The organism is Ensifer sp. MJa1 (assembly GCF_037026475.1).
GTDB lineage: Bacteria > Pseudomonadota > Alphaproteobacteria > Rhizobiales > Rhizobiaceae > Ensifer.
On sequence record NZ_JAKUMO010000017.1, the window covers coordinates 1 to 112,645 of the forward strand.

The 112,645-nt window shown below is 62.7% G+C and carries 109 protein-coding genes, 1 tRNA gene and 1 rRNA gene (1 of these 111 cut by a window edge); 70 read left to right on the forward strand and 41 right to left on the reverse strand.

Features of this window, described 5'->3' with window-relative positions; genetic code table 11:
* Nucleotides 1–108 precede the first annotated feature (108 nt).
* A 5S ribosomal RNA gene (gene rrf / locus MKZ91_RS21110) occupies nt 109–223 on the forward strand.
* Between the two features lie 181 nt (nt 224–404).
* Nucleotides 405–481, forward strand: a tRNA-Met gene (locus MKZ91_RS21115).
* 215 nt (nt 482–696) lie between these two features.
* Here the strand turns inward: MKZ91_RS21115 and MKZ91_RS21120 are convergent.
* Entirely contained in the window at nt 697–1,272 is a 576-nt protein-coding gene (locus MKZ91_RS21120; protein WP_336172995.1) for a TetR/AcrR family transcriptional regulator, read from the reverse strand.
* 92 nt (nt 1,273–1,364) lie between these two features.
* Here MKZ91_RS21120 and MKZ91_RS21125 point away from each other — a divergent pair, with 92 nt between their 5' ends.
* The gene (locus MKZ91_RS21125) at nt 1,365–2,153 is read left to right on the forward strand and encodes an SDR family NAD(P)-dependent oxidoreductase (RefSeq protein WP_336172996.1); all 789 of its coding nucleotides are present in this window, start codon (nt 1,365–1,367) and stop codon (nt 2,151–2,153) included.
* A 310-nt stretch (nt 2,154–2,463) separates the two neighbouring features.
* Nucleotides 2,464–3,333 (forward strand): aldo/keto reductase, encoded by an 870-nt coding sequence (locus MKZ91_RS21130; RefSeq protein WP_336172997.1) that lies wholly within the window; start codon nt 2,464–2,466, stop codon nt 3,331–3,333.
* Between the two features lie 85 nt (nt 3,334–3,418).
* Here MKZ91_RS21130 and MKZ91_RS21135 read toward each other — a convergent pair whose 3' ends face one another.
* Nucleotides 3,419–5,980, reverse strand: a complete 2,562-nt coding sequence (locus MKZ91_RS21135; RefSeq protein WP_336172998.1) for a GcvT family protein — start codon at nt 5,978–5,980, stop codon at nt 3,419–3,421.
* Between the two features lie 357 nt (nt 5,981–6,337).
* Between MKZ91_RS21135 and MKZ91_RS21140 the strand changes: the two genes are divergently transcribed.
* The 7 genes from MKZ91_RS21140 to MKZ91_RS21170 all read left to right on the forward strand — a co-directional run bounded on the left by MKZ91_RS21140 (nt 6,338) and on the right by MKZ91_RS21170 (nt 14,127).
* Entirely contained in the window at nt 6,338–7,549 is a 1,212-nt protein-coding gene (locus MKZ91_RS21140; protein ID WP_336172999.1) for an ROK family transcriptional regulator, read from the forward strand.
* Nucleotides 7,549–8,808 (forward strand): M20 family metallopeptidase, encoded by a 1,260-nt coding sequence (locus MKZ91_RS21145; RefSeq protein WP_336173000.1) that lies wholly within the window; start codon nt 7,549–7,551, stop codon nt 8,806–8,808. The genes MKZ91_RS21140 and MKZ91_RS21145 overlap by 1 nt, the downstream gene beginning before the upstream one ends.
* A 26-nt stretch (nt 8,809–8,834) precedes the next feature.
* Nucleotides 8,835–9,896, forward strand: a complete 1,062-nt coding sequence (locus MKZ91_RS21150) for a substrate-binding domain-containing protein (RefSeq protein WP_336173001.1) — start codon at nt 8,835–8,837, stop codon at nt 9,894–9,896.
* A 60-nt stretch (nt 9,897–9,956) separates the two neighbouring features.
* On the forward strand, nt 9,957–11,021 hold the full coding sequence (locus MKZ91_RS21155) for a substrate-binding domain-containing protein (RefSeq protein WP_336173002.1): 1,065 nt from the start codon (nt 9,957–9,959) through the stop codon (nt 11,019–11,021).
* Between the two features lie 147 nt (nt 11,022–11,168).
* Complete coding sequence (locus tag MKZ91_RS21160) at nt 11,169–12,146, forward strand: ABC transporter permease (RefSeq protein WP_336173003.1); 978 nt, start codon at nt 11,169–11,171, stop codon at nt 12,144–12,146.
* 11 nt (nt 12,147–12,157) lie between these two features.
* Complete coding sequence (locus MKZ91_RS21165) at nt 12,158–13,357, forward strand: alanine racemase (protein WP_336173004.1); 1,200 nt, start codon at nt 12,158–12,160, stop codon at nt 13,355–13,357.
* An 11-nt stretch (nt 13,358–13,368) separates the two neighbouring features.
* Nucleotides 13,369–14,127, forward strand: a complete 759-nt coding sequence (locus MKZ91_RS21170) for an ATP-binding cassette domain-containing protein (protein ID WP_336173005.1) — start codon at nt 13,369–13,371, stop codon at nt 14,125–14,127.
* A 43-nt stretch (nt 14,128–14,170) separates the two neighbouring features.
* On the opposite strand, the gene MKZ91_RS21175 is transcribed toward MKZ91_RS21170, so the two are convergent.
* The 12 genes from MKZ91_RS21175 to MKZ91_RS21230 all read right to left on the reverse strand — a co-directional run bounded on the left by MKZ91_RS21175 (nt 14,171) and on the right by MKZ91_RS21230 (nt 25,717).
* Complete coding sequence (locus MKZ91_RS21175; protein ID WP_336173006.1) at nt 14,171–14,545, reverse strand: cytochrome C oxidase subunit IV family protein; 375 nt, start codon at nt 14,543–14,545, stop codon at nt 14,171–14,173.
* Between the two features lie 9 nt (nt 14,546–14,554).
* On the reverse strand, nt 14,555–15,277 hold the full coding sequence (locus MKZ91_RS21180) for a heme-copper oxidase subunit III family protein (protein ID WP_336173007.1): 723 nt from the start codon (nt 15,275–15,277) through the stop codon (nt 14,555–14,557).
* 11 nt (nt 15,278–15,288) lie between these two features.
* Nucleotides 15,289–15,993, reverse strand: coding sequence for a cytochrome c oxidase subunit 3 (locus MKZ91_RS21185; protein ID WP_336173008.1), 705 nt, complete (start codon nt 15,991–15,993; stop codon nt 15,289–15,291).
* Nucleotides 15,990–17,765: a cytochrome c oxidase subunit I gene (ctaD, locus tag MKZ91_RS21190; RefSeq protein WP_336173009.1), complete on the reverse strand. Its 1,776-nt coding sequence runs from the start codon at nt 17,763–17,765 to the stop codon at nt 15,990–15,992. Before ctaD ends, MKZ91_RS21185 begins: the two co-directional genes overlap by 4 nt.
* A 155-nt stretch (nt 17,766–17,920) precedes the next feature.
* Nucleotides 17,921–18,763 carry a cytochrome c oxidase subunit II gene (locus MKZ91_RS21195; RefSeq protein ID WP_336173010.1) on the reverse strand — a complete coding sequence of 281 codons (843 nt, stop codon included), beginning with the start codon at nt 18,761–18,763 and terminating at the stop codon, nt 17,921–17,923.
* Between the two features lie 139 nt (nt 18,764–18,902).
* Nucleotides 18,903–19,289, reverse strand: coding sequence for a c-type cytochrome (locus MKZ91_RS21200; protein ID WP_336173011.1), 387 nt, complete (start codon nt 19,287–19,289; stop codon nt 18,903–18,905).
* A 177-nt stretch (nt 19,290–19,466) separates the two neighbouring features.
* Nucleotides 19,467–20,564, reverse strand: a complete 1,098-nt coding sequence (locus MKZ91_RS21205) for an ABC transporter ATP-binding protein (RefSeq protein WP_336173012.1) — start codon at nt 20,562–20,564, stop codon at nt 19,467–19,469.
* A gap of 11 nt (nt 20,565–20,575) precedes the next feature.
* Nucleotides 20,576–21,409, reverse strand: coding sequence for a carbohydrate ABC transporter permease (locus MKZ91_RS21210; protein WP_060520333.1), 834 nt, complete (start codon nt 21,407–21,409; stop codon nt 20,576–20,578).
* Between the two features lie 4 nt (nt 21,410–21,413).
* The gene (locus MKZ91_RS21215) at nt 21,414–22,349 is read right to left on the reverse strand and encodes a carbohydrate ABC transporter permease (protein WP_336173013.1); all 936 of its coding nucleotides are present in this window, start codon (nt 22,347–22,349) and stop codon (nt 21,414–21,416) included.
* Nucleotides 22,350–22,500: 151 nt separating this feature from the next.
* Nucleotides 22,501–23,763, reverse strand: a complete 1,263-nt coding sequence (locus tag MKZ91_RS21220; protein ID WP_336173014.1) for an ABC transporter substrate-binding protein — start codon at nt 23,761–23,763, stop codon at nt 22,501–22,503.
* 68 nt (nt 23,764–23,831) lie between these two features.
* Complete coding sequence (locus MKZ91_RS21225; protein ID WP_336173015.1) at nt 23,832–25,004, reverse strand: PLP-dependent transferase; 1,173 nt, start codon at nt 25,002–25,004, stop codon at nt 23,832–23,834.
* Complete coding sequence (locus tag MKZ91_RS21230) at nt 25,001–25,717, reverse strand: FadR/GntR family transcriptional regulator (RefSeq protein ID WP_336173016.1); 717 nt, start codon at nt 25,715–25,717, stop codon at nt 25,001–25,003. The genes MKZ91_RS21225 and MKZ91_RS21230 overlap by 4 nt, the downstream gene beginning before the upstream one ends.
* 145 nt (nt 25,718–25,862) lie before the next feature.
* Between MKZ91_RS21230 and MKZ91_RS21235 the strand changes: the two genes are divergently transcribed.
* Nucleotides 25,863–26,120, forward strand: coding sequence for a hypothetical protein (locus MKZ91_RS21235; RefSeq protein WP_336173017.1), 258 nt, complete (start codon nt 25,863–25,865; stop codon nt 26,118–26,120).
* Nucleotides 26,121–26,195: 75 nt separating this feature from the next.
* On the opposite strand, the gene MKZ91_RS21240 is transcribed toward MKZ91_RS21235, so the two are convergent.
* A complete protein-coding gene (locus MKZ91_RS21240; RefSeq protein WP_336173018.1) occupies nt 26,196–27,299 on the reverse strand; it encodes a M24 family metallopeptidase in 1,104 nt (367 codons plus the stop codon).
* 335 nt (nt 27,300–27,634) lie between these two features.
* Entirely contained in the window at nt 27,635–28,327 is a 693-nt protein-coding gene (locus MKZ91_RS21245; RefSeq protein WP_336173019.1) for a GntR family transcriptional regulator, read from the reverse strand.
* 175 nt (nt 28,328–28,502) lie between these two features.
* Here MKZ91_RS21245 and MKZ91_RS21250 point away from each other — a divergent pair, with 175 nt between their 5' ends.
* The 3 genes from MKZ91_RS21250 (at nt 28,503) to MKZ91_RS21260 (ending at nt 32,395) form a co-directional block, all read left to right on the forward strand.
* A complete protein-coding gene (locus MKZ91_RS21250) occupies nt 28,503–29,870 on the forward strand; it encodes a glutamine synthetase family protein (RefSeq protein WP_336173020.1) in 1,368 nt (455 codons plus the stop codon).
* Entirely contained in the window at nt 29,867–31,180 is a 1,314-nt protein-coding gene (locus MKZ91_RS21255; protein WP_336173139.1) for an NAD(P)/FAD-dependent oxidoreductase, read from the forward strand. The genes MKZ91_RS21250 and MKZ91_RS21255 overlap by 4 nt, the downstream gene beginning before the upstream one ends.
* A 300-nt stretch (nt 31,181–31,480) precedes the next feature.
* Nucleotides 31,481–32,395: a transglutaminase-like domain-containing protein gene (locus tag MKZ91_RS21260; RefSeq protein WP_336173021.1), complete on the forward strand. Its 915-nt coding sequence runs from the start codon at nt 31,481–31,483 to the stop codon at nt 32,393–32,395.
* Nucleotides 32,396–32,688: 293 nt separating this feature from the next.
* On the opposite strand, the gene MKZ91_RS21265 is transcribed toward MKZ91_RS21260, so the two are convergent.
* Together MKZ91_RS21265 and MKZ91_RS21270 are read right to left on the reverse strand one after the other, a co-directional pair.
* Complete coding sequence (locus MKZ91_RS21265) at nt 32,689–33,081, reverse strand: YybH family protein (protein WP_336173022.1); 393 nt, start codon at nt 33,079–33,081, stop codon at nt 32,689–32,691.
* Between the two features lie 50 nt (nt 33,082–33,131).
* A complete protein-coding gene (locus MKZ91_RS21270) occupies nt 33,132–33,749 on the reverse strand; it encodes a TetR/AcrR family transcriptional regulator (RefSeq protein ID WP_336173023.1) in 618 nt (205 codons plus the stop codon).
* A 118-nt stretch (nt 33,750–33,867) separates the two neighbouring features.
* Between MKZ91_RS21270 and MKZ91_RS21275 the strand changes: the two genes are divergently transcribed.
* From MKZ91_RS21275 to MKZ91_RS21305, 7 genes are all read left to right on the forward strand, one after another.
* Entirely contained in the window at nt 33,868–34,962 is a 1,095-nt protein-coding gene (locus MKZ91_RS21275) for an ABC transporter substrate-binding protein (protein ID WP_442892327.1), read from the forward strand.
* Nucleotides 34,963–35,070: 108 nt separating this feature from the next.
* Nucleotides 35,071–35,955 (forward strand): ABC transporter permease, encoded by an 885-nt coding sequence (locus MKZ91_RS21280; protein WP_336173025.1) that lies wholly within the window; start codon nt 35,071–35,073, stop codon nt 35,953–35,955.
* Nucleotides 35,956–35,957: 2 nt separating this feature from the next.
* Nucleotides 35,958–36,749, forward strand: coding sequence for an ABC transporter permease (locus MKZ91_RS21285; RefSeq protein ID WP_336173026.1), 792 nt, complete (start codon nt 35,958–35,960; stop codon nt 36,747–36,749).
* Nucleotides 36,746–37,846: an ABC transporter ATP-binding protein gene (locus MKZ91_RS21290; RefSeq protein WP_336173027.1), complete on the forward strand. Its 1,101-nt coding sequence runs from the start codon at nt 36,746–36,748 to the stop codon at nt 37,844–37,846. The genes MKZ91_RS21285 and MKZ91_RS21290 overlap by 4 nt, the downstream gene beginning before the upstream one ends.
* A gap of 4 nt (nt 37,847–37,850) precedes the next feature.
* Nucleotides 37,851–38,585: an MBL fold metallo-hydrolase gene (locus tag MKZ91_RS21295; RefSeq protein WP_336173028.1), complete on the forward strand. Its 735-nt coding sequence runs from the start codon at nt 37,851–37,853 to the stop codon at nt 38,583–38,585.
* A gap of 16 nt (nt 38,586–38,601) precedes the next feature.
* Nucleotides 38,602–40,035 (forward strand): aldehyde dehydrogenase family protein, encoded by a 1,434-nt coding sequence (locus tag MKZ91_RS21300; RefSeq protein WP_336173029.1) that lies wholly within the window; start codon nt 38,602–38,604, stop codon nt 40,033–40,035.
* A gap of 141 nt (nt 40,036–40,176) precedes the next feature.
* Nucleotides 40,177–41,100, forward strand: coding sequence for a DMT family transporter (locus MKZ91_RS21305; protein WP_442892324.1), 924 nt, complete (start codon nt 40,177–40,179; stop codon nt 41,098–41,100).
* Nucleotides 41,101–41,131: 31 nt separating this feature from the next.
* On the opposite strand, the gene MKZ91_RS21310 is transcribed toward MKZ91_RS21305, so the two are convergent.
* Together MKZ91_RS21310 and MKZ91_RS21315 are read right to left on the reverse strand one after the other, a co-directional pair.
* Nucleotides 41,132–42,310, reverse strand: coding sequence for an aminotransferase (locus MKZ91_RS21310; protein WP_336173030.1), 1,179 nt, complete (start codon nt 42,308–42,310; stop codon nt 41,132–41,134).
* A gap of 18 nt (nt 42,311–42,328) precedes the next feature.
* Nucleotides 42,329–43,375: a LysR substrate-binding domain-containing protein gene (locus MKZ91_RS21315; protein WP_336173031.1), complete on the reverse strand. Its 1,047-nt coding sequence runs from the start codon at nt 43,373–43,375 to the stop codon at nt 42,329–42,331.
* Between the two features lie 220 nt (nt 43,376–43,595).
* Here MKZ91_RS21315 and speB point away from each other — a divergent pair, with 220 nt between their 5' ends.
* From speB to MKZ91_RS21370, 11 genes are all read left to right on the forward strand, one after another.
* Nucleotides 43,596–44,657, forward strand: a complete 1,062-nt coding sequence (gene speB / locus MKZ91_RS21320) for an agmatinase (RefSeq protein ID WP_336173032.1) — start codon at nt 43,596–43,598, stop codon at nt 44,655–44,657.
* A gap of 91 nt (nt 44,658–44,748) precedes the next feature.
* The gene (locus tag MKZ91_RS21325) at nt 44,749–45,543 is read left to right on the forward strand and encodes a transporter substrate-binding domain-containing protein (RefSeq protein WP_336173033.1); all 795 of its coding nucleotides are present in this window, start codon (nt 44,749–44,751) and stop codon (nt 45,541–45,543) included.
* Nucleotides 45,544–45,603: 60 nt separating this feature from the next.
* The gene (locus MKZ91_RS21330; protein ID WP_336173034.1) at nt 45,604–46,272 is read left to right on the forward strand and encodes an amino acid ABC transporter permease; all 669 of its coding nucleotides are present in this window, start codon (nt 45,604–45,606) and stop codon (nt 46,270–46,272) included.
* Entirely contained in the window at nt 46,269–46,916 is a 648-nt protein-coding gene (locus MKZ91_RS21335) for an amino acid ABC transporter permease (RefSeq protein ID WP_336173035.1), read from the forward strand. Before MKZ91_RS21330 ends, MKZ91_RS21335 begins: the two co-directional genes overlap by 4 nt.
* Before the next feature lie 106 nt (nt 46,917–47,022).
* Nucleotides 47,023–48,102 carry an ABC transporter substrate-binding protein gene (locus tag MKZ91_RS21340; RefSeq protein WP_336173036.1) on the forward strand — a complete coding sequence of 360 codons (1,080 nt, stop codon included), beginning with the start codon at nt 47,023–47,025 and terminating at the stop codon, nt 48,100–48,102.
* Nucleotides 48,103–48,224: 122 nt separating this feature from the next.
* The gene (locus tag MKZ91_RS21345; protein ID WP_336173037.1) at nt 48,225–49,262 is read left to right on the forward strand and encodes an ABC transporter ATP-binding protein; all 1,038 of its coding nucleotides are present in this window, start codon (nt 48,225–48,227) and stop codon (nt 49,260–49,262) included.
* Entirely contained in the window at nt 49,259–50,113 is an 855-nt protein-coding gene (locus MKZ91_RS21350; RefSeq protein ID WP_336173038.1) for an ABC transporter permease, read from the forward strand. Before MKZ91_RS21345 ends, MKZ91_RS21350 begins: the two co-directional genes overlap by 4 nt.
* Nucleotides 50,110–50,910, forward strand: coding sequence for an ABC transporter permease (locus MKZ91_RS21355; RefSeq protein ID WP_336173039.1), 801 nt, complete (start codon nt 50,110–50,112; stop codon nt 50,908–50,910). Before MKZ91_RS21350 ends, MKZ91_RS21355 begins: the two co-directional genes overlap by 4 nt.
* Nucleotides 50,907–51,686: a carbon-nitrogen hydrolase family protein gene (locus MKZ91_RS21360; RefSeq protein ID WP_336173040.1), complete on the forward strand. Its 780-nt coding sequence runs from the start codon at nt 50,907–50,909 to the stop codon at nt 51,684–51,686. The genes MKZ91_RS21355 and MKZ91_RS21360 overlap by 4 nt, the downstream gene beginning before the upstream one ends.
* A 116-nt stretch (nt 51,687–51,802) precedes the next feature.
* Nucleotides 51,803–52,756, forward strand: a complete 954-nt coding sequence (locus MKZ91_RS21365) for a ring-cleaving dioxygenase (protein ID WP_336173041.1) — start codon at nt 51,803–51,805, stop codon at nt 52,754–52,756.
* A gap of 153 nt (nt 52,757–52,909) precedes the next feature.
* The gene (locus MKZ91_RS21370) at nt 52,910–53,473 is read left to right on the forward strand and encodes an NADPH-dependent FMN reductase (protein WP_336173042.1); all 564 of its coding nucleotides are present in this window, start codon (nt 52,910–52,912) and stop codon (nt 53,471–53,473) included.
* Nucleotides 53,474–53,647: 174 nt separating this feature from the next.
* On the opposite strand, the gene MKZ91_RS21375 is transcribed toward MKZ91_RS21370, so the two are convergent.
* Together MKZ91_RS21375 and MKZ91_RS21380 are read right to left on the reverse strand one after the other, a co-directional pair.
* Entirely contained in the window at nt 53,648–55,204 is a 1,557-nt protein-coding gene (locus MKZ91_RS21375) for a VOC family protein (protein ID WP_336173043.1), read from the reverse strand.
* A gap of 92 nt (nt 55,205–55,296) precedes the next feature.
* Nucleotides 55,297–56,154, reverse strand: a complete 858-nt coding sequence (locus tag MKZ91_RS21380) for an SDR family NAD(P)-dependent oxidoreductase (protein WP_336173044.1) — start codon at nt 56,152–56,154, stop codon at nt 55,297–55,299.
* A 200-nt stretch (nt 56,155–56,354) separates the two neighbouring features.
* Between MKZ91_RS21380 and MKZ91_RS21385 the strand changes: the two genes are divergently transcribed.
* Complete coding sequence (locus MKZ91_RS21385) at nt 56,355–57,101, forward strand: Crp/Fnr family transcriptional regulator (protein ID WP_336173045.1); 747 nt, start codon at nt 56,355–56,357, stop codon at nt 57,099–57,101.
* Between the two features lie 54 nt (nt 57,102–57,155).
* Here the strand turns inward: MKZ91_RS21385 and MKZ91_RS21390 are convergent, their stop codons facing one another.
* On the reverse strand, nt 57,156–57,668 hold the full coding sequence (locus MKZ91_RS21390; protein ID WP_336173046.1) for a Dps family protein: 513 nt from the start codon (nt 57,666–57,668) through the stop codon (nt 57,156–57,158).
* Nucleotides 57,669–57,896: 228 nt separating this feature from the next.
* Here MKZ91_RS21390 and MKZ91_RS21395 point away from each other — a divergent pair, with 228 nt between their 5' ends.
* On the forward strand, nt 57,897–58,274 hold the full coding sequence (locus MKZ91_RS21395) for a response regulator (RefSeq protein ID WP_336173047.1): 378 nt from the start codon (nt 57,897–57,899) through the stop codon (nt 58,272–58,274).
* Nucleotides 58,275–58,293: 19 nt separating this feature from the next.
* On the opposite strand, the gene cysQ is transcribed toward MKZ91_RS21395, so the two are convergent.
* Nucleotides 58,294–59,070 carry a 3'(2'),5'-bisphosphate nucleotidase CysQ gene (gene cysQ, locus MKZ91_RS21400; protein WP_336173048.1) on the reverse strand — a complete coding sequence of 259 codons (777 nt, stop codon included), beginning with the start codon at nt 59,068–59,070 and terminating at the stop codon, nt 58,294–58,296.
* Between the two features lie 232 nt (nt 59,071–59,302).
* On the opposite strand from cysQ, the gene MKZ91_RS21405 reads away from it, so the two are divergent.
* The 11 genes from MKZ91_RS21405 (at nt 59,303) to MKZ91_RS21455 (ending at nt 72,924) form a co-directional block, all read left to right on the forward strand.
* Nucleotides 59,303–60,553, forward strand: coding sequence for a sarcosine oxidase subunit beta family protein (locus tag MKZ91_RS21405; RefSeq protein ID WP_336173049.1), 1,251 nt, complete (start codon nt 59,303–59,305; stop codon nt 60,551–60,553).
* 73 nt (nt 60,554–60,626) lie between these two features.
* Nucleotides 60,627–60,905: a sarcosine oxidase subunit delta gene (locus tag MKZ91_RS21410; protein WP_336173050.1), complete on the forward strand. Its 279-nt coding sequence runs from the start codon at nt 60,627–60,629 to the stop codon at nt 60,903–60,905.
* Nucleotides 60,902–63,859, forward strand: a complete 2,958-nt coding sequence (locus MKZ91_RS21415) for a sarcosine oxidase subunit alpha family protein (RefSeq protein ID WP_336173051.1) — start codon at nt 60,902–60,904, stop codon at nt 63,857–63,859. The genes MKZ91_RS21410 and MKZ91_RS21415 overlap by 4 nt, the downstream gene beginning before the upstream one ends.
* Nucleotides 63,860–63,869: 10 nt before the next feature.
* Nucleotides 63,870–64,424, forward strand: coding sequence for a sarcosine oxidase subunit gamma (locus tag MKZ91_RS21420; RefSeq protein ID WP_336173052.1), 555 nt, complete (start codon nt 63,870–63,872; stop codon nt 64,422–64,424).
* Between the two features lie 278 nt (nt 64,425–64,702).
* On the forward strand, nt 64,703–67,129 hold the full coding sequence (locus tag MKZ91_RS21425) for a GcvT family protein (RefSeq protein WP_336173053.1): 2,427 nt from the start codon (nt 64,703–64,705) through the stop codon (nt 67,127–67,129).
* Between the two features lie 291 nt (nt 67,130–67,420).
* A complete protein-coding gene (locus MKZ91_RS21430; RefSeq protein WP_065773332.1) occupies nt 67,421–68,323 on the forward strand; it encodes a branched-chain amino acid ABC transporter permease in 903 nt (300 codons plus the stop codon).
* 4 nt (nt 68,324–68,327) lie between these two features.
* Entirely contained in the window at nt 68,328–69,713 is a 1,386-nt protein-coding gene (gene livM, locus MKZ91_RS21435; protein ID WP_336173054.1) for a high-affinity branched-chain amino acid ABC transporter permease LivM, read from the forward strand.
* Nucleotides 69,713–70,597 carry an ABC transporter ATP-binding protein gene (locus MKZ91_RS21440; RefSeq protein ID WP_336173055.1) on the forward strand — a complete coding sequence of 295 codons (885 nt, stop codon included), beginning with the start codon at nt 69,713–69,715 and terminating at the stop codon, nt 70,595–70,597. Before livM ends, MKZ91_RS21440 begins: the two co-directional genes overlap by 1 nt.
* Entirely contained in the window at nt 70,597–71,322 is a 726-nt protein-coding gene (locus MKZ91_RS21445) for an ABC transporter ATP-binding protein (RefSeq protein ID WP_336173056.1), read from the forward strand. Before MKZ91_RS21440 ends, MKZ91_RS21445 begins: the two co-directional genes overlap by 1 nt.
* A 24-nt stretch (nt 71,323–71,346) precedes the next feature.
* Entirely contained in the window at nt 71,347–71,691 is a 345-nt protein-coding gene (locus tag MKZ91_RS21450) for a DUF6867 family protein (protein ID WP_336173057.1), read from the forward strand.
* A gap of 114 nt (nt 71,692–71,805) precedes the next feature.
* Nucleotides 71,806–72,924, forward strand: a complete 1,119-nt coding sequence (locus tag MKZ91_RS21455) for a branched-chain amino acid ABC transporter substrate-binding protein (protein ID WP_336173058.1) — start codon at nt 71,806–71,808, stop codon at nt 72,922–72,924.
* 118 nt (nt 72,925–73,042) lie between these two features.
* Here the strand turns inward: MKZ91_RS21455 and MKZ91_RS21460 are convergent, their stop codons facing one another.
* Complete coding sequence (locus tag MKZ91_RS21460) at nt 73,043–73,495, reverse strand: MarR family winged helix-turn-helix transcriptional regulator (RefSeq protein ID WP_336173059.1); 453 nt, start codon at nt 73,493–73,495, stop codon at nt 73,043–73,045.
* Between the two features lie 224 nt (nt 73,496–73,719).
* Between MKZ91_RS21460 and MKZ91_RS21465 the strand changes: the two genes are divergently transcribed.
* From MKZ91_RS21465 to ureG, 15 genes are all read left to right on the forward strand, one after another.
* A complete protein-coding gene (locus MKZ91_RS21465) occupies nt 73,720–74,730 on the forward strand; it encodes an alpha/beta fold hydrolase (protein ID WP_336173060.1) in 1,011 nt (336 codons plus the stop codon).
* A gap of 226 nt (nt 74,731–74,956) precedes the next feature.
* Nucleotides 74,957–75,931, forward strand: coding sequence for a 2-hydroxyacid dehydrogenase (locus tag MKZ91_RS21470; RefSeq protein WP_336173061.1), 975 nt, complete (start codon nt 74,957–74,959; stop codon nt 75,929–75,931).
* A 187-nt stretch (nt 75,932–76,118) separates the two neighbouring features.
* Entirely contained in the window at nt 76,119–76,952 is an 834-nt protein-coding gene (locus MKZ91_RS21475; RefSeq protein ID WP_336173062.1) for an urease accessory protein UreD, read from the forward strand.
* A 79-nt stretch (nt 76,953–77,031) separates the two neighbouring features.
* The gene (locus MKZ91_RS21480) at nt 77,032–77,334 is read left to right on the forward strand and encodes an urease subunit gamma (RefSeq protein WP_192447073.1); all 303 of its coding nucleotides are present in this window, start codon (nt 77,032–77,034) and stop codon (nt 77,332–77,334) included.
* Nucleotides 77,335–77,399: 65 nt separating this feature from the next.
* The gene (locus MKZ91_RS21485; protein ID WP_336173063.1) at nt 77,400–77,654 is read left to right on the forward strand and encodes a DUF1272 domain-containing protein; all 255 of its coding nucleotides are present in this window, start codon (nt 77,400–77,402) and stop codon (nt 77,652–77,654) included.
* A gap of 10 nt (nt 77,655–77,664) precedes the next feature.
* Nucleotides 77,665–77,970: an urease subunit beta gene (locus MKZ91_RS21490; RefSeq protein WP_336173064.1), complete on the forward strand. Its 306-nt coding sequence runs from the start codon at nt 77,665–77,667 to the stop codon at nt 77,968–77,970.
* On the forward strand, nt 77,967–78,380 hold the full coding sequence (locus MKZ91_RS21495; protein ID WP_336173065.1) for a lysozyme inhibitor LprI family protein: 414 nt from the start codon (nt 77,967–77,969) through the stop codon (nt 78,378–78,380). The genes MKZ91_RS21490 and MKZ91_RS21495 overlap by 4 nt, the downstream gene beginning before the upstream one ends.
* A gap of 3 nt (nt 78,381–78,383) precedes the next feature.
* On the forward strand, nt 78,384–79,028 hold the full coding sequence (locus tag MKZ91_RS21500; protein WP_336173066.1) for a Urease operon accessory protein: 645 nt from the start codon (nt 78,384–78,386) through the stop codon (nt 79,026–79,028).
* Nucleotides 79,029–79,031: 3 nt separating this feature from the next.
* Nucleotides 79,032–80,744: an urease subunit alpha gene (ureC, locus tag MKZ91_RS21505; RefSeq protein WP_336173067.1), complete on the forward strand. Its 1,713-nt coding sequence runs from the start codon at nt 79,032–79,034 to the stop codon at nt 80,742–80,744.
* A gap of 8 nt (nt 80,745–80,752) precedes the next feature.
* Complete coding sequence (locus MKZ91_RS21510; RefSeq protein ID WP_336173068.1) at nt 80,753–81,424, forward strand: TIGR02117 family protein; 672 nt, start codon at nt 80,753–80,755, stop codon at nt 81,422–81,424.
* A gap of 170 nt (nt 81,425–81,594) precedes the next feature.
* Nucleotides 81,595–82,134, forward strand: coding sequence for a peroxiredoxin (locus tag MKZ91_RS21515; protein WP_336173069.1), 540 nt, complete (start codon nt 81,595–81,597; stop codon nt 82,132–82,134).
* 170 nt (nt 82,135–82,304) lie between these two features.
* Entirely contained in the window at nt 82,305–82,601 is a 297-nt protein-coding gene (locus MKZ91_RS21520) for a putative quinol monooxygenase (protein WP_336173070.1), read from the forward strand.
* A gap of 2 nt (nt 82,602–82,603) precedes the next feature.
* Nucleotides 82,604–83,077, forward strand: coding sequence for an urease accessory protein UreE (gene ureE / locus MKZ91_RS21525; protein ID WP_336173071.1), 474 nt, complete (start codon nt 82,604–82,606; stop codon nt 83,075–83,077).
* Entirely contained in the window at nt 83,070–83,741 is a 672-nt protein-coding gene (locus tag MKZ91_RS21530) for an urease accessory protein UreF (RefSeq protein WP_336173141.1), read from the forward strand. Before ureE ends, MKZ91_RS21530 begins: the two co-directional genes overlap by 8 nt.
* A gap of 30 nt (nt 83,742–83,771) precedes the next feature.
* Nucleotides 83,772–84,383, forward strand: a complete 612-nt coding sequence (gene ureG / locus MKZ91_RS21535) for an urease accessory protein UreG (protein WP_336173072.1) — start codon at nt 83,772–83,774, stop codon at nt 84,381–84,383.
* A gap of 45 nt (nt 84,384–84,428) precedes the next feature.
* On the opposite strand, the gene MKZ91_RS21540 is transcribed toward ureG, so the two are convergent.
* The 9 genes from MKZ91_RS21540 to MKZ91_RS21580 all read right to left on the reverse strand — a co-directional run bounded on the left by MKZ91_RS21540 (nt 84,429) and on the right by MKZ91_RS21580 (nt 94,647).
* The gene (locus MKZ91_RS21540) at nt 84,429–85,109 is read right to left on the reverse strand and encodes a Crp/Fnr family transcriptional regulator (protein WP_336173073.1); all 681 of its coding nucleotides are present in this window, start codon (nt 85,107–85,109) and stop codon (nt 84,429–84,431) included.
* A 138-nt stretch (nt 85,110–85,247) separates the two neighbouring features.
* Nucleotides 85,248–88,562 (reverse strand): efflux RND transporter permease subunit, encoded by a 3,315-nt coding sequence (locus tag MKZ91_RS21545; protein ID WP_336173074.1) that lies wholly within the window; start codon nt 88,560–88,562, stop codon nt 85,248–85,250.
* A 14-nt stretch (nt 88,563–88,576) separates the two neighbouring features.
* The gene (locus MKZ91_RS21550) at nt 88,577–89,761 is read right to left on the reverse strand and encodes an efflux RND transporter periplasmic adaptor subunit (protein ID WP_336173075.1); all 1,185 of its coding nucleotides are present in this window, start codon (nt 89,759–89,761) and stop codon (nt 88,577–88,579) included.
* A gap of 516 nt (nt 89,762–90,277) precedes the next feature.
* Nucleotides 90,278–91,270 carry an ABC transporter substrate-binding protein gene (locus tag MKZ91_RS21555; protein ID WP_336173076.1) on the reverse strand — a complete coding sequence of 331 codons (993 nt, stop codon included), beginning with the start codon at nt 91,268–91,270 and terminating at the stop codon, nt 90,278–90,280.
* A 46-nt stretch (nt 91,271–91,316) separates the two neighbouring features.
* Nucleotides 91,317–92,186, reverse strand: a complete 870-nt coding sequence (locus MKZ91_RS21560) for an ABC transporter permease (protein ID WP_336173077.1) — start codon at nt 92,184–92,186, stop codon at nt 91,317–91,319.
* On the reverse strand, nt 92,183–93,067 hold the full coding sequence (locus MKZ91_RS21565; protein WP_336173078.1) for an ABC transporter permease: 885 nt from the start codon (nt 93,065–93,067) through the stop codon (nt 92,183–92,185). Before MKZ91_RS21565 ends, MKZ91_RS21560 begins: the two co-directional genes overlap by 4 nt.
* A gap of 2 nt (nt 93,068–93,069) precedes the next feature.
* Entirely contained in the window at nt 93,070–93,405 is a 336-nt protein-coding gene (locus MKZ91_RS21570; RefSeq protein ID WP_336173079.1) for a hypothetical protein, read from the reverse strand.
* Nucleotides 93,402–93,866, reverse strand: a complete 465-nt coding sequence (locus MKZ91_RS21575) for a GNAT family N-acetyltransferase (RefSeq protein ID WP_336173080.1) — start codon at nt 93,864–93,866, stop codon at nt 93,402–93,404. Before MKZ91_RS21575 ends, MKZ91_RS21570 begins: the two co-directional genes overlap by 4 nt.
* Nucleotides 93,856–94,647, reverse strand: a complete 792-nt coding sequence (locus MKZ91_RS21580; RefSeq protein WP_336173081.1) for an ABC transporter ATP-binding protein — start codon at nt 94,645–94,647, stop codon at nt 93,856–93,858. Before MKZ91_RS21580 ends, MKZ91_RS21575 begins: the two co-directional genes overlap by 11 nt.
* A 121-nt stretch (nt 94,648–94,768) precedes the next feature.
* On the opposite strand from MKZ91_RS21580, the gene MKZ91_RS21585 reads away from it, so the two are divergent.
* Complete coding sequence (locus tag MKZ91_RS21585) at nt 94,769–95,182, forward strand: cupin domain-containing protein (RefSeq protein WP_336173082.1); 414 nt, start codon at nt 94,769–94,771, stop codon at nt 95,180–95,182.
* Nucleotides 95,183–95,275: 93 nt separating this feature from the next.
* Here the strand turns inward: MKZ91_RS21585 and hydA are convergent, their stop codons facing one another.
* Both hydA and MKZ91_RS21595 read right to left on the reverse strand, forming a co-directional pair.
* Nucleotides 95,276–96,730: a dihydropyrimidinase gene (gene hydA, locus MKZ91_RS21590; protein ID WP_336173083.1), complete on the reverse strand. Its 1,455-nt coding sequence runs from the start codon at nt 96,728–96,730 to the stop codon at nt 95,276–95,278.
* A gap of 82 nt (nt 96,731–96,812) precedes the next feature.
* Entirely contained in the window at nt 96,813–98,063 is a 1,251-nt protein-coding gene (locus MKZ91_RS21595) for a Zn-dependent hydrolase (protein WP_336173084.1), read from the reverse strand.
* Between the two features lie 280 nt (nt 98,064–98,343).
* On the opposite strand from MKZ91_RS21595, the gene rutR reads away from it, so the two are divergent.
* A complete protein-coding gene (gene rutR, locus MKZ91_RS21600; protein WP_336173085.1) occupies nt 98,344–98,997 on the forward strand; it encodes an HTH-type transcriptional regulator RutR in 654 nt (217 codons plus the stop codon).
* A gap of 45 nt (nt 98,998–99,042) precedes the next feature.
* Here the strand turns inward: rutR and MKZ91_RS21605 are convergent, their stop codons facing one another.
* From MKZ91_RS21605 to MKZ91_RS21615, 3 genes are all read right to left on the reverse strand, one after another.
* The gene (locus tag MKZ91_RS21605) at nt 99,043–99,972 is read right to left on the reverse strand and encodes a DMT family transporter (protein WP_336173086.1); all 930 of its coding nucleotides are present in this window, start codon (nt 99,970–99,972) and stop codon (nt 99,043–99,045) included.
* 255 nt (nt 99,973–100,227) lie between these two features.
* On the reverse strand, nt 100,228–101,904 hold the full coding sequence (locus MKZ91_RS21610; RefSeq protein ID WP_336173087.1) for an adenylate/guanylate cyclase domain-containing protein: 1,677 nt from the start codon (nt 101,902–101,904) through the stop codon (nt 100,228–100,230).
* A gap of 207 nt (nt 101,905–102,111) precedes the next feature.
* Complete coding sequence (locus MKZ91_RS21615; protein ID WP_336173088.1) at nt 102,112–103,011, reverse strand: LysR family transcriptional regulator; 900 nt, start codon at nt 103,009–103,011, stop codon at nt 102,112–102,114.
* 105 nt (nt 103,012–103,116) lie between these two features.
* Between MKZ91_RS21615 and MKZ91_RS21620 the strand changes: the two genes are divergently transcribed.
* On the forward strand, nt 103,117–104,139 hold the full coding sequence (locus MKZ91_RS21620) for a zinc-dependent alcohol dehydrogenase family protein (protein WP_336173089.1): 1,023 nt from the start codon (nt 103,117–103,119) through the stop codon (nt 104,137–104,139).
* A gap of 68 nt (nt 104,140–104,207) precedes the next feature.
* Here MKZ91_RS21620 and preA read toward each other — a convergent pair whose 3' ends face one another.
* A complete protein-coding gene (preA, locus tag MKZ91_RS21625) occupies nt 104,208–105,521 on the reverse strand; it encodes an NAD-dependent dihydropyrimidine dehydrogenase subunit PreA (RefSeq protein WP_336173090.1) in 1,314 nt (437 codons plus the stop codon).
* Between the two features lie 18 nt (nt 105,522–105,539).
* On the reverse strand, nt 105,540–106,901 hold the full coding sequence (locus MKZ91_RS21630; protein ID WP_336173091.1) for an NAD(P)-dependent oxidoreductase: 1,362 nt from the start codon (nt 106,899–106,901) through the stop codon (nt 105,540–105,542).
* Between the two features lie 314 nt (nt 106,902–107,215).
* Between MKZ91_RS21630 and MKZ91_RS21635 the strand changes: the two genes are divergently transcribed.
* From MKZ91_RS21635 to MKZ91_RS21660, 6 genes are all read left to right on the forward strand, one after another.
* Complete coding sequence (locus tag MKZ91_RS21635; protein ID WP_336173092.1) at nt 107,216–108,169, forward strand: sugar-binding transcriptional regulator; 954 nt, start codon at nt 107,216–107,218, stop codon at nt 108,167–108,169.
* Between the two features lie 198 nt (nt 108,170–108,367).
* Nucleotides 108,368–109,678 carry an ABC transporter substrate-binding protein gene (locus MKZ91_RS21640; protein WP_336173093.1) on the forward strand — a complete coding sequence of 437 codons (1,311 nt, stop codon included), beginning with the start codon at nt 108,368–108,370 and terminating at the stop codon, nt 109,676–109,678.
* 159 nt (nt 109,679–109,837) lie between these two features.
* The gene (locus MKZ91_RS21645; RefSeq protein ID WP_336173094.1) at nt 109,838–110,710 is read left to right on the forward strand and encodes a carbohydrate ABC transporter permease; all 873 of its coding nucleotides are present in this window, start codon (nt 109,838–109,840) and stop codon (nt 110,708–110,710) included.
* A gap of 5 nt (nt 110,711–110,715) precedes the next feature.
* Complete coding sequence (locus MKZ91_RS21650; RefSeq protein WP_336173095.1) at nt 110,716–111,546, forward strand: carbohydrate ABC transporter permease; 831 nt, start codon at nt 110,716–110,718, stop codon at nt 111,544–111,546.
* Between the two features lie 11 nt (nt 111,547–111,557).
* Nucleotides 111,558–112,559 carry an ABC transporter ATP-binding protein gene (locus MKZ91_RS21655; RefSeq protein WP_336173096.1) on the forward strand — a complete coding sequence of 334 codons (1,002 nt, stop codon included), beginning with the start codon at nt 111,558–111,560 and terminating at the stop codon, nt 112,557–112,559.
* On the forward strand, nt 112,556–112,645 hold the beginning of the coding sequence (locus tag MKZ91_RS21660) for an L-iditol 2-dehydrogenase (RefSeq protein WP_336173097.1). It continues 684 nt past the right edge of the window; 90 of the gene's 774 nt are visible here — the first part of the coding sequence; its start codon is at nt 112,556–112,558; its stop codon lies off the right edge, out of view. The genes MKZ91_RS21655 and MKZ91_RS21660 overlap by 4 nt, the downstream gene beginning before the upstream one ends.

Sequence of the window (112,645 nt, forward strand, 5' to 3'; positions counted from 1 at the left end):
CACAAAATGAGCGACGTGTTCAAAACAAAACGAGCTCGGTTCAACCCGACCTCACCAGCTTCTCAATCCGGTTTGCGTCCGCTAGACGCAAATCTTGCGCTTTGCCGACCTGGTGGTTCTGGCGGGGTGGCTGCACCCGTTCCCATTCCGAACACGGCCGTGAAACGCCCCAGCGCCGATGGTACTTCGTCTTAAGACGCGGGAGAGTAGGTCGCTGCCAGGTCTGCAAAACGCAAGAGAAAACACCGGATATCTTCTCGACACAAATCTCGGCCTGGCCGACAAGCAAAGGCCGCCACCAAGCGGCCCTTTTGTTCTGGTAACGTCGAAATGCTAAACGAGATTTTGCTTCGCAAAACTCGGACCGGTTAAACGGGATTTTGCCTTCGGCAAAACCCGGGTGACGCGGGGTGGAGCAGCCCGGTAGCTCGTCAGGCTCATAACCTGAAGGCCGCAGGTTCAAATCCTGCCCCCGCAACCAAATCAAAAAAGCCCGCTTGGAGAAATCCGGCGGGCTTTTGACGTCTATGGGGCCAACGTCTCGACCCCAACACCTCTACCCACCAACCGCGACCGCCGCCGCACCAGCAGCGGCAGACCCGCAAACATCACCGAAACGGGGAAGGGGGCTGCAGGGGCCTTGGCATACCGTCGACATAACGTCGGTCACCAACACGCTTGGGCAGACCGAGGCCTTCATGGCTCTTTGGTCGTGGCATCCGCTGCCGGTCCCCTGGCGACCAGCCACGCGCGGGTTTCCTCTAGCACCTCGCCCGACAGATCCGGATCGTCAGTCATTCGTGCCAGGATCAGGGCGCCGACCATTGTTGCCCAGTTGCCGATCGCGGCGCGGCGCCTCTCGCTCTCGTCTTCGCCGGGCGCAAGCCGGCTGAGACGTTCAAACTGACGCCTGAGGCCAGCGGTCATTTCGTGGCGTGCGCCGCCGGGCTGGCGGATTGCCTCGGAGGCGAGAGCCGCCACCGGGCAGCCGTCGCCGAAATCGTCCCTGTGTTCAGGAGAAAGATAGCGCTCAACGACAGTCGCCAGATCGGCCGATCGCAGGTCGCTTTGTCGCTGCAGGGCCGCCAGCGTCTGCGTGATCAGTTCCTCCTTCGACTTGAAGTAGCCGTAAAAGCCACCGTGGGTCAGACCGGCCGACTTCATGACATCCGTGACCGTGACGGCCTCAAAGCCGCGCTCACGGAACAACCGGCCTGCCGCCTCCAATATGGTTCGTTTATTGTCCTCGACCTGCTGACGGCTCACACGCATCATCGTCTCCTAAAATTCCGGTTGACATCATACATGATGGCCATCATATTTCCAAATACATGATGATGATCATGAATAAAGGAGCATGACCGATGAACCAGAAACCTGCAGTTCTCGTGACCGGCGCCTCCACGGGCATCGGAGCCGTCTATGCCGATCGCTTCGCGCGTCGCGGCCACGACATCGTTCTTGTCGCACGCAACACCACACGCATGGCTGCGCTCGCCGAGCGCCTCAGAATTGAAACAGGTGTCAATGTGGACGTCGTGCAGGCAGACCTGACGGATGGGCAGGACCTTGCCCGCATCGAGCAGCGGCTGCGCGAGGATCAGCGCATCGGCGTGCTCGTCAACAATGCCGGCATGTCGCTGCCACGCGGCTTTCTGCAGCAGAAGGGCGAGGACATTTCCAGACTGATCGGCCTTAACGTCACCGCCGTTACCAGGCTGGCCCATGCCGCCGCCCAGCGCTTTGCCGAACGCGGGGAAGGGGCAATCATCAACGTCGCCTCCGTCGTCGGTCTTGCACCCGAAATGGGCGCTACGGTCTATGGTGCCACCAAGGCGTTCGTGCTGTTCCTTTCCCAAGGGCTGAATGTCGAATTGGCTTCCAAGGGCGTCCATGTGCAGGCTGTTCTGCCTGCTGCCACCCGCACGGAGATCTGGGAACACACGGGCGTCGACGTCAACACGCTGAAGGGCGTGATGGAGGTGGACGATCTCGTCGATGCAGCTCTGGTCGGCTTTGACCGCGGTGAACTGGTGACGATTCCGCCGCTTCCCGATGCCGGCCAGTGGAGCACACTCGACACCGCGCGTCAGGCGATGCTGCCCAATTTTTCCCAATCCCAGCCGGCCGAGCGCTACCGCCGCGCCGCCTGACCGGCCACCGAAAATGAGGAGCGGGTTTTTGCCCGCTCCTGCGTCCGCGATTGCGCGGCTGCCGGCAAACCCATGCCACCTTGCCGGCAGCCGCAGTTTCGCAACGTCTGCCTTCGATCGCCCCGGCGTTTGCCAAGCGCCCGTGGGCTGATAGAGATTGAAGATCCGAGATTCGCGACCGCGGCCCGCCTTCGGCTCGCGTGCGAAAAGACCTCCTTCAACACGATGCAGATGGTGCGAGCGAAAGTCCGATGAAGAACTTCAACCTGGGAACAACCGAGCAGTCCGTTTCCTCTGCCATCTGGGCCTGATGCGGATTGCCGATCTCAGCGACAATGCCATTGCCCGGCTCTATGGCAAGGCGCGCGACGTCGGCATCAATGTCTTTGACCATGCCGATATCTATGGCGGCGAACTGCACGCCTGTGAGCGCCGTTTCAGCGATGCCCTGCGGCTGAGGCCGGCCGAGCGTGAGCAGATCGTGATCCAGAGCAAATGCGGGATCCGGCGTGGCTATTTCGATTTCTCCCGCGACCATATCCTCCAGTCCGTCGACCGTTCGCTTGCGGCACTGAAGACTGACTATCTCGACCTTCTGCTGCTGCATCGCCCGGATGCCCTGGTGGAGCCGGAGGAAGTGGCTGACGCCTTCGACCGGCTGCAGGCGGCCGGAAAGGTCCGGCATTTCGGCGTCTCCAACCACACGCCGCGGCAGGTCGATCTCCTGAAGACGGCGGTGCGCCAGCCGCTCGTCGCCAACCAGATCCAGCTCAGCATCGCGCATGCCCCCTCGGTTGCCTTCGGCATCGCGGCCAACATGGCGGGCCTGGAGCAGTCGATCGACCGTGACGGTGAAGTGGTCGTCTATTCGCGGATCAACCGCATGACACTGCAGGCCTGGTCGCCGTTCCAGCAGGGCTTCTTCGGCGGCGTCTTTGTCGGCGACGAAACGAATTTCCCCGAGCTCAACCGGGTGCTGGACGAGCTCGCCGGCAAATACGGCGCTTCGCCGTCGGCGATTGCCTATGCCTGGATTGCCCGGCATCCGGCCAACATCCAGGTGGTGCTGGGAACGACCAGCCCCGAGCGGCTGGCAGACATTGCGCCCGGCGCTGATATCACGCTCTCGCGCGAGGACTGGTATCGGCTCTTCACCGCGGCCGGGCACGTGCTGCCCTGACGGTCACTTGGGTGCCCCGCACATATGGAAAGGCCCGCTCGGATTTGAGCGGGCCTTTTTGTTCTGGTCTTTGGGACGACGCCGATCAGCTGCGCGGCTTCAGGTTTTCCGGGTCGTAGAGCGGCTTGTAGCCGACGCCGACGACTTCAACCGGATAGGTCTCGGCAAAGTACTCGACATTGAGCTTGCGGCCGACCTGGCAATGGGACCAGGGCAGGTAGGCAAGCGCGATGTTCTTGCCGATCGTCGGGCCGTAGGCGATTGAGGTGGTGTAGGAGCGGCGGCCGAGTTCGTCGACCAGCACATTGCCGGTTTCCGGATCGATGACCGGCAGGGTGCCGACCGGGTAGCGCTTGACGCCGTTCTTGTCCGTGTTTTCCGTCAGCACCAGCGTGCAGAGCATGGCGGGCTGGTGCTCGCGTGCTTTGTATTCCAGGTGCTTTGCCTTGCCGCGGAAGTCGACATCCTTGACCTTCGGGCGGGCAAGATCAGCCTCGATCAGGTTGTACTGCGTCAGAAGATCGGCGTTCTGCAGGCGCAGGCTCTTTTCCATGCGGCGCGAGTTCGCATAGGTCTCGACGCCGAAGGCCATGACGCCGGTCGAGCGCAAGGCGTCCCAGACGGCAAGGCCATCCTCGTACTTCATGTGCAGTTCCCAGCCCTGTTCACCGACATAGGAGATGCGGAAGGCGGTGACCTTCTTGCCGGCGATCTCGATCGGCTTGATCGCGGCGAAGGCGAAGTTCTCGATGTCGAGGCCGGCTGGGTCGGCAACCACCTTCTTCAGCGTCTGGCGGGCGTTCGGGCCCCAGATGCCGATGGTGATGAACTTCTCCGACACGTCGGTGATGGTAACGTCGAGACCACGGTCTTCAGCCACGCGGCGCATGTACTGGAAGTCGCGCGGGCCGGCGTCGGCGCCGTTTACCAGGCGGCAGCGGTCCGCCATGCGGAAGACGGTGAAGTCGGCGCGAACCATGCCCTCGTCATCGAGGAAGTGGGTGTAGATGCCCTTGCCGATATTGGCGTCGCCGCCGATCTTTGCGGCGCACAGCCATTCGAGCAGCTCGACATGATCAGGGCCTTCGATGTCGACCATGTGGAAATGCGAGAGGTTGACGATGCCGCAATCCTCGCTCATCGCCAGATGTTCGGCGTTGGAGACGCGCCAGAAATGGCGGCTGTCCCATTCGTTCTCGCGTACCGGAACGCGGTCGCCGTATTTTTCGAGCAGATGCTCGTTGGCGGCGTAGCCGTGGGCACGCTCCCAGCCACCGAGTTCCATGAAGTAGCCGCCAAGCTCCTTTTCGCGCTCGTAGAAGGGCGAGCGCTTGACATTGCGGCCCGTTGCATACGGTTCGCGCGTGTGTACGGCCGGGTAATAGATCTTCTGCGCCGCCTCGAAGCAGCGGCCCTCGATGAACTTCTCTTCGAGCTGGTGCGGATAGAAGCGGGAGTAATCGATCGAGGCGTGGTCGATCTCGGTGCGGCCATCCGTCATCCAGTCGGCGATCAGCTTGCCGTAGCCGGGGCCGTCCTTCACCCAGATGGCGACGCAGTACCAGAGACCGCGCACCTTCTGGCTCTCGCCGCAGGAGGGGCCGCCGGCAGCCGAGACCTGAAGCAGGCCGTTGAAGGAGTGACTCTCGTTATAGCCGAGCTCGCCGAGGATCGGCGTCAGTTCCATGGCGCGCTCGAGCGGCTCGATGATCTGCTCCATCTCGAGGTCGCGCTGCGAAGGCGACAGGCGCGCCTCGTGCTTTTCGAGAATGTGCCGCGGATGGCAGAGGCGCGGATTGGTGGTCTCGTAGTAGCCCCACTCGATTTGGCCACCCTCGGTGGTCTTCGGGTCGCCGGTGTCGCGCATATAGGCGGAGTTGCCCTGGTCGCGCAGAAGCGGGAAGCCGATTTCCTTGCCGGTGCCTTCGAACTCGTTGTACGGACCGAAGAAGGTCAGCGGATGATCGACCGGCATCACCGGCAGGTCTTCGCCGACCATTTCAGCGATCAGCCGGCCCCAGATGCCGGCGCAGACGATGACATGGTCGGCCATGATCGTGCCGCGATGGGTGACGACGCCCTTGATGCGACCGTTCTCGACGATCAGCGACTTGGCCGGCGTGTTGCCGAAGACCTGCAGCTTGCCGGACTTTTCGGCCGCGTCGACAAGCTTGCCGGCAACCGTCTGCGAACGCGGGATGACGAGGCCGGCATCCGGGTCGAACATGCCGCCCATGACCTGATCTTCCTCGATCAGCGGGAACATCTTCTTGATTTCGGCTGGCGAAACATAGTGGGCGCGGGTGCCGAAGGCCTTGGCCGAAGACAGCTTGCGCTTGATCTCCTCCATCCAGACGTCGTCGCCGGTGCGCGCCACTTCGAGGCCGCCGATGCGGGCGTAGTGGCCCATCCTCTCGAAGAAATCGATCGAATACTGCGTCGTCCAGACCGACAGATAATCGTGACTGGTGGTGTAGCAGAAGTCCGAGGCGTGCGCGGTCGAGCCGATGTCGGTCGGCACGCCCGACTTGTCGATGCCGACGATATCGTCCCAGCCGCGCTCGATCAGGTGATGCGCGATCGAAGCACCGACGATGCCACCCAGCCCGATGATTACGACCTTCGCCTTTTGCGGAAACTCTGCCATTGCTTGCGACCCTAGTTGGATTGGATGCCGGATATTAGGGCGTGATACGCTCCGACTACAGCCTGTATACGACATTCTCATCAAACTGCACGACCAGAGCCGGGCAATCTGTGGATCGCGGGACGAAGGCTGTCGGGACGGTCATGCCACTGATTTCGTGAGAGAAAGCGCCGGTCGGCGCGGATGGAGTTTTCTCTACCACAGTGGAAATCCCGACGCATCCGAATGCGCCATCGCCATCTGCCTGTTCCCCTGTAATCGCGGCGTTTGCGACGAAAGATAATCCCATCGGGCAAGATTGACAGGGATCGGCGATGTCAATAAGTTCGGTAACAGAACGAATTAAAAGAGGTCCCCGTGAACGACAGCTTGCGCATCTCCCGGAAGTTCTCTCAGCGCTCCGTGATGGAGGCGATCGTTCAGGGCGGGCCGATTTCGCGTGCGTCGATTTCAAAGCTGACCGGCCTTTCCAAGCAGACCATTTCCGAGATCGTTCGCGGCCTCGAGGAGGAGGGGTGGGTTCAGGAAACGGGGCGCACCAGCGGCCATGTCGGGCGCACCGCGGTCACCTATGAACTGGTTTGCGACGCGGCCTTCATCATCGCCGTCGATCTCGGTGGCACCAAGGTGCGCGTGGCGATCACCGATCTCGCCTGCCAGATCTTTGCCGAGGACACCGCGCCGACCGATCCGCGCGGCGGTCGCTTCGTCGTCGAGCAGATCGCCGCCATGGCCTTTGAGGCGGCAGATCGGCAGAAGATCGCCCGTGAGAAGATCCGTCTCGCGGTGGTCGGTGTTCCAGGCGCCCCCTGCAGCGAGACCGGCCGGGTGCTGCTTGCGCCGAATATCGCCGGCTTTGACACGATGGATGTTGTCGGCGCCTTCGAGGAGGTGCTCGGCTTCGGCGCCATGCTCGAAAACGACGTCAATCTCGCGGTCCTTGGCGAAAACTGGCTGGGTCAGGGTCAGGGGATCGACAATCTTGCCTATGTGGCGCTCGGCACCGGTGTCGGCAGCGGCCTGATGGTCGGCGGCCATCTGGTGCGCGGTGTCAGTAATGCGGCAGGCGAAATGGGTTTCCTGCCGCTCGGCGCCGATCCGTTCGAAGCGGAATCGCTGCGCACCGGCGCCTTCGAGCGGGCCGTCGCCTCGCATGGCATGGTGGAACGGTATGCAGCACTTTCGGGAAAGACCGTTGCAGTGCCTGCGATCTTCGCCAATGCGGAAGCGGGCGACGCGGCAGCGCTGACGGTTCTGGACGAAACAGCGCGGTTCCTCGCCGCCGGCGTTGCTGCCATTGCCGCGATCGCCAATCCGCAGAAAGTCATTCTCGGCGGATCGAACGGGCTCCGGCCGGAGATGCTCTCGCGGGTGAAGGCCTTTCTGCCGCAGTGCTTTCCCTATCCGGTCAATGTCGAAACGGGCGAACTCGGCGCGCGTGCCGCGATCATCGGGGCGGCGGCGATCGGGCTTGGGCAACTGCACAACACCCTGTTCGGGGTCGATGCGCCTGACAGGCGCATCTCGCTGCCTCGGGCAAATGTCACTGCACTTCGGGAGGCGATCTGATGGCTGCCAGGGATGGTTTGGTCGAACACTTGCGCTCGGCGCTCGACCGCGAGGCAGCGATCGACCTTTTTCGGGGCGCGATCGGGCGTGAGAGCATCACCGGCAATGAGGCGAATTTCGTCTCGTTTCTCGACGAGGCAATGCGGCACCTTAACCTGGAAGGAGTGACGACAGCGGACTTCCTGCCGGGCCGGCCGAACGTCTGGGCGGAGCGCAAGGGTGCGGGCAAGGGGCCGCGGCTGCTCTTCATCGGCCATACGGATACGGTGCATGTCGATGGCTGGCGCGAGCACTGGGCGGGCACCGAGCGCGAGGATCCTTTCGCAGCGCCGATCATCGACGGTGCGGTCTGGGGCCGTGGCTCCGGTGACCTTAAAGCCGGCATCTGCGCATCGCTTGCGGCGCTGTCGTTGCTCGACAAGGCCGGCGTTGAGCTTGCCGGCGACGTGGCCTTTGCTTTCGTCGGCGACGAGGAAAGCGGCCAGCCGGGAACCGGCGTCTCGGCCGGCATCAAGGATCTGGTCGGACGCATCGAGGCGGACGAAATCGCACGGCCGGATTTCGTCGTCTATGTCGAGCCGACGCGGCTTTCGGTCTATCCGGCGCAGATCGGCTTTTTCATCACGGACATCACCATCACGGGCAAGTCGGCCTATTTCGGCGTGCCGGAGCTCGGCAAGGATGCGCTGCGCGCCAGCCACGCGGCGATGTCGGCGCTCTGGAAGCATTCCGAGGAGATTGCCGCGCGGGCCGAACACAAGCTGATCGGTCGCAGTTTCCTGCTGATCACGGGCTTGAGCGGTGGCGGTTATATCGCCGTGCCCGAGCGCTGCACCCTGTCGCTGATCCGCAAGATTCTGCCGGGGGAATCGTTGGATACGGCGGCGGCAGAGATCGAGACGGCGGTGCGTTCGGCGATCACCGACCCGGAGATCACGGTGGAGTTTTCCTATCCGGCCGGCCGCGACCACGCGCTTGGCGGCACGGCCGCCGAAATCGACGAGACGGCGGCGGAAGTCGGTGCGTTATCGGCCTCGATGGCCGAGGCCATGGCGGGCCGGGGCGTTATCGAGGGCGCGCCCTTCTGGTCGGAATCGCCGTTCTTCGTCAACCGGCTGGGCGTGCCGGCGGTCTATTGCGCCCCCGGCGATATCAGGAATTGCCACACCTACGAGGAACGGGTCGAGGTTGAGGAATACCTTGCCGGCGTCGTCGGTTTTGCCGCCTTCATGGCCCGCTACTGCGGGGTCGTGGACTGAACTGCCAAACAAGAGGGAGAACGACAATGCTTTTGAAGAAATTGATGGCCGCGGCACTCGTCAGCGGTTTCGTGCTTGCCGCAAATGCCGCCAGTGCCCAGACAGTCGGTCCGTCTGGCGAAAGCGCCACGCCGAGCGTTGATGTGGCCCTGACCGATGCCGATATCGGCGCGCTGAAGGGCAAGGGTTACAAGGCGGCGCTGCTCTGGCACACCTCGTCTGACTTCACCAACGCCGTCTCGGCGGGTGCCAAGGACGAGTTTGCCCGTGCGGGCGTCGAAATCGCCGTGACGACGGATGCCGGCTTTGATGCCGCCCGCCAGCGCAGCGACATCGAAACGGCGCTTGCCGCCAAGCCAAACGTCATCCTGGCGCTGCCGCTCGATCCGGTAACCTCGGCCGAGGCCTTCCGCCAGGCCGTTACCGACGGCAGCAAGCTCGTGTTCCTCTCCAACCTGCCGAGTGGCTACAAGCAGGGCGCGGACTACGCATCGATCGTGACGGACGATCTCTACCAGATGGGCAAGCAGGCGGCGGACGCGCTGGCAAAGGCGATCGGTAACAAGGGCAAGGTCGGCTACATCTTCCACGACGCCAGCTACTATGTGACGAACCAGCGCGACCAGGCCTTCAAGTCGACGATCGAGAAGGACTATCCGGATATCAAGATCGTGGCCGAGCAGGGTATTTCCGACCCGGCACGCGCCGAGGAGCTGGCGAGCGCCATGCTGCTGCAAAACCCTGACCTCGACGGCATCTACGTCACCTGGGCCGAGCCTGCTGACGGCGTGCTTTCGGCTCTGCGCTCAAGCGGCAACACCAAGACCAAGATCGTCACGCTCGACCTCGCCGAGCCGGTGGCGCTCGACATGGTCAAGGGCGGCAATGTCACGGCACTTGTTGCAGACAAGGCCTATGAGCTTGGGCGGGCGATGGCGGCCGCTGGCCTGAAGTCGCTGCTCGGCCAGCAGACGCCGGCCTTCGTCGTTGCGCCCGCTCTGACGGTCACCAAGGAAAACGTTGCTGACGGCTGGAAGCAGTCGCTCAACCGCGATGCGCCGCAATCCGTGCTCGACGCGGCCAAGTAATCCGATGGCCGCCGGCAGAGAGGACGCTTCCGGCGGCATCATCCTAAAAGGGAGGCAGACATGCACAAGGCAGTGAGACATTTGGCGTTGCTGGCAACGGTGTTTGCCGCGACCACAGGCTTTGCGGCTGACGGCAAGACGACGGGTCCGCACGGTGAGGCGCCGACGCCCGCCGGCAGCCTGACGCTGACAGAGGCCCAGGAACTGCAGATCAAGGACGGCAAGTTTACCGCAGCACTCGTCTGGCACGAGATGAGCGAATACACCAACGCGGTCAACAGCGGCGCCCATGACGAGTTCAAGCGGCTCGGCGTCGAGGTGGTAGCCCAGACCGATGCGGGCTTCGATGCCGCGCGGCAGAAGGCCGACGTCGAGACGGTGCTTGCCAAGAAGCCCTCGATCATCCTGTCGCTGCCGGTCGATCCGGCGACGGCTGCCGTCGTCTACGATCCGGCGCGCACGGCCGGCGTGAAGCTCGCCTTCGTCGACAATTCGCCGGCCGGCTACGAGCACGGCAAGGACTATGTGACGATCGTCTCCGACGACCTTTTCCAGATGGGCAACAAGGCGGCCGTTGCCATGGCCGATGCGCTCGGTGGCAAGGGCAAGCTCGGCTACATCTATCACGATGCCGATTTCTACGTGACCAACCAGCGCGACGGCGCCTTCAAGTCGACGATCGAGCAGGACTATCCTGACATGAAGATCGTTGCCGAGGCCGGCATGGCAGATCCCGCCCGCAGCGAAGAAATCGCGCAAGGCATGATCACCCAGAACCCGGATCTCGACGGCATCTATGTGACCTGGGCGGAACCCGCCTTGAGCGTGCTTTCGACGCTGCGCGGCGCCGGCAACACCCACACCAAGATCGTGACGCTCGACCTCAACGAGCCGGCAGCGCTCGACATGGTCAAGGGCGGCAACATCGCGGCGCTGGTCGCCGACGAGGCCTACAATATCGGCGTCACGGCGGCGCGCGCTGCGGCGGGATCGCTGGTCGGCAACAAGGCCGAACCGTTCCTGGTGGTCGACTCGCTTGCCGTGACCAAGGCGACGGTCGCCGACGGCTGGAAGAAGTCCCTCAACAAGGACGTACCCGCGACGATCGCGGATGCGATGAAGTGATGATGCCTGCTGCATGCGTCCCTAAATCGTCGTCGACTTGGGACAAACGTGCGGCTTTTTCATAGTGCTACGGCGACCATTGCGCGTCCACCAACGCGTGGCGCCGTAGTGCAGGGGAGCGTTCCCCCTGCCTTCGGAGGAAGAATGATGTCCAGTGCCCATTCCAGCGCGAGCGGCCAGCCGCCAAGCCTCGTCAACCGCCTCAACCTGCAGCAATACGTCGTCTATCTCGGCTTCCTTGCGATCTTTCTGTTCTTCGCCATCGTGCTTCGGGATAGCGGCTTCCTGACCGTTCGCAACCTGTCGAACATCATGCTGCAGACGGCGCCGGTGACGATCATGGCGATCGGCCTCGTCTTCGTCATGTCGGCCGGCGAGATCGACCTTTCGATCGGTTCGACGGTTGCCGTTTCGGCGCTGGCGGCAGCGGTGACGGTCAATGACTACGGCCTCGTTGCCGGTGTCGTCGTGGGCATTGGCGCCGGCCTGCTGATCGGGCTTCTGAATGGCGTGCTCGTCGCCTATGTCAAGCTGCCGTCGTTTCTGGTGACGCTCGCCACTCTCGGACTTTTTGCCGGCGTCTCCCGTTCGATGACGAACCTGCGTTCGATCCCGGTGACCGACAGCACCTTCACCGGCTTCTTCGGCTCAGGCTCGTTCCTCGGTGTGCCCTCGTTGATCTGGTGGACGATCGTCGCTGTCGTCTGCGGCCACATCATCTATCGCGAGACCCGCTTCGGCGCCCATGTGCTGGCGACCGGCGACAACAGCCGGGCGGCAAGCGTTTCCGGCATCAGCGTGCCGCGCATCCGGCTCGCCGTGCTGATGATCAGCGGTGGCCTCGCGGGGCTTGCGGGGCTGCTCTATGCCGGCCGCCTGCAAGCGGCAAAGTACACGCTCGGCGAGACCGACCTGATGACGGTGATCGCCGCCGTCATCGTCGGCGGCACGCTGCTCAACGGCGGCAAGGGCACGATCATCGGCGCGCTCGTCGGTTCGCTGATGATGGGCATGCTCAACAATGGCCTGATCCTGATGGGCCTTTCCGTTTCCGACCAGATGATCGTTCGCGGTCTCATTATCCTCGCTGCGGTCGCCGTGTCGCTGCGCGAAAAGTCCCGATGAAGGAGGATTTCATGTTTCTCGACGTTCTGCGCCGCCGCAACCCGGCCTTCATCGAAGCGGCAATACGGCAGCATCAGGAAGGCAAGATTCCTGCAAACGCCTATGTTCTCGACCTCGACGCGGTCGAGGCCAATGCCAAGGTCTTGAGCGACGAGGCTCGTCGCCTCGGCCTGAAGATCTTTGCCATGACCAAGCAGGTCGGCCGCTCCAGTTCCTTCTGCCACGCCGTGCAACGTGGCGGTATTGATCGCTCGGTCGCTGTCGACATGGCCTGCGCCCGCGCCACCCACAGGGCCGGGCTGAAGGTCGGCCATCTCGGCCACCTGCAGCAGGTCGCCCGCCATGAGGCAGCTGCTGCAGCAAAAGCGTTCCGGCCTGACTATTGGACGGTGTTCAACGACGAGAAGGCCGGTGAGGCGGCGTCCGGCGCCAAAGCTGCCGGTTATCGCCAGGACCTGCTCGCCCGCATCCGGGCGGAAGGCGATACCTTCTACCGCGGCCATGAAGGCGGCTTCGATGCCGCAGACGTTGCCGCCGTTGCCGACCGCCTCGACGCGCTCGACGGTGGCCGTTTTGCCGGCATCACCACCTTTCCGGCGCTGCTCTTCGATCATGAACGCCGCAAGGTTCTGCCGACGCACAATCTGGCGACGCTCTCAAAGGCTGCCGAGGCGCTTGCCAAAGCTGGCCGCAAGGAGATCGAGGTGAATGCGCCGGGCACGACCTCCAGCGTCCTGCTGCCGGCGCTGGCCGAAGCGGGCGCGACCCAGTGCGAGCCGGGCAACGGCCTACATGGCACGACGGCGCTGCACGTGATGGAGGACCTGCCGGAACTGCCGGCCGTGCTCTACCTCACCGAAGTCTCGCACCTCTCGGGCGGCAAGGCCTATTGCTTCGGCGGTGGTTTCTACATCGACCCGATCTTCCCGGATTATGACGTCAAGGCGATCGTCTCGGCCGAGCCGACAACCGCGGCATCGGCGCTTCGAAGTGTCGAGGTCCCGCCGCCATCGGCGATCGACTACTACGCGATGATCGATGCCAGCGGTGCTTCGGCGCCCAAACCAGGCGATACGGCCGTGTTCGGCTTCCGTGGCCAGGCCTTCGTCACGCGCGCATACGTCGTCGGCGTTTCCGGCATCTCCCGGGGTGCGCCGAAGGTGGAAACGATCGAAAACGGTTTCGGCGAAACCGCGGCCTGGCCGGTTTGAGGGGCGACGTCATGAACGCGAACGCGAGTGCTGCAAACGAGCCGGTCCTGAAGCTCAAGGACATCCGCAAGACCTTTGGCGGTGTCACCGCCATCGAGAACTTTTCGCTCGACGTCCATCCGGGCGAGATCGTCGCGCTCGTCGGCGACAATGGCGCCGGCAAGTCGACGCTGATCAAGATCATCTCCGGCGTCTACACGCCGACCTCAGGCACGATCACCATCGAGAACCAGACGGTCGCGATGTCAAACGCCACCATGGCGCGCGCGCATGGCATCGAGGTCGTCTACCAGGACCTGGCGCTTGCCGACCAGCAGACGGTCTACATGAACATGTTCCTCGGCCGCGAGCCGGTAAACCGCTTCGGCCTGCTCGACCGTCGGCGGATGATTGCCGAGACCGAGACGCTGGTGAAGGAACTGGATGTGCGCATCCCCTCGGCGCATGCGACGATCCGTGATCTCTCGGGCGGTCAGCGCCAAGGTGTCGCCATTGCCCGCGCCACCCATTGGGCGAGCAAGCTGATCCTGCTCGACGAGCCGACGGCAGCCCTCGGTGTTGCCGAAACGGCCAAGGTCGAGGAGATCGTCGGATCGCTGAAGCGTCGCAATATCGGTGTGCTGATCATCAGCCACAGCCTTGATCAGGTCTTCAAGCTGTCGGATCGCATCTGCGTGCTGCGCCGTGGCAAACAGATCGGCATTCGCGAGACGGCGAAGACCGACAAGAACGAGATCATCGCGATGATCACCGGGCTTCAGCAGCACTGAAGGCCAAGCGTGGCGCAGCCGTTTCGTGCGGCGCCACTTGTCTTCACGGTGCTGCGCCGAAGAAGGTGAGGCGGCTGAAGAGCACGTAGTGCGATTCCGAAGCCATCAGCGCCACGAAGACCAGCACCAGCAGCGGCGGCAACAGGATCGCATAGATCAGCGCCAGCCGCTCCCAGGCCATGTGCATGAAGATCGCCACGATCAGCCCTGCCTTCAGCATCATGAAGATCAGGATCAATGACCATCTGAGATAGCCCTGCAGCCCGATATAGTCGACGAGGTAGGAGAAGGTGCTGAGGACGAAGAGCAGCAGCCAGACCACAAGGTAAAGGCCGATCGGGTGTTGCTGGTGCGTTTGCGCCGGCGCGTGCGTTTGTGGGTGCGGTGCCGCGTGGGTGTGAACCGTCGTTTCTGTCATGGCCTTGCCTCACCACAGATAGAAGAATGCGAAGATGAAGACCCAGACGAGGTCGACGAAGTGCCAGTAGAGGCCGGTGATTTCGACGATCTCGTATTGTCCCCTGCGGCTGGTAAAGAAGCCGCGTTTGCCGGTATCGAAATCCCCGCGCCAAACCTTCCGGGCGATGATCAAGAGGAAGATGACGCCGATGGTGACATGCGTGCCGTGGAAGCCGGTGATCATAAAGAAGGTCGAGCCGAATTGGGGAGCACCCCAGGGGTTGCCCCAGGGCCGCACGCCCTCGGTGATCAGCTTGGTCCATTCGAAGGCCTGCATGCCGACGAAGGTGGCGCCGAAGAGGGCGGTCAGCACCATGAGCAGGGCCGTCTTCTTGCGGTCCTGGCGGTAGCCGTAGTTGACGGCCATCGCCATCGTGCCGCTCGAGGTGATCAAGACGAAGGTCATGATGGCGATCAGGATCAAGGGCACGTCGGTGCCGCCGATGTGGAGCGCGAAGACCTCGCTCGGATTGGGCCAGGGCACGGCGGTCGACATGCGCGCCGACATGTAGGCGACGAGGAAGCAGCCGAAGACGAAGGTGTCGCTGAGCAGGAAGATCCACATCATCGCCTTGCCCCAGGAGACGTTCTTGAACGTCCGCTGGTCGGACGCCCAGTCGGCGGCGAAACCGGCGAGACCCGCGGGGCGGGGGAGCGGTTCTCGGACAGGCGAATGTGTCTCGGCGGACATGCCCTGGCTCCTTAGGTCAGAAGGGATCGGCAGAGCTCGACGAAATCGTTGGCCCAGCCGGAAAAAAGCGCGAACAACACCAGCCAGACGGCCAGCATGAAATGCCAGTAGGTGGCGCAAAGGGTGATCGACAGCACGGCCTTTTCGTCCATTGCGGTGCCGCGCGTCTTGGCGATGACCCGGGTCAGCGCGACGAGGCCGCCGAGGATGTGCAGGCCGTGCATGCCTGAAATCATGTAGAAGAAGCTGTTGGCCGGATTGCCGGCGAGCAGGAATCCTTCGTCCGTGAGCTCGCGCCAGGCGAAGACTTGGCCGACGAGGAAGGCGAGGCCGGTTGCAAGGGCCGCGATCAGCGCCGTACGGCTCGCCTCGTCGCGATGTCGCTCGGCGGTGACACGCGCCGCATGCAGAAGCAGGCTGCCGAGAGCGAGGATGGCGGTGTTGAGCCAGAGGATTTTCGGCATTGGCGTCGACCACCAGTCGGTGGATGCCATGCGCATGAAATAGGCACTGATGAAGAGCGAAAAGAGCGCGGCGACGACGGCGAGGAAGACGCCAAGGCCGATCTTTGCCGGCGCGATCGGAGGGCGGTCGTGTGGGCGGGGGTCGTGGGCATGGCCGACCTCCAGCCAGGGTTTCGAGAACAGGCGCTGCCGGCTGAGCCACCAGCCGGCGATTGCCAGCACCACTGCCAGGAAGATGAGGGTGACATTCATGAAGCACCCTCCGGCGCATGGCCTCCAGAACCCGGCTGGTTCTGTGGAATGAAGTCCTCGGCCGCTCCAGGCACGCTGTAGTCGTAGGCCCAGCGATAGACGATCGGCAGGTCCTTCCAGTTGCCGTGGCGCGGCGGGGTCTCCGGCGTCTGCCATTCGAGCGTCGTTGCCCGCCAGGGATTGCCGCCCGCCTCGCGCCCGTGGCGGATGCTCCAGATGAGGTTGAAGAGAAAGACGATCTGCGCCGCGCCGACGACCAGAGCCATGATGGTGATGAACTCGTTCAGCGTATGGGCGGAAGCGGGCACGAAGGCGGATTCACCCATCTCGTGATACCGGCGCGGCATGCCGATCAGGCCGAGATAATGCATCGGGAAGAAGATCAGATAGGCGCCGACGAAGGTGACCCAGAAATGGATCTGCCCCATCGCCTCGTTGAGCATGCGGCCGGTGATCTTCGGGTACCAGTGGTAGATCGCCCCGAAGATCACGAGGATCGGCGCGACACCCATGACCATGTGGAAATGGGCGACGACGAACATGGTGTCGGAGAGCGGCACGTCGACGACGACGTTACCGAGGAAGAGACCAGTGAGGCCGCCATTGACGAAGGTGACGATGAAGGCGAGCGCAAAGAGCATCGGCAACGTCAGATGGATGTCGCCACGCCAGAGCGTCAGCACCCAGTTATAGACCTTGATCGCCGTCGGCACGGCGATGATCAGCGTTGTCGTCGCGAAGAAGAAGCCGAAATAGGGGTTCATGCCGCTGACATACATGTGGTGCGCCCAGACGATGAAGGAGAGCGCGCCGATGATGACGATTGCCCAGACCATCATGCGGTAGCCGAAGATGTTCTTGCGGGCATGGGTGCTGATCAAATCCGAGACGATGCCGAAGGCCGGCAACGCGACGATGTAGACCTCGGGATGGCCGAAGAACCAGAAGAGGTGCTGGAACAGGATCGGGCTGCCGCCGCCATGCTGCAGCTGCTCGCCCATTTCGACGATTGCCGGCATGAAGAAGCTGGTGCCGAGCACCCGGTCAAACAGCATCATGACGCAGGCGACGAAGAGGGCGGGGAAGGCGAGAAGCGCCATGACCGTTGCGGTGAAGATGCCCCAGACCGTGAGCGGCATGCGCATCAGCGTCATGCCGCGCGTGCGGCCCTGGAGCACGGTGACCACATAATTGAGCCCGCCCATGGTGAAGCCGATGACGAAAAGGATGAGTGATGACAGCATCAGAATGATGCCCCAGTCCTTGCCGCCGGGTGTGCCTGACATCACCGCCTGCGGCGGATAGAGCGTCCAGCCCGCGCCCGTCGGCCCGCCGGGGGCAAAGAAGCTTGCGACCAGCACGAGCACGGCGAGCAGGTAAAGCCAGTAGCTCAGCATGTTGGCATAGGGAAACACCATGTCGCGCGCGCCGAGCATCAGCGGGATCAGGTAGTTGCCGAAGCCGCCGAGGAAGAGTGCGGTCAGGAGATAGATCACCATGATCATGCCGTGCATGGTGATGAACTGGTAGTAGCGCTCGGCATCGATGAAGGCGAAGGCGCCGGGAAAGCCGAGCTGCAGCCGCATCAGCCAGGAGAGCACCAGCGCGACCATGCCGATGGCAATCGCGGTCGAGGCATATTGAATGGCGATGATCTTGGCATCCTGGCTGAAGACGTAGCGCGTCCACCAGCTATGGGGATGATAGAGCTCCACATCCTCCACTTCCGCGGGGCCAATCTGTTCGCCCGTGCCATGCCGGATGTCGACCATCTGCGAGAACCTCCCAACACCGAATCATCTCGATCCAACGCTTGAAACACGCAACTCCGGACTATGAGCCGTAGAGTTGCTTTTGCTCACGAGCGGGATGCGGGCGGAAAACCCAAACACTTGCCCCCATCCCGTTTTGGCCGTCGGGGCGCCTCCTACTGCGCCGGGGCGGCATTTCCTGCCTGCGCCGTTTCCTTCGTTCCTGCCTTTGCCTGCAACTGCGAGAAGGTCTGTTGCTGCGAAAGCCAGGCCTGATAGTCCTCGGCACTGTCGACGACGACGGTGCCGCGCATCTGGGGATGGCCGACGCCGCAGAGTTCGGCGCAAAGCACCTCGAAAGTGCCGGTGCGGGTCGGTGTCAGCCAGAAATAGGTGACCATGCCCGGCACCATGTCCATCTTGGCGCGGAATTCCGGTACGTAGAAATCGTGGAGCACATCGACCGAACGCAAGAGCATCTTGACCGGCTTGCCGACTTCGAGATGCAGCTCGCCGCCTTCGATGACGACGTCATCGAGTGCCGCCGCATCGTTGCGATTGAGGCCGAGCGAATTTTCAGGCGTGATGTCGCGGGTCTCCGACGTCCCGAGCTTGCCGTCGGCGCCGGGCAGCCGGAAGCTCCACAGCCATTGCTGACCGACGACTTCGACTTCTGTCGCTCCGTCAGGGACGGTGACGAACTGGTGCCAGACGAAAAGGCCGGGGGTCAGCATGGCGGCGACGCCGAGTGTCGTGCCGCCGGCAAGCCATCCTTCGAGTTTCCTGTTTTCCGGTTCATAGGCCGCCCGGTTCCCCGGGCGATGCCGAAAACGCAGGACGCAATAGGCCATGAAAAGCACGACGGCGACGAAGACGACGCCGGTAATCCAGAAGGTGATGATGAGCGTATCGTCTATGTAATTCCAGTTGGACGCGATTGGCGTCCACCACCATGGGCTCAAGAGATGGAACAACACCGACCCGACGGCCAACAAAACCAGAATAACTACCACGGCCATTTCTGTCCCTCCTCGCCGATGGCGGCTGTGGGAGTGAATACGCAATCCGTAGAGCTCTGCCTGCAATTATTGCACGAACGTGAAATAGTCGCAATTCGCCCTCACGCAGCGGATGGCGTCTGTGCCTCAGCTTTCCCGGCTATTGCGAATACTGCTTCAGATAGGCGATGAGATCGGAGATTTGCGTGTCATCCTTCAACCCGGCAAAGGCCATCTTGGTGCCTTTTATCTTGGTGCGGGGATTGTGCAGATAGTCACGCAGATGCGCCTCATCCCACACGAGCCCACCCTTGCCGGCATCGATCATCGCCGAGGAGTAGCTGAAGTCGGGATGGGTGCCGGCCGTTCGTCCGAACAGGTGATTGAGTGACGGCCCAACCTTGTTGGTATCGCTGTCGGCCACGTGACAGACGGCGCATTTCTTGAAGACGGTGGCTCCGGCTGCGGCATCGCCCTCTTGCGCGAGGGTTGTGAACGGACAGAGCATCGTTGTCGAAAAGGCAAGGGCAACAACAATAATTCGCATGACACTTCCTCAAAATCGCCGGGCGCAGGCAAGGAAGGCTATCGTCAATCTGTCGTCTTGGCGGTGCTTGCTTCTCTTAAAATGGCGCCACGGGCGGTTGATACTTGCGACACCGAAACGGTACGCCTCGCCCTCAGGAAGTCAACCGGCGGAGCCGGCCCGCCGCCGGCTCTCCGCCTAAATTTTCACCATGGCTGGTGCCGGCAATCGGACGCGATTGCCCTCGGCGTTGAAGAAGTGCAGCCGCTCGACCGGCAGGCGCACGGGAAGCGTGCCCGACGCGTTCAGGAATTTGCGGTCGTTGGTGAAGGCCTTGAAGCCGGCGCGGCCGAAGGAAAGGTGCAGGATAATGCCGAAGCCGGTCGGCTCGACCAGGTCGACATTGGCCTGAAGCGCATCCGGACCATCGACGCCGATCTCCACGTGTTCCGGGCGGATACCGAGCGTTGCCTTGCCGCCGTCCGCCAAGGCCGGGTGCGGCTGCGCCGGTATGGTGACGCTGCCTTCCGTCTCGAAGCGCGGGGCGGTGCCGTTGCGATAGGTGCCCTCGAAGAAGTTCATGCCGGGCGAGCCGATGAAGCCGGCGACGAAGAGGTTGGCCGGCCGATCGTAGAGATCGAGCGGGCTGCCGACCTGCTGAACGAAGCCGCCGTTCATGGCGACAATCCTATCTGCCAGCGTCATGGCCTCGATCTGGTCGTGGGTGACGTAGATCGAGGTCGCGCCGAGGTCCTTGTGCAGTTTCTTGATCTCGGCGCGCATCTGCTCGCGCAGGCGGGCGTCGAGGTTGGAGAGCGGCTCGTCAAAGAGGAACGCTTTCGGTTCGCGCACGATGGCGCGGCCCATGGCGACGCGCTGGCGCTGGCCGCCCGAGAGCGCACGCGGCCGGCGTTCGAGCAGCGGGTCGAGGCCGAGCTTGGCGGCTGCCCCCGAAACGACGCTTGCGATCTTCTCCTTGGCGGTCTTCCGGAGCCTCAGGCTGTAGCTCATGTTCTTGGCGACCGACATATGCGGGTAGAGCGCATAGGACTGGAACACCATGGCGATGTCGCGGTCCTTCGGCGCCAGCTCATTGACGCGTTTGCCGGCGATGCGGATTTCGCCCGACGTCACGCTTTCAAGCCCTGCGATCATGCGCAAAAGCGTGGACTTGCCGCAGCCGGACGGGCCGACGAGCACGACGAATTCGCCGTCGCCAATCTTCAGGTCGACATCGTGCAGGACCGGGTGGATGCCGTAGGATTTCTGGATGTTGGCGATATCGATGGAAGCCATGAGAGCAATCCTCAGCCTTTGACCGCGCCGGCCGTGAGGCCCTGGACGAGATAACGTTGAATGAGCAGAAAGAAGAGGCAGGCGGGGATGAGCGCAAGCACGCCGGCCGCCATCATCTGTCCGAAGTCGACGGAGAACTTCGACACGAAGGATAGAAGTCCGACGGGGAAGGTCGCCTGGTCGTTGCCGGAGATCAGCATCAGCGAAAACAAGAGCTCGCTCCATGCCGCCGTAAACACAAAGCCGAGTGTTGCGGCAATGCCCGGCAGCGTCAGCGGCAGGATGATCTGGCGGAAGGCGACGAACTGGGTGGCGCCGTCGATCATCGCCGCTTCCTCCAGATCCTTCGGAATGCCGTCGAAGAAGGACTGCATCAGGAAGGTGGCAAAGGGCACGTTGAAGGCGGTGTAGACGATGACGAGGCCGGTGAGGCTGTTGGTGAGACCAAGCGGCGAGAGGATCTTGAAGATCGGCGCCACCAGCATGACCAGCGGAAACATCTGGGTCAGAAGCATCAGTGCGACCAGCCAGTACTTGCCGCGGAAGTTGAAGCGCGACAGCGCGTAGCCGGAGAGCGAGGCAAGAATGGTGACGATGACGGCGGTGGAGCCGGAAACGATCAGGCTGTTCTTGAAGAACACCGGAAAGGCGCTGTGGCGCAGCACGAAGTCGAAGTGCTCGAGGCTGGCGCGCGACGGCCACATCCGAATGCCTTCGGAGTAGAGCAGGTCGTTTGGCGTGACCGCGACCTTCAACAGCCAATAGAGCGGGAAGAGCGCAAAGGCGATGTAGGCAAGGATGGCCAGCCGGTGCGCGATCATGAGGAAAAGGGGTTTGGCGCGCATCGTTTCAATCCTTGCTCAACAGCCATTGGCGCAGGATGACGATCAGCATCGAATAGGCGAGCAAGAGTGCCAAGAGCACGAGCGCGATCGCCGAGGCGTAACCGAAATCCAGACGCTTGAAGGCCTGGGTGAAGATGTAGCTGGCGACGATCTGGGTGCGGTCGGCCGGTCCGCCATTGGTCATGACGATGATCAGATCGGCGAAGTTGGAGATCCAGACGGTGCGAAGCAAGATGGTGATGGCGATGGTCGGCGCGAGGAACGGCAGCGTAATCGAGAGAAAACGCTGGACCGGACCGGCGCCGTCGATGCTGGCGGCCTCATAGAGGTCGCGCGGGATGGCCTGAAGAGCGGCAAGAAGGGTGATCGCGAAGAAGGGAATGCCCCACCAGACATTGGCAATGATCGGCCCCCACATGGCAAGCTGCGGGTCAGAAAGAATGTTGGACGGCTCGCTCATCAGTCCAAGCCCGTAGAACCAGTGCGGTAGGGGCCCGACGACCGGATTGAACAGCCAGGCCCAGTTGAGACCGGCAAGGAAGCTCGGGACCGCCCAGGGAAGGAAGACGAGCGCCTGGGCAAGGCCGCGGCCGTAAAAGGGCTTGTCGAGCAGCAGCGCGAGGATAAGGCCGAAGACGAACTGGAAGAAAACAGAAGCGCCGGTCCACCAGAGCGTGTTGCGCAGCGCCCGGTAGAAGGCCTGATCTTCGGAAAGCGCGCGGAAGTGATCGAGGCCGATATAGGCGCCGGAAAACGGGTTCAGGAGCTGGATATCGCGGAAGGCGTAGGAAACGCCGAGCACCAACGGCACCAGCATCACGGTGACGATCAGGATCAGCGCCGGCGCGCTGTAAAGATAGGGTGCGGCGCCATCGGCGATGCGCTTCATGAGCGGCGTCCTGCCAGCCGGCAGTCCGCTTTGGCGGGCGACATGGTCCATCGATCGAATTTTCCCCTGTGCGGTCGCCGGTTTCTTAGGGCGTACCTCGTTTTCGTGAAGTCGGAGCGGTTTGCAGGCGGAGACCGCGCCCACGACATTCCGCTCGAAGAGCATGAGAGCCGGCGGCAGCGAACCGCCGCCGGCCACAGGCTTACTTCTTGCTGGCGAGAAACTTCTGCTGCGCCTTGGTGAGGTAGTCGGCCCACTGGGTGGCGAGTTCTTCCGGCGTGATGTCGCCGAGCAGGGCTTCCTGGGTCGTCTTGATGGCGAGCGAGTCCTTGAAGAAGGCGAATTCTTCCAAGTAGGTCGGCATCACCGTCAAAACGACGTCCTTGTCGGCAAGCTCGTCGAACCAGCCCTTGAACTGCGCGCTTGCGTAGAAGGGGTCCTTTTCGGCCGACTTGTGCACCGGCAGTGCCCCGGTGCGCTTGTTCCACTCGATGTTGCCTTCCGGCCCTTCGAGCGTCTCGATCAGCTTCCAGGAGAGGTCCTTGTTCTGGCTTTTCGACAGCATCGACCAGCCGGCAAAGCCGATGGTGGTAAACGCCTTGCCGCTCGGGCCCTTCGGCATGGTGGTGACGCCAAAATCGTCCGGCTTCATGCGCTCGGCAATGGCGATCAGCGCGTCCGGATCCTGATCGAGGAAGGCGCAGGTGCCGCTGTAGAAACCGGCGACGATTTCGTTGAAGCCCCAGTTGACGCTGTCCTTCGGTGCCAGCCCCTTCTTGTAGAGGTCGATCACCCAGGTGAGACCCTTGACCCAGCCTTCGCTGTTCATGGTCGAGGTGCCGTCCTCGTTGAAGAAGGTGTTGCTGCCGGCCATGGTGGCGCCGAACATCACCCAGCCGTTGAGGCCGCCCGGACCGCCGCGCAGGCAGTAGCCGGACTTGCCCGGAAGCTTGGAGACGGCTTCCGATGCCTTGACGAAATCGTCCATCGTCTTCGGCGGCTCGCTCACGCCGGCTTCCGAAAGCAGCTTCTTGTTGTAGAACATGGCGCGCAGATAGAAGCCGTAGGGCAGCATGTAGGCGGTGTCGTTGACGTCGCGGCCGAGTTCGAGCGCGCGTTCCGTCAGGCCGCCCGTGTGCTCCCACTTGGCGAGATAGGGCTCGAGGCTTTCGAGCATGCCGTTGTTGGCATAGAGCGACAGCCAGGTGTCGGGCATTTCCATCACGTCAGGCAGTTCGCCGGCCGAAACCATGGTTGCGAACTTCTGGAAGGCTTCGCCCCAGGGCAGCGAGATGATCTCGACCGTCGTGCCGGGATTGGCGGCTTCGAACTTGGCAACGATCGACTTCAGCGTCTCGGTGCGTTCTGGGCTGGTGATGACCTCGACGAGCTTCAGCTTGGTGTCGGCGAGTGCGCTTCCGGCCATGAGGCTTGCGAGAAGCGTGGCAGTGATCAGTTTCTTCATTTTGTTCCCTCTTTTCTTCGTTGGTTTTGGTTCAAAGTGGGCAGAGCGGGATCCTCATCCCGCTCCTGTCAGCCAGCCGAAGCGACGGCGAGCGCCGCTTCGAGATCGCTCCAGAGGGCCTCCGTCCCCTCCAGGCCGACATGGAGCCGTACCGACCGCGGCGAGATGCCGAAGGCGGCCGCGGAATTGGGCTGTGCTTTCTGCGACAGCACGACTTCGCCCGGCACGATGAGGCTTTCATGTCCGCCCCAGGAAACGCCGAGCTTGAAGAGTTCGAGATGATCGGCGAAGCGCCTGACATCGACGCCTTCGCGGAAGATGAAGGAGAACAGGCCAGACGTGCCTGAGAGCCCCGGCGGCAGGGTGTTGCCGAGCCCGGGGTGGCAGACTTTTTCGACCAGCGGGTGGGCCTGCAGCCGCCGCGCGACCTCAAGCGCGGAGCGCTCGTGCGACTTCATGCGGATCGGCAGGGTGCGCAATCCGCGGATCAGCAGCCAGGCATCGAAAGGCGAGAGCTTGCCGCCGAGATAGGGATAGGCCTCCGAGCGGATGCGGCCGATCAGTTCCTTCGAGCCGGTGACGACACCGGCGACGACGTCCGAGTGGCCGCCGAGATACTTGGAAGCGGAATGGATGACGAGATCGACGCCGAGCGAGATCGGCTGCTGGAAAATCGGGCTTGCCCAGCTGTTGTCGATCGCGGTGATGATGCCCTGGTCCTTGGCAAGGCGGGCAAGGGAGGCGACGTCGTGGGTGTCCATCATCCAGCTCGTCGGGCTTTCCATGTAGAAAAGCTTGGCGCCGGGCAGGGCCTTGGCGACCGCTTCCTCGTCGCGGCCGTCGACATAGGTCACCTCGATCTTCATGCGCTTCAGATGCGTGCCGAAGAGCCGGAAGGCGTCGGGATAGACGTGGTTGACGGCAACGATCCGGTCGCCCGGTTCGACGAAGGAAAGCACGGTCGAGGAGATAGCCGACATGCCGCTCGCAAATCCGATCGCATCCTCGCCGCCCTCAAGCTTCGCCAGCATCTCCTCGAACATGCGCACGGTCGGGTTGAGGCCGCGGGTATAGATCGGCCGCACGCGCTCGCCCCGGTAGGAGGCGACCATGTCGTCGTAGTCCTTGAAGGTGAAGAGCGAGGTCTGCACGATTGGCGGCACGACGGCATCGAAGGCGTGGCCTTCGTCATGCGCGACGATCAGCGAGGCATAGTCGAACGGATCGAGGCCGTTGTTCATTTGGACATTTCCTTGATGTCTTCCTCGACGATCGCGAGGATTTTCAGTGTTTCTTCGCGCGCAGTGTCAGGATCCTGGGCCGCGATCGCGTTGAAGAGTGTGCGGTGGAAGGGGAAGGAGCGCCGGGCGAAGTCGGACCGGTCGAAAGGCTCTTCCCAGAAGCGTTCGAAAGCCTCGCGCATCTGTTCAAGCAACTGCCGAAAGAGCGGATTGTGCGTGGCGTCGTAAATCGCCAGGTGAAAGGCGAGGTCTTCCGGTCCGGACGTGCCCTTGGCGATGTGCACCCGCTCCATCTCGTTGAGCTTCACCTCGATGATCTTCAGGTCTTCGTCGGTGCGGCGGCGCGCGGCGACCATATTGGCCTCGACCTCGATGCCGCGGCGAACTTCTAGGGTCATCAACAGCACGTCGCGCAGATGCGCGGCGTCGAGCGTGAGCGGCATGTGTACCGTGGCGCCGGAGATCGTGCGCAGCAGGTAGGTGCCACTGCCCTTGCGCGCCTCGACCACGCCAAGCGCCTGGAAGTGGCGGATGACCTCGCGAATGGTGGAGCGACCGACGGCAAGCGCCGTCATCAGCTCGCGCTCGGCCGGCAGGCGTTCGCCCGGCTTCAGCCCCGATTGTTCGATGTAGTCAGCCAACGCGGCGATAACCTGCTGGGCCCGGTCGGCCGGGGGCAGGGGCATCAGTGCCGCTCTTGCCGGTTCACTCATTCGGCTCCCTCCTCAGAGGCCAAATTGGTCTGACATCTGAGCACTATGGATAAGGCAAGGGAGGTCGTCAAGCAGGAACTGATGGAATGGGAGGGCTGTTGACCTCGCGCGCTTCAGGCGTAGAGAGGAGGCAAGGAGCTTGAAAATGATGAAATCAGGACATGTGTGTGCGGTCGCCGCTGTAGCTGGAGTGCTCTTCGCGGCGACGACTGTCGCTGGCGATGCGGCAGCGCAGATGCGCACCAGAAAGTACGAATATTACGAAGGGATCCAGCGCAAGCCCTATGGGAACTACTGGATATGGCCGCCGGTCGAACAGCGGGAGCCGGTCTACCGGCAGCGGCCGGGCAAGGATGGCGCAAGTGGCGAGACGCCGAGGCCGCGCAAACGGCCGGCACAATAGGCACCTTCGGCCGGCATCAACGAGCAAAGAAAAGCGGCGCCCGAAGGCGCCGCGGCTTTGATCAGAACTTGTTGATCAGACTCTGGCGACGTGAACGTCGCGGGGAAGGGAGGAGAGGACCTCCGGTCCATCCTCACGCAGGATGACGATATCCTCAAGCCGGATGCCGAAGCGGCCGGGCAGGTAGATACCGGGCTCGATCGAGAAGACCATGCCTTCTTCCAGAACGGTTTCCGACGTCGCAGTAATATAGGGCGGCTCGTGGCCGTCGATGCCCATGCCGTGGCCGGTGCGGTGGACGAAGTATTCGCCATAGCCGGCATCGCTGATCACCTTGCGGGCCGCAGCGTCGACCTCCTTGGCAAGCACGCCGGGACGGGCCGCCTTCAGCGCCGCCTGCACGGCCTTTTCAACGATGGTGTGGATCTGGCCGTAGCCTTCGGGCGCCCGGCCGACGATCGCCATGCGGGTGATGTCGCTCGGGAAGCCCTGCTTGCGGCCACCGATGTCGATGACGACGGCATCGCCTTCCTCGATCACCCGCTCGCTGGCCGAATGATGCGGGAATGCGCCATTGCCGCCGGCGCCGACGATCCAGAAGGCCGGTGCCGCACCTTCAGACGAGAAATGCCCGCGGATCTCGGCGGCCAGTTCCTTCTCGGTCATGCCCGGGCGGATCTTCGAAAACGCCGCCTGCATGGCGCGATCGGCGATGCCCGCATTCATCTTCAAAAGTGCGTATTCGCTCCTGTCCTTGCGCATGCGCAGCGCGCCGAGCGTTGCCGGGGTGAATTCGCGCGCGGTGTCGGCAGGCAGCGCATCGATGAGCAACAGCGCGAAATCGGCGCGCATCGTCTCGTCGAGCACGACCCGGCCGGGCTTGTCGGCGCCGACGTCGGCAAGCGCTGCCATCAGAGCATCGACCGGACCCACATCATCAGCCCAGTTATGAAAGGCGATGTCGGTGTGCTCGCGCGTGCCTTCGGCGTTCAGCGCCGGCATCAGGAAGGCTTGCCTTTCCGCTCCTACCAGAAGCAGGCAGGGGCGCTCGTCGGGATGCGGATGGTAGCCGATCAACCAATCCATGTGCGAGCCCGGCGCCAGTGCGACGAGGCCGACATTGCTTTCGGCCATCTTGCGGCGAAGCGCTGCAAAACGGCTCTTCGAGAGTTCCGTCATGATGTTTCCAGTTCTGGCTTGAGGATTTGAAAGGTTTAAGACAGCCGCGCTTCAGGCGGGCCGACGTGGACAGGGACAAAGGACGGATCACTGTGCGCGTGAAGGTGCGCCTACGGGGAACGTCTGCGTCCGGTATGGACGATGTTACGGGATGCGGATTTGTGGCTCTTCAAGCGGACGCCTCCCCCTCGAAATGCGCGAATATGCGCGCAGGGAGCCTGTCGTCCCCCGTCGCTATGCGTCTGTATTTCAACGACTTTGGTGTCGAGCCTCGGTCTTGTCAATACGAAATTTTAGTCACACTAAAATTTCTGACTGGCGATGCCGTCGGCGGATCAGGCAGCCAGCCGCAACAAGTGCGCAACGGCTTGCCGGTCGAAGCCGCCGATGCCCTCGCGAATGTCGGCGGCGATCGCTTCGGCGACGGCATCCTCGTCGCGCCGCCTGAGTGCCTCGATCGCCTCACGGTGCCGATCCACCACATAGAGTTCGGTGACGTGCTCCATGGCGATGCCGAGGATGGGCCCGAGTTGCAACCAGACGCTCTCGACCAGCGGCATGGCGACCGGATCAGGATTGGCCGTGTATATCATGCGGTGGAACGCCTGGTTGGCGATCAGCGCCGCTACCTTGTCGCCGTTACGGATCTCGGTCTCGATGCTGTCGTCGATCGCAGCGATCTGCTCGATCTGGCGCTCGGAAAGATGCGCGACGGCCCGGCGCGCGGCGTGGCTTTCCAGCGCGATGCGCAGCGAGATCAGCTCCTCGAAGCGGGCAGGGGTGATGTGCGGTACGACGATGCGGCGGTTTTCGAGAAACTGCAGCGCGCCGATCGAGGTGAGCTGCCGCAATGCCTCGCGCACCGGCGTCGGGCTGCTTTCCAGCGCCTCGGCAAGGCCGCGGATGGTGACGGATGTGCCGGGGCGGAAGGCGCCGACCATGATTGCCTGGCGCAGCCGGTTGAAAGCGTAATCATGCGTGGTCATGCCGTCGGGTCGCCCGAGAGGCGGCAAAGCAAGAGGTTTCAAGTGCGCATGTCCTTTCGCCTGGCTCACGATGAGAGGGGGATGCGGGAGGAAAACCACATACACTTTTCCTCATGCCGCACTACGTCAAACGCCTGATAGCACTGCCGACGCTTGACTCCAATTCCTGAATTGTGTCAACTTTCTGAAAATGTGATCACAAAAAGAGATTTGCGATATGTCGCTCGATGCGGAAGATCCCAGCGCATTCAAGGCATGGCTCGAGCAGAACGGGCCGATCGAGAGCATCCAGGCCGTCGTCTGCGACCTCAACGGCATCATGCGCGGAAAACGCGTTCCCGTGGAGCAGGCGGGCAAGGTGCTTGGTGGCGGCATCCGCATGCCGCTCTCGATCGTCGGCGTCGACGTGTGGGGCGAGGACATCATCAATAGCGAACAGGTGTTTGCGAGTGGTGACCGTGACGGCATCTGCGGCGTCACCGGCCGCGGCGCACTGCCGGTCAACTGGACCTCGCGACCGAGCGCGCTGGTGCCGCTCTGGCTGCAGCTCGAAGATGGCAAGCCGTTTCTCGCCGATCCGCGCCAGGCGCTGGCGGCGGTCGTGCGCGAATACAAGGAGTTGGGCCTTCGCCCGGTCGTTGCCACCGAGCTCGAGTTCTACCTGATCGATCCCGAGCCCGACAGCGCGGTGCCGCCGATCTCGCCCTATACCGGCAAGCGGCTCGATTCCGATGCGATCCTGTCGATCGACGAGCTCGACGATTTCGGCGAGTTCTTCTCTGACGTTTACAAGGAATGCGCCCGCCAGAACGTGCCGGCGGATGCGGCGATCGCCGAAAACGGCATCGGCCAGTTCGAGATCAACCTGCTGCACACCGACGACCCGCTGAAGGCGGCCGACGACGCCATCTTCTTCAAGCGCATCGTCAAGGGCGTGGCGCGCAAGCACGGGCTTGCCGCCACGTTCATGGCCAAGCCCTATGGCACCCGTTCGGGCAACGGTATGCACATCCATTTCAGCCTGCTCGACGAGGAGGGCAACAACGTCTTCAACGACGGCAGCGACGAGGGGTCACCAATCCTCAAGAACGCTGTTGCCGGCCTCCTTCGTGGCATGGCCGAGACGACGCTGCTGTTTGCGCCGCATTTCAATTCCTACCGGCGACTGCGGCCGGATACGCACGCGCCGACGGCGGTCTGCTGGGGCTATGAGAACCGCACCTCGGCGATCCGTATTCCCGGCGGCAATCCGGCCGCACGGCGCATCGAGCATCGTGTCGCCGGTGCCGACGCCAATCCCTATCTCGTCATCGCCGCGATCCTCGGCGCCGCGCTTGTCGGCATCCGCAACAAGTGGAAGCCGCCGGCGCCGATTTCAGGTCGGGCCTATGCAGCGGAGAAATTGCCCAAAATTCCCTCGGAATGGGGGCAGGCGGTCGATAGCTTCGAGGCTGGGCCGATTGCCGCCGAAATCTTCGATCCCGTGCTGCGCTCGATGCTGATTGCCTGCAAACGCCAGGAGATCGCAGGCTTTGCCGAGCAGGTCACGGACTACGAGTTCAGCGCCTATCTGGAAATCGTCTGATGCTTACAAAACAGAAATCCTATGCCGGCGACGGCAGCTATCCGACCAGCTACTACGCCGCCTCCCGCAACATCGTCCGCACACCGGTCCGGCTGCAGGGCCGCGTCGAGACCGACGTTTGCGTCGTCGGTGCCGGTTATTCCGGCCTGTCGACGGCGATCCACCTTGCGGAAAAGGGCTACAAGGTCGTTGTTATCGAGGGCGCGCAAGTCGGCTGGGGTGCCTCGGGCCGCAATGGCGGTCAGGTGGTCAACGGTCTCAACGCCAGCCTGTCGACCATCCAGCGCCGCTACGGCGATGACGCCGCGCGCTTCATCGGCGGGCTGGTGCAGGAGGGCGGCAGGATCATTCGCCGTCTCGTCAGCCAGTATCAGATCGACTGCGACTTGAAACCGGGCAACATCTATGCCGCCTACACGCCGGCGCATATGAAGGAACTGGAAGCCAAGCAGGCGCTCTGGCGCAAATACGGCATGGATGACCACCAGCTTCTCGACCGTGACGCGCTCGCCAAGCTCGTGAAGTCTGACGCCTATTGTGGTGGCATGCTCGACACCACGGGCGGCCACATGCATCCGCTCAACCTCGTGCTCGGCGAGGCACGCGCCTTCGAAAGCATCGGCGGCACGGTTTATGAGCAGTCGCCGGTGACGCGCGTCGACCACGAGGCGGCGCGACCGACCGTCTATACCGAAGGCGGCGAGGTTTCGGCGCGCACCGTCGTTCTCTGCGGCAATGCCTATCTCGGCGATGCCGTGCCGAAGCTCGTGTCGCGGGTCATGCCGGTCTCAACCCAGATGATCACGACGGCGCCGCTTGGCGAAGAACTGGCGCATTCGCTGATCCCGAGCGACATGTGCGTCGAGGACGTGCGCTACATCCTCGACTATTTCCGCCTTTCGGCCGACAAGCGCATGATCTTCGGCGGCGGCACCGTCTATGGCGGCACCGATCCGGCCGATGTGGTCGCGAAGCTTAAACCCAATCTCGAAAAAGTGTTCCCGCAGCTGAAGGGCGTGAAGATCGACTATGCCTGGAGCGGCAACTTCGCGCTCTCCTTCACCCGCGTGCCGCAGATGGGCCGCATCGGCTCCAACACCTACTTCGCCCACGGCTACAGCGGCCACGGCGTCACCGGCTCGCACCTTTTCGGGCGCACGCTCGCCGAGGCGATCGACGGCGACACGACGCGCTACGACGTTTTCGAGAAGTTGCCCTGGTATCCGTTCCCGGGCGGCCGCATGTTCCGCGCCCAATATTCGACGATCGGTTCCTGGTGGTACCAGTTCAAGGACGCGGTCGGCCTATAGGAAACCACGCCGGAACAATCCGCCGCGGCGGACGTTTTCGGCGGATGCACCGCTGCTTTGCGGTCGGTGCGCGGGCGAAATGTGATTACGCCCGCGCATATCGATGCGGTACTATCGTTCTTCTAAGGCATCGGCTCACCCGAGAAAGGGTTAGGGCCTCTTGCGTCTCCGGCATGCGGCCCGCGCGCCCTTCGGCGCAGGTGTCGCCTGCAAACCGATACCAAGGAGTGCCCGCGGGTTTTCTGCGGGCGGCAACCAGGGGGCTCGTCGCTCCTGTTTGATATCCTGGGAGGCCCCGAGATGTTCGTGCGCTTTGGCTATGAAATCGGCATTCGCTGCCCGCAGCCGACCCCGATGATGACCTATCTTTCCGTCGTGCCGGAAAGGCGCGCAACGCTCCGGCGTGAACATGGGCCGGTGCCGTCACCGCTGGTGAAGATGGAAGAGATCACCGATCCGCATGGCAATGCGTGCTTCCGGATGACCGTGCCCGGAGGCGACTTCAAGCTGAGCTACGATGCGATCATCGAGGACGACGGCAGGCTCGATGCCTCCGATCCTTTAGCAGAGGCGGTGCCGGTCGAAAACCTGCCGGCCGCTTGGCTGCCTTATCTTGCAGCCAGCCGCTACTGTGAGACCGACAGGCTCGGCGCGCTCGCCTGGCGGCTGTTTGGAGACGTGCCTTCCGGCTGGCAGCGGGTGCAGGCGATCTGCGACTATGTGCACGAGCGGCTGGTCTTCAGCTATGGTTACGCGCAGTCAATGCGCACCGCACTCGAGGCCAATGAGGATCGTGTCGGTGTCAGTCGCGACTACGCGCATTTGGCAATCACCTTCTGCCGCTGCATGAACATGCCGGCACGCTACGTGAACGGCTACATGGCCGATATCCCGAAAAGCGACAATCCGGCACCGATGGATTTCAACGCGTGGTTCGAAGTCTTTCTTGGAGATCGCTGGCATACATTCGACGCGAAAAACAACCAGCGGCGGGCAGGGCGGATCGCTGTCGCCCGTGGTCGTGACGCGGCGGATATTCCGCTGATCCAGACCTTCGGCAAACACGAACTGACCGCCTTCACGGTCTGGACCTGCGTCGAAACGGACAGCGCGCTCACGCGCTCGCATCGCGCGTCCGACGTCTCGCTGCTGACCCCATGGTTCAGCGAAACCTGGTCGAAACACCTGCAGGACCGCGACCGCAATCGCCATTGATCGCCACCGCGTCGGCGAACCGATTTTTTACGACATGCGCCTATAGCGAAAAATAATATCTACAAACTCAATGGAGAATATAGGAGAACAAGAGAGAAGGCGGGCCAAGTCCGCTCGCAACGGAGAGACGCGATGAACGCTTCAAGGCCGATGGCACAATCCCGGTACGCGCTTTACGCATCTGCGCCCCAGCGCCGGTCACTCGTACATCTGGTTCCACACGCGATTGCCATCGCCGCCGCTTTCACCTTCGTCAGCGCCGTCGTGGTTGGTGCCTTCTGACCATCTTCGGTTTAGCTTTGGCGCGACAGGTGCTCGTGCACGGCGATCCAATCGCCTGACGATGCCCGCCGGAACACGATCGTCTCCCGTTCGTCCGCCGTCGCCGGTTCCCCATTGAATTCCAGTTCGGTCTCGACGCGGTGCGTGAAGACCGCGACTTCGCCCACCGCCTGGACATGTCGATCGCTCGACCGGCATGCGCGCACGCGAAAGCCGTCCCGTTCTTCCCAAAGCGCCCATTCCGCCTCATAGGCTGCCCGGCTTAGGAGCGGCCGGTCAAGCGTGTGGAAGATGAAGGTGGCATCCGGCGCAAAGGCCGAAAAATAAGCCGCGCGATCATGCTGCGCGAAGGCGGCAACCAGCCGGTCGGCCGCCGCAAGGACGGACTGTTCCAGATCTTTCATGGCGTTCCCTCTTTGCCGGGCGCGGATATGGCCCGGTCTTTTTGTGTTGGTCAGCGCGTGGCGATGAGCGTCGCCAGTGGCCTGTTCTGGCGCGAAACACGCGACTTGAGGTCGTCGAGTGTCATCGTCTCGCGCTTGGCGAATTCGGTGAACATCGTATTGAGATTGTGGAAGAGCATCTCGCCGACCGCTTCCACGTCGACATCGATCGCGACCACGCCCTTGGCCTTCAGCTTGAGGATCAGGGTCGAGACCTGCTCGCAGAGCCGGCGGTCGAGTTCGGTGTAGCGTTTGCTGAAGGGGCTTTCCGGCTGCTGGATGGAGATCGCCATCGCCGTTCGCCACATCTCCTTGCTGAGATAGTAGAGCGAGTGGTCGTAGTATTCGCCGATCAGTGCGTCCAAGGCGCCCATGACGGAGGCGGGTGGGTTGTCGACGATCGAGCGGCCGGCTGAAAGCACCTCCTCGACTTCCATCGAGACGGTGGCCAGCAGGATGTCGCCCTTGTTCTCATAGTAGTTGTAGAAGGTTCCGACCGAGATCTCGGCGCGTTCGGCAATGTCCTCGATGCGCGCGCTGTCATAGCCCACTTCGCGAAAGAGCGCGCCGGCGGCGTCGAGAATACGCCGGTTCCGATCGGCCTTTTGCCGTGCGCGCAGTCCCGTCATCTGATGCTTCCTCGAATTATGAATTGGTTCAAAATTGAGATTGACTTAAAAAATGAATTCATTCAATCTTTTTTTGAAGACGCCGAAACGAGCGTCAAAACAAGAGGGCAACAGCATGATGAAGTCAGTTCGTGACGGTGCGCGCCTGCGCCGTTTCTTCTCCTCCACCGCCGCAGTCGCGGTTGCCGCACTCTCGACGGTCGCAGCCCCCGCACCGGTTTTTGCACAGGAAGAGCTCAATGCGCTCGTCTGGTGCGACCATACCGATCCGGCACTCCTGGAGCCGTTCGAAAAGGCCAACGACGTCAAGGTCAACGTCAAGGTTTATGAGGGCACAGGGGCAGGGCTCTCGATCCTCGATCAGTCGCGGCCGGGCGACTGGGACGTGCTCGTGATCGACGGCGTCGACGTGCACCGGGCGATCGATCTCGATCTGCTCGCCGAAATGCCGACCGACGCATTGCCGACCGCCGACATCTTCCCGGAAGTGCGCATGGAGGCGAACAACACCAAGGACGGCAAGACCTACGCCGTCACCGAAAAGTTCGGCTACAACACGATTTCCTACGACAAGACCAAGGTCGATCCGAAGGACATGCAGGACCTGTCGGTTATCTGGTCGGACAAGTACAAGGGCCGCATCGCGCTCTATGACTACTATCTGCCGATGATCGGCCTCGTCGGTCTCGGCCTTGGCAAGAAGACCTCCGAGCTTTCCGAAGCGGACATGCCGGCAATCAAGGAAAAGCTCGCGGAAATGAGGGCCGCATCCAAACAGGTGAGCGACGTCGTCTCTTCACAGACAGCCCTTGCAACCGGCGAGGTCGACATTCTTGTCGGCGGCGGCGAGTGGATTACTGCGGTTCTTTCGGCCGACAAGCCGAGCCTCGACTGGACCATCCCCGAACAGGGTGCGGTGCGCTGGGCGCAATCGATCGGCGTCATGAAGGATTCCACCAAGCAGGACCTGGCGCTGAAGTTCGTCCAGTACATCCTGAGCCCCGAGGGACAGGCGCGGCTTGCGACCTCGTCCTGCTACTGGGCGATGCCGGCCAACGCCAAGGCGGGCGAATTCCTCACCGACCAGCAGAAAACGGCGCTGCGCTTCAATGAGCAGGCCGAATACCTAAAGAAGACGCAGCTCTATCCGATCCCGTCGGCCGAGCTCGACCAGCAGTTCCAGGACGCGTGGACGGAAATGCTGCAGCAGTAACGATGGGAGCGGGCGCGGCCAATGCTGTGCCCGCCTGATCTTCGTTGTGGGCCGCTGCGGCGGCGCAAGGGCTAATCATGCCCGCAACCCCTGAACCCCGGGATCGCCATGGCAGACGCCGCAACCCTGACAACAGCGACAGCCCTCGAAGATGCCGACCGCCGCAAGGCCTGGGGCTTTGTCGCCCCGGCGCTTCTGTGGACCATTTCTTTCTTCATCGTGCCATTCGCCTTCATGGCGGCGATGAGCCTCTGGAAGCGGGAAGGGCGGGATCTCGTCCGCGTCTGGAACTTCGACAACTATACGCGCTTCTTCTCCGAAAACGCGCTGTTCCAGGGGCTCGTCAACTCGCTCGAAATCACCGTCATCGTCACGGTGATCTCGGTGCTGCTTGCCTATCCGCTCGCCTGGATCATCGCCGAACGGGTGCCGAAGCGGCTGCAGCGCATGGCGCTGATCCTGGCGATCCTGCCGTTCTGGACCTCCTACGTCGTGCGCTCCTATTCCTGGCTGCTGGTGCTCTCGAAGAACGGGGTGATCAACCAGCTCTTCATGAACATCGGCCTGATTTCCGAACCCATGGAGCTTGCCAGCACCCGCACGGCAACGGTGATCGGCTTCGTGCATTTCTTCGTCATGCTTCTGACGCTGACGATCTATTCCAACCTGATCCAGCTGTCGCCGAATTACCGCCGCGCGGCGGCCGACCTCGGCGCCAACGCTTTCCAGACCTTCTGGCATGTGGTGCTGCCGCTGACGCTGCCGGGCATCATGACCGGCGCTTTCCTCACCTTCGTGCTCTGCATCGGCGACTATGTCACGCCGCAGATCCTCGGTGGCAACAACGAGCTGGTTCTGCCGCAGATCATCATGCTGCAACTCGGGCGCCGGGCGGATTTCCCGATGGCGGCGGCGCTGTCGATCGTGCTGATGCTCGCCGTGACCATTGCCTATGCGGCCTGCGCCCGCTGGCTGAAGATCGAGAGGGCCTGACGATGCTGCGCAACATTTCCGCAAGCGTGCTCTCCTGGACCTATCTCGTCCTCGTCTACGCCTTCATCTTCCTGCCGGTCGCCGTGCTGGTGCTCTTCTCCTTCCAGGACGGCCGCCTGCCGGTGCCGCCGTTCAACGGCTTATCGCTGCAATGGTACGAGGCAGTCTTCGCCGACCGCAAGCTGATGGCAGCGCTTGGCAACTCGATGATCGTGGCGCTCGTCTCCTCGGTCATCTCGGTGCTGCTCGGCTTCCTCGCGACCTATGCGCTGGCGCGCTACAAGCTGCCGGGCTCTGCGCTGCAGCGCGGGTTGCTGATTGCGCCGATGACCGTCAGCTACCTGATCATCGCGCTCGGGCTCCTGTCGCTGATGAACGCGCTGCACATCCCGTTGTCACTGATGACGGTCGGCATCGGCCATGTGGTGATCAACCTGCCGCTCTGCTTTGCCATCATCTATGCTTCGATGGGCGATCACCACATCAACATCGAGCGGGCGGCGCGCGACCTCGGCGCCAATGATTTCAAGGTGATGGCGCTGGTGACGGCGCCGATGCTGATGCCGTCGATCCTCGCCGCTTTCTTCCTCTCCGTCACCTTCAGCTGGGACGAGTTCATCATCGCCTTCCTCTTGTCGCGCTTCGACGTGACGCTGCCGGTCGAGATCTGGAGCATGCTGCGCTCCGGCCTCAACCCCAAGACCAACGCCATCGGCTCGCTGGTGTTCCTGGCCTCTGTCGCCGTGCTTCTCATCCTTGAGCTTTCCCTGTTCGGAAGGACGAAAAAACAATGACCGCTTCCGTCTCGATCGAAAACGTCAGCAAGATCTTCGGCGCCTTCACCGCGCTTGATAATGTCTCCCTCGATATCCGGGCGGGCGAATTCATCGTCCTGCTCGGGCCTTCGGGCTGCGGCAAGACCACGCTTTTGTCGATCCTCGGCGGTTTCCAGTCGCCAAGCGCCGGCCGGGTGACGATCGCCGGGCAGGACATGACCTATGTGGCGCCGGCCAAGCGCCCGACGACGACGATGTTCCAGGATTATGCGCTGTTTCCGCACATGCGCCTGGTCGACAATGTCGGCTTTGGCCTCAGGATGCGCGGTCTTGCCAAGGCCGAGCGCGACGAGAAGGCGCTCGGTTTCCTCGATCTCGTCGGCCTGAAAGCTTCGGCCGGCAAGCGGCCGCACGAACTGTCGGGCGGCCAGCGCCAGCGGGTGGCGCTGGCCCGAGCGCTGGCCGTCGATCCGGACGTGCTTCTGCTCGACGAACCGCTCGGCGCGCTCGACCTCAAGCTTCGCCGCCAGATGCAGGACGAGCTGAAGGCGATCCAGAAGCGGGTCGGCACCACCTTCGTGCATGTCACCCACGACCAGGAAGAGGCGATGGCGATCGCCGACCGCATCGTGGTGATGAACCAGGGGCGGATCGAGGACTTTGGCCCGCCGTCGGAGATCTACATGCGACCGCGCTCGCTGTTTTCGGCCGGCTTCATGGGCGAGGTCAACTTTGTTTCCGGCCGTGTTGCGGCGGCCGACGCCAGCTCCGCCCATGTCGAAACGCCGCTCGGCAGCCTGGCGCTGCCGGCGAAGAACTTCACCGCATCCGCTCCGAAGGCCGGCGACCGCATTACGCTCACCATCCGGCCGGAGCATTTCCGCGCCGACGACAAGGCGGAAGGCCCGACGGTGGCGCTCGGCGAAGCGCGTGTCGCCGGCAGCGCCTTCTTCGGCACGCATTATCGCTGCCATCTGCAGCCCTGCGCTACCGATGCCCGTGCGCTGGTGGCCCATCTCCCGCAATCGGCAAGCGTGCGCGAGGGCGAGATCGTGCCACTTGCGGTGCGCGCCAGCGACGTCGTAGCCTTGCCCGCGTCAGGCGGACATGCGTAGCACCATGCAGAGAATTGCCCCAAAGGACTGGTATCGCGTCAGGCGGCTCGACGACGACGTCACCATGATCGACGAGCCCTATATCCAGGAATTCTACCGCTGCAACATCTGGCACGTGCGCGGCCGCGACCGCGACATGTTGGTTGATAGCGGCATGGGCGTCGTGTCTTTGAGGGAATGGGTGCCGCTGGTTACCGAGCGCGCATTGGATGCCGTTGCCAGCCACACCCATTTCGACCATATCGGCTGCCATCACGAGTTCGGCTGCCGCTGCGTGCACGCGGCGGAAGCAGAGCTTCTGGCGCACCCGACACGCAAGAACACGCTCGCCGACCCCTACGTCGCCGACGAGATCTTCGACGCGCTGCCGCCCGAGCCCTATGCGTCGACCACTTATGCCGTGAAGGCGGCACCGGCGACGCGGCTGCTGGAGGATGGCGATCATTTCGATCTCGGCGACCGGGTGTTCGAGGTGATCCACACACCCGGCCATTCGCCCGGCGGCATCGCGCTCTTCGAGGCGAAGACCGGTATCATGTTCTCCGGCGACATCCTCTATGACGGGCCGCTGATCGAGGACACCTATCATTCCAATGCCGACGACTATCTGGCGTCGATGGAACGGCTGCTGACGATACCCGCGCGTATCGTTCACGGCGGACATTTTCCAAGCTTTTCCGGCGAACGTTATCGAACGCTGATCCGCGAATGGCTTGCTGAAAAACAAAAGACAAACTGACGGGAAGGAGGAGCGAATGCTCGACAAACGCAAGTTCTACATCAACGGCGCCTGGGTTGACCCCATCGTCGCCAACGACCTCGAGGTGCTGAACCCGGCGACGGAAAAGCCTGTCGCGGTGATCTCGATGGGTACGGCCGAGGACATCAACCGTGCCGTTGCCGCCGCAAAGAAGGCCTTTGCCAGCTACAGCCTGACCAGCGTCGAGGAGCGCCTGGCGCTGCTCGAAAAGCTGCTTGCCGTCTACAAGCGCCGCTATGACGAGATGGTCGACACCATCACCATGGAGCTCGGCGCGCCGAAGACCATGACCCGCGAACAGCAAGCCGATGTCGGCGTCGGCCACCTGCAGGGCTTCATCGATGCGCTGAAGCGGCTGAAGAGCCGCGACCGGCTGCCGAACGGCGACGTGATCCTGCGCGAGCCGATCGGTGTGTGCGGCCTCATCACGCCGTGGAACTGGCCGATCAACCAGATCGCGCTGAAAGTGGTGCCGGCGCTGGCGACCGGTTCGACTTGCATCCTGAAGCCGAGTGAATTCACGCCGCTCAACGCCATGCTCTATGCCGAGATGATCGATGAGGCCGGCTTTCCGGCCGGCGTCTTCAACCTCGTCAACGGCGACGGCATCAATGCCGGTGCCACCCTTTCCAAGCACCGCGACGTCGACATGATGTCGTTTACCGGCTCGACCCGTGCGGGCATCGCCGTCAGCAAGGACGCGGCCGAGACCGTCAAGCGCGTGACGCTGGAACTCGGCGGCAAGTCGCCGAACATCGTCTTTGCCGATGCCGATCTCGAAGACCGGGTCACCGGCAGCGTGCTCGAATGCTTCAACAATTCCGGCCAGTCCTGCGACGCGCCGACCCGCATGCTGGTCGAGCGCAGCGTCTATAACCAGGTGGTCGAGATCGCCAAGCGCGTCGGCCGTGAGGCCAAGGTTGGTGACCCGACGCAGGAAGGCAGCCACATCGGGCCGCTTGTCAGCGACGTCCAGTTTGGCCGGGTGCAGGCGCTGATCGAGGCAGGTATTGCCGAGGGCGCGCGCCTGCTCGTCGGCGGTGCCGGCAAGCCCGAGGGCTTCGAGACCGGTTACTTCGTCAAGCCGACGATCTTTGCCGACGTCAACAACGACATGCGCATTGCCCGCGAGGAGGTGTTCGGTCCGGTGCTTGCAATCATCCCCTTCGACACCGAGGAGGAAGCGATCGCCGTTGCCAACGACACCAATTACGGTCTTGCCGCCTATGTGCAGACGGGCGATCCGAAGCGGGCCGAGCGCGTCGCAGCGCGCCTTCGCGCCGGCATGGTGCACATCAATGGCGGCCCGCACCGATACGGCAGCCCCTTTGGCGGCTACAAGCAGTCGGGCAACGGCCGTGAGGGCGGCATGTTCGGTCTTGAGGATTTCCTCGAAGTGAAGACCGTGCACGTTCCTGACGCTGCCTGAGGAGACGAAGCAGCGCGTCTAACCGACGGAAAAACCGGCGGCCGCTCCGCTTGTGCAGGGCGGCCGCCATTGATCGGGTGGGCGATTTATTGCGACTGTCGCCAATGCCGGTCTTCTGCTAGCTGCCTCGTTGAGGGCGCGATGGTCGCCTGCAAGCAGAACAGCGACATTGACGTGACCCCAGTACCCGCCACCGTTTCCTCCCAAAACCGTCTCGCCATGGCCGCACTGCTGATCGGCGGCGCTGCGATCGGCGGTTCGCCGATCTTCGTGCGGTTGTCGGAGGTTGGGCCGATGGCGACCGCTTTCTGGCGGGTGGCGCTGGCGCTGATCCCGCTGCTTGCCTGGTCGTGGTTTCGCGGCGAGGGCGACAACGACCGGCGCCCGCAAAAGCTCTCGGAATACGCGCTGCTGATCCTGCCCGGGGTGTTTCTCGCCATCGATCTCGCGGCCTGGCACTATGCGCTGACGAAGACGTCGGTCGCCAATGCGACGCTGCTTGCCAACCTTGCGCCGGTCTTCGTGACGCTTGCCAGCTGGCTTCTGTTCCGGGCGCGGATCAGCGCTGTCTTTGCCATCGGGCTGGTGACGGCAGTCGTCGGGGTGGTGACGCTCAAGGGCGGGCCGATGGCGCTTGGCGAGGGCAATCTGCTGGGCGATGGCGTCGCCGTCGTCGCGGCGATGTTCTACGCGGGCTATATCCTGGCGATCGGCCGGCTGCGCAGCCTGTTCAGCACGATCAGGATCATGGTCTGGAGTACGGCTTCGGCGGCTATCTGCATGCTGCCGATCGTGCTTCTGTCGGAGCCGACGCTGTTACCGCCGACTGCCTTCGGCTGGGCGATGCTGTTCGGCCTTGCCTTCGTCAGCCATGCCGGCGGGCAGGTGGCGATCACCTATGCGCTCGCCTATCTGCCGCCCGCCTTTTCCTCGCTGACCCTGCTGTTGCAGCCGGTTGTGGCCGCGATCCTCGCCTGGATCCTGCTTGCCGAACCGGTCGGCCTGATGCAGGCGATCGGCGGGGCGATCGTACTTGTCGGCATCCTGATCGCGCGGCGCGGGTAACACCGCGCGAGTTCCCAGTTGCGACAAAGTCTCAGAGGCCCGGCGGCGTGAAGTTGGCCAGCCGTTCTTCGAGCTTGCGGATCGTCTCGGCATCCGCATTGGCAAAGGCAAAACGCAGGTAGTTTTCCTGGCCCTCGCCGAAATAGTCGCCCGGCAGGCAGACGACGCCGGCGAGCTTGGCCAGTTTCTCGGCGATGAACTGCGAATCGATATCGGGGAAAGGGTGGCGGACATAGGCGAAATAGGCGCCGACCGCCTGCAGCTTCCACTTCGGCAGGCGGCTCATGACGTCCCTGAGTGCATCGGCACGCGCCGCGATCTCGGCGCGGTTGGCCTGGCGCCAGTCGGCAAGTGCGGGAATGGCCTTCGCGACCGCCGCCTGGGCTGAACGCGGCGCGCAGATCTGCAAATTGTCCATGATCTTCGTCACCTGCTCGATTACTTTGGGACCGGCGGTGATGGCGCCGAGGCGATGTCCGGGAATGCAGAAGGACTTGGAGAAGCTGTAGAGGCCGATGAAGCTGTCCTGCCAGCCTTCGGTGGCCAGAAGGCCGTGCGGGGCAACGGAAGCATCCGGCAGGAAGTCGCGATAGGTTTCGTCGAGGATCAGCCAGACGCCCTTGGCGCGGCAGGCCTGGTGGATGCGGGCGAGCAGTTCCGGCGGGTAAACGGCGCCGGTCGGATTGTTGGGCGAGACGAGCGCGAGCGCACGGATGCCTGGGCGAAGGGCTGCGGCGATCGCGTCGACTTCGGGCAGGAAGCCGGCGCCGGCGTCGCAGGGGACCAGCTCGACGTTGATGCCGAGCATCGACAGCGTCGTTTCCTGGTTGAAGTAGTAGGGGTTGGTCATCAGGATCGTATCGCCAGCGCCGGCAATCGCCATCGCCGTGCAGATGAAGGCCTGATTGCAGCCCGAGGTGATGTGGATGTTATCGGCCGTGACCGCAGCACCATAGAGTTCGGCGACGTGCGCGGCGTAGGCCTCGCGCAGCGCCGCTTCGCCCTCGATCGCGCCATAGCCGGTGTAGGCCGTCGAAGCCGCAGCCTCGCCGAGCCAGGACAGCATGTCCGGATGGGCGGGATAGCCGGGCACGGCCTGCGACAGGTCGATCAGCGGGCCACGGGAGCCGTCGTAGGATTTCGCCCAGGCCAGCACCGAGGGTACGGGCGGCGGCGAGAGCTTTTCGACGAGCGGGTTGAAATGCGGCATGGCGGGTGTTCCTGTAGGTTAGGCCTTGGCTTTGCGTTTCTGCGGGCGTTCGGGGCGGCGGGTGCTGCTCGGCGCCGAGACCGGCTGAAAACTGTCCTTGCCCGATTTACGATCTGTCGGCTCGGATTTCGAGGTGCGGCTGCGAATAATCGTACGCGCCGATGTCTGTAGTTCCGGCATCGGGTCGCTTTCGAGCGTCGCGAACATCCAGTCGATGAAGATGCGCACGATTGGTGCTGCCAGCACCTCGTTGCGGCAGGCGACGAAGAAGGCGTCATTGGCGGGCACGGTCAGGTCGAAGGGCGCGATCAATTCGCCGCGCGCGATCAGGCTTCCGGCGGTAATCGTGTCGCCGAGTGCGACGCCCTGGTTGTGCAGCGCCGCTTCGGTCGAAAGCCGGGCATCGCTCATGAAATGCTGCTGCCCGCGCTGCAGGTCGCTGGCGTCGGCTGCGGCAAGCCAGGTGTTCCACTCACGGCCGTCGTCGCCATGCAGCATCACATGATCGCGCAGATCGCGCACCGAGCGTAGGGGGCGCATGTTGAGCAGCGTCGGGCTGACGACCGGAAAAAGTTCGAGCCGGCTCCAGAGCTTGGCCCAGGTGCCGGACCAGTTACCGTCGCCATAGATCAGGCAGACGTCGACATCGGGCGAATGCAGATAGGCCTCGTCGTTCGAGGCGATCAGAGTCAGGCGGACGTCCGGATAGTGCTCCGTGAAGAGATGCAGCCGCGGGATCAGCCAGAAGGAGAGAAGCGCCGGGACGCAGGTGATCCGCAGTTCGCCGCTCGTCGTCGGTCGCGTCATCGCTGCCGTTGCGGCGGCAATCTCGGCAAAGGCATGGGTGACGGCCGGCAAGAGCAGCGCGCCCTGCGGCGTCAGCTTCAGCCGCTTGCCGCCGCGCTCGAACAGGGCCGCCTTGACCGAGAGTTCGAGCGCCCGGATCTGGTGACTGATCGCCCCGTGGGTGACGTTGAGTTCGCGGGCAGCTGCCGAAACGGAGCCCCGTCGCGCCGTCGCTTCGAAGGCACGCAAGGGGTTGAGCGGTGGCAGGCGGCTGGACAAATCTGCGGGTTCCGGCTGAACTCAGTATGTGAATTTTTCTCACACGAAACGCTATAACAATGTCAATTGATTTTCCAGAGGAATTGCCGCCTAATATTGATCAACAAAGGCGAAAACGCCTGGGGAACATGATCGTGCCGGACGAGCCGGCTCCATCCGCAGCGAGATATCTGTGGCGCCTTTGCGCGCATGCCTCAGGCTATGGATGACGGAGGACCTCATGGCCTGGAACGACAACAAGCTTGCCGAACTGAAGGCGAAATACGGCGAAAGCCATGGCGGCGAGCTGTTCGACCCGACCTTCCGCAAGGTCGCCGACAAGATCTTCAACAAGAGCGGCACACGGCTTGCGCCGTATTCCGGCATCCCGACCTTTTTGACCGCCCCGCACATGCCGGTTGACGCGGAAAACCCAGATTTCGGCAATCTGCAGGTGGCGATCGTCGGTATTCCCATGGATCTCGGCGTCACCAACCGTCCGGGCTCGCGCTTCGGACCGCGGGCGCTGCGGTCGATCGAGCGCATCGGTCCCTACAACCATGTGCTCGGCTGCACGCCGGTACAGGAACTGCGTGTTGCCGATATCGGCGACGTGCCGTTCCAGAGCCGCTATCGGCTGGAACTCAGCCACGAGGATATCGAAAAGCGCATCAACCAGATCGTCGACGCCGGCGTTCTGCCGCTGTCGGTCGGCGGCGACCACTCGATCACCCATCCGATCCTCAAAGCCGTCGGCAAGAAGCGTCCGGTCGGCATGATCCATATCGACGCCCATTGCGACACCGGCGGCGCCTACGACCTCACGAAGTTCCACCATGGCGGCCCGTTCCGCAACGCGGTGCTCGACGGCGTTCTCGACCCGACCCGCGTGGTGCAGATCGGCATTCGCGGCTCGGCGGAGTACCTCTGGGAGTTCTCCTACGAGTCCGGCATGACCGTCATCCACGCCGAGGAAGTGACCGGTCTTGGCATTCCCGCGATCATCGAGAAGGCGAAAAAGATCGTCGGCGACGGCCCGACCTATCTTTCCTTCGACATCGACAGCCTCGATCCGTCCTTCGCGCCGGGAACCGGTACGCCTGAAGTCGGTGGCCTCACCACCCGCGAGGTGCTGGAACTGATCCGTGGTCTCAAGGGCATCAACCTTGTCGGTGGCGACGTCGTCGAGGTGGCGCCGCAGTACGACTCGACCACCAACACGGCCCACGCCGGCGCGCAGGTGCTGTTCGAGATCCTGAGCCTCATGGTCTTCAGCCCGGCGATTACGGGCAAGCCTGCCTAAAGCAGCCAACAAGTTCGTCGGCTGCCGGACCGGAAACGGCAGTCGACCACCAGACGTCACAATCACAAAGCTTCCGGGTAGGGGAATTCCAATGACGATCCATTCGAAACTGAAGACAGCCTTCGCCGCCGCCCTGATGCTGGGTGCTGCCGCCGGTATCGCCAAGGCAGACGCGCTTGCTGATATCAAGTCGGCCGGCCAGATCAATGTCGGCATCTTCTCCGACTTCCCGCCCTTCTCCTCGGCGAGCGCCGACATGAGCATCAAGGGCTATGACATCGACGTGGCCCAGCAGATCGCCGATAGCCTCGGCGTCAAGCTCAACCTCGTCAGCGTCACCGGCCAGAACCGCATTCCCTATCTGAACGACAAGCGCGTCGACATCCTGATGAGCGTCGGCTTCTCCAAGGAACGTGCCGAGGTGATCGACTTCGCTGCGGCCTATGCGCCTTACTACATCGCCGTCATCGGTCCGGCCGAACTGAAGGTCGCCGGCAAGGAAGACCTTGCGGAGAAGACCATTGCCGTCAACCGCGGCACGCTGGAAGACACCTCGCTCACCGAGGCAGCACCTGCCAATGCCGACATCCAGCGCTTCGACAACTACAATGCTGTCATCCAGGCCTTCATCTCCGGTCAGACGCAACTGATGGTCGTCGGCAACGACGTCGGCGCCCAGGTGCTGGCACGCCAGGAGGCGCTGAAGCCGGAGCAGAAGTTCCAGCTTTTGACCTCGCCGTCGCATATCGGCCTCAACAAGAACGAAGAGGGGCTGAAGACCGCGGTCAACGACGTGGTCGCCAAGATGCTCGCCGACGGCAAGCTGAACGCGAGCTCGGAAGCCTGGCTGAAAACGCCCCTCAACCCCGAGAACCTCAAGGACTAACAAGCCTGATGGCCGCGGGGGGCAATCCCCTCGCGGCCCGCTTGAGGAAAGGTTGCGACGATGGGCTACGGCCTCAGCTTCGGTTGGCTCAAGGACGCCGCGGGCGCGATTGCCCATGGCGCGGCCATGACCGTGTTCCTGATCGCCTGCACCACGGTGCTCGGCATCCTGATCAGCATTCTCTTTGCCGCCGCCCGCCGCAGCCGCTACGGGCTGTTGCGCAAGGCGGTGGCCGTCTATGTCGAAGTCGTCAGGAACACGCCGTTCCTGGTGCAGCTGTTCTTCATCTATTTCGGTCTGCCGAGCCTCGGCATAAGGCTCGACCCGATCGTCGCTGCGATCGTCGCGATGACGCTCAACATGGCCGCCTATACGACCGAGATCGTCGGCGCCGGCCTCGATGCCGTGCCGAAGGGGCAGAGTGAGGCGGCGTTTGCGCTGGGGCTGAAGCAGAGGCAGGTCTTCATCAAGATCATCCTGCCGCAGGCGCTGAAGGTGATCTTCCCGGCGCTGACCAGCCAGGTCATCATCATGATGCTGGAATCGGCCGTCGTCTCGCAGATCGCAGTCAGGGAGCTGGCGCATGAGGCGGACCTGCTGCAGGCGCGCACCTTCCGCTCGTTCGAGACCTATTTCGTCGTCACGCTGATCTATCTTGGCCTGTCGATGGCCGTGCGCCGACTGTTCGTCGCCGGTGGCCGCCGCGTGCTTGGAGCGGGCGTGTCATGATCGAGTTCACCTTCTGGGACATCCTGCGCAACCTGATCTTCGCCACCCGCTGGACCGTGCTTCTGTCGGCCGTCGCCTTTGCCGGCGGTGCAGCGGTCGGGCTTGCGATCCTCGCCGCGCGCATTTCAGAGCGTCCGTGGCTGCGCCGTTTCGGCTCCGGCTACATCGCGCTCTTCCAGGGCACGCCGCTTTTGATGCAGCTGTTCCTGATGTTCTTCGGCCTGCCGATGCTGGGTTTCCGGATCGAACCCTGGACGGCGGCGGCCCTCGGGCTCACCTTCTACGCCAGCGCCTATCTCGCCGAGATCTGGCGCGGCGGGGTGGAAGCACTGCCGCGCGGGCAGTGGGATGCTGGCGCAAGCCTCGGGCTGCACCGGTTGCAGGAACTGCGCCTCGTGATCCTGCCGCAGGCCTTCGCCATCACTCGGCCGGCCGCCGTCGGCTTCCTTGTACAGTTGATCAAAAGCACCGCGCTCACATCGATCATCGGCTTCGAGGAGCTTCTCAGGACCGCCAATGCGATCAATAATGCCACCTTCGAACCTTTCACGGTCTATGGGCTGGTCGCGGTGATCTTCTTCGTGCTGTGTTATCCGCTGACACAATATGCGCGCATGCTGGAGCGGAGGGCTCCGGCGCACTAGGGCGCCATTTCGGGTGCGAGCGGATCGCGCTGAGCACTGAAAACATGTAAGGAATCAACTACAACAGGGAACGAGGCGGCAAACGCCGAAACAAAGGAGAACGAGAATGATCACCACTCCCATTAAGCGCCGGACGCTGCTCGGCGCCGGTCTTGCCGGCGCCTCGATGCTGGCAATGCCGTCGATCCTGCGCGCGCAGGACAAGTCGCTGAAGGTCGGCGTCTATGGCGGCTACTTCAAGGATTCGTTCGACAAGAACATCTTCCCGGAGTTCACCAAGGCAACCGGCATCGCGGTTGAATCGATCGCCGAACCCACCGGTGAAGCCTGGCTCGTCCAGCTCGAGCAGGCTGCCCGCGCCGGCCAGGCGCCGGCCGATGTTTCGATGATGTCGCAGGTCGCGATGCTGAAGGGTCAGTCGACCGACCTCTGGACGCCGCTCGACACGACTAAGATCAAGAACGCCTCGAACCTGATTGACCGCTTCGTCAACAAGTATCCGGATGGACGCATCGCCGGCATCGGCGCCGTCTCCTGGTACATCACGCTGGTCACCAACACCGACGTCTACAAGGAAGCGCCGACCTCCTGGTCCGCTTTCTGGGATCCGGCGAACGCCGACAAGCTCGGCCTGCTTGCGCTCGTCTCCAACTCCTTCCTGCTTGAAGTGACGGCCAAGACCTTCATGGGCGGCACCAATGCGCTGGACACGGAAGAAGGGCTGCTCAAGGCGTTCGAGAAGCTTGCCGAAGTCAAACCGAACGTCCGCCTCTGGTACCGCGACGAGGCTCAATTCGAGCAGTCGCTGAAGTCGGGCGAAATCCCGATGGGCCAGTATTATCACGACGTGACGGGCCTTGCCGCAGCCGACGGCCATCCGGTTCGCTCCACCTTCCCGAAGGAAGGCGGCATCCAGGATTCCGGTTGCTGGGCGCTGTCGCGCGCTTCGCAGAAGTCGGAAGAGGCGCATATCTTCATCGACTACATGTGCCAGCCTTCGATCCAGGCGACGCTGTCGCGCAAGGTCGGCACGTCGCCGACCGTCAAGCGCGAAGTAACCGATCTCACCGACAAGGAATTCGCAGCCGTTTCGTCCGACATCGAGCCGATCGTACCGCGCTACGATCTCTACCAGACCAAGTCGGATTGGTTGAACCAGAAGTGGACCGAGCTGATCGTCGGCTGATCCCACCCGCTCCCCGGAAAGTCGGGGAGCGCCGCAATCTAACGACGGGGAGGGGCCTTGCCGGCCACTCCCCGCCTAAAACCCTCCCATGAGGCGGAGGGGACCATCCTCGCGGAGTCACAATGTCCGGACTTGCCCTTCAAAACGTCGTCAAGGAATTCGGAGCCTTCAGGGCCGTCAACAATGTCGATCTGACCGTGCCGCACGGCACCTTCGTCTGCATGCTCGGACCATCCGGCTGCGGCAAGACCACGCTGCTGCGCATGATCGCCGGCCTCGACCTGCCGACCGGTGGGGCGATCAGACTCGACAGCGAGGACATCACCCGCGTGCCGACGCACAAGCGCAATCTCGGCATGGTGTTCCAGTCGCTGGCGCTGTTTCCGCACCTGACCGTCGGCGAAAATATCGCCTACCCCTTGCGCATTCGCGGCGTTGCCAAGGAAGACCAGAAGAAGCGCGTCGACGAGTTGCTCGCGATGATCCATCTTTCCGGTTATGCCGACCGTCCGGTTGCCAAGCTCTCCGGCGGCCAGCGCCAGCGTGTGGCGATTGCGCGGGCGCTGTCGATCTCGCCGAAACTGTTCCTGCTCGATGAGCCGCTGTCGGCACTCGACGCCAAGCTGCGCGAGGCGATGCAGGTGGAACTGCGGCAGCTGCAGCAGCAGCTCGGCATCACCACCATCGTCGTCACCCACGACCAGCGCGAAGCGATGACCATGGCCGACACCGTCGTCGTCATGAGCGGCGGCGAGATCCGCCAGGCCGCTTCGCCGATCGAAATTTATCGCCGCCCGGCCGACAGCTTCGTCGCCGACTTCATCGGCCAGACCAACCTTCTCGATGTCCAGGCCGACAGCACCGGCCGCGCCGAGGTGCTTGGCCACGTGGTGCCCGGCCTTACCCTGCCGGCCGGCTCCAACAAGGGCATGCTGTCGGTTCGCCCGGAGGACGTGCACCTGACCGCGCCCGGCGTTGGCGCGCTCACCGGCAAGGTCACCTTCGTGCGCGATCTCGGCGGCACGATCGAAACCTTCGTCGACATCGACGGCCGCCAGATCGTCGCCGTCTCGACGCCGCGCGAGCGGCCGGAGGTCACCGTTGGCCAGGAGGTCGGCATCGCGCTTACTCCCGATGTCTGCGTGGTGCTGAAGAAATGAGACGCGAACCGCCCCAGACCCTCGGCGATTACGCGCCGCTCCTCTTTCCCGCGGCGATGCTCACCATCTTCTTCGTCGTGCCCTTCGGCACGATGATCGCCGTCAGTTTCTTCCAGCGCCAGCAGGGCGGCTTTTACACGCCGGCCTTCGTCTTCGACAATTACGCCCGCTTCCTCTCCGTCTTTTTCGGCGGCGTGCTCGGCTTCTCGCTGATGCTCGCCGTCGTCGTCGCCATCTGCTGCGTCGTGCTCGCCTTGCCCTTCACCTATATGCTGACGCGCATGGCGCGCAACGTGCAGGTGGTCTGGCTGGTGGCGCTCCTGTCGATCCTGTCGCTGTCGGAAGTCATCATCGGCTTTGCCTGGTCGACGCTGTTTTCGCGCACCGCAGGCATTACCAACATCCTCGTGGCACTCGGCATCATGGCCGAGGCCAAGGCCTTGACGCCAAGCTTTGGCGCCGTCCTGACCGGCATGGTCTACCAGGCCTTCCCCTATACGGTACTGGTGCTCTTCCCGGCGCTCGTGCGCCTCGATCCGACATTGACGGAAGCGGCCCGCACACTCGGCGCCTCGCCGCTCAAGGCCTTCTTCACCGTGGTCGTGCCGGCGCTGCGCAACACCATCACCGCGACCCTGATCATGGTCTTCATCTTCGCGCTCGGCTCCTATCTGTTGCCGCAGCTTCTCGGCCGGCCGCAGCACTGGACGCTGTCGGTGCTGATCACCGACCAGGCGATCTACCAGTCGAACATGCCTTTTGCCGCCGCCATGGCGGTGTTCCTGGTGCTCGTCACGCTCGGGCTCGTGGCGCTCACCGTGATTGCCGGACGCAAGGGAGAAGCGGCATGACCTCGATCTTCCGCAAAGCCTATTTTTTCCTGATCGGGCTGTTCCTGTCGCTGCCGCTGATCGTCGTTGCCGGCGTCTCGGTCAACCAGAAGCAGACGCTCGCCTTTCCGCCGCAGGGCTTTTCGCTCTCCTGGTATGGCGAAATCTTCCTCAATCCGGAATGGCGCAACGCGCTTTTCGCCTCGGTGACGCTCGCCGTGCTTTCGGCAGCACTTGCCGTCGCGATCGCGCTGCCGCTCTCCTGGTTCCTGTGGCGGCGGATCGCCCCGTGGGCGAACATCTTCCAGCTTCTCGGCGTTGCGCCCTTCACGCTGCCGCCGGTCATCACCGCGCTCGGCATGCTCACCTTCTGGGCGACGGTCGGCTTCTACGGCCAGCCATGGACGGCCGTCGTCAGTCACGCGATCTTCTTCGTGACGCTGCCTTTGGTCACGCTGTCGCTTGGCTTCACGTCGATCGACCGTTCGCTGGTTGAGGCCGCATCGACCATGGGCGCTGACGAGCGCACGATCTTCCGCACCGTCGTGCTGCCGCTGATCCTGCCCTATATCGTCTCGGGCTACGCCTTTGCCTTCGTGCTGTCGCTCAACGAATACATCGTTGCCTACATGACGGTCGGCTTCACCGTCGAAACGCTGCCGATCAAGATCTTCAACGCGCTGCGTTACGGCTATACGCCGACCATGGCCTCGGTGACGATCCTGTTCGTCACGACGGCTGCGGTGATTTTCGGCCTCGTCGCCCGCTTCGGCGATCTGCCGAAGCTGCTCGGCGCCATGTCGTCGGATGGAAAATGATGAAGCTCGCGGCTCTCCAGATGCAATCGGCGGCGGGTGACATTGCCGCCAACCTCGACCAGATCGCCCGTGCCGCCGCGGAAGCCGCAGCGAAGGGCGCGACGCTGTTGCTGACGCCCGAGCTCGGCATCACCGGCTACGGCGCCGGCGAGGCGCTGACGGCGCTTGCCGAGGCGCCGGATGGCGCGATCGTCCAGCGCCTCAAGTCGATTTCGTCCGACACCGGCATTGCTGTTATTGCCGGCTTTGCCGAGCGCGATGGCAAGGATGTCTACAACAGCGCCGTGTATGTCGACGGCGAGGCGGCACCGGTCGTCTACCGCAAGTCCCATCTCTATGGCGACTACGAGCGCGCGATCTTCAGGGCGCCGGAGCCGTCGACCCGGCTCTTCGTGCATCGCGGCGTCACCTGCGGCATGCTGATCTGCTACGATGTCGAGTTTCCGGAGAACGTGCGGCGACTGGCGCTCGCCGGCGCCGAGGCAGTGCTGGTGCCGACGGCACTGCCGGCCGGCTGGTCGGGCGATTTCATCGCCGAGCACATGATCCAGACGCGCGCCTTCGAGAACCAGGTGTTCGTCGCCTATATCAATCATCACGGTTCGGACCCGCTGTTCTCGTTTGCGGGCCTTTCGCGGATCGCGGCACCGGATGGGCAGCTGCTGGCCAAGGCCGGGGCAGGGCAGGAAACCATGCTGCTCGTCGATATCGACCCTCGGGTCTACGCAATCTCGCGCCTTGAAAACACCTATCTTGGCGATCTCAATCGGCGCTAAGCGCGCGCCGATTGGCCATCTCACGAGAACGTTCTGTTCTTGATTGGTCCCCTGTCGGAAACGATGCTGCATCCCATATTGTGCTCAACAGCAATGCCAAAGCATTGGAGGCAATCATGAGCTTGCAACTGACTGGGATCCACCACCTGACGGCGATCACCGCCAACGCGCCGGAAAATCTGCGTTTCTACACCGAGGTGCTCGGCCTGCGGCTGGTCAAGAAGACTGTCAACCAGGACGATACCACCGCCTATCACCTCTTCTACGCCGATGGTCGCGCGACGCCCGGAACGGACCTGACCTTCTTCGACTGGCCGGTCGGGCCGGAAGGGCGCGGCACGCACAGCATATCACGCACGGGTCTTCGGGTCGGCAGCGCTGAGAGCGTGCGCTGGTGGAAACAGCGCTTTACCGACCTCAAGGTCACGGCTGATGACGTCGTCGAGATCGATGGCCGCGTCTCGCTCGATTTCGAGGACGGCGAAGGCCAGCGCTTCCGGCTGATCGACGATGGCGGGCTTCAACCTTCGCATCCCTGGGGCAAGAGCCCGGTTGCAGCCGAGCACCAGATCAAGGGTCTTGGGCCGATCACCATCAGCGTGCCCGACATCACCAACACGGAGCTCGTGCTCACCCATGTGATGAACATGAGCAAGGCGCGTACCTATGCTTCGCCGGACGGCGAGGGCGAGGTACATGTCTTCACCATGGGTGAGGGCGGCCCCGCAGCAGAACTGCATGTCGCGGTCCAGCCGGGATTGCCGATTGCCCGGCAGGGTGCCGGCGCCGTGCATCACGTTGCGTTCCGCGCGCCTGACAACGCGGCGCTGACGGAGTGGACGGAGCGGCTCGACGGTTTCCGCCTGCCGTCGAGCGGCGAGGTTGAGCGTTTCTACTTCCGCTCGCTCTATTTCCGCGAGCCGAATGGTGTTTTGTTCGAGATCGCCACGGACGGTCCCGGATTTGCGGTCGACGAGCCGATGGAGACGCTTGGCGAAAGCCTGTCGCTGCCGCCGTTTCTGGAGCCCAAGCGCGCCCACATCGAGGCTCGACTGAAGCCGCTCAGATAAACGTGACGATGAAGCCGGGGATTTCCCCGGCTTCTTTCTTCCTATCTCACTGATCCAGTTTGACTATCGGCGCGGACCCATGACGATGGTCGAAGCGTTAGTTGTTTGTGGCGCACGTAGCGAGCTGCGCACAGAGTGAAAGGATCAGGCGCAATGACAAAAATCCTCGGCATATCCGGCAGCCTGCGCAAGGCGTCGTTCAACACTGGCCTGATGCGGGCGGCGGCTGGAGATGTGCCTGCCGGGATCGAGTTCGAGACCGCGACGCTGCACGGCATTCCGCTTTACGACGGCGACCTCGAAGCTGAGAGCGGCATTCCGGAAGCGGTGACGGCGCTGAAGCAGAAGGTGATCGCTGCCGATGGCGTCATTCTGTTCACGCCCGAGTATAACAACTCGATCCCCGGCGTGTTCAAGAACGCGATCGACTGGATGAGCCGGCCTTCCGCCGATATCGCCAGGGTGTTTCGCGGTCATCCCTTCACGCTTGCCGGCACCTCGCCCGGCAATTTCGGCACCATCCTCAGCCAGAACGCCTGGCTGCCCGTCATGCACACGCTCGGCGCCGAACTCTGGTCGGGCAAGCGGCTGATGTTGCCGAAGGCGGATACGTTGTTTGATGCCGAGGGCAATCTGACGGATGAGGCCGCCCGCGACCGGCTTGCCGCTTTCGTCAAGGCGTTCGCGGATTTTGCCGGGGCGGCGAAGAACGCTTGAGGCGACGGCCAACGCTTGGGGAACCAAGCTCTCGACCTGTCATCCTCGGGCTTGACCCGAGGATCCAGAGGCCGTCTTGAGCTTGGTGGCCCGCGGGTGGATGTTCGGGTCAAGCCCGAGCATGGCGAAAGAGGGGGAGCCCGGTGGTTGGGGGTGGAACGGGGGCCCGAAGCCTTAAAGCCGCTTTTCCGTCAGCCACTGCTGTATGGCCGCAACATCGGGCGCGCCGATTTCATGCCCCATGTCCAGCTCAACCGCTTTCAGATCCGCGCCGGTGCGGGAAAGCTCCGCCTTCAGGCGCGGCGCGAATTCTCCGTAGCTGTCATGCTCGCCCGTCAAAAGCAGGATGTTCGTTCCCAAAAGATCCGGCGGCGGAACGTCGTCGAGGACGAGCATGGAGCGCATCAGCACGACATTGCGAAGAAGCCCTGGGTGCAACAGCATCAGGGCCACCAGCAGGTTGGCGCCGTTGGAATAGCCGACGAAGACCGTTTTCTCGAGATCGATGCGATAGCCGTCCCTGGCCCCTTCAACGAAGGCGGCGAAGGCCTCGGCTTCCGACCGCGCGTCCTTCTGGTCGAAGGTCGTCGGCGAATAGCGGCGGAACCAGCGTGGCGCTCCTTCCTCGTTTGAGCGGCCGCGAATGCCGACGAGCGTTGCCTCCCGGTCGACCTGGTGGGCCAGGTGCAGAAGCTGTGTCTCATTGGCGCCGCTGCCGTGCAGCAGCATGAAGGTGCGGTCGTCAAGCGTCTGCGGATGGTAGAAGCGATGCACGAAGGGAAGATCGCGCTCGGTCAGCCGCGGTTCTCCCGGCAGCGCGAACTGTGGCATGGCGAGCAGCATTTCTTCCCTGGCAGTGCTGAAATGCGCAGGAACGAAGAGTTCCGTACCGAGCGTTTCCCTGGGCTCGTCGGCCATGAAACCGGGCACGTCGCTTGCGAGTTCATAGAGCGAGCCGCCGGGTTCGCGCACGTAGAGCGAATAGAAGTATTTGCGGTCATGCGCATTGATGGCGCCCGCGCCGTCGCGTTGCAGGTCATCATGCACGCGTTCCACGGCAGCGCGATCCGGAGCGCGGAAGGCAATGTGGTCGATCGTTCCGGTTCCGGGAGCAGATGTCCAGAAGCCGGCCGCGTTGCGCACGTCGATGATGTCGCCGGAGGTAGAGGTCAGGCGACGGATCGTGTCGTTGGAGGCCGTTTCGCTGTAGCCGAAATGCGTTATCAGGAAGCGGGCGGATTCATCAGGCTTCTCGGTGAGGATCGTCGCACCGCGCAGGCGCCGGATCGCGTCTTCCCCGGGGATATCGCGGGTGCTCCACGGAGCAACTGCCGAAACGGCCTCGGTGCCGACGAGCTTGACGATGACGCCGTCCGGGTCCTTCAAGCGCAGCACCGGTTCCCCGAATTCCTGCGACGGACCTGAGGTCGCGATGTTGTACTGCAGCGCGCGGGTCAGCCAGAAGCCGATGCTCTCCGGGCGGATGGCGAAGGCGATCTCGCTCGGCTGGCCATGGCCCACCCGGCCGCGCCCGCCATCCTCCCACATGAGAAAGGTGACGAGTGATCCGGGCGAGCCCTCGGCATCACCGTAAAAGAGGTGCAACTGGTTGGCATCCTCGTAGCCGCCGGTCCGCTTGACGAGCCTGAGCCCCAGGAAGCCGACATAGAAATCGACGTTGGCCTGGACCTTCCGGGCAATCAGCGTGATGTGGTGGATGCCGCTCGTCATGTGTCGTTCCTCATTGATTTGCCTCCACAAAACACGATGCGCCGCGCCGGCGCCAGAAGCGCTGGCGAGAACGCTGTGTTTACGCGCAGAGATCAGTCGCGATCCTGTTCGAGGAACGCCTTGAAGGCCTCGGCATACTTGGGATGCCAGCGCGACAGCGGCGGCCGGTTCTCGACGATGTCGCCAGCCGCCCAAAGGATGCGCCGTTCGTCGGTTGCCCGCGGCACGTCGTTGTCCGGGCAGAGAATGTAGAAATCTCCGCGCGCCAGGCTTTCCATCATGAACTCGACCGTCTGTTCCGAGGTCCAGGCACCGGCCGGCTTTTCCGTGCGGCCACCACCCGTCATCCCGGTATAGACGAAACCCGGGATCAACAGATGGGCGTGAACCTGGCTTCCGGCCGTGTTGCGCAACTCGTGTTCGAGCGCCTCGGTGAAGACCTTTACGCCGGCCTTCGAGACATTGTAGGCCGGGTCGCCGGGTGGCGTGGTGATGCCCTGTTTCGAGCCGGTGTTGATGATCACGGCGGCTTTGCCGTGGGCGATCATGCGCGGGGCGAAGACACGCGAGCCGTTGATCACGCTCCAGAGGTTGACGCCGAGCGTCGTCTCCCAGGCGGCCAGTGGACCGAGAATCGCACTGCCGGGCTGGACACCGGCGTTGTTCATCAGCACGTGCACTTCGCCGAACCGCTGATGCACGCCGCGTTCGAGCGCTTCGATCTCTTCGGGGCGCGAAACATCGGTCGGTATCGCCGCGATGTGTTGCGCCCGGCCCGGCGAAATGGCTGCAACCTCGGCTGCCGCCTTGTCGAGCTTCTCGCCTGCAAGGTCGGTGAGGACGACGCGCATGCCGAGCGAGGCGAAGTGACGGGCAGCCGCAAGGCCGATGCCGGAGGCGGCACCGGTTACAACGGCGAGATTGTTGGGGGCGAAGGCAGGATGCGACATGGCTGGGCTCCTTTGTTTCACCGTCAGAGATAGGACGCCGATGGCCGCCTGTCTATTGGCGGCCATTGAGAAACCGCACACCGGCGAAGCTCCCGAAAGCCGTTTCTTTTCAACGTGGTCCTTGCCTGCAAAGGCACTGGCGCTAGTTTGAATTCTGATAGCGCATCCGCGCCACGCGATCAGAAGAGGTGGTAAACGGCGTGAGCACTCGCAGCGAAAAACGCACGGCTTGCGAAAACTGCCCCTTGCACAAGCTCGACCACTTCCGGGCGTTCACAAGCGAGGAGCTCACCTATGTTTCGAGGTTCAAGATCGGCGAACTCGCGGTGGATGCCGGCGCTACCATCCTGGTGGAAGGGGCTCAAAGCGCGCACCTCTTCACCGTGCTTTCCGGCTGGGGCTTTCGTTACAAGACCCTCGACGACGGCCGCCGCCAGATCCTGAACTATGTCATGCCCGGTGATCTCGTTGGCTTACAAGGCACGCTTATGGGCGAGATGCAGCACTCCATCGAGGCTTTGTCGCCGGTTACGCTCTGTGTGTTCGAGCGCGGCAAGCTCAACCAGCTCTACAAGAATTATCCGGATCTCGCCTATGATCTCACCTGGATCGCGGCGCGCGAGGAGCGCATTCTCGACGAGAACCTCTTGAGTATAGGCCGTCGGTCGGCACTGGAGCGGGCTGCATACCTGCTTGCCTTCCTTTACCAGCGTGCCAAGGCGCTCAATCTCTTCAACAGCGGTCGCGTTGCCATACCGATCAGTCAGCAGCACGTGGCCGACACGCTTGGGCTTTCGATCGTACACACGAACAAGACGCTGAAGAAGCTCGCGGCGCGCGGATTGATCCGTTGGGCAGACAAGGGCTGCGATATCGGTGACGTCGATGGTCTGCTGGCAATCGCCGGATGGGACGGTTACCGCGAGACCAAGCGGCCCTTCATCTGAACGGTGCAAGGATGATGGCGGCGCCGCGCGCCACCATCATGATCGGCCTGCGGATCAGCTGGCGACGATCGCCCGCAGCATCCAAAGCGCCTTTTCATGGAAATCGAGGCGATCGGTCAGCATGTCGGTCGTGACGAGGTCGCCGTTTTCATCGGCCTTGGTACCGGCGTCACGCATGCGGCGCACCGCTGCTTCATGATCGGCGATTAAATCCGCCACCATGTCGGCAGCACTCGTGTGGTTGACGGAGGCGCCGCTCGGGGCAAAGGCCGTCGCCTCGGTCAGCTTTGCGGGGGCGAGGTGACCGAGCGCGCGAATACGTTCGGCGATGACGTCGGTCGCCTGAAACAGCGCGTTGTAGTGTTCTTCGGTCAATTCGTGTAGCGGCTTGAACAATGGGCCGACCACGTTCCAGTGATAGATGTGGCTCTTGATCACCAGCTTGTAGGTGCCTGCAAGGATGTCGGACAGTGCGCCGGCCATCTGTTGGCGATAGGCCTTCTTCAGCCCGATGTCGAATTCCTCGTCCTTGACTTTCGGTTTCAGCACGGAGGCTGCCTGTGCCATTGTCCTGCTCCAGTTCTGTCTCGTGACAATCCGTAAAGACGGCGATCGTACCGGCCGATCCTGATCCGCCCACGGGTGCTGAACGTCGGGGGCAGGCGGTTGTTCCGCTGAAGACCACGGCCGGCGCCACATGTCTTAGTTAAATGCCGGGGCCACTTGAGAAGCCTATAGATCGTCGATATCGGCGCCAAAGCCCTGTCGGCGTGCGCAGCAGGTGGAGTGATTTGAATGGACGAGATTCCACCCCATGTCCGGGCCGTTCTTGTTCTCGAGGACAATTTCATCATTGCGATGGATGCCGAGGAGATCCTGAGCACGCTTGGAGTTTCCGAGGTCACGATCGCGACCAGTGCGGACCAGGCGATGGAAATTCTGGCGCGCCAGGCATTCGATTTTGCGATCCTCGACGTCAGCCTTGATGATCACACGAGCTTTGACGTTGCCGATGCCATGATCGCGCGCGGCATGCCGTTCGGGTTTACCAGCGGCTACGGAGACGCAGAACTGTTTCCGAGGCACCTGCGCGACATTCCGCGGATCGACAAACCCTTCAATGAAAGAACGCTTGGCCAGTTGATTGCGGCGGGAACGCGACAGGGCGAGTGACGACGTCGTTGCGGAACCGTCAGGGCTTGCCGCGAGACACGAACCAGGGATTGGCAAAATCGCTATCGTCCTTCTGGTTGCGCTTGCCGTAGGTGAGCGGCGTGCCTTCCATCGTCAGCGTTTCGCCGCCGGCGGCGCGCAAGACCGCGTCGCCGGCGGCAGTGTCCCATTCCATCGTCCGGCTGAAGCGCGGATAGACGTCGGCGAGCCCCTCGGCGAGAAGACAGAATTTCAGCGATGAACCGACTGCCGTGTAGTCGGAGATGCCGTGCTCCGACAGATAGGCCAGCGTCTCGGCGCTGTTGTGCGAGCGGCTGGCGAGCCCGACCATGCGGTCGCCGCAGCTGCGACAGCCGATGATCGCTTCATGGTCGACCCGGAAGGTTGCGTCGATCACTGCCTTGACCGCCTTGCCGTGGTTTGCGGCGTAGAGAATGCCGAGCGCCGGCGCGTAGACCACGCCCGCGACCGGCGTGCCGTTTTCGATCAGGGCAATGTTGACGGTGAAATCGTCGTGGCGGCCAATGAACTCCTTGGTGCCGTCAAGCGGATCGACCAGGAAGAAGGTGTTGCCGGAGATATCCGGCACCGAGCCGGCGGCGACCGATTCCTCGGCAACGACGGGGATGTCGGGAAAGGCGCGGGCAAGATCCGCAAGGATGATGCGCTCTGCGCAGGCATCGGCATCCGTCACCGGCGAACAGTCCGGCTTGTAGGTCACTTCCGGGCCGGCGTGGTAGATGTCGAGGATCGCTCGACCCGCCGATATCGCCGATTGTTGCAGTACTTCGAGCATTGCCTCTTTCCATCAGTCCGTCACCAAGCCCATAGCATACCGGGGACAAGAAAATACCCATGCATTTTGGCGGTGGCCACATCCGCTTCAAGACTAGCATCGAACCATCCCGCCGTGCAGCAGCCCGCACGATGAGCCGGCGAAGGTTTTTTGCGGCGGCGGGTGGCTTTGCGTCTTTGCTTCCGCGCTTCGGCTGTGCAAATGTGCCGACGCAACTCACCTGGATGCCTTCATGCGCTATTCCGCTTTCTCGCTTGTCAGGAACGCCCTCTCCGGAAACCTGAATTGGAAACCGCAATGGCGCCAGCCGCAGCCGAAGCCGCACTATGATGTGATCATCATCGGCGGCGGCGGGCATGGGCTTTCCACCGCCTACTACCTTGCCAAGGAATTCGGCGTGAAAAACGTCGCGGTGCTGGAGAAGGGCTATCTCGGATCCGGCAATGTCGGGCGCAACACGACGATCGTGCGTTCCAATTACATGCTGCCGGGCAACGAGCCCTTCTACGAGTTCTCGATGAAGCTCTGGGAGGGGCTGGAACAGGACCTCAACTACAATGTGATGCTGTCGCAGCGCGGCGTTATCATGCTCTACCACAGCGATGGCCAGCGCGACGCCTATATCCGCCGCGGCAACGCGATGTGGATGGAAGGGGTGGCGGCCGAACTCATCGAGCGCGAGCAACTGAAGAAGATGATCCCCTTCCTCAATTACGACCATGCGCGCTATCCGATCCTCGGCGGCTTGCTGCAGCGCCGCGCCGGAACGGCCCGGCATGATGCCGTCGCCTGGGGCTATGCCCGTGGTGCCGACCAGCATGGCGTCGATATCATCGAGCATTGCGAAGTGACCGGCATTCGTCGTGAAAACGGCATCGTCGTCGGGGTCGAAACGACCAAGGGCTTCATCGGTTGTGGCAAGCTGGCGCTGGCTGCGGCCGGCAACTCCTCACGTGTCGGCGAAATGGCCGATCTCAAGCTGCCGCTCGAGAGCCATGTGCTGCAAGCCTTTGTTACCGAAGGGCTGAAGCCGTGCATCGATCACGTGATCGTCTATGGCGGCGGTCATTTCTACATTTCGCAGTCGGACAAGGGCGGACTGGTCTTCGGCGCCGAGATCGACGGCTACTCCTCCTATGCCCAGCGCGGCAATCTGGCGACGGCCGAGCACGTCATGGAGGAGGGGGTGACTATGATCCCCGGCCTGTCGCGGGTGCGCGTGCTGCGCGCCTGGGGCGGCGTCATGGACATGAGCATGGACGGGTCGCCGATCATCGACCGCACCTCGATCGACAATCTCTACCTCAACTGCGGCTGGTGCTACGGCGGCTTCAAGGCGACGCCGGCCTCCGGCTACTGCTTTGCCCATCTGATCGCCAAGAACGACACCCACCCGGTGGCGCGCGCCTTGAGGCTCGATCGGTTTGCGCGCGGCTACGCCGTCGACGAGGCCGGTGCCGGCCCGCAGCCCAACCTTCACTGACAATGTCTGGCGGCTGCCCGGCCGCGCGCAACGAACGGGAAGCCGGATCGCGGCTTCAGGATACGGAAAGACAATGGCAAGCCTGATCACCTGCCCACATTGCGGGGTCCGACCGAAGGAAGAGTTCGCGATCCGCGGCGATGCTTCGCGCACCCGACCGGAGCCGCTGGACGCCGATGAGGCGTGGCACGACTACGTCTATGTTCGCGTCAACCCGCGGGGTCGTACCTTCGAGCACTGGCATCATGTCGCCGGCTGTCGCCGCTTCCTCGTGGTCGAGCGCGACACCGCCACCCACGAAGTCTACTCGGTCGTGGATGGCGCCGAGTTGGCACGGAGGGCGCGCCCATGACCGGCTACCGTCTTTCCTCGGGCGGTCTCGTCGATCGCAGCAAACCGCTGAGTTTCTCCTTCGACGGAAAATCCCTGCGGGGCCTTGCCGGCGATACGCTGGCATCGGCGCTGATTGCCAATGATCAGCTTCTCGTTGGCCGCAGCTTCAAGTACCACCGGCCGCGCGGCATCGTCGGTGCCGGCCCGTCCGAGCCCAATGCGCTCGTCACCATCGGCTCCGGCGCGCGTACCGACGCCAACACCAAGGCGACCGTTGCCGAGCTTTATGCTGGGCTCACGGCGCGAAGCCAGAACCGCTGGCCGTCGCTCGGCTTCGATGTCGGCGCGCTCAACGGCCTGCTGTCGCCGTTCCTCGGTGCCGGCTTCTACTACAAGACCTTCATGTGGCCGCGGCAATTCTGGGAACGGGTCTACGAGCCGTTCATCCGCCGCGCCGCCGGTCTCGGTCGGGCGGTCCTGGAGCGGGACCCCGAGAGCTATGAAAAGTCCTGGGCGTTCTGCGACCTCCTCGTCATCGGTGCCGGTCCGGCCGGGCTGATGGCGGCTCTGACGGCGGGGCGGGCCGGGCTTCGCGTCATCCTTGCGGACGAGGACTTCCGACCCGGTGGCTCCCTGCTTTCTACCAACGAAGCCATCGACGGCGCGCCGGCACCGGTCCTTGCTGACCGTGTCGTCGCCGAACTGCAATCGCTGCCCAATGTGACGCTGCTTTCGCGCACCACCATCTTTGGCTGGTATGACGACAATGTCTTCGGTGCGGTCGAACGCGTGCAGAAGCACGTGGCCGAGCCGTCGTCGAAACTCGTGACCGAGCGTGTCTGGCGCGTCGTTGCCAAACGTGCGCTTCTTGCGACCGGGGCCGAGGAGCGACCGCTGGTTTTCGGCGGCAACGATCGTCCGGGGGTGATGATGGCGAGCGCCATGATCACCTATGCGGAACGCTACGGCGTAGCGGTCGGAAAGTCCGTTGCGATCTTTACCAACGGCAGCGCCGGCTATCAGACGGCGCGCGCCCTTTCAGCCAAGGGCGTCACGATCGCGGCGATCGTCGATGCAAGGGGCGAGGCAGGCGACGAGGCGCCGCAAGGCGTTCGGGTCATCCGTTCCGCTTCGATCGTCGATACCAAGGGCAGCAAGCGCCTCAAGGGCGTCGTGGTCGAGCGCTCCGGTTTCGAGGAACTGATCGCCTGCGACGCGCTTGGCATGTCCGGGGGGTGGAGCCCGATTGTCCATCTTTCCTGTCAGCGGGGCGCAAGGCCCGTGTGGTCGGAGGACCTGAAGGCATTCGTCGCACCTGATGTCGGCGGTGGGTTGATCCCGGCCGGTGCTGCAAACGGCATCTATACGCTGGGCGGCTGCCTTGCCGACGGTGCGCAGAAGGCCGCGGCCATTGCCGCCGATCTCGGTTTCAACGCCGCGCAGGCGACGGTGCCGGTCATAGAAGGCGAAAAGTCGCCCTCCTTCACCGCACTCTGGTATGTGCCGGGTGCCAAGTCGAAGGCTTTCGTCGATTTCCAGAACGACGTACATGCAAAGGACCTCGGCCTCGCGCTGCGCGAAGGCTTCGGTCACGTGGAGCACGCCAAGCGCTACACGACCAGCGGCATGGCAACCGACCAGGGCAAGCTCTCCAACATCAATGCCGTCGGCATTCTCGCCGGCATGCGCGGCGTCAGCCCGGCAGAGGTCGGAACCACCACGTTCCGGCCGTTCTATACGCCGGTCTCTTTCGGCGCGCTTGCGGGGACCGCCCGCGACGAACACGCGGCGCCGGCCCGAAAGTCGCCTCTGCACGGCTGGGCCGTGAAGAACGGCGCGAACTTTGTCGAGGCGGGGCTCTGGTATCGCTCAAGCTGGTTCCCGCGTGCCGGAGAGAAGACCTGGCGCGAAAGCGTCGACCGCGAGGTTCTGAACGTCAGGGCCAATGTCGGCCTTTGCGACGTCTCCACGCTCGGCAAGATCGAGGTGTTTGGCGCGGACGCGGCTGAATTCCTCAACCGGCTTTACTGCAACCCGGTGCTGAAGCTTGCCGTTGGCAAGGCGCGCTATGGCCTGATGTTGCGCGAAGACGGTTTCGTCTTCGACGACGGCACGGTCAGCCGCCTCGGCGAGGAGCATTTCTTCGTTACCACCACGACGGCGATGGCCGGCGCGGTCATGGCGCACATGGAATATTGCGCCCAAGCGCTCTGGCCGGAGCTCGAGGTCCGCTTCACCTCGTCGACCGACCAATGGGCGCAGATGGCAATTGCCGGTCCGAAGGCGCGCGCGGTGTTGCAGCACCTCGTCGACGACGACATTTCAGACGACGCATTCCCGTTCCTTGCAGCCCGGACGATCGTTTTGAAGACCGGCGTTTCCGCCCGGCTCTTCCGCATCTCGTTCTCCGGCGAGCTTGCCTTCGAGCTGGCGGTGCCCGCCGGCTACGGCGAAGCCGTTGCGGATCAGATCATGGAGGCCGGGCGGCCGCACGAGATCTGTGCCTATGGTGTCGAGGCACTCAATGTTCTGCGGCTTGAAAAGGGCTTGCTGACCCATGCCGAGTTCGACGGCCGGGTGACGCCCGATGACGCCGGTCTCGGCCGCATGCTGTCGATGCAGAAACCAGACTTCATCGGCAAACGCCTGTCGACCCGCTACGGCCTGACGGCTGCCGACCGCATGCAGCTCGTCGGCCTGAAGCCTGTTGATGCCGACAAGGACATACGCGCCGGCGCGCATCTGCTGAAGGAGGGAACGAAACCCTCGACACTCAACGATCAGGGCTGGGTCAGCTCCGCCGGTTTCTCGCCGGTGCTCGGGCATTCGATCGCGCTTGCCTTCCTGAAGTCCGGCCGCGAGCGTTATGGCGAGAAGGTCGTCGTTTTTGACAAGCTGCGCGATCAGGAGGCGATCGCCGAGGTCTGTGACCCGGTGTTTGTCGATCCGCAAAACCAAAAGCTGAAAGCCTGAGGAGGCGGTGATGGTTCGCGACTACAACAACCGCCACGCTCTGGAGCAGAAGCTGCGCAGCACACCCGCGCCGGCGGCCGCCGATCACCTGATGGTCGGCCATTGGCGCGCGATCGCTACGGTTCTGGCGCGCGCCGGACGGGAAGACGCGGTGCAGCAGGCGATCGCCTCCGAGCCCGATTTGTCTTTGCGCTTCTCGGGACCGGGGGAGTGGCTCGTCGTTTCCGAGGCGGAGGCGCCGAGCGGACTGGTGCGCCGTCTCGAGGCGCTTTGCGATGGCCAGGCCTATGTCGTCAACCAAAGCGATGGACGCGTGCTGCTGCGCATCTTCGGTCCGAACGTCCGCACGATGCTCGCCAAGGGTATCGGCCTTGATCTTCATCCTGCCGTCTTTGCGCTGGGTGGTAGCGCCAACGTGTTGTGCGGTCATATTCAGGTCAATCTTGCCCGAACGGAGGAAGATGCGTTCGAGCTGGTGGTGCCGCGCAGCTTCGCCGAATCGCTGTTCGACGAGTTGATGCGCATGGGGCGGGAGTTCGATCTGACCGCCGCCTTTGCCGACTGAACTGACGGACCGCTTCGGCGCGTTTAAGAGGCCAAATGCGGTCCTGAAAGCGTTTGCGGCATCAAATGCCGCAAACCGGTCGCCCATCCGCCAGCAAACGGCGGAAATGGACAAGCCTCCTTCGCAGCCGTGTCTTTATCGGCGCCGACTTTCTGACTAGGCTTTCGACATTCGCCGCCTGCAGTTCCCTGTCGGAAGACAGGCGGCAGCCGTGCTTGATTTCTTCCTGACAATTTGGCCGCGCCTCCGGCAGGAGCGCGGGAAGATGGAGTGTACGCATGAAAAGCCATGCCAAGGTCGTCGTTATCGGCGGTGGTGTCGTTGGTTGCTCGGTGCTCTACCACCTGACGAAGTTCGGTTGGACCGATGCGGTCCTGCTCGAGCGGTCGGAGCTCACCTCCGGCTCCACCTGGCATGCGGCCGGCGGCATGCACACGATCAACGGCGACCCCAACGTCGCCAAGCTGCAGAAGTACACGGTCGAACTTTACAAGGAAATTCAGGACTATTCCGGCCAGGATGTCGGCCTGCACATGACGTCGGGCATGATGCTGGCCGCCACCAAGGAGCGCTTCGACTGGATGAAGTCGATCCTTGCCAAGGGCCGCTACATGGGGCTCGAAGCCGAGCTTTTGACGCCGAAGGAAGCGCATGACCTGATGCCGCTTCTCGATCCCGATCAGTTTGTCGGTGCCGTCTTCGATCCGGTCGAGGGGCATCTTGATCCCTACGGCACGACCCACGCCTATGCCAAATCGGCGAAGAAGAACGGTGCGGAGATCTATCTGCACACCAAGGTCGAAGATCTGGTGCAACGCGAGGACGGATCCTGGCGGGTGATCACCAGCCAGGGCGAGATCGTTGCCGAACACGTCGTCAACGCTGCCGGTCTCTGGGCGCGCGAAGTCGGCCGCATGGTTGGTCTCGAACTGCCGGTTCTCGCCATGGAGCACATGTACCTGATCACCGAAGACATGCCCGAGGTGATCGAGTTCAACCAGACGCGCGGCAAGGAGCTGATGCACTGCGTCGATTTCGACGGCGAAATCTACCTGCGTCAGGAACGTCAGGGCATGCTGATGGGCACCTACGAGAAGGCCTGCCGGCCGTGGTCACCCGTCACGACGCCCTGGGATTTCGGACACGAACTTCTGGCCGAAGACATCGACCGCATTTCACCGGAGCTCGAGGTCGGCTTCCGGCACTTCCCGGCCTTCAACAAGGCCGGCATCAAGAAGATCATAAACGGACCCTTCACCTTCTCGCCGGACGGCAATCCGCTCGTCGGTCCGGTGAGGGGCCTCAGGAACTTCTGGTCGGCCTGCGCGGTCATGGCCGGCTTCAGCCAGGGCGGCGGCGTCGGGCTGGCGCTTGCCAACTGGATGATCCACGGTGACCCGGGTTTTGACGTCTTTGCCATGGACGTTGCCCGCTATGGCGACTTTGCGACCCTTGCCTACACCAACGCCAAGGTGCGCGAGAACTACTCGCGCCGCTTCTCGATCCGTTACCCGAACGAGGAGCTGCCGGCGGCAAGGCCGCTTTTGACAACGCCGATCTACGACAGGCTGAAGGCGGCAGGTGCAGTCTTCGGTGCCTCCTACGGTCTGGAAACGCCGCTGTGGTTTGCGCCCGAAGGCGTCAAGGACGCCTTCTCCTGGCGCCGCTCGACCGATTTCGAGACGGTTGGCGCGGAGGCCCGGGCGGTCCGCGAGGGCGTCGGCCTGATGGAAACTTCAGGCTTTGCCAAATATGCGATCACCGGCGGGGGCGCCGAAGCCTGGCTCGACCGCTTACTCGCCTGCCGCATTCCGCACACCGGCCGCATGGCGCTGGCGCCGATGCTGAAGGAAGACGGCAAACTGATCGGCGACTTCACGCTGGCAAAGCTCGGGGAAGGCGATTTCCTGCTGGTCGGCTCGGGCATCGCCGAGGACTATCACATGCGCTGGTTCGAGGCGCATCTGCCCGACGATGGCTCCGTTTCGTTGAGGGCGCTGAATCTGGAACTGGTCGGCCTGTCGATTGCGGGACCGAAGGCGCGCGACGTGCTTGCCAACCTCACCCACCTTGACGTTTCCGATGCGGCCTTCCCGTTCATGGACATTCGCCGCATGGACCTTGGCATGGCGCCGGCGATTGTCGGCCGCGTCAGCTACACCGGCGACCTTGGTTACGAGATCTGGATGAAGCCGGAATACCAGCGCTATCTCTTCGAACTCCTGATGGAGAAGGGGGCGGCGTTTGGCGTGAGGCTGTTCGGCCTTAGGGCGCTGAATGCGCTGCGCGTCGAAAAATCCTTCGGTAGTTGGTCGCGCGAGTACCGGCCGCTTTATGGCCCGGTCGAGGCCGGGCTCAGCCGCTTCGTCGCGACGGGCAAGCGGGCCGATTTCATCGGCAAGGCGGCTGCCGTCACGGAGAAAGCCGAGGGAGGGGCGCTGCGGCTCAGGACCTTCATCATCGAGGCGCGGGATGCCGATGTCATCGGTGACGAGCCGATTTATCTCGACGGCGTGGTGCGCGGCTGGGTGACATCCGGTGGCTATGCGCATGCAAGCGGCGTCTCCGTCGCCATGGGCTACGTTCCCAGGGAAATCGCCGATCGCAGTGACGGCTGGTCGATCGAACTGCTCGGCGAGATCCTGCCGGCGCGCCTCCAGCCGCAGCCGCTGTTCGATGCAAATGGCGAGCGCATGCGCGCCTGAAGAGCGAAGCAGCCCCTGGGCCTGGCTGCGAAACGACCAGGCCGACCGGCAAAGTCGCAGCGCCTTTGCGACTAAAGTTGATGATTTCGCGGGCGAAAGCTGCGGAAGAATTGATTTTTTTGACTTTAAAAGCGCCAAATCGATTTTATCGAGGAAGATTTTGTCAATCTCGCGTTTTTTAGCTTTTCTTTTCGTTTGAAAGAGGTATGGAATCGACCAAACACAGCGCTCAACAATGAGCTCAAAAAACAAGAGACCGGACCTTCAAGGATCTGGTCCAGGGGAAGATTGATGGAGTATTTCGTCCAGCAGCTCGTCAACGGGCTGACTCTTGGGTCTATTTATGGTATGATCGCAATCGGTTATACCATGGTCTATGGCATCATTGGCATGATCAACTTCGCCCATGGCGATATTTTCATGCTCGGCGGCTTCGCCGCTTTGATTGTCTTTCTGATTCTCACGACATTTATCGGCGGTGTTCCGGTTGTGCTTGCGCTGTTGCTGATGATGATCGTCGGCATGCTGACGGCAGGTCTCTGGAACTGGACGATCGAGAAAGTGGCCTACCGGCCATTGCGCGGTTCGTTCCGGCTTGCGCCGCTGATTACCGCGATCGGCATGTCGATTGCGCTCTCGAACTTCATCCAGGTGACGCAGGGCCCGCGCAACAAGCCGATCCCTCCGCTCGTTTCCTCGGTGTACGAGGTCTTCGGCATCACCATTTCGCTGAAGCAGATCATCATCATCATCATTACGGCGATCCTGCTTTCGATCTTCTGGTACATCGTCAACAAGACGCCGCTCGGCCGTGCCCAGCGCGCGACCGAACAGGACCGCAAGATGGCGGCACTGCTTGGTGTTGACGTCGACCGCACCATCTCGGTGACCTTCATCATGGGTGCAGCCCTCGCGGCGGTCGCCGGTACCATGTACCTGATGTACTACGGCGTGGTCGTCTTCACCGACGGTTTCGTTCCTGGCGTCAAGGCGTTCACTGCGGCCGTTCTCGGCGGCATCGGATCGCTGCCGGGCGCCGTTCTCGGCGGACTGCTGATCGGGCTCATCGAGTCCCTTTGGTCGGCCTATTTCACCATCGACTACAAGGACGTCGCGACCTTCTCCATTCTCGCCATCGTCCTGATCTTCAAGCCGTCTGGTATACTCGGACGACCGGAAGTCGAGAAGGTATAATTCCATGGCAAACATTGCTTCTACGACTGCAAGCGCCGGCACTGACGTGACGGCGCGGGCCCTGCGCGAGGCTGTCTTCGCGGGCCTGATTTCTCTCGGCCTCTTCGTGCTGTTCGTCGGTCTCAAGTCCGATCAGAACATCCGCAACGAGCTGATCCTCACCCAGCGCTGGGGCCTGCTTGCGATCTTCGTGATCGTGGCCGCCGTCGGCCGCTTCCTGATGGTGGCCTATGTCCAGCCGGCCATGGCCCGCCGGAAGGCCGCCAAGGCGGAGGCCGAGGATGTGGCGAAAGAGGAAACCTTCTTTAGCCGCCACTTCTCCAAGATCGCGATTGTTGCGCTCATTCTCTACCCGCCCGTGGTTCTTGCGCTCGCTGGCGTCCAGGGCTCGCTGAAGTGGGTCGACAATTTCGGCATCCAGATCCTGATCTACGTGATGCTGGCCTGGGGCTTGAACATCGTCGTCGGTCTGGCCGGTCTGCTTGACCTTGGCTACGTCGCCTTCTACGCGGTCGGCGCCTATTCCTACGCGCTGCTGTCGACCTATTTCGGCCTGTCGTTCTGGATCCTCCTGCCGGTCGCCGGCATCCTTGCCGCCTTCTGGGGTATGATCCTCGGCTTCCCGGTATTGAGGCTCAGGGGTGACTATCTCGCGATCGTCACGCTTGCCTTCGGGGAAATCATCCGACTGGTGCTGATCAACTGGACCGAGGTGACGAAGGGTACGTTCGGCGTCTCCGGCATCGCCAAGGCGACGCTGTTCGGCATCAAGTTCGATGCCTCGAAGGACGGTTTCGCGGCGCTGATGGGCCTGCCGATGTCGTCGGCCTATTACAAGATCTTCCTGTTCTACCTGATCCTGGCGCTCTGCCTGCTGACGGCCTACGTGACGATTCGCTTGCGCCGCATGCCGATCGGCCGCGCCTGGGAGGCGCTGCGCGAGGACGAGATTGCCTGCCGCTCGCTCGGCATCAACACGGTTACGACCAAGCTCACCGCCTTTGCGACGGGCGCGATGTTCGGTGGTATTGCCGGTTCGTTCTTCGCGGTGCGTCAGGGCTTCGTGTCGCCCGAATCCTTCGTCTTCCTGGAATCCGCCGTCATCCTGGCGATCGTGGTTCTGGGTGGCATGGGCTCGCTCGTCGGTATCGCGGTCGCTGCGGCCGTGATGATCGGCGGCACCGAAATCCTGCGTGAACTTTCCTTCCTGAAGATGGTCTTCGGACCGGACTTCACCCCTGAACTCTACCGCATGCTGATCTTTGGCCTGGCCATGGTCGTCGTCATGGTCTGGAAGCCGCGTGGCTTCGTCGGATCGCGCGAACCGACAGCCTTCCTGCACGAACGCAAGGCAGTCTCCGGCAGCTTCACCAAGGAAGGGCACGGCTGATGGCCCGCGAGACGACAACAATGACAAAAGACCCCATTCTCAAGGTTGAGCACCTGTCGATGCGCTTCGGCGGTCTCATGGCCATCAACGACTTCTCCTTCGAAGCCTATCGCGGTGACATCACCGCGCTGATCGGCCCGAACGGTGCGGGCAAGACCACGGTGTTCAACTGCATCACCGGCTTCTACAAGCCGACGATGGGCATGATCACGATGAAGCAGAAGGCCGGCAAGGAATACCTGCTGGAACGCCTGCCGGACTTCGAGATCACCAAGCACGCCAAGGTCGCGCGTACCTTCCAGAACATCCGGATGTTCTCTGGTCTGACGGTGCTCGAAAACCTGCTGGTCGCGCAGCACAACAAGCTGATGCAGGCATCGGGCTACACCTTCCTCGGGCTTCTCGGCTTTCCGGCCTATCGCCAGGCCTCGAAGGAAGCGATCGACCTGGCCAAGCACTGGCTGGAAAAGGCGTCGCTGATCGACCGTGCGGACGATCCGGCGGGTGATCTTTCCTACGGTGCCCAGCGTCGCCTCGAGATCGCCCGGGCCATGTGCACCGGGCCCGAACTCCTATGCCTGGACGAGCCGGCAGCCGGTCTCAACCCGCGCGAATCTCTGGCTCTCAACGAATTGCTGCAGGGGATCCGCGCCGATACCGGCACGTCGATCCTTTTGATCGAACACGACATGTCCGTGGTCATGGAAATTTCCGACCACGTGGTGGTCCTGGAATACGGACAGAAGATTTCCGACGGCACCCCGGATTTCGTGAAGACCGATCCGAAGGTCATCGCGGCCTATCTGGGTGTCGAGGATGAAGAGGTTGAAGAGGTGATCGAACAAATCGAGGAAATCGAAGGCGGGCAGGGGGGCACCAACTGATGACGGCGCCTCTTCTCCAAGTCAAAGCCGTCGAGACTTACTACGGTAACATCCGGGCGCTCAGCGGCGTCGACGTCGAAGTCCACCGCGGCGAGATCGTCTGCCTGATCGGCGCCAACGGCGCCGGCAAGTCGACCCTGATGATGACGATCTGCGGCAGCCCGCAGGCCCGCACCGGTTCGGTGTTCTTCGAAGGCCGCGACATCACCCGCATGCCGACCCACGAGATCGCGCGGCTGCGCATCGCCCAATCGCCGGAAGGTCGACGCATCTTCCCGCGCATGACGGTGTTCGAAAACCTGCAGATGGGTGCGAGCCTCGACAACCTGAAGCACTTCGATCAGGACCTGGAAAAGGTATTTGCCCTGTTTCCGCGCCTGAAGGAACGCCAGGCGCAGCGCGGCGGCACGCTTTCAGGCGGTGAGCAGCAGATGCTGTCGATCGGCCGCGCGCTGATGGCCCGCCCGAAGCTGTTGCTTCTCGACGAGCCGTCGCTCGGTCTCGCGCCGCTGATCGTCAAGGGCATCTTTGAGGCGATCAAGAAACTCAACAAGGAGGAAGGGCTGACAGTCTTCCTCGTCGAGCAGAACGCTTTCGGCGCGCTCAAGCTTTCGAACCGCGGCTATGTGATGGTCAACGGCCGGGTGACGATGAGCGGCACGGGCAAGGATCTGCTCGCCAATCCGGAAGTTCGCGCGGCCTATCTCGAAGGCGGCCGTCATTGACGGGCTGCATCTGGAGCAAGTGACATGCATGGAATTCTCTACGAAGAAGCGTCGATCTGGCAGTTTCTTTTCATCAGCTGCGTGCTTGGCGGCTGGACCGCGTGGCGCACCGGCAAGAGCGTGGCCGAAAGCTGGGAAGGCATGCCGCGGCTGATCCTCTACGTGGCGTTGCTGGGGCTTGGCATCCGCTTCGTCCACCACGCCCTCTTCGAGGGCACGATGTTCAGTCTGCAGTACTATCTCGTGGACACGATCGTGCTTTTGTTGTTTGCTACCGCAGGTTTCCGGTACTACCGGACCAAGCAGATGACCAATAACTACTATTGGCTCTATGAGAAGGCTTCGCCTTTCTCCTGGAAAGCCAAATAAAGGGAACAGCGCGTGCCGGCCGCCGCGGCCGGTGCGAAAGAAACACCGGCGCAACTATGGTGGGCATTGCGCAGGTTGATAACGAGACCCGCTCGAATATTTGGGAGTAACAAGATGAAAAAGTCTCTTCTGTCGGCCGTTGCGCTGACGGCTATGGTTGCCTTCAGCGGCAGCGCCTGGGCTGATATTCTCGTTGGTGTCGCCGGCCCGCTGACTGGCCCGAACGCCGCCTTCGGCGCACAGCTCCAGAAAGGTGCAGAACAGGCCGCTGCCGACATCAACGCGGCTGGTGGTATCAACGGCGAGCAGATCAAGGTTGTGCTGGGCGATGACGTTTCGGACGCCAAGCAGGGCGTTTCGGTTGCCAACAAGTTCGTTGCCGACGGCGTGAAGTTCGTAGTCGGCCACTTCAACTCGGGCGTGTCCATCCCGGCTTCGGAAGTCTATGCCGAAAACGGCATCCTGCAGATCACGCCGGCCTCCACCAACCCGCAGTTCACCGAGCGCGGCCTGTGGAACACCTTCCGCACCTGCGGCCGTGACGACCAGCAGGGCGCCGTTGCCGGTGCTTACCTCGCCGCCAACTTCAAGGACGCGAAGATCGCCGTCATTCACGACAAGACCCCCTATGGTCAGGGCCTTGCCGACGAAACCAAGAAGGGCATGAACGAAGCCGGCCTCACCGAAGCCCTCTACGAAGGCATCAACACCGGTGACAAGGACTTCTCGGCTCTGATCGCCAAGATGAAGGAAGCCGGCGTTTCGATCGTCTACTACGGCGGTCTGCACACCGAAGCTGGCCTGATCATGCGCCAGATGAAGGACCAGGGCCTGAAGGCAACCCTGATGTCGGGCGACGGTATCGTTTCGAACGAACTGGCTTCGATCGCCGGCGACGCCGTTGACGGCACGCTGATGACGTTTGCTCCGGATCCGCGCAAGAACCCGGCCGCCAAGGAACTCGTCGAGAAGTTCCGTGCAGCCGGTTTCGAACCGGAAGCCTACACGCTCTACGCCTATGCCGCTCTGCAGGTCATCGCTGAAGCCGCAAAGGCTTCCGGCGGCAACGATCCGCAGGCAGTCGCCGAAGCTGTCAAGGCCAAGGGCCCGTTCAAGACCGCCATCGGCGAACTCGGCTATGACGAAAAGGGCGACATCACCCGCCCGGACTACGTCATGTACACCTGGAAGAAGGGTGACGACGGCAAGTACAGCTACTTCCAGAACGAGTAGTCTCTGTTCGGGTGCGCTTGAGCGTATCCAAGGACCCGGCGAGCGATCGCCGGGTTTTCTTTTTTAAGAGGTTAGCGCGGCTTGACGGGGCAAGTGCAGCCTACGGCGGGTTTTCAGCCTACTTCAGCAAAGTGTCGCGCAGAACGGAGACTTCGCTGCGCAGTCGCTCGATATCGTCAGGTCCGAGCCGCGTTGCCGCCGCAAGGTCACGCGGCACCTCGGTCGTCTTTTGCCGCATGGCTCTGCCCATATCCGTCAACTTCACTCGAACCTGCCGTTCGTCCGCCTTGTCGCGCGCACGGGCGATATAGCCGGCCGCCTCGAGACGTTTCAGCATCGGCGTGAGCGTGCTCGATTCGAGAAAGAGCCGTTCGCCAAGGCTGCCGACTGTTTGGTCATCTTTCTCCCACAACAGCACCATGACGAGATATTGCGGATAGGTGAGGTCGAGTTCTTCCAGCAGCGGTTTGTAGATGCGCGTGAAGGCGTGGTTTGCGGAATAGACCGCAAAGCAGAGAAAGCTGTCGAGCGTCAGCATCTTATCGTTATCACTGGGTTTCGTACGGGCCATTGCCGCCTCCTGTTGGTGCCATAAAATAAATCGTTCGCGATATAATCGCAAGGCATTGACAGAGGTGCGATCGCGATATAAATGTTTGTGCACGATCTAATCGATAGCGATATAAGACGAGCAGCGGTGCCGCTCTCTTTCACATTTATATATGTCGTGCACGATTTAATCGTTAAGTATGTTTCTCAAGCGGCAAGGCCCGCAGGCAAAAAGGAATCCGTTCCATGAGCAAGGCAGTCAGCAAGGTTGAAACCAACACCATCTCCCGCCGCAACGTACTTTCGGCAGCCTTTGGCGCCGCCGCAACGGCCGCAGCCGTTTCTGCCGTGAACCGCCCAGTCAAGGCCGCGGACGCGCCGGCGGCGGCCGCCGCCGGCAGTGCGCCGCAGGCAGCAGGTGTCTCCGGCAGCCGCATCATTACCCGCGATGGCGTCGAGATCTATTACAAGGACTGGGGCCCGAAGGATGGTCCGGTCGTCGTGCTCAGCCACGGCTGGCCGCTGTCGTCGGACAGCTGGGAGGCGCAGGCCTTTCATCTTGCCGCCAACGGTTTCCGCGTTGTCACTCATGACCGCCGTGGCCATGGCCGCTCGTCGCAGCCCTGGGACGGCAACGACATGGACCACTATGCCGACGACCTCGCCGATCTCATCAATGCGCTCGATCTCAAGGGCATCTTCCTGGCCGGCTTTTCCACCGGCGGCGGCGAAATCAGCCGCTATATCGGCCGCCACGGCACCAGCCGGGTCGCCAAGGCCGGTCTGATCTCGGCGGTGCCGCCGCTGATGGTCAAGACCGACAAGAACCCTGGCGGCCTGCCCAAGGAGGTGTTCGACGGCCTGCAGGCGGCAAGCCTCAAGGATCGCTCGAAGCTCTACCGTGACATCGCGTCCGGTCCGTTCTTCGGTTTCAATCGCCCGGGTGCGGTTGCGTCCGAGGGTATGATCGAGAGCTTCTGGCTGCAGGGCATGACCGCCGGTCACAAGAACACCTATGACTCGATCGTCGCGTTCTCGCAGACCGACTTTACCGAAGACCTGAAGAAGTTCGACGTGCCGACGCTGATCATCCATGGCGACGACGACCAGATCGTGCCGATCGATGCCGCCGCACGGGCATCGAAGAAGCTCGTCCCGCATGCGGAGCTGAAGGTCTATGCCGGTGCCCCGCACGGCATCACCGACACCCACAAGGACGAGCTCAACGCCGATCTGCTCGCCTTTGCAAAGGCGTGAGCGCGCGGTTTTGTCGAGAGGAAAGGGGCGCCGGCGACGGCGCTTCTTTTTTGCTTTTCGAGATAGCTGTTTCGCTTGTCGCGATGGCTGTCGCCGGCCACATTTTCGTGCATTAGATACTCGCGCGCGGCGACTTAAGACCGCAGCGCAAACGATACATGAAGCCGGGAGAGGTGCGGATGGAGTGCCCCTTTTTACCCATGACGATTTCGGTCGGGAGGAAGCCATGAGTTCGAAGCCCCGCATCCTTGTCACCCGTCGCTGGCCGGCGGCGGTGGAGCAGGTGCTTGCCGAGCGGTTCGATGTCGCCTTGAATGAAGGGGACCTGCCGATGTCCGCCGAGGCGCTGGCTGGTGCGCTCAGATCGTATGACGCCGTACTTCCGACCGTTTCGGACCGTCTGCCGGCGGAACTCTTCGGCGGTGGTGGTCTGCGAACGAAGATCCTCGGAAACTACGGCGTCGGCTACAACCACATCGACGTCGCGGCCGCCAAGACAGCGGGCGTCGCCGTCACCAATACACCGGGCGTCCTGACCGATTGCACCGCCGATATCGCCATGACGTTGCTGCTTGCGGTCGCGCGGCGGGCAGGCGAGGGCGAGCGACAGGTCCGCGCCGGCGAATGGACCGGATGGCGCCCGACCCACATGATCGGCAGCAAGGTGACCGGCAAGACGCTTGGCATCATTGGCTTCGGCCGCATCGGCAAGGCGATGGCCAAGCGCTGCCATTTCGGTTTCGACATGGATGTCGTCTTCTACAATCGCTCGCGCATTGAGCCGGCGGAGGCGAGCCGCTATGGCGCCCGTCAACTCGACACCGTCGACGATGTGCTGCGGGTTGCCGATTTCGTGTCGCTGCATTGTCCGGGCGGCGGTGAAAACCGGCATCTGATCAACGCCGAACGGCTGGGCCTGATGAAGGCTGGTGCTTACCTCGTCAATACGGCCCGCGGCGATGTCGTCGATGAGGCGGCACTGATCGCGGCGCTGGAAAATGGTGTCATACGCGGCGCCGGGCTTGATGTCTTTGAGGCGGAGCCAAATGTGCCGGAGCGCTTGCGGAGCCTGGAGAACGTCGTATTGCTGCCGCATCTCGGCAGTGCCACACAGGAGACGCGCGTCGCCATGGGCATGAAGGTGGTCGACAACGTCACGGCCTTCTTCGATGGCCGCGAGCCGCCGGATCGGGTGGCCTGAGAGATTGCCGCATTCCTGTGCACGGCCTGCACGGAAATGCGTCACGATGGCGATTTTCTTTGCAAAACAATAGCTTGACTTGCGGCAGTGCGATGGGGACGATAGCGTCAATTAAACGGTGCCTCCCTGCGATCGAAGCCTGCAGGCACGGCCAACAAAACTTGAAAGCTTGGTTCGGCGAACGGGTATGAGCAACGCGGCAGTCATTGTCCCGCAACGGGCCTGGGGGAAGGGGCGGCTTGTCGCCAAGTCGGCACTCGGCCGTAGCCGCATTGCCGAGCTCTACCAGGAAGGCTGCGCCAAGATAAGGCTGCCAAAGACCTTTGACGCTTCCATGGAGGCGGTGCTGATCAACTCCTCCGGCGGGCTCACGGGCGGTGACCGCATGATCTGGGAGGTGGCGGCCGGGACGGGGACCGAGGTAACGGTCACGACCCAGGCTTGCGAGAAGATCTACAAGGCCAGCGCCGATACTGTCGAGGTCAGTACGCGAATCGACGTCGCCAACGGAGCGCGCGTCGACTGGTTGCCGCAGGAGACGATCCTGTTCGACCGCGCGTCGCTGTCGCGCTCGCTCGAGGTGGATCTGGCCGCCGATGCGACATTTCTGGCGGTGGAAGCCGTTTTGCTTGGCCGCAAGGCGATGGGCGAGGCCGTGGAAGCCGGGCTCTTCCGCGATCGCTGGCGCATTCGCCTCGAGGGGAGGCTTTTGCACGCAGACAATCTCTCGCTTGCCGGCGACGTTGCGAGCCTTGGGCGGCGCGCAGCCGTGCTTGGCGGTGCGGTGGCGTTTGCCACTCTTCTTTTTGTCGGTCCGCAGTGCGAGGCGTTGCTGCCGTGCCTTCGCGGGCTGCTCGATAATCAAACGGGAGTAGGCATCAGCCACCTGCAGGTCGGCGACCGCGACAAGCTGGTCGCCCGCTTTGCTGCGGCTGATGGTTATGCTCTCAGAAAAATCCTGATCCCGGTTATTTCGCACTTGCGCAAGCAGAAGACAGTGCCGAAAGTCTGGGTTCTCTGATGCCTTGAAACTCCGCAAATCCGCTCGGAAAACGCTCCCGTATTTTTCCTGGATTGCTTTGAACAACCGGTGACGACGCATGAATCTTACCCCGCGCGAAAAGGACAAGCTGTTGATTTCCATGGCGGCGATGGTTGCCCGCCGGCGCCTGGAGCGCGGCGTGAAGCTCAACCATCCCGAGGCGATCGCGCTGATTACCGATTTTGTAGTGGAGGGCGCACGCGATGGGCGCTCGGTTGCCGAATTGATGGAAGCGGGTGCCCAGGTGCTGACCCGCGATCAGGTGATGGAGGGGATCGCGGAGATGATCCACGATATCCAGATCGAGGCGACGTTCCCCGACGGCACCAAGCTCGTCACCGTGCACGAGCCGATCCGCTAGGCAGGGCGGCAAGAGCGGGGGCTTCATCGCCGCCCGCTTCCATTTTCCAAACTCAGGAGGCAGGCATGTTGGCTTTGCGCCCGAACTGCGAATGCTGCGACAAGGACCTGCCGCCGGGCAGCCGCGAGGCGATGATCTGCACGTTCGAGTGCACCTTCTGCGCCGACTGTGTCGAGGGAACACTTGGCGGTGTCTGCCCGAATTGCGGCGGCGAATTCACCCGGCGGCCGGTGCGTCCGGCGGCCTTGCTCGAAAAATACCCGGCCTCCACCGAGCGCGTGCTGAAGCCGCAGGGCTGTGCCGCACCAAAGGCTGCATGAGGAGAGAGCCATGATCCCAGGAGAAATCATTGCGGCCGCCGGCGAGATCGAGCTTAACGCAGGCCTCGAGACGGTCACCATCGACGTTTCAAACACCGGCGATCGCCCGATCCAGGTGGGCAGCCACTATCACTTCGCCGAAACCAATGCCGGGCTCGACTTCGACAGGGCTGCCGCCTATGGCAAGCGACTGGACATTCCAGCCGGCACTGCAGTGCGCTTCGAGCCCGGCCAAACGCGGCAGGTGACCTTGATCCCGCTCTCCGGCAAGCGTGAGGTCTATGGCTTCCGCCAGCAGGTGATGGGCAAGTTATGAGACGCCTTGCCGCTCTCGCCCTCGCTCTTGCGCTCCCCTTGGCACCTGCCCAGGCGCAGGACGTCGACTGCCAGAATGCGGTGACGCAGATGGACATGAACATCTGCGCCAACAAGGATTACGAGGCAGCCGATGCCGAGTTGAACAAGGTCTACAAGCAGGCACTTGCGGCAACGAAAGCGCAGGACAAGGAGCTTGCCCAAATCGACGCGAACTATGTCGGTGCCGAGGATGCCCTGAAGAAGGCGCAGCGCGCCTGGATCGGCTACCGGGATGGCCAGTGCGAGCTCTCGGGCTTTGAAGCGCGTGGGGGCTCGATGGAGCCGATGCTGGTCTCCGGCTGCCTGACCGAATTGACCAGGTCCCGCACGAAGGAGCTTCGCGCCATCGTCGAGCCCGAGGGAAACTAGAGCTTGAGCAGCCGGCGTTTGATCATGATCGTGGGTAATGGATCGGTGCCTGACGGCGCAGGCGCGGCGATCGACGCCGCCGATATCGTCGTCCGCTTCAACGATTGCCGTACCGTCGGGTCGGGCGGACAGAAGACCGATATCGTCGCTGTCTGCAACACCGGGCGCCCCGGCCTTGCCATGCTTGGCGGCGGTCGCTGGAAGTCGAGCGCTGCCGTTCGGCAGGCGCGCGAGATCTGGTGCGTGCGCTCAGGCGCCAAGTTCGCCGCCATGCGGCCCGGACTTGGCGAAACGCATCCGGATCTCGACGATTTCTGTGACGACTATACCGTCGGTTTCGAGAGTTTTTGCCGCTCGACCAGCCGCCGCTTTCGCATCGTTCCGGCTGATGTACATGAGCAAGTGGATCGTGACCTCGCTGGATTTTCGCCGGATGCCTATGTCGTGCCGTCGAGCGGCATGATCGTCATCGCGGATATCCTCGCGCATCTGGCGACGCCCGACGACGAGGTCGTCCTTGCCGGTTTCGGCCACAGCGGCTGGCAATGGCATCCCTTTGCTGCCGAGCGCCGTTATGTCGATGCGCTGGCAGCGGGCGGACGCCTGCGCCGCCTCCACCCCCTTTCTTTTTCGTCCCAAGGAGCCTGAACCATGCCCTACAAGATGTCGCGCGCGGCCTATGCCAACATGTTCGGCCCGACGGTCGGCGACAAGGTGCGGCTTGCAGACACCGAGCTCTTCATCGAGGTCGAGAAGGATTTCACCAGCTATGGCGAGGAGGTGAAGTTCGGCGGCGGCAAGGTCATTCGCGACGGCATGGGCCAGAGCCAGGCGACACGCGCCGAAGGCGCCGTCGACACGGTCATCACCAATGCGCTGATCGTCGACCATTGGGGCATCGTCAAAGCGGATATCGGGCTTAAGGACGGGCGGATTGCAGGCATCGGCAAGGCCGGCAATCCGGATACGCAGCCGGGTGTTACCATCGTCGTTGGTCCTGGCACCGAGGTGATCGCCGGCGAAGGCAAGATCGTCACTGCCGGCGGCATGGACAGCCACATTCATTACATCTGCCCGCAGCAGATCGAAGAAGCTCTCGTCAGCGGGCTCACCTGCATGCTCGGCGGCGGCGCAGGCCCGGGACATGGCACGCTTGCGACCACCTGCACCTCCGGTCCCTGGCACCTCGCCCGCATGATCGAGGCGGCCGACGGCTTCCCGATGAACATCGCCTTTGCAGGCAAGGGCAATGCGTCACGGCCGGGCGCGCTGGTCGAAATGGTGCTTGCCGGTGCTACCTCGCTCAAGCTGCATGAGGATTGGGGCTCGACGCCGGCGGCGATCGATTGCTGCCTTGGTGTTGCCGATGAATACGACGTGCAGGTGATGATCCATACGGATACGCTGAACGAAAGCGGTTTCGTCGAGGACACGATCGCGGCGATCAAGGGGCGCACGATCCACGCCTTCCACACGGAAGGAGCAGGGGGCGGCCATGCGCCCGACATCATCAAGATCTGTGGCCAGCCGAACGTCATCCCGTCCTCGACCAATCCGACCCGCCCCTACACCAAGAATACGCTTGCCGAGCACCTGGACATGCTGATGGTCTGCCATCACCTGTCGCCGTCGATCCCCGAGGACATCGCGTTCGCCGAAAGCCGCATCCGCAAGGAGACGATAGCGGCCGAGGACATCCTGCACGATATTGGCGCGTTTTCGATCATCTCGTCTGACAGCCAGGCCATGGGCCGTGTCGGTGAGGTGGCGATCCGCACCTGGCAGACCGCCGACAAGATGAAGCGCCAGCGCGGGCCGCTGTCGCAGGAAACCGGCGACAACGACAATTTCCGGGTGAAGCGCTACATCGCCAAGTACACGATCAATCCGGCGATCGCGCACGGCCTCAGCCACGAGATCGGCTCGCTGGAGGTTGGCAAGCGCGCCGACATCGTCATCTGGAACCCGGCCTTCTTTGGCGTGAAGCCGGACTTCGTGCTGCTTGGCGGTTCGATCGCCATGGCGCCGATGGGCGACCCCAACGCCTCCATCCCGACGCCGCAGCCGGTGCACTACCGGCCGATGTTTGCCGCCTACGGCAAGAACCGCACGAGCTCTTCGGTCACTTTCGTGTCGCAGGCTTCGCTCGACGCCGGGCTTGCTGCCAAGCTCGGCGTTGCCAAGCAGCTTGTCGCGGTGCGCAACACTCGCGGCGGTATCGGCAAGGCCTCGATGATCCACAATAGCCTGACGCCGCATATCGAGGTTGATCCGGAGACTTATGAGGTGCGCGCTGACGGCGAACTCCTGACGTGCGAGCCGGCGACGATCGTACCGATGGCGCAGCGCTACTTCCTGTTTTAAGACGGGTGATGAAGCGTGGCCTGAAATGGGTCCTTTACGGCCTCGTCGTCGTCGTGCTGGCCGTGGTCCTCGGAACGGTGCTGCCACGACCGCTGCTGCCGAGGCCCGCCTCGGCCGCAGGCGCTGGCAGCACGCGCATCCTGGTGCTTTCCGGCCCGATCCACACCGATATCGCCGTGCCCTTGACCGACGATGTTCGGGCCCGGTTCGGCTTCGTCGAAGCGGCGGGCGTACCGATTGCGCATCCCCGGGCACAGTGGTTGATTTTCGGCTGGGGCGGGCGCTCCTTCTACCTGGAGACCCCAACCTGGTCGGAACTGAAGCCGATGCCGGTCCTCAAGGCGCTGACGCTCGACCGATCGGTGATGCATGTCGACATCGCTGGCCGGATCGTCGAGCCGCAGGCCGCTGTCGCCGGCTTCGAACTGGATCAGGCCGGCCTCGAGCGGATGCTAGCCTTCATCTCCAACAGCTTCGCAAGGGACGCCGGCACGGTCGTTCCGGTCGAAGGCTTTTCCTACAATGGCAATGACCGCTTCTTCGATGCCGAGGGCAGCTTCAACGCCCTGCTCGGCTGCAATACCTGGACCGCAAGGGCATTGCGTGAGGCGGGCTTGAGAACAGGCCTCTGGAACCCGGTCCCGCCCAGCCTCGGGCTCTCGCTGCACGTGCTCAATTAACGTTGGTGGGCAGCCATGCGGCTGCCGCATGGCTGCCATGCCCGCATGTGAATCTGGGCCTTTCGTGCTGCACCGCAGCGGTTTCTCCGATAGGAAGACGGCTGATCTTTCCTCGGTCGCCGGCACCCTCCCAAGCCTCCTGACCGAGAGCCGAACTGAAGGAGATGACGATGCTTGGCAGAAAAGTTCCCGCTGTAACGTTCCGTACCCGTGTTCGCGACGAGGCCGTCGGCGGCTCCAATCCGTTCCGTTGGCAGGACGTTTCCTCCGACGATTACTTCGCTGGCAAGCGCGTCGTACTGTTTTCGCTGCCGGGCGCCTTTACGCCGACCTGCTCGACCTACCAGCTTCCCGATTTCGAAAAGCTCAACGCCGATTTCCGCGCCGAAGGCATTGACGAGATCTACTGCATCTCGGTCAACGACGCCTTCGTCATGAACGCCTGGGGCAAGTCGCAGAGCCTCGAAAACGTCAAGCTGATCCCTGATGGTTCGGGCGAATTCACCCGCAAGATGGGCATGCTGGTTGCCAAGGACAATCTCGGCTTCGGCATGCGCTCCTGGCGCTACGCCGCCGTCGTCAACAACGGCGTCGTCGAACAGTGGTTCGAGGAAGAAGGCTACTCCGACAACTGCGACAGCGACCCCTACGGCGTTTCTTCGCCGCAGAACATTCTCGAGGTGCTGAAGTCCGAGAAGCTTGCTGCGTGATGCGACAAGAACGTTGTCGTTCCTGAGTTGAGAAAGCCCGAAGACCGGATCCGGTCTTCGGGCTTTTTGTTGTTCGGCACGTTGGCGCAGGTGCCTGAAATGAGGCTCTGCGGCTGGCGCCGGGGCTTTTTCTTGTTACACTGGTGCATACCAAAGATATCGAGGGTTCAATGGTTTACATTATCGCCTATCTCAGCGCGCATCCGGGCAAGGGAGAGGAAGTGGCGTCGCTCGCAGCACCGCTCATCGAAGCCACGCGGCGTGAGGCCGGCTGCATCACCTATGAACTCTATCGCAAGCCGGCCGATCCCGATACGCTGGTATTCGTCGAGACCTGGAAGGACAAGGCGGCCGTCGAAGCGCATTTCGCGGAACCGCATCTGAGGAGCTTCCAGGCGGCCATGGCCGACCTGCTCAGCGGCTCTCGCATCGAACTCGTGACGCCGGACAAGGTCGAGGTGCTCTAACGATGCCGTATCGCTCCACTGAAGTCATTTCCCCCGGTCGACCGGACATGACGCCTCTTCATAGCGTGACGCTCACCCACGACGCGCGGCATCTGCGCCGCAAGCTGCTGCATCTCGAAGACGACGTGGTCATGCTGGATCTGAAGGAACCGGTGATGCTGGCCGATGGCGACCTGCTGGTGCTTGAAGGTGGCGGCTATATCCGGATCGTCGCAGCACCGGAAGCGCTTTACGAAATCCGGCCACGCGACCCGCTGCACCTCATCGAGCTTGCCTGGCACCTCGGCAACCGCCATCTCCCGGCGCAGATCGAGACGGGCCGGATCCTGATTGCCCGCGATCCCGTCATTCGCCAGATGCTGGAAGGGCTTTCGGCCGAAGTCATAGAGGTATCAGAGCCATTTCACCCGCTGCGCGGCGCCTACCACGCAGGCGGCGGGCACAGCCATGGCCACAGCCATCACCATCATGGCTGAGCCGGTCGATACGCAGGCGCTGCTTCGCCTTGTAACCTGGTTGTCACCGGCCTTTCCGGTTGGCGCTTTCTCCTATTCAAGCGGGCTTGAACAGGCGGTCCACGAGCGCCTCGTCACCGATGCCGCGGAGCTCCGGTCCTGGCTCGAAACAGTGCTCGGTCTTGGTTCCGGCTGGAACGATGCGTTGCTTTTTGCGGAGAGCTATCGTGCTGCGGGCGACAAGGCTCGCCTGTCTGCGGTTGCCGAGCTCGCCGAGGCGCTTGCCGGAGGCCGTGAGCGGCATACGGAAACCATGCTGCAGGGCCAGGCGTTTCTGGCGGCTGCGCGCTCCTGGCCGCATCCGGCAATTGACGCGATGGGCGAGAGCTTCGCCTATCCGGTCGCCGTCGGCGCCGTTGCCGGGGCCCACGAGACGGGCCTTGAAGCGGCCCTTGCCGCCTATCTCGGCGCTTCGGTTGCGAACGCCGTCTCGGCGGCGATCCGCCTGGGCGTCACCGGGCAGCGCGATGGCGTCGGCGTCATCGCGGCGCTCGAACCGATCATTGCCGCGACGGCAAGCAGGGCGGTCAAAGCCTCGCTTGACGATCTTGGCTCGGCCACGATCATGGCCGATATTTCCGCCCTCAGACACGAAACCTTGCATTCGCGGCTCTTCCGCTCCTAGGGCGGAACCCGCTTTCGAAAGGAAAGCCACATGGCATCGAAGAACGGTCCCCTTCGCATCGGTATCGGCGGACCGGTTGGTTCGGGCAAGACGGCGCTGACCGACAAGCTCTGCAAGGCGATGCGGGAGAAGTACTCGGTCGCCGTCGTCACCAACGACATCTATACCAAGGAGGATGCGGAGGCGCTTGTGCGCATGCAGGCGCTGCCGTCCGATCGCATAGTCGGTGTGGAAACCGGCGGCTGCCCGCACACGGCCATTCGCGAGGACGCGACCATCAACTTGCAGGCGATCGCCGACCTCAACCAGCGCTTTCCCGATCTCGACGTCGTCTTCATCGAATCCGGTGGTGACAATCTTGCGGCCACGTTCTCGCCTGACCTCGCCGACCTGACAATCTACGTCATCTCGGTCTGCCAGGGCGAGGAGATCCCGCGCAAGGGCGGGCCTGGCATCACCAAGTCCGACCTGCTCGTGATCAACAAGAAGGACCTGGCGCCCCATGTCGGGGCCGATCTCGACGTGATGCAGCGGGACGCGACACGGATGCGGGCCGAAAAGCCGTTCGTCTTTACCGACATGAAGCGCGGCGATGGCGTCAACCGGATCGTCGATTTCCTGACGCTGCACGGCGGGCTTTGACAAATCCTGCCGCTCCCGCTGCAAGCGTAAACACGCATCGGCGGGTCAGAAGCGCTCCAGCGCCTGCCGGTCGTGGATCTCGATAACGCGGCCCCTGACTGTGACGCCTGAACGGCGAAGGGCAGAGAAAGCGCGCGACAACGCTTCCGGTGCAAGCCCCAGCTTTCCCGCCAGCACATTCTTCTGGAAGGGCAGGCGGAAGGAGAAGCTCAAAGTGCCATCCGGGCAGTTTCCCAGAATGTAGCTTGCGACACGCTGCGGCGCCGTGAGCAGCCGGTCTTCGGCCAGGCAATCCTCCGCCATTTGCGCGTGCCGGCACAAAAGCTGCATCAGTGCGTCGGCGATTTCAGGCGTTTGCTCGGCCAGCTTGCGCAGTTTGCGGCTGTCGATCCGGGCAAGCATGGTGGTATCGATTGCCTGTGCGTTGGCGGTGGCGCGGTTGCCCAGGAACATGGCGCTTTCGCCGAAAAGCTCACCCCTTGGAAAGACGGCGATGTCGGCCTCACGGCCGTCCTTGCCAAGCCGATAGAGGCGCACCAACCCGGAGAGCACAACGAAGACGTGATCGAGCGGCTCGCCATGGCTGAAGAGGATGTCGTGTTCCTCGTGGGTGGAGACGACAACATCCTCGATAATGGCGTTCGATGCCGCCACCGGCAGCTTCTCGAAGAAGCAAGAACCGAGCAACGCCGCCCGGTCGTTCGCGTTCAATCGCAAGGTTTTCATCACACCCGTCCCGCGTCAGTATCACCGGCAGGGTAGGGTGCCTTTCACGCTCACGAGTTGACCTCGATCAAATTATGACAAGAAAAAGCCCGCGCTTGCGGGGCGCGGGCGTTCTGTTCAGATACCTGAGAGGGTTCGTTACTCAGCGGCCAAGGCGGGATGGTTGATCACCTTGCCGCCGGAGCGGCCCTTGGACTGTTCGGTTTCCAGCGTCTTCAGCCGGTCCTCCAGACCTTCGATCGTCTTGCCCTGTTCCTGCACGAGATCGGTCAGGGCTTCACGATCGAGCGGCAGGTTCTCCTCGTCCTTCTGTCCGACGAAGCGGCCGAAGATGCGGGCGAGCAGCCGCGAAAGGTCGTCCATGATCAGGAAGAACGACGGCACGATCACGAGGCTGAGAACGGTCGAGACGATGATGCCGCCGATCACCGCGATCGCCATCGGCGCGCGGAACGAGCCGCCTTCGCCGACCCCGAGTGCGGAGGGCAGCATGCCCGCCGACATGGCGATCGAGGTCATGATGATCGGGCGGGCGCGTTTGCGGCCGGCTTCGATCATCGCCATCTGCCGGTCCATGCCGTGGTGCATCATCTCGATGCCGAAGTCGACGAGCAGGATCGCGTTCTTGGTGACGATGCCCATCAGCATCAGGATGCCGATCAGTACCGGCATCGACAGCGCGTTCTGGGTCAGGATCAGCGCCGCCGCTACGCCGCCGATTGCAAGCGGCAGCGAGAACAGGATGGTGAAGGGCTGGATCACGTCCTTGAAAAGCAGGATCAGCACGACAAGCACCAGCATCAGGCCCAGCAGCATGGCATTGCCGAAGCTCTGCTGCATTTCCGCCTGGACCTCTGCGTCACCGCTTTCGAGGAACTCGACGGACTTCGGCAAGTTGGCCTCGCTGGCGATCTCTTTGAAGCGGTCCGACGCGGTGTTGAGCGCGACGCCGACCGGCAGGTCCGCCCCGAGCGCCACGACGCGATTACGGTCATAGCGTTTGATCGAGCTCGGGCCTTCCGAATAGTTGATATCGGCAACGCTCGACAAGGGCACCGTCATGCCTGATGCCGTGGTGATCTTCAGATTGCGGATCGCGGCGATGTCCGTGCGGAAGTCGCGGTTGATCTGCACGCGGATCGGGATCAGGCGACCGTCGAGCGCGATCTTGGTCAGGGCCGCGTCGATATCACCGATGGTGGCGACACGGATGACTTCAGAGATCTGCGCCGTGGTGATGCCGAGGCGCGACATCTGTTCGTCCCGCGGACGGATCTGGAGTTCAGGGCGGGGAAGCGCCCCATCCGGGCTGACATTGGCGAGCAGCGGGTCGCTGCGCAGTTTGCCTTCCAGCGTCGCGACCGCCTGGTCGAGATCGGCCTCGCTGTTTGAGAGCAGGTTGAAGGAGAGATCGCGCTCGCCGCGGTCGTTGAGCTTGATGACCCGGACATCCGGTATGTCGCGGACGCGCGCGAAGATTTCCTTCTCGATCTGCGACTGCGGCACGATGCGGCCGGCCGGCGGTAACTTCGGCAGATAGGGACCGATCAGCGGGGTGCGCCCGATGACGTCGTTGACGATCTTGTTGAGGAGCGACTGGTCGAGCTTCTTCAACAGCACCGTCACGGTCGCGCGGCGCAATTCCAGGTCACCCTTTGGCGAGGCGCCGCCGAGGACGAAAATGTTGTCGATCCCGTCGATATCCTTGATCCGGTTGACAATCTCGCTCGTCGTGCGGTCGGTGTCCTCGAGCATGGCGTCCGGTGGCAGCTCGATCGACAGGCTGACACGTGATGCGTCCTCGGGCGGCAGGAAGCTGCCGGGCACATAGAGGATCAGCGCGAAAACCGAGCCGACGGAAAACGCGATCGCCGCAAGCAGCGTCAGGAAGCGGGTGTACCAGTGCTTCGTCGTGGCCTGCACGAGGCGCGTGTAATTGCGCATCATGAAGCCGTCCTGCTCGTGATGGCTGCCGGCATCCGACGCGCGCATCAGATAGGCGGCCATCACCGGGGTGATCAGACGGGCGACGAGCAGCGAGAAGAACACTGCCACGGCAACGGTCAGGCCGAACTGGATGAAGTACTGGCCTGGGATGCCCGGCATGAAGGACACCGGCACGAAGACTGCGATGATCGTGAAGGTGGTGGCGATCACCGCCAGACCGATTTCGTCCGCCGCTTCGATCGAGGCGCGATAGGGCGATTTGCCCATATGGATGTGGCGCTCGATGTTCTCGATCTCGACGATAGCGTCGTCGACGAGGATACCGGTCGCAAGCGTCATGGCAAGGAAGCTGACGAGGTTCAGCGAGAAGCCGAGCAGGTCCATCACCCAGAAGGTCGGGATCGCCGACAGCGGCAAGGCGACGGCGGAAATCAGCGTCGCACGCCAGTTGCGCAGGAACAGCATGACGACGATGACGGCGAGAAGGGCGCCTTCCATCAGCGTGTGCAGCGCTGCCTCATAGTTGCCGTAGGTGAAATAGACGGAATCGTCGACCATCTCGATGGTGACGTCGGGGTTGGCGGCGCGGATCTTTTCCAGCGAGGCCGCGACCGTCTCGGCGACGCTGACTTCGCTGGCGCCCTTGGCGCGGAAGACAGCGAAGGTCACACCGGGATTGCCGTTGAAGCGCGAGAAGGAGCGAGGCTCCTCATAGGTGTCTGTAACCGTTCCGAGATCGGAAAGGCGCACGAAGCGGCCGCTCGGCACGGAGATCATCGTGTTGGCGAGCTGATCGACGTTGCGGCGGTCGCCGAGCGTGCGGATCGCCTGCTCGCTGCCACCGACCTGGCCGCGGCCCGAGCCGAGGTCCATGTTCATGCGGCGAAGCTGGCCGTTGACGTCGGCAGCGGTAATGCCGAGCGAGTTCAGCTTGTCTTCGTTGAGTTCGACCCGAACTTCACGGTCGGCACCGCCATAGCGGTCAACGCGGCCGATGCCCTTCTTGCCCTGGATCTCGCGCTTGATGACATCATCGACGAACCAGGAGAGCTCTTCGAGCGACATTCCCGGTGCCGAGACCGAGAACGTCTGGATGGCCTGGCCTTCCACATCGACCTTGGAGACGATCGGCTCCTCGATCGAGGTCGGCAGGTCGCTGCGGATACGGTCGATCGCGTCCTTGACGTCCTGAACCGCCTGGGTGGTCGGCACTTCCATGCGGAAGATCACGGCCGTCGTCGAGGTGCCGTCATTGATCGTCGACTGGATGTGGTCGACGCCGGTGACACTGGCGACGGCGTCCTCGATTTCCTTTGTGACCTGCGTTTCGAGTTCTGCTGGCGAGGCGCCGCTCTGCGCAACGCTGATCGAGACGATCGGCACGTCGATGTTGGGGAAGCGGGTGATCGGCAGCGACACGAAGGACTGGTAGCCCAGCACCATCAGGACGACGAAAAAGAGGATCGGCGCGATCGGATTGCGTATGGACCAGGCTGAGAAGTTCATGGTCACTTTTCCTGTCAGTTGGTCGCAGGTTGCGCGGACTTGACGGGGTTGATGCGGTCGCCGTCGCGAACATAGGCGCCGGCTCGCGCCACCACCTCTTCACCGGCCGCCAGGCCTTCAAGGACTTCGATAAACTTGCCGTCGGAAATCCCTGTCTTGACCGGCAGGATGCGGATGACGCCGTTCTCGACCTTGCGAACGATGGTACGGCCGTCCTCGTTGGTCACAGCCGTTTGCGGCAGCACCACCGCCTGCTTCTGCTCAGCGGTGATCAGCGCGCTCGCATACATGCCGGCGCGCGCCTTGGTGGTGTCTGAAAGACTGATGAAAACAGTGCCGAGGCGGCTGACCGGATCGACGGTCGGCGCGATCAGGCGGATCGATCCTTCGACCTTGGTGTTGCCGCCGGCCAGCGTCACAGTCGCGGGCTGGCCGACCGCAAGCTTGATGATGTCGGCTTCGGCGACGTCGGCCTTCATCTCGATCGCGCCGTCGCGGATCATCGAGAAGAGCGGCTCGGCGCTGCCATTGGCAATCGCGCCGATCTTGGCGTTCTTGGCGGATATCACGCCGGCAACGGGAGCCTTGACCTCCGTGCGGGTCAGTCGAAGGTCGATGTCGTCGATCTGCGCCTCAGCCACCTTGATGTCGGCGCTGGCCACGGCCACGGCCTGTTCCGCCGAGCGCACCCGAGCCTGTGTGGCGATATAGAGTGCCCGGACCCGGTCTGCCTCGGCGGTCGAGACGGTGCCGTTCTTGGAGAGCCCTGCGGCGCGATCGCTGACCCGCTTGGCCTCGTCGTTGTTGGCCCTGGTTTCGGTGAGCTGGGCGTTCAATTGCGCAAGCCCGGCTTCCGCCTTTGCGAGTGCCGCCTCAAGCTCGCTCTTCTGCAAGCGAAGCGCATCGTCGTTCAGCACGACAAGCACGCTGCCCGCTTCGACCGTGTCGCCGACATCGACATTGAGCGTGCGGATCGAAAGACCGTCCACCATCGGGGCGACGTAAACCTGCTCGACCGCCTGGATGGTGCCGGTGGCAACGACCCGGTCGCTGATCGACTGGTCAACCGCTGTGGTCACGACGATGGAGGGAAGATTTGGCGCCTTCAGTTGGACCTCGTCCTGCGCCCAGACAGAAAAAGGCGAACCAAAGGTCACCGCAGCGCACACGCTGAGAAGAGGCAGAATTTTTTGAGCCATCGGCTTCACAGTCCCGGCAATGGAAACAATATCGAGCGGATCTCCGCTTGAAGCAGGATCCACGGGCAATCAGGCTATTTTATCACGCCGACATCACGTCCCGGCATCGCACGGGAACAGGAGATGGCGCATTCCTCACTTCGCGCTCCGCGTGCACGGTATCAGACCGTAGGCGCGGGCGGAACTGGGACCGGTTACCGCAGGCAATGCGTCGGGAAAATGGTGTCCTCCGTCATGCCTGCCTCCAACAAACATCGTGGCCTATGTAATCTCGGGCTCTGGCGCTTACAAGAGCGTACAAAGCAGCGGGGCCTCAATATTCGGTTCGTTGTGCGGTTATGGTTGCGATCTTGACACGATCTTGACAATCGCAAGCAACGGTAGCGTCGTCGCCTGCCGGAATACCACCCCCACGCCCGGTACCCGGCGGCAACTTGGCGGACGCGAACGACCGCTAAGAACAGAAGAGGGCCGCACGTTCACAGTCGTGCGACCCTCTTTTTACCTATACAGATCCTACTTCAAGGCGGCGTCAGTGATTTCGTGCGTAAAGGCGCCTTCCGGCTCCTTGGAAATCACCGGATCGGAACCACCCGAAAGCAGCGACTGGACCGTGCGCTTGTAGTCGGCCTCGTCGAGCGCGCCGTTCGAGCCGGCGGTGAGCTTGGCCACTTCACCCATCATGCGCTTCTGGTGCTTCTCCGTCTGGGCGCCGGTGGAGTCGTTTTCAAGCACGATGTCGGCTGCTTCATCCGGATTGGCTTCGGCGTATTTCCAGCCCTTCATCGAGGCGCGGACGAACTTGACCATCTTCTCCTTGAAGGCGGCGTCCTTGAGCTTGTCTTCCAGCACGTAGAGACCGTCTTCCAGCGTCGCCACGCCCTGGTCCTCGTACTTGAAGGTGACGAGGTCGTCCGGCTTGATGCCCGCGTCGATCACCTGCCAGTACTCGTTGTAGGTCATGGTGGAGATGCACGCGGCCTGCTTCTGGATCAGCGGGTCGACGTTGAAGCCCTGCTTCAGCACGGTGACGCCGTTCGGACCGCCGTCGGTCGGGATCTTCAGGTGCGACATCCAGGAGAGGAACGGATACTCGTTGCCGAAGAACCAGACACCCAGCGTCTGCCCCTTGAACTTGTCGGGGCTGGTCACACCGGTTTCCTTGAGGCAGGTCAGCATCATGCCGGATTTCTTGAACGGCTGGGCGATGTTGACGAGGGCGACACCCTTTTCGCGGGTGGCAAGGGCAGACGGCATCCAGTCGACGATGACGTCGGCGCCGCCGCCGGCGATCACCTGGGCCGGTGCGATGTCCGGACCGCCGGGCTTGATGTCGACGTCGAGGCCCTCCTCCTCGTAGAAGCCCTTGTCCTTGGCCACGTAGTAACCGGCAAACTGCGCCTGGGTCACCCATTTCAGCTGCAGCGTCACCTTCTCGGCCGCTTCAGCCTGGAACGCTGCGAGCGAAAAGACGCCGGCGGCGAGAAGCGATGCAAGTCTTTTTTTCATGTCAGTTCCCTCTTGTTTTTGCTTCATTTTCTTTAGGTACGTATGCTCAGGCGCGCCCTCCGCGGATGGAAGGATGCCAGAAGGTGACGGCGCGCTCGATGAGCGCGACCACCCCGTAGAAGGCGGAGCCAGCAACCGCCGCAACGGCGATTTCGGCCCAGACCATGTCGACATTCATGCGTCCCACTTCCGTGGAAATCCGGAACCCCATGCCGACGATGGGGGTTCCGAAGAATTCGGCGACGATGGCGCCGATCAGCGCCAGCGTCGAGTTGATCTTCAGCGCGTTGAAGATGAATGGCCAAGCGGCCGGCAGCCGTAGCTTGACGAGCGTCTGCCACCAGGAGGCGGCATAGGTGCGCATCAGGTCGCGCTCCATGTGGCTGGCGGCGCCAAGGCCGGCAACCGTGTTCACCAGCATCGGGAAGAAGGTCATGATGACGACGACCGCGACTTTCGACTGCCAGTCGAAGCCGAACCACATGACCATGATCGGTGCGATGCCGATCACCGGCAGGGCCGAGACGAAATTGCCGAGAGGCAAGAGGCCCTTCTGCAGGAAGGGCGAACGGTCGATCAGGATCGCAACGGCGAAGCCAAGGCCGCAACCAAGCGCGTAGCCGATCAGCACCGCCTTCAGGAATGTCTGGCGGAAATCGGCGCCGAGTGTCGGCAGCGAGTTGATCAGCTTGTTCCAGATCATCGAGGGCGCCGGCAGCAGCACGGAGGGGACCTGGAACCCGCGGACGATGCCTTCCCAAAGCACCAGGATGGTGATGCCGAACAGCAAGGGAACGGCAAAGCGCGCGGCAGTGTTGGCGACATCGCTCTCAAACTTCTGGCGTACCAGCCATTCGTTGAAGGCCCAGGCGGCGAGCCAGAAGGCGATCGCGGCTGCAAGGACGGGCAGGTTCATGGCTTGGCTCCCATGCGCTTCAGGACGGCCGTATGGGCAAAGCCGACGATCATGACGAGGACTGCGGCAAGGGCTGCAGCCATGAACAATGCGGCCCAGATCTGCACCGTCTGGCCGTAATAGGAGCCGGCAAGCAGGCGAGCGCCCAGGCCGGCGACGGCTCCTGTCGGCAGCTCGCCGACGATGGCGCCGACCAGCGAAATGGCGACGGCGACCTTCAACGAGGTGAAGAGATAGGGCATCGACGACGGCCAGCGCAGCTTCCAGAAGGTCTGCGCCGAGGAGGCATTGTAGGTGTGCATCAGGTCGAGCTGGATCGTCTCGGGGCTGCGCAGGCCCTTCACCATGCCGACGACGACGGGGAAGAACGAGAGGTAGGTCGAGATCAGCGCCTTCGGCAAGAGACCGGAAATGCCGATGGCGTTCAGGACGACGATAATCATCGGCGCAATCGCCAGGATCGGGATCGTCTGGCTGGCGATGACCCAAGGCATCAGCGAGCGGTCCATCGCGCGATTGTGGACGATGCCGACTGCCAGGAGAATGCCGAGCGCTGCGCCGATGCCGAAGCCGAGCAGGGTCGCCGAAAGCGTGATCCAGGCGTGATAGACCAGGCTGCGCTTGGAGGTGATTGGCTTGTTGAACGTGGTATCCCAGATCTCGGCGATGACCTGGTGCGGTGCCGGCAGCACAGGGCGTTCCTGCGCCATGGTGTTGCGCACGATCTGCGAGAAGCTGATCTCGGTGCCCGCGCGCGCCGCCGTGTCGCGCTCGAAGGGCGCGTTGAGGAAGACAACCGCGACGTACCAGATGGCGATCAGCAGGAGAACGACTGTGCCGACCGGCAGCAGCTTGTCCCTGATAAAGCTTGGTTCCTGCATCGTCATGCCTTTCCGCTTGCCGGGAACAACATCAACCCCATGGCGACGATGCCGAGAAGCACACCGGCGGCCTGGGTGAAGCTCATCCGTTCACCGAAGACCGCAAAGGCAATGACGTTGACGAGTACGAGCTGCACGATCGCCGAAAGCGAGATGGCCAGACCGAGCCCACCCTCGCGCATCAGCCTCACCATGATGAGGTTGCCGATCACATAGAGCCCGAGGGCAAGCAAGAGCATGCCGAGGTTATTGTTGGAGACGTAGGCGCGCGAGGCTGTCGCGCCGCCAAGGAAGATCGTCGTTGCCAAGAGCATCCAGAGGCCAAAGGCGAGATTCATGCCTGCATCTCCCTGGCGCGCCAGCGATAAAGGATATCCGGCAGGTTCTCTTCGTTGTCGCCGTAGGTCCGTCGGATCGCCTCAAACCCCTGGTGCTCGTAGAAGCGCTGGGCGGGACGATTGTGTTCGAAGGTCCAGAGGCTCAGTTCTTCAGGAGACAGTTCCTTGGCTCTCTCCACCAGTTTCGTGCCAATGCCCGCGCCGCGATGAGGTCCATCAATGAAGAGCGCGGTGACAAAGCTGTCGTCGGACAATGCAAGAAAGCCGGCGATGTCGGCTGTACGCTCCGCCACGATCACCCGGCGTTCGGCAAAGACGGTCTCGGCAAAGTAACGCTCGACATCGGCGTGGTCGTGCACCCGCGGCATCCACGCTGTTGCGTCGATCCAGCGATTGAGAATGCCGGCACAGGCGGCCATGTCGCCGTGTTCGGCCCGGCGGATCGCGACGCTATTCCTCATAGCTGTGTCCCGCGCGCAGGCCCTCGCGAACACGATGGGCGATTTCCAGGAATTCAGGCGTTTCGCGAATGCCGAGCGGGCGTTCACGCGGCAGCGGTGATTCGATCACGTCGGTGACCCGGCCGGGCCGCGGGCTCATCACCACGATCTTGGTGGAGAGATAGACGGCTTCCGGGATCGAGTGGGTGACGAAGCAGATGGTCTTGTTGGTCCGGGCCCAGAGTTTCAGCAGCTGCTCGTTGAGGTGGTCGCGGACGATTTCGTCGAGTGCGCCGAAGGGCTCGTCCATCAGAAGCAGATCGGCATCGAAGGCGAGCGCGCGGGCGATCGAGGCGCGTTGCTGCATGCCGCCCGAGAGCTGCCAGGGATACTTCTTGCCGAAGCCCGTGAGGTTGACGAGTTCGAGCGTGCGCTCGATGCGCGCCTTCTTCTCTTCCTTCGAGTAACCCATGATCTCAAGCGGCAGGGCGATGTTGTTTTCGATCGTGCGCCAGGGATAAAGCGCTGCGGCCTGGAAGACATAGCCATAGGCGCGTTGCTTGCGTGCTTCCTCGGGCGTCATGCCGTTGACGCTGATCTTGCCGGAGGTTGCTCTCTCCAGGTCGGCGATCACGCGCAAGAACGTCGTCTTGCCACAGCCAGACGGACCGATGAAGGAAACGAAGTCGCCCTTGGCAACGTCCAGGTTGACGCCGGTCAGTGCGTGCACCGGTCCATCGGCGGTTTCGAAAGTCAGGCAGAGGTCCCGGGCCGAAACCACGGATGCGGTATTGGAGGTCATCGGCGAATACTCATTCTGGCTGGTCTGTGTCAGACTGCTATCCGGACCGGCAACATGCAATCGCGGATTTGTATGCGGAGCCGCTTGTTGCTGGTTTTTCAGGGAATTCTGGAGAACGCTCATGTCTCGATCATCCAATCCTGTGTGTCGGTTGGTGCGCCCCGGCAGCGGTTATGCCGGAAAGCAGGGACTCAGCTATTTCGAAGGGATTGCCGCGGAGACGGTCGGCTCGACGGGCATCTGCATGCATCTGCTGACGATCCCGCCGGGAGCGCGGGCCAAAGCCCATCTGCACGAGAGCCACGAAACGGCAATCTATGTGCTTTCGGGCGAGGCGCACACCTGGTTCGGCAAACGCTTGGAAGAGCACGTCATCGTACGTGCAGGCGAGATGTTCTATATTCCGGCCGGCGTGCCGCATCTGCCGGCAAACCTTTCGGATGCGCCCTGTTCTGCCGTCATCGCCCGCACGGACCCGAACGAACAGGAAAGCGTCGTGCTCTTGCCCGAGCTCGATGCGTTGGTGCCCGCCTGACGCCATCCGCGCCGAAGTGCCCCGCCGACGTGGCAGGGCATGTCCGGTGGGACAGAGCGGCGCGAAGAAATGCAAGCCGCGAAACATGAGGCCTCAGACGCCGGTGGCCGGAATGCCGGTGCGCTGGACGGCGCGCGGGGCGGTGACTTCCTTCCAGGTCGAAAGGGCGGAGCTGACCGCCGGGAACGGATCGCGGCGGACGAACTCGCCGTGACCTTCGCGGGTCTTGATCGTGCCTTCCTCGATCGCGACGATGCCGCGGGTCAACGTGTAGCGCGGCAGGCCCTTCACCTCCTTGCCCTCGAAGACGTTGTAGTCGATCGCCGATTGCTGGCTCTTGGCCGAGATCGTCTTGGTGCGCTTCGGGTCCCAGACAACGAGATCGGCGTCGGCGCCGACGAGGATCGCGCCCTTCTTCGGGTAGATGTTGAGGATCTTGGCGATGTTGGTCGAGGTAACGGCCACGAACTCGTTCATGGTGATGCGGCCGGTGTTGACGCCGTGGGTCCAGAGCATCGGCATGCGGTCTTCAAGCCCGCCGGTGCCGTTCGGGATCTTGGTGAAATCGCCGACGCCGAAGCGCTTCTGCTCGGAGGTAAACGCGCAGTGGTCGGTCGCCACCACCTGCAGCGAACCGGAGGCGAGGCCAGCCCAGAGTGAGTCCTGATGCAGCTTGTTGCGGAAGGGCGGTGACATCACGCGGCGGGCCGCGTGGTCCCAGTCCTTGTTGAAATACTCGGTCTCGTCGAGTGTCAGGTGCTGGATCAAAGGTTCGCCGAAGACACGCATGCCCTTGGAGCGGGCGCGGCGGATCGCCTCATGCGCCTGCTCGCAGGACGTGTGCACGATATAGACCGGGCAGCCTGCCATGTCGGCGATCATGATCGCGCGGTTGGTGGCTTCGCCCTCGACTTCGGCGGGGCGCGAATAGGCGTGCGCTTCCGGGCCGTTGTTGCCCTCGGAAAGCAGCTTGGCCTGCAGTTGCGCGACGACGTCGCCGTTTTCGGCGTGCACCAGCGGCAGCGCGCCCAGCGCTGCACAGCGCTGGAAGGACGAGAACATCTCGTCGTCATCCACCATCAGCGCGCCCTTATAGGCCATGAAGTGCTTGAAGGTGTTGATGCCCTTGTCTTTGACGATGGTCTCCATCTCGTTGAAGACCTTTTCGCTCCACCAGGTGATCGCCATGTGGAAGGAATAGTCGCAGTTGGCGCGGGTGGACTTGTTGTCCCACATGGTCAGCGCTTCGAGCAGCGACTGGTTGGGCGAGGGCAGTGCAAAGTCGACCACCATGGTCGTTCCGCCGGCAAGGGCCGCGCGCGTGCCGCTTTCGAAATCGTCCGAGGAGTAGGTGCCCATGAAGGGCATTTCGAGATGAGTGTGCGGGTCGATGCCGCCGGGCATGACGTAACAGCCGCTCGCGTCCAGCGTCTCGTCGCCGGAAAGGTTCGGGCCGATCTCGACGATCTTGCCGCCCTCGACCTTCACGTCCGCCTTGTAGGTCAGGTCGGCCGTGACGATGGTTCCACCCTTGATGACAGTGCTCATGGTTCTTGATCCTCGCGATTGCGCTTCCGGCGCCCACACGGCCGCCACGAAAAAGGGCGGAACTTTCGTCCCGCCCGCAAACTCATTCGACGATTTCGGCCGTTTCGACGACGGCGTGGAAGAGGACATCGGCGCCGGCGCTGGCCCACTCCTTGGAGATGTCCTCCCCCTCGTTGTGGCTGAGGCCACCGACACAGGGGCACATGATCATCGTGGTCGGCGCCACCTTGGCGGCCCAGCAGGCGTCGTGGCCGGCGCCGGAGATGATGTTCATGTGGCTGTAGCCCAGATGTTCGGCGGCGTTGCGGACCGCACTCACCAGTTTCGGGTCGAAGGTGACCGGCTCGAAATGGCCGATCGCCTCGATGGAACAGCCGACACCGAGCGGCTCGGTGATCTTGGGCGCTTCCGCCTCGATCTTGGCGCGCATACGATCGAGCTTGGCCTTGTCGGGCGAGCGGATGTCGACGGTGAAGACAACCTTGCCCGGCAGCACATTGCGCGAATTGGGTGAGAAGAACACCTGGCCGACGCCACCGACGGCGCCCGGCTGGTTCTCCATCGCGACGCCTTGCACCATTTCCAGGATGCGCGCCATGGAAAGCCCGGCATTGACGCGCATGTTCATCGGCGTCGAGCCCGTATGGGCTTCGCGGCCGGTCAGCGTGAATTCCAGCCACCACAGGCCCTGACAGTGGGTGACGACACCGATATCCTTGCCCTCGGCCTCGAGGATCGGGCCCTGTTCGATGTGGTATTCAAAGTAGGCGTGCATCTTGCGCGCGCCGACCTCTTCGTCGCCGACCCAGCCGATGCGTTTCAGTTCGTCGCCGAAGGTCTTGCCTTCCGGGTCCTTGCGGCCATAGGCGAAATCCTGGGTGTGAACACCGGCAAAGACGCCGGAGGCAAGCATGGCCGGCGCGAAGCGTGCGCCTTCCTCGTTGGTCCAGTTGGTGACGACGATGGGGTGCTTGGTCTTGATGCCAAGGTCGTTCATCGAGCGAACCACTTCGAGGCCCGAGAGCACGCCGAGCACGCCATCATATTTGCCGCCGGTCGGCTGGGTGTCGAGATGCGAGCCGATATAGACGGGCAGCGCGTCCGGATCGGTGCCGGGCCGCGTGAAGAACATGTTGCCCATGGTGTCGACGCCCATGGTAAGCCCGGCCTCGTCGCACCAGGACTGAAACAGCCGGCGCCCTTCGGCATCCTCGTCGGTGAGCGTCTGGCGGTTGTTGCCGCCCGCGACGCCAGGGCCGATCTTGGCCATCTCCATAAGTGAATCCCACAGGCGGTCTGAATTGACGCGCATGTTCTCGCCAGGTGCAGCCACGGCGGTCTCCTCATCTTTTCAGGGCTTTACCTTGGATGGCGCGCCCTTATGTTCCCTTGGTCAAATCCAGGCTTGGTTTTTTCTGATGCCCTTCGATCAGCCGTTGCCTTTGGCGGTGAACTGGCTGATAATTTGACCGGTTGGTAAACATTACAACTTCCGTTGCGGCACTCAAGCCGGAAAAACAAAAAAACGAAGTTGTTGCCCAAGAAGATGGCGGGGCCAGATTTTGGGCAGATCGATCTTTGCGCGACGGGACGCGAAGCCGGCAGGGGGACAGATGGTACTACCGAGAGCGGCCAGGACCCAGAGGCGGACACGGATCCAGGAAGAAAAGGAAGAGCGCATTCTCGAAGCGGCGCTCGAAGTCTTCTCGGCCAACGGTTTTCGCGGTGCGACGGTCGATCAGATCGCCGAGGTCGCCGGCATGTCGAAACCGAACCTGCTTTATTATTTTCGCACCAAGGAAGCGATGCACCGGGCGCTGATCGACCGGGTGCTCGATACCTGGCTCGATCCCTTGCGTGAGTTCAACGCCGAGGGAAATCCGGTCGCCGAGATCCGCAGCTACATTCGCCGCAAGCTCGAAATGGCCCGCGACTATCCGCGCGAAAGTCGGCTCTTTGCCAACGAGGTGCTGCAGGGTGCGCCCCATATCGAGGATGAGCTCAAGGGGCCGTTGAAGACGCTGGTCGACGAAAAGGCCGAGGTGATCCGCGCTTGGGCCAAGGCCGGCAAGATCGCCAAATGCGATCCCTATCACCTGATCTTTGCCATCTGGTCGACCACCCAGCACTATGCCGACTTCGACGTGCAGGTGCGCGCCGTGCTCGGGCAGGGCAATGCCGGCGAAGGGCGCTTCGAGGATGCGGCACGCTTTCTCGAACGCCTGTTCGTCGATGGCCTGCAGGTGAGCGAGCAGCCGACGGCTTGAGGCTGCCGCAACTGCGGACAGCTCCACCCTTATCCTGGATGTGCTTCAGTCCGGCAGCAGCGCCATCAGCAACAGGCCGCAGGCGGTCGTCAATGCGCCGGCGAGCACCGGCAGGCTGGTCCAGCCATGGCCGAGAAGGCCTTCAAGCACAATGATGAAGCTCGGCGTCAGGTAGCCGTAGCCGAGCACCTTTGAGGCCGGCAGCCGCATCGAGGCGTATTGCAGGAGCAGGAAGGTGATCGCCGTGGTGACGACTGCGAGATAGAGGACGGCGAGCCAGACGACCGGAGGCAGGCTGGCAAAGTCGGTGGTGACAAGGCCGACGGTGCCTGGGACCAGGAGCCAGGGCACGGTGAAGACGGCAACCCAGAAGCCGAAGGCAAACGCATTCTCCTGGCGGCCGAACTTGCGGATCAGCGGCACGTAGATCGCATGGCAGATGACGCCGACGAAGAAGATCAATTCCCCCTGGCCGATGTCGAAGGCGAGGATCGCCTGGATGTTGGCGCGAAAGATCACCCACACCGCGCCGAGCGCTGCGATGATCAAACCGGCGAGCACCCCGGGTCGGGTGTGCTGGCCAAGCAGCAGATAGGCAAAACCGGCGCTCAACAGCGGCATCAGCGTGAAGACCGCGCCAGTCGAAACCGGATTGGTGAACTCCAGCGCCTTGAACATGGTCAGCATGTAGACGGCGATGAGGCCGCCAAGGATCAGGAAGCGCCACGACTGCTTGGGAAAATGAAAGGGGACGCGCGCATAGCCGAAGGTCAGCAGCCCAAGGACCACGACGGTCAATAGGTAGCGCCAGAGCGTCAGCGGTCCGGCACCCATATGCTGGGTGGCAAGGCCTCCGAATGAAAAGGAGCCGGCAATCAGCACCGCAAAGGTCAGCATCGCCAGATGTGCCTTCAGCTTCTCGATGCCCTTCGCGTGAACCTGGTGAGCCGTTTTCGGGGATACGTCTTGTTTCATGCGGGGGGCTTCCGGATTGCATAAGCGGCGGGCGCGGACGGTGTCCTTACTACTAGATCATTTCACCGTGTCGTTAAAACCGTGAAATGTTCCAGTGCCTTGCAGGAATGCAGCCATTGGGCGTGAAACTGTTTCACGCTTTCCCTACCGCATGTTCCCACCAATCGTATCCGATCCGAGGATAAGAACATCCAGCAACTCATAGAGCTGCAGCGACCTTTGCGCGTCTGAAATGACGCGCTGCAGGGTAAGGCCTCAAGCGTTTGACGGTGATGGCTGCAGCGCGGTCGAGATGCGCGCCGCATCCTCGACAATCCAGGTTTCGAGCGTCGCCTGACGGCCGCGCAGGCTGATGTCCAGCCGTTCATGCCCTTCGATCACCAGGCCCGCGCGGTTGATGAGTTCGGCCGAGACGGCGAGCTGCACGTCGTGTTCCTTGGCCAGCCCCTCTAGCCGGCTTGCCGTGTTGATCGTGTCGCCGACGGCCGTCAGAGATGTTGCCTGGCCGTAGCCGATCTCACCGATGATCGCGGGGCCGGCATGCAGGCCGATTGCGATGCGCAAGGGTTCATCCAGCTCGCCACGGAAGGTCTGGTTCAGGGCTTCAATTCCCTTCGAGAGGCGCACGGCGGCAGCCAGCGATTGCCGGCAGGCTTCGGGGAATGAGTTCTTGAGGCCAAAGATCGCCAGCGCGCCGTCACCGATGAACTTGTCGATGACGCCGCCGGAATCCTCGACCGCCTCGCCAACCATCTCGAAGTAGCGGTTGAGCAGGAAAACGGTGTCAAAGGGGAGCTTGTGTTCGGCAATGCTGGTAAAGCCGCGCAGGTCGCAGAACAGCACGGCGATCCGTCGCTCGCGGCCTTCGCCGCCATCACGGCCGAGCTGCTTCTTGATCCCGAGGCTGTCGCTGTCGAGGATCGGTACGACCGTGACATTGTGCACCGGGCGGAACTGGCAGGCCAACCGCACATTGTCGGGCGCGCCGATACGCGTGAGTGTCGAAAGTTCGGCATCTTCCGGGGCCGGCTGACCCTCCAGTCCCTGGATGACGCGCACGCGGCAGGTCGAGCAACGACCGCGGCCGCCACAGACCGAGACATGCGGGATGCCGGCAGCACGGCTCGCTTCGAGCACGCTGAAGCCGAGATTGACGGCTGCGATCCGGCCATCGGGGTAACGGACGCGAATGCGTCCGCCTCGCGGCATGGCCCGCAGGATAAATGTGCCGGCGATCAGGCCGGCAAAGCCGAGATAGAGTCCGAGGCGTATGTCGTCGAGCAGGGTAGGGTCGAAGGCGGGCTTCGAGATCGCCCGGTCGCCATAACCGCCATGCTCGGCATAAACGGTTTCGAGCGAGCGCGCGCCACTGGCGAAGCCGAGCAGCGCGAAGATCGGGACCAGGATTGCGATCGTGTAGAGCAGGATTTCGTAGCGCGGGAACCAGGTTCGCCCGCGCATCCAGAACCAGGCGCCGAGGCAGCCGTGGCCCCAGGCGAGCAGGAGTGCGGCCGATTGCCTGATGGCATTGGTCGAACTCGACCAGAGTGCTCTCAGCATGGTCGGATAATCGGTATCGACGCCGGTGAACAGCGGCTCGATGCGGGCGGCGGTGACGTGGCCGATCAGCAGGAAGGGCAGGCTGAGGCCAAAGGCGATCTTCAGCGCCTCGCGCAGCGGCATGCGCAGCGTCTGGCGGCGATAGATGCTGTCGAGCGCCATCGAGAAATGCAGGAGCAGCGCGCCGTAGAGCAGCACGGTGCCGGGCACACTGTGCCAGACGAGATTGAAGGCCCTGCGGGCGGCCTCCATCGCGTCGATGGAGATCAGGCCAAGCGAATGATTGAAGAAATGCGCGACGATGAACGAACCGAGTATAGCCCCGGAGACGAGGTGAATTCTCTTGCGTCGGGTGGCCGAAATGATGGTCAAGCAGCAGGTCCGGCTCTGCCGGAACCTTGTCCGGCTGCGGTTTCAATTTCGTCGCAGGGCGCTTGGCGCTGCGAGTGACTTCTCCCTTATTATCCAGATCGTGTGGGCCGACAACTTACCTTTCTTACACAATCTGTTTCGTTTTCGTGTCCAATACGTTATCGGCGCCAGCGGAAATCTGGGGCAGCTTGCCCGTTCCGGTGGTGATCATTCCATCATGGGCGGCAGGCGTGCAGCAAGGATGTCGATCAGCAGGCGCAGCTTGGGCGGCATGTACTGGGTCTTCGGCCAGACGACATAGGCGCCATAGGAGCGCGCCGGCGTATTGGTCAGGAGCCGTACGAGCGAGCCCGAGGCGATACGGCTGCCGACAAGCCAGCAGGGCAGCCAGGCGATGCCGAAGCTGTCGGCTGCCGCATCGGCGATCGACGTCAGGTCATCGAGCCGAAGTCGCGCCGGCGGCGTGATCGTCCGTGGCTGGCCAGCGCTCACCGGAAACGACCAGGCGAGCGGCTGGCCGCTGCGCCGATAGAGGATCGCCTGGTGCTTCATCAGGTCTTCGATCGTCCCCGGCGCACCGTTTAAAGCGATATAGGCCGGCGACGCGCACACTGTCATGCGCTGGTCGGCGATCTTGCGCGTCATCAATTCGGGATCGTCTCTGAGTGGCCCGGTGCGAATGGCGAGGTCGAAGCCGTCCTCGACGAGGTCGACGTTGCGATCGCTGAAGTTGAGGTCGAACTCCAGTCGTGGGTGCAGCCGCAGCAGTTCCGACAGGAGCGGCATGACGCATTGGCGACCGAAGTGCACCGGCATCGAGATACGCAACCGACCCTGTATCTCCTGCTTGCCGGATTCCAAGAGGGCCTCGCCCGCCCTGATTTCACTGAGGGCTCTGAGGCAATTCTCGTAGAACAGCTTTCCCTCGTCGGTCAGGCTCTGGGTGCGCGTGGTGCGATGAAACAGGCGCACCCCCAGCCGTTGTTCCAGCTTGGCCACCGTCTTGCCGACGGCAGAGCGCGACAGGTTGAGCCTTTCGGCAGCGGCGGAAAAGCCGCCGGCATCGGCTGCCTCCACGAAAACAGAAATGCCGCTCAGATAGCTCATTTTGTATCCGTTATGGAACCAATATGGCGAAATCGTATCGCAACTGGAGAGATAATTTCAACGCTATGGTTTCTCCATCAGATCAATCCGATGAAGGGAAAGACCATGACAAGGTGGATGAAAGAGTGGACGATCGACAGGTTCGGCGCGCAGAACCTGAGGCTTTCCGAGCGAACGGTTCCGGAGGCAGGACCGGGCGAGGTTCTGGTCCGCACGACTGCCGTGTCGCTCAATTTTCGCGACAAGCTGGTGCTGGAGAACGGCATGGGCATGCCGATCGCCTTTCCCTTCGTGCCGGGATCGGACATGGCAGGCGTGGTCGAAGCCGTCGGCAGCGGCGTGACACGCTTTCGAACCGGAGATCGCGTGATTTCCGTGTTCGATCCCACCTGGCTTGATGGCCAGAAGCCGGGGACGGCCCGTTACCCGACCTCCTTTGCGCTCGGCGGGCTCAATCCGGGTGTCGCGTCGCAATATGTCGCCTTCCCGGAGGGCTGGTTCTTGCATGCCCCTGCGAGCCTTGACGATGGTGAGGCGAGCACATTGCCCTGCGCCGGGGTGACGGCCTGGTTTGCGTTGGTCGAGAAGGGGCATCTGAGGGCCGGCGACCGTGTGGTGGTGCAGGGCACCGGCGGCGTCTCGTTGTTCGGGCTGCAGATCGCCAAGGCGCATGGGGCCGAAGTCATCGTGACATCAGGCAGCCAGGACAAGCTCGACCGTGCACGCGCGCTTGGTGCCGACCACGGCATAAACAGGCTGATGGACGATTGGGCCGAACGTGTTCTCGAGATCACCGGCGACCATGGCGCCGATCACATCCTCGAGCTTGCCAGTGGCACAAACCTCGGCAAGTCGTTGCAAGCCGTGGCAATGCAGGGACGCATCTCGGTGATCGGCGTGCTCGAGGGCGGCGAATTGTCGACGCCGGCACCTTTCGTGCTGCTGAAGTCGCCGGTTATCCAGGGGATCGGCGTCGGTCACCGCCGGGCACTGGAAGATCTGGTCGGCGCGATTGATCGCACCCGGATCAAGCCGGTGATCGATGCCCGCTACCCGTTCGAGCAGTTCCGCGAGGCTCTGGCGCATCTCGACCGCGGCCCGTTCGGCAAGGTCGTGGTCGAATTCTGACCTCGCCATGATAAAAACGCCGCCGGACTTCTGGTCCGGCGGCGTGTCTTTTTGGTGTGAGGTGGCCCTTATTCCGCGGCCTGGCGGGCCATCGGGTTGTTCGGGTGGGTCGTCCAGTTGGCATAGTTCGGGTCAACCGGCTTGCCCGTGCGCTGGTCGATGGTGCCGACCGGCAGTTCTTCCATGGTGATGCAGTTCTCGACCGGACAGACGTTGACGCAGAGATTGCAGCCGACGCATTCGTCGTCCATCACCTCGAAGTGACGCACGCCGTTGACGAACTGGGTGATCGCCTGGTGTGAGGTGTCCTCGCAGGCGATATGGCAGCGACCGCATTTGATGCAGGCGTCCTGGTCGATCTTCGCCTTGGCGATGTAGTTGAGGTTCAGATACTGCCAGTCGGTGACATTCGGCACGGCGCGGCCGGTGATGTCGTCGAGCGTGCGGTGACCCTTGGCGTCCATCCAGTCGGAAAGGCCCGAGATCATCTCCTGGACGATCTTGAAGCCGTAGGTCATGGCGGCGGTGCAGACCTGGACGTTGCCGGCGCCAAGCACCAGGAATTCGGCCGCATCGCGCCAGGTGGTAACGCCACCGATGCCGGAGATCGGCAGGCCGTAGGTTTCGGGATCGCGGGCGATCTCGGCCACCATGTTGAGCGCGATCGGCTTCACTGCCGGGCCGCAATAGCCACCGTGGGTGCCCTTGCCGCCGACCGTCGGGTTGGGGGCGAAGTTGTCGAGATCGACGGATACGATCGAGTTGATCGTGTTGATCAGCGACACGGCGTCGGTGCCGCCGGCCTTGGCGGCGCGCGCGGGCTTGCGGATGTCGGTGATGTTCGGCGTCAGCTTGGTGATGACGGGCATGCGCGTGTACTGCTTGCACCAGCGCACGACCATCTCGATGTATTCGGGCACCTGTCCGACCGCGGAACCCATGCCGCGCTCCGACATGCCGTGCGGACAGCCGAAGTTGAGCTCGATGCCGTCAGCCCCGGTCTCTTCGACCAAAGGCAGGATCGCCTTCCACGCCTCTTCCTCGCAGGGCACCATGATCGAGGCGATCAGGGCACGGTCCGGCCAGTTCATCTTCACCTGCTTCATTTCACGCAGGTTCACATAGAGGTCGCGGTCGGTGATGAGCTCGATGTTGTTGAGGCCAAGGAGCCGGCGGTCGGCGCCCCAGATCGCGCCGTAGCGCGGGCCGTTGACGTTGACGACCGGCGGTCCTTCCTCGCCGAGCGTCTTCCAGACGACGCCGCCCCAGCCCGCTTTGAAGGCGCGCTCGACGTTATAGGCCTTGTCCGTCGGCGGGGCGGATGCCAGCCAGAACGGGTTCGGAGACTTGATGCCGACGAAGTTGTTGCGAAGATCAGCCATTGGTTCCTCCTCCCGATCTCAAGCGACGGCGCTCGCGCGCGGCTCTGCCGCGGCGAAAGCCCGGTTGATCGATTCAGCCGCATCGCGGCCCATGGCGACGGCCGAAACCGTCAGGTCCTCGCCACCGAGCACGCAGTCGCCGCCGGCCCAGACCTTGTCGATCGAGGTGCGCCCTTCGGCGTCCGCAACGATTCGGCCGCCTTCGATCTTCAAGGCACCGAGGCCGCTGCCAAGGAAACTCTGGCCGATCGCCTTGAAGATCTGGTCAGCCGCCATGATACCGGTTTCGCCGGTTGCCGTCAGCTTTCCATCCTGAAGGGTGGTGTATTCCAGCTCGATGCCGGCGACCCTTCCGTCCTTTTCGGCAATGCGCTTCGGCTGCAGCCAGTGACGGATGGTGACGCCCTTGGAGGCCGCCAGATCCTGCTCGAACTCGGAAGCGTTCATGTGCTCCTTGCCGCGGCGGTAGCAGATGGTCACCTCCTCGGCGCCCAGCAGCTTGGCTTGGACCGCCGCATCGATCGCCGTCATGCCGCCGCCGAGAACGACGACGCGGCGTCCAACCGGAATGTCGGCCTTCGTCTTCGACTGGCGGAGCGCCGCGATGAAATCGACCGCATCTTCGACGCCTGCAGCATTTTCGCCTTCCATGCGCAGCGCGTTGACGCCGGCAAGGCCGAGGCCGAGGAAGACGGCATCAAACTGTTCCGAAAGATCGGCCAGGGTGAAGTCGCGACCGAGCACCTGGTCGTGGTGCACTTCGATGCCGCCAATCGACAGCACATAGTCGACTTCCTTCTGGGCGAAGTCGTCGACCGACTTGTAGGCGGCGATGCCGTATTCATTGAGACCGCCGGATTTCGGGCGCGCGTCAAAGATCACGACGTCATGTCCCTTGACTGCCAGCCGATGGGCCGCTGCGAGGCCAGCGGGGCCGGCGCCGACCACGGCTACCCTGCGGCCGGAGCTTTCAGCGCGGGTGTAGAATTGCTTGTTTTCCCGCATGGCCGCATCGGTGGCATAGCGCTGAAGCCGGCCGATTTCGACCGGGCGCTCCTCGGCGGTGTTGCGAACGCAAGCCTGCTCGCAGAGCGTCTCGGTGGGACAGACGCGGGCGCACATGCCGCCCAGAATGTTCTGGTCGAAGATCGTCTTGGCGGAGCCGATCGGGTTGCCGGTGGATATCTGCCGGATGAACAGCGGGATATCGATCGAGGTGGGACAGGCCGTCATGCACGGCGCGTCATGACAGAAATAACAGCGATCGGAAGCGACGAGAGCTTCGTGCTTGTCGAGTGCCGGATGCAGGTCGGAGAAATTGCTCTCGTACTCCCCGAGCGGCAGGCGGCCGCCGAGGATCCCAGATTGTGTCGTTCCCATTTTTTGCTCCCAATGTTTTCTCAGGATGATGGAACGGTAACACGCTTTATTTTTTTATCAAACGGTAAAAGTTTGTGGTCGAAATCACCGGAATGCCTTGTGATCTCGGGCTTTGCAGCAGACCAGCCAAGCCCTTGTTCTTGACCGCTGTTTGACAGGGCGGGGCAAATAGTGGCAGCAAACCAGAGCGGGGCGAGGAAAAGTGTGTGCGGTTTTCCGCCCGCACCCCGCTCTGCTTATGAGGATCGATCACGATACTTTTGGATCGACGGGATCCAAAAGTATCGTGATCGAGGGGAGAATGGAGAACGGGCATGGCGCGCAGGGGCGAGGCAAACAACAGGCTTGACGATGCTGCCCGGGCGGGCTGGTTATACTATGTCGCCGGCCGCACCCAGGACGAGATCGCGACCGTGATGGGAATTTCGCGCCAATCGGCGCAGCGACTGGTTTCTCTCGCCATGTCCGAGCGCCTGATCAAGGTCCGCCTCGACCATCCGATCGCCGCATGCCTTGAGGCGGCCGCGGGCCTGCGCGACCGATACGGGCTGAAGCATGTGGAGGTGGTGCCGAGCGATCCGGGTTTCACCTCGACGACGGTTGGTATCGCCGAAGCCGGGGCTGCCGAAATCGAGCGCTGGCTGAGATTGTCGGAGCCGCAGGTGCTGGCGATCGGTACCGGCCGCACATTGAAAGCGGCAGTCGACCAGTTGCCACCGATGGAATGTCCGCAGCACCGCATCGTTTCATTGACCGGCAATATCGGCCTCGACGGTTCCGCCGCCTATTACAACGTCATCTTCAGCATGGCCGATGCGGTGAAGGCCCGGCATTTCCCGATGCCGCTGCCGGTGCTCGCCGCTTCGGCCGAGGAGCGCGAGGTGCTGCACAGCCAGAGCCTGGTGCAGGTCGCCCTGAAACTCGGCGCCGAGGCCAACGTCGCCTTCGTCGGCGTCGGCGAACTCGGTCCCGATGCGCCGCTCTGCCAGGACGGGTTCCTGGCGCAGGACGAGATGGCCGACCTCACCAAAGCGGGGGCGGCGGGCGAGATCTGCGGCTGGATGTTCGACCACGACGGCGCGCTGCTATCAGGCAGCTTCAACGAGCGGGTCGCCTCCGTTCCCCTGCCATCCCGTGACAGGGCGTCCGTTATCGGCATTGCCAAGGGCCGGCGCAAATACGATGCGCTGAGGGCGGCGGTGAAGGGCGGAATCATCAATGGTCTCATCACCGATGAGGCGACAGCGAGCTATCTGCTCAACGCATAGTCGCAGGATGAAGCGATGAGAAGGCCGGCCCGGTGCCGGCCTTTCGCATTTGCACGTCCGAAAAAATCGACAATCAAAACAATCCTCTAATGTTCTTGTGTGCGATGCAGCAACGAATGCGCATTGACAATTTGTCATGAGAAATGAGTAATTGCTCATGAGCGAGGCAAATGCTCAAATTCTTCTGGGAGGAAGTCGATGAACTTGAGAACTTTCCTGCTGGGCACGTGCTCGGCAGTCGCACTGTCGGGTCTGGCCCAAGCAGAAACCCTGACGATTGCGACCGTGAACAACGGCGACATGATCCGGATGCAGAAGCTGACGGATGATTTCACATCCAAGAATCCGGACATTCAGCTCGAGTGGGTGACGCTCGAGGAAAACGTCCTGCGTCAGCGCGTGACGACCGATATCGCCACCAAGGGTGGGCAGTACGACATCATGACGATCGGCACCTATGAAGTGCCGATCTGGGCAAAGCAGGGCTGGCTGTTGCCGCTCGACAACCTTGGCGCCGACTACGACGTCGATGACCTGTTGCCGGCAATCCGCTCGGGTCTGACCATCGACGACAAGCTCTATGCCGCACCGTTCTACGGCGAAAGCTCGATGGTGATGTACCGCAAGGACCTGTTCGAAAAAGCCGGGCTGACCATGCCCGACGCGCCGACCTGGGACTTCATCGCCGACGCCGCGCGCAAGATCACCGACAAGAACGCCGAAATCTACGGCATTTGCCTGCGCGGCAAGGCTGGCTGGGGTGAGAACATGGCCTTCCTGACGGCGACCGCGAACGCCTTCGGCGCCCGCTGGTTCGACGAGAACTGGAAGCCGCAGTTCGACCAGCCGGAATGGAAGAACGCGCTCGACTTCTACGTCAAGCTGATGAACGACGCCGGACCGCCCGGCGCTTCCTCGAACGGCTTCAACGAGAACCTGTCGCTGTTCCAGACCGGCAAGTGCGGCATGTGGATCGACGCGACGGTGGCCGCTTCCTTCGTCACCAACCCGAAGGAATCGACGGTTGCCGACAAGGTCGGCTTTGCGCTGGCTCCCGACACCGGTCTTGGCAAGCGTGGCAACTGGCTCTGGGCCTGGAACCTCGCCATCCCCGCCGGTTCGCAGAAGGTGGCAGCGGCAGAAAAGTTCATCGCCTGGGCGACCGGCAAGGACTATCTGAAGCTCGTCGCCGACAAGGAAGGCTGGGCCAACGTTCCTCCGGGCACCCGCACCTCGCTCTATGCGAACGCCGAGTACCAGAAGGCGGCGCCGTTTGCGAAGATGACGCTCGACTCTATCAACGCGGCCGATCCGAAGAACCCGGCGGTGAAGCCGGTTCCCTATGTCGGCGTGCAGTTCGTGGCGATCCCGGAATTCCAGGGTCTCGGCACGGCCGTCGGCCAGCAGTTCTCGGCAGCGCTTGCAGGCCAGATGAGCGTCGACCAGGCGCTTGCCAGCGCCCAGCAGCTCACCGAGCGTGAGATGACCAAGGCCGGCTACATCAAATAGGGCTCCCAAGGGCCCGGGGCGCTGGTCGCGAATGGCCGGCGCCCCGGTAATTTCCTCCCGCGCGAAATGCGGGAGGCTATCGTCGGGCGCGCGCCTTGACCGCGTGCGTCCGAACGGAGCTCTCGATACAGCGTTGAAATCCGACTTTGGGGGGACGCCATGGCGACCTTGCACACCCGCTCCGCCGCGCGGCTGATGATCGCGCCTTCGGTGCTTCTGCTTCTGGCCTGGATGATCGTTCCCCTGGCCATGACCATCTACTTCTCGTTCCTGCGCTACAATCTTCTGATGCCGGGAATGGAAGAGTTCGCCGGTTTCTCGAACTACAGCTACTTCCTGACCGATCCGGCCTTCTTCCAGGCGATCTTCAACACGCTGGCGATCGTGCTCGGCGTGCTGTTCATCACCGTCGTCGGCGGCATCGCACTGGCACTGCTGCTCGACCAGCCGATGTTCGGGCAGGGGATCGTGCGCATCCTCGTGATCGCGCCCTTCCTGATCATGCCGACGGTGGCAGCGCTCGTCTGGAAGAACATGTTCATGAACCCGGTCAACGGGCTCTTTGCCTGGGTCGCCAAGCTCTTCGGACTGCAGCCCTTCGACTTCCTCGCCAACGCGCCACTGATGTCGGTGATCCTGATCGTCGCCTGGCAATGGCTGCCCTTTGCGACGCTGATCCTTCTGACCGCGCTGCAGTCGCTCGACGAGGAGCAGAAGGAAGCAGCGCAAATGGATGGCGCCGGCGCCTTTAGCCGCTTCATCTATCTGGTGCTGCCGCATCTCTCCCGCGCCATCACCGTCGTCATCCTGATCCAGACGATCTTCCTGCTCTCGGTCTTTGCCGAGATCCTGGTGACGACCAATGGCGGCCCGGGCACGCAGAGCACGAACCTCACCTTCCTCGTCTATGCGCAGGCTCTGCTGCAGTTCGACGTGGGCGGTGCGTCCGCCGGCGGCATCATCGCCGTCATCCTCGCCAACATCGTCGCATTCTTCCTGATGCGCATGATCGGCAAGACGCTGGAGGCTTGAGAACCATGGCACGCAACGTCTCCACCCAAAGAAAGATCGTCGTCACCGTCGTCGCCTGGACGATCGGCATCCTGATCTTCTTCCCGATCCTCTGGACGTTCCTGACGAGCTTCAAGACCGAGGCCGAAGCGATCGCTTCGCCACCGTCCCTCTTGTTCTTCGACTGGACGACCGAAAACTATCACGAAGTGCAAAGCCGCTCGGATTACTTCCGCCACTTCATGAACTCGGTGGTCGTCTCCTTCGGCTCGACGCTGATCGGCCTGATCATCGCCATTCCGTCCGCCTGGGCGATGGCGTTCTCGCCGACCAAGCGCACCAAGGACGTGCTCATGTGGATGCTCTCCACCAAGATGATGCCGTCCGTCGGCGTGTTGGTGCCGATGTATCTGTTGTTTCGCAACACCGGCCTGCTCGACACCCGTACCGGCCTCGTGATCGTGCTGACGCTGATCAACCTGCCGATCATCATCTGGATGCTCTACACCTACTTCAAGGAAATCCCCGGCGAGATCCTGGAAGCAGCCCGCATGGATGGTGCCTCGCTGTCCAAGGAGATCATCTACGTGCTGACGCCGATGGCGATCCCCGGCATTGCTTCGACGCTGCTCCTTAACATCATCCTCGCCTGGAACGAGGCGTTCTGGACGCTGAACCTCAGCGCCGCCAAGGCGGCGCCGCTGACAGCCTTCATCGCCTCCTATTCGAGCCCCGAGGGCCTGTTCTACGCCAAGCTTTCGGCCGCCTCGACCATGGCGATCGCCCCCATCCTCATACTCGGCTGGTTCTCGCAGAAGCAGCTCGTGCGCGGCCTCACCTTCGGCGCGGTCAAATAAGGGATACGACAATGGGAAGCATTACACTCAGCAAGGTATCGAAGGTCTTTGGCGCCCATGCCGTCATCCCGTCGATCGATCTCGATATCAACAATGGCGAGTTCGTCGTCTTCGTCGGACCGTCTGGCTGCGGCAAGTCGACTTTGCTCAGGCTGATCGCTGGTCTCGAAGACGTCAGCGACGGCGACATCGTCATCGACGGCAAGAACGCCACCGAACTGCCGCCGGCTCAACGCGGCCTCTCCATGGTGTTCCAGTCCTATGCGCTCTATCCGCATATGAGCGTGCGCTCGAACATCGCCTTTCCGCTGAAGATGGCGGGCGAGGACAAGGCCGTTATCGACAAGAAGGTGTCGGATGCGGCCCGCGTTTTGAACCTCACGGACTATCTCGACCGCAAGCCGCGGCAGCTCTCAGGTGGCCAGCGCCAGCGCGTTGCGATCGGGCGGGCGATCGTGCGCCAGCCGAAGGCCTTCCTGTTCGACGAGCCGCTGTCGAACCTCGATGCGGCGCTGCGCGTCAACATGCGGTTGGAAATCAGCCAGCTGCATCAGGACCTGAAGACGACGATGATCTATGTCACCCACGATCAGGTGGAGGCCATGACCATGGCCGACAAGATCGTTGTGCTCAATCGTGGCCGTATCGAGCAGGTGGGCTCGCCGCTCGATCTCTACCACAAGCCGGACAACCTGTTCGTCGCCGGCTTTATCGGCTCGCCGCGCATGAACATCATCTCTGGTCCTGCGGCTTCCGCCTATCAGGCGCAGACCATGGGCATTCGACCTGAACATCTGGCGCTGTCGAAGGAGAGCGGCACCTGGCAGGGCACGGTCGGGGTTGCCGAGCATCTGGGCTCCGACACGTTCCTGCACGTCAATGTCGACAACGTCGGCACGGTAACGGCGCGGGTCAGCGGCGACTTCGCCGTCACCCACGGTGACCGGGTGTTCCTGACGCCCGATCCGCAGCGTGTGCACCGGTTTGACGACAAGGGGCTGGCGGTTCGATGAAACGGCTCGAAGGCAAGAGCGCGCTGATCACCGGATCCGCGCGGGGGATCGGTCGTGCCTTCGCGGAGGCCTATATCCGCGAAGGC

Excerpts from the sequence above, each read along its gene's own strand:
- MKZ91_RS21120 (WP_336172995.1), bottom strand. The coding sequence starts at position 1,272 with ATGCGTGTGAGCCGTCAGCAGGTCGAGGACAATAAACGAACCATATTG.
- MKZ91_RS21125 (WP_336172996.1), top strand. The coding sequence starts at position 1,365 with ATGAACCAGAAACCTGCAGTTCTCGTGACCGGCGCCTCCACGGGCATC.
- MKZ91_RS21130 (WP_336172997.1), top strand. The coding sequence starts at position 2,464 with ATGCGGATTGCCGATCTCAGCGACAATGCCATTGCCCGGCTCTATGGC.
- MKZ91_RS21135 (WP_336172998.1), bottom strand. The coding sequence starts at position 5,980 with ATGGCAGAGTTTCCGCAAAAGGCGAAGGTCGTAATCATCGGGCTGGGT.
- MKZ91_RS21145 (WP_336173000.1), top strand. The coding sequence starts at position 7,549 with ATGGCTGCCAGGGATGGTTTGGTCGAACACTTGCGCTCGGCGCTCGAC.
- MKZ91_RS21150 (WP_336173001.1), top strand. The coding sequence starts at position 8,835 with ATGCTTTTGAAGAAATTGATGGCCGCGGCACTCGTCAGCGGTTTCGTG.
- MKZ91_RS21155 (WP_336173002.1), top strand. The coding sequence starts at position 9,957 with ATGCACAAGGCAGTGAGACATTTGGCGTTGCTGGCAACGGTGTTTGCC.
- MKZ91_RS21160 (WP_336173003.1), top strand. The coding sequence starts at position 11,169 with ATGTCCAGTGCCCATTCCAGCGCGAGCGGCCAGCCGCCAAGCCTCGTC.
- MKZ91_RS21165 (WP_336173004.1), top strand. The coding sequence starts at position 12,158 with ATGTTTCTCGACGTTCTGCGCCGCCGCAACCCGGCCTTCATCGAAGCG.
- MKZ91_RS21170 (WP_336173005.1), top strand. The coding sequence starts at position 13,369 with ATGAACGCGAACGCGAGTGCTGCAAACGAGCCGGTCCTGAAGCTCAAG.
- MKZ91_RS21175 (WP_336173006.1), bottom strand. The coding sequence starts at position 14,545 with ATGACAGAAACGACGGTTCACACCCACGCGGCACCGCACCCACAAACG.
- MKZ91_RS21180 (WP_336173007.1), bottom strand. The coding sequence starts at position 15,277 with ATGTCCGCCGAGACACATTCGCCTGTCCGAGAACCGCTCCCCCGCCCC.
- MKZ91_RS21185 (WP_336173008.1), bottom strand. The coding sequence starts at position 15,993 with ATGAATGTCACCCTCATCTTCCTGGCAGTGGTGCTGGCAATCGCCGGC.
- ctaD (WP_336173009.1), bottom strand. The coding sequence starts at position 17,765 with ATGGTCGACATCCGGCATGGCACGGGCGAACAGATTGGCCCCGCGGAA.
- MKZ91_RS21195 (WP_336173010.1), bottom strand. The coding sequence starts at position 18,763 with ATGGCCGTGGTAGTTATTCTGGTTTTGTTGGCCGTCGGGTCGGTGTTG.
- MKZ91_RS21200 (WP_336173011.1), bottom strand. The coding sequence starts at position 19,289 with ATGCGAATTATTGTTGTTGCCCTTGCCTTTTCGACAACGATGCTCTGT.
- MKZ91_RS21205 (WP_336173012.1), bottom strand. The coding sequence starts at position 20,564 with ATGGCTTCCATCGATATCGCCAACATCCAGAAATCCTACGGCATCCAC.
- MKZ91_RS21210 (WP_060520333.1), bottom strand. The coding sequence starts at position 21,409 with ATGCGCGCCAAACCCCTTTTCCTCATGATCGCGCACCGGCTGGCCATC.
- MKZ91_RS21215 (WP_336173013.1), bottom strand. The coding sequence starts at position 22,349 with ATGGACCATGTCGCCCGCCAAAGCGGACTGCCGGCTGGCAGGACGCCG.
- MKZ91_RS21220 (WP_336173014.1), bottom strand. The coding sequence starts at position 23,763 with ATGAAGAAACTGATCACTGCCACGCTTCTCGCAAGCCTCATGGCCGGA.
- MKZ91_RS21225 (WP_336173015.1), bottom strand. The coding sequence starts at position 25,004 with ATGAACAACGGCCTCGATCCGTTCGACTATGCCTCGCTGATCGTCGCG.
- MKZ91_RS21230 (WP_336173016.1), bottom strand. The coding sequence starts at position 25,717 with ATGAGTGAACCGGCAAGAGCGGCACTGATGCCCCTGCCCCCGGCCGAC.
- MKZ91_RS21235 (WP_336173017.1), top strand. The coding sequence starts at position 25,863 with ATGATGAAATCAGGACATGTGTGTGCGGTCGCCGCTGTAGCTGGAGTG.
- MKZ91_RS21240 (WP_336173018.1), bottom strand. The coding sequence starts at position 27,299 with ATGACGGAACTCTCGAAGAGCCGTTTTGCAGCGCTTCGCCGCAAGATG.
- MKZ91_RS21250 (WP_336173020.1), top strand. The coding sequence starts at position 28,503 with ATGTCGCTCGATGCGGAAGATCCCAGCGCATTCAAGGCATGGCTCGAG.
- MKZ91_RS21260 (WP_336173021.1), top strand. The coding sequence starts at position 31,481 with ATGTTCGTGCGCTTTGGCTATGAAATCGGCATTCGCTGCCCGCAGCCG.
- MKZ91_RS21265 (WP_336173022.1), bottom strand. The coding sequence starts at position 33,081 with ATGAAAGATCTGGAACAGTCCGTCCTTGCGGCGGCCGACCGGCTGGTT.
- MKZ91_RS21270 (WP_336173023.1), bottom strand. The coding sequence starts at position 33,749 with ATGACGGGACTGCGCGCACGGCAAAAGGCCGATCGGAACCGGCGTATT.
- MKZ91_RS21275 (WP_442892327.1), top strand. The coding sequence starts at position 33,868 with ATGAAGTCAGTTCGTGACGGTGCGCGCCTGCGCCGTTTCTTCTCCTCC.
- MKZ91_RS21280 (WP_336173025.1), top strand. The coding sequence starts at position 35,071 with ATGGCAGACGCCGCAACCCTGACAACAGCGACAGCCCTCGAAGATGCC.
- MKZ91_RS21285 (WP_336173026.1), top strand. The coding sequence starts at position 35,958 with ATGCTGCGCAACATTTCCGCAAGCGTGCTCTCCTGGACCTATCTCGTC.
- MKZ91_RS21290 (WP_336173027.1), top strand. The coding sequence starts at position 36,746 with ATGACCGCTTCCGTCTCGATCGAAAACGTCAGCAAGATCTTCGGCGCC.
- MKZ91_RS21295 (WP_336173028.1), top strand. The coding sequence starts at position 37,851 with ATGCAGAGAATTGCCCCAAAGGACTGGTATCGCGTCAGGCGGCTCGAC.
- MKZ91_RS21300 (WP_336173029.1), top strand. The coding sequence starts at position 38,602 with ATGCTCGACAAACGCAAGTTCTACATCAACGGCGCCTGGGTTGACCCC.
- MKZ91_RS21305 (WP_442892324.1), top strand. The coding sequence starts at position 40,177 with ATGGTCGCCTGCAAGCAGAACAGCGACATTGACGTGACCCCAGTACCC.
- MKZ91_RS21310 (WP_336173030.1), bottom strand. The coding sequence starts at position 42,310 with ATGCCGCATTTCAACCCGCTCGTCGAAAAGCTCTCGCCGCCGCCCGTA.
- speB (WP_336173032.1), top strand. The coding sequence starts at position 43,596 with ATGGCCTGGAACGACAACAAGCTTGCCGAACTGAAGGCGAAATACGGC.
- MKZ91_RS21325 (WP_336173033.1), top strand. The coding sequence starts at position 44,749 with ATGACGATCCATTCGAAACTGAAGACAGCCTTCGCCGCCGCCCTGATG.
- MKZ91_RS21330 (WP_336173034.1), top strand. The coding sequence starts at position 45,604 with ATGGGCTACGGCCTCAGCTTCGGTTGGCTCAAGGACGCCGCGGGCGCG.
- MKZ91_RS21335 (WP_336173035.1), top strand. The coding sequence starts at position 46,269 with ATGATCGAGTTCACCTTCTGGGACATCCTGCGCAACCTGATCTTCGCC.
- MKZ91_RS21340 (WP_336173036.1), top strand. The coding sequence starts at position 47,023 with ATGATCACCACTCCCATTAAGCGCCGGACGCTGCTCGGCGCCGGTCTT.
- MKZ91_RS21345 (WP_336173037.1), top strand. The coding sequence starts at position 48,225 with ATGTCCGGACTTGCCCTTCAAAACGTCGTCAAGGAATTCGGAGCCTTC.
- MKZ91_RS21350 (WP_336173038.1), top strand. The coding sequence starts at position 49,259 with ATGAGACGCGAACCGCCCCAGACCCTCGGCGATTACGCGCCGCTCCTC.
- MKZ91_RS21355 (WP_336173039.1), top strand. The coding sequence starts at position 50,110 with ATGACCTCGATCTTCCGCAAAGCCTATTTTTTCCTGATCGGGCTGTTC.
- MKZ91_RS21360 (WP_336173040.1), top strand. The coding sequence starts at position 50,907 with ATGATGAAGCTCGCGGCTCTCCAGATGCAATCGGCGGCGGGTGACATT.
- MKZ91_RS21365 (WP_336173041.1), top strand. The coding sequence starts at position 51,803 with ATGAGCTTGCAACTGACTGGGATCCACCACCTGACGGCGATCACCGCC.
- MKZ91_RS21370 (WP_336173042.1), top strand. The coding sequence starts at position 52,910 with ATGACAAAAATCCTCGGCATATCCGGCAGCCTGCGCAAGGCGTCGTTC.
- MKZ91_RS21375 (WP_336173043.1), bottom strand. The coding sequence starts at position 55,204 with ATGACGAGCGGCATCCACCACATCACGCTGATTGCCCGGAAGGTCCAG.
- MKZ91_RS21380 (WP_336173044.1), bottom strand. The coding sequence starts at position 56,154 with ATGTCGCATCCTGCCTTCGCCCCCAACAATCTCGCCGTTGTAACCGGT.
- MKZ91_RS21390 (WP_336173046.1), bottom strand. The coding sequence starts at position 57,668 with ATGGCACAGGCAGCCTCCGTGCTGAAACCGAAAGTCAAGGACGAGGAA.
- MKZ91_RS21395 (WP_336173047.1), top strand. The coding sequence starts at position 57,897 with ATGGACGAGATTCCACCCCATGTCCGGGCCGTTCTTGTTCTCGAGGAC.
- cysQ (WP_336173048.1), bottom strand. The coding sequence starts at position 59,070 with ATGCTCGAAGTACTGCAACAATCGGCGATATCGGCGGGTCGAGCGATC.
- MKZ91_RS21405 (WP_336173049.1), top strand. The coding sequence starts at position 59,303 with ATGCGCTATTCCGCTTTCTCGCTTGTCAGGAACGCCCTCTCCGGAAAC.
- MKZ91_RS21410 (WP_336173050.1), top strand. The coding sequence starts at position 60,627 with ATGGCAAGCCTGATCACCTGCCCACATTGCGGGGTCCGACCGAAGGAA.
- MKZ91_RS21415 (WP_336173051.1), top strand. The coding sequence starts at position 60,902 with ATGACCGGCTACCGTCTTTCCTCGGGCGGTCTCGTCGATCGCAGCAAA.
- MKZ91_RS21420 (WP_336173052.1), top strand. The coding sequence starts at position 63,870 with ATGGTTCGCGACTACAACAACCGCCACGCTCTGGAGCAGAAGCTGCGC.
- MKZ91_RS21425 (WP_336173053.1), top strand. The coding sequence starts at position 64,703 with ATGAAAAGCCATGCCAAGGTCGTCGTTATCGGCGGTGGTGTCGTTGGT.
- MKZ91_RS21430 (WP_065773332.1), top strand. The coding sequence starts at position 67,421 with ATGGAGTATTTCGTCCAGCAGCTCGTCAACGGGCTGACTCTTGGGTCT.
- livM (WP_336173054.1), top strand. The coding sequence starts at position 68,328 with ATGGCAAACATTGCTTCTACGACTGCAAGCGCCGGCACTGACGTGACG.
- MKZ91_RS21440 (WP_336173055.1), top strand. The coding sequence starts at position 69,713 with ATGGCCCGCGAGACGACAACAATGACAAAAGACCCCATTCTCAAGGTT.
- MKZ91_RS21445 (WP_336173056.1), top strand. The coding sequence starts at position 70,597 with ATGACGGCGCCTCTTCTCCAAGTCAAAGCCGTCGAGACTTACTACGGT.
- MKZ91_RS21450 (WP_336173057.1), top strand. The coding sequence starts at position 71,347 with ATGCATGGAATTCTCTACGAAGAAGCGTCGATCTGGCAGTTTCTTTTC.
- MKZ91_RS21455 (WP_336173058.1), top strand. The coding sequence starts at position 71,806 with ATGAAAAAGTCTCTTCTGTCGGCCGTTGCGCTGACGGCTATGGTTGCC.
- MKZ91_RS21460 (WP_336173059.1), bottom strand. The coding sequence starts at position 73,495 with ATGGCCCGTACGAAACCCAGTGATAACGATAAGATGCTGACGCTCGAC.
- MKZ91_RS21465 (WP_336173060.1), top strand. The coding sequence starts at position 73,720 with ATGAGCAAGGCAGTCAGCAAGGTTGAAACCAACACCATCTCCCGCCGC.
- MKZ91_RS21470 (WP_336173061.1), top strand. The coding sequence starts at position 74,957 with ATGAGTTCGAAGCCCCGCATCCTTGTCACCCGTCGCTGGCCGGCGGCG.
- MKZ91_RS21475 (WP_336173062.1), top strand. The coding sequence starts at position 76,119 with ATGAGCAACGCGGCAGTCATTGTCCCGCAACGGGCCTGGGGGAAGGGG.
- MKZ91_RS21480 (WP_192447073.1), top strand. The coding sequence starts at position 77,032 with ATGAATCTTACCCCGCGCGAAAAGGACAAGCTGTTGATTTCCATGGCG.
- MKZ91_RS21485 (WP_336173063.1), top strand. The coding sequence starts at position 77,400 with ATGTTGGCTTTGCGCCCGAACTGCGAATGCTGCGACAAGGACCTGCCG.
- MKZ91_RS21490 (WP_336173064.1), top strand. The coding sequence starts at position 77,665 with ATGATCCCAGGAGAAATCATTGCGGCCGCCGGCGAGATCGAGCTTAAC.
- MKZ91_RS21495 (WP_336173065.1), top strand. The coding sequence starts at position 77,967 with ATGAGACGCCTTGCCGCTCTCGCCCTCGCTCTTGCGCTCCCCTTGGCA.
- ureC (WP_336173067.1), top strand. The coding sequence starts at position 79,032 with ATGCCCTACAAGATGTCGCGCGCGGCCTATGCCAACATGTTCGGCCCG.
- MKZ91_RS21510 (WP_336173068.1), top strand. The coding sequence starts at position 80,753 with ATGAAGCGTGGCCTGAAATGGGTCCTTTACGGCCTCGTCGTCGTCGTG.
- MKZ91_RS21515 (WP_336173069.1), top strand. The coding sequence starts at position 81,595 with ATGCTTGGCAGAAAAGTTCCCGCTGTAACGTTCCGTACCCGTGTTCGC.
- MKZ91_RS21520 (WP_336173070.1), top strand. The coding sequence starts at position 82,305 with ATGGTTTACATTATCGCCTATCTCAGCGCGCATCCGGGCAAGGGAGAG.
- ureE (WP_336173071.1), top strand. The coding sequence starts at position 82,604 with ATGCCGTATCGCTCCACTGAAGTCATTTCCCCCGGTCGACCGGACATG.
- MKZ91_RS21530 (WP_336173141.1), top strand. The coding sequence starts at position 83,070 with ATGGCTGAGCCGGTCGATACGCAGGCGCTGCTTCGCCTTGTAACCTGG.
- ureG (WP_336173072.1), top strand. The coding sequence starts at position 83,772 with ATGGCATCGAAGAACGGTCCCCTTCGCATCGGTATCGGCGGACCGGTT.
- MKZ91_RS21540 (WP_336173073.1), bottom strand. The coding sequence starts at position 85,109 with ATGAAAACCTTGCGATTGAACGCGAACGACCGGGCGGCGTTGCTCGGT.
- MKZ91_RS21545 (WP_336173074.1), bottom strand. The coding sequence starts at position 88,562 with ATGAACTTCTCAGCCTGGTCCATACGCAATCCGATCGCGCCGATCCTC.
- MKZ91_RS21550 (WP_336173075.1), bottom strand. The coding sequence starts at position 89,761 with ATGGCTCAAAAAATTCTGCCTCTTCTCAGCGTGTGCGCTGCGGTGACC.
- MKZ91_RS21555 (WP_336173076.1), bottom strand. The coding sequence starts at position 91,270 with ATGAAAAAAAGACTTGCATCGCTTCTCGCCGCCGGCGTCTTTTCGCTC.
- MKZ91_RS21560 (WP_336173077.1), bottom strand. The coding sequence starts at position 92,186 with ATGAACCTGCCCGTCCTTGCAGCCGCGATCGCCTTCTGGCTCGCCGCC.
- MKZ91_RS21565 (WP_336173078.1), bottom strand. The coding sequence starts at position 93,067 with ATGCAGGAACCAAGCTTTATCAGGGACAAGCTGCTGCCGGTCGGCACA.
- MKZ91_RS21570 (WP_336173079.1), bottom strand. The coding sequence starts at position 93,405 with ATGAATCTCGCCTTTGGCCTCTGGATGCTCTTGGCAACGACGATCTTC.
- MKZ91_RS21575 (WP_336173080.1), bottom strand. The coding sequence starts at position 93,866 with ATGAGGAATAGCGTCGCGATCCGCCGGGCCGAACACGGCGACATGGCC.
- MKZ91_RS21580 (WP_336173081.1), bottom strand. The coding sequence starts at position 94,647 with ATGACCTCCAATACCGCATCCGTGGTTTCGGCCCGGGACCTCTGCCTG.
- MKZ91_RS21585 (WP_336173082.1), top strand. The coding sequence starts at position 94,769 with ATGTCTCGATCATCCAATCCTGTGTGTCGGTTGGTGCGCCCCGGCAGC.
- hydA (WP_336173083.1), bottom strand. The coding sequence starts at position 96,730 with ATGAGCACTGTCATCAAGGGTGGAACCATCGTCACGGCCGACCTGACC.
- rutR (WP_336173085.1), top strand. The coding sequence starts at position 98,344 with ATGGTACTACCGAGAGCGGCCAGGACCCAGAGGCGGACACGGATCCAG.
- MKZ91_RS21605 (WP_336173086.1), bottom strand. The coding sequence starts at position 99,972 with ATGAAACAAGACGTATCCCCGAAAACGGCTCACCAGGTTCACGCGAAG.
- MKZ91_RS21615 (WP_336173088.1), bottom strand. The coding sequence starts at position 103,011 with ATGAGCTATCTGAGCGGCATTTCTGTTTTCGTGGAGGCAGCCGATGCC.
- MKZ91_RS21620 (WP_336173089.1), top strand. The coding sequence starts at position 103,117 with ATGACAAGGTGGATGAAAGAGTGGACGATCGACAGGTTCGGCGCGCAG.
- preA (WP_336173090.1), bottom strand. The coding sequence starts at position 105,521 with ATGGCTGATCTTCGCAACAACTTCGTCGGCATCAAGTCTCCGAACCCG.
- MKZ91_RS21630 (WP_336173091.1), bottom strand. The coding sequence starts at position 106,901 with ATGGGAACGACACAATCTGGGATCCTCGGCGGCCGCCTGCCGCTCGGG.
- MKZ91_RS21635 (WP_336173092.1), top strand. The coding sequence starts at position 107,216 with ATGGCGCGCAGGGGCGAGGCAAACAACAGGCTTGACGATGCTGCCCGG.
- MKZ91_RS21640 (WP_336173093.1), top strand. The coding sequence starts at position 108,368 with ATGAACTTGAGAACTTTCCTGCTGGGCACGTGCTCGGCAGTCGCACTG.
- MKZ91_RS21645 (WP_336173094.1), top strand. The coding sequence starts at position 109,838 with ATGGCGACCTTGCACACCCGCTCCGCCGCGCGGCTGATGATCGCGCCT.
- MKZ91_RS21650 (WP_336173095.1), top strand. The coding sequence starts at position 110,716 with ATGGCACGCAACGTCTCCACCCAAAGAAAGATCGTCGTCACCGTCGTC.
- MKZ91_RS21655 (WP_336173096.1), top strand. The coding sequence starts at position 111,558 with ATGGGAAGCATTACACTCAGCAAGGTATCGAAGGTCTTTGGCGCCCAT.